Here is a 111156-nt window from a genome sequence, read left to right on the forward strand (position 1 = left end):
CATGCTGTAGAGGGGTTCCAGGAAACAGCCCCACCGTATAGACCGTACCCGAAACCGACACAGGTGGACTGGTAGAGCATACCCAGGCGCTTGAGAGAATGGTGTTGAAGGAACTCGGCAAATTGCCCTCGTAACTTCGGAAGAAGAGGGCCCCGTTCGTGCGCAAGCGCGGGCGGGGGGCACAGACCAGGGGGTAGCGACTGTTTACTAAAAACACAGGGCTCTGCGAAGCCACACAAGGCGACGTATAGGGTCTGACGCCTGCCCGGTGCCGGAAGGTTAAGAGGAGGGGTTCACGCTCCGAATTGAAGCCCCGGTAAACGGCGGCCGTAACTATAACGGTCCTAAGGTAGCGAAATTCCTTGTCGGGTAAGTTCCGACCTGCACGAATGGCGTAACGACTTCCCCGCTGTCTCCAACACCAACTCAGCGAAATTGAACTCTCCGTGAAGATGCGGAGTACCCGCGGTCAGACGGAAAGACCCCGTGCACCTTTACTACAGCTTTGCAGTGGTGCTAGGGATCTCATGTGTAGGATAGGTGGGAGGCTAGGAAGCCCGGGCGCCAGCTCGGGTGGAGCCATCCTTGAAATACCACCCTTGAGGTCTCTGGCATCTAACCGCAACCCGTGATCCGGGTTCGGGACCCTGCATGGCGGGTAGTTTGACTGGGGCGGTCGCCTCCCAAAGTGTAACGGAGGCGCGCGATGGTTGGCTCAGAGCGGTCGGAAATCGCTCGACGAGTGCAATGGCATAAGCCAGCCTGACTGCAAGACCGACAAGTCGAGCAGAGACGAAAGTCGGCCATAGTGATCCGGTGGTCCCACGTGGACGGGCCATCGCTCAACGGATAAAAGGTACGCCGGGGATAACAGGCTGATGACTCCCAAGAGTCCATATCGACGGAGTCGTTTGGCACCTCGATGTCGGCTCATCACATCCTGGGGCTGGAGCAGGTCCCAAGGGTTCGGCTGTTCGCCGATTAAAGTGGTACGTGAGCTGGGTTTAGAACGTCGTGAGACAGTTCGGTCCCTATCTGCCGTGGGTGTCGGAGTTTTGCGAGGATCTGTCCCTAGTACGAGAGGACCGGGATGGACATACCTCTGGTGGACCGGTTGTGACGCCAGTCGCATCGCCGGGTGGCTAAGTATGGACGGGATAACCGCTGAAAGCATCTAAGCGGGAAACCCACCTCTAAACCAGAACTCCCTTGAGAGCCGTGACAGACCATCACGTCGATAGGAGGCATGTGGACGGGCGGCAACGCCCGAAGCTGAGCCTTACTAATCGCTCGATCGGCTTGATCCCATCGCCGCCGCGCCACGCGCAGCGGCCAGCCCACACACAAAACACCCAACTCCGCCGCAAGAAGCAAACGTCCTCAACGATCAAACAAGCCCGTCCGGTTGGATGGCTCGCGTGTGCCTTGGTGACCTGGTGGTCATGGCGAGGCTCCCAACACCCGATCCCATTCCGAACTCGGCCGTGAAACGCCTCAGCGCCGATGGTACTGCGTCTCAAGACGTGGGAGAGTAGGTCGCCGCCAGGTCACCACGGCACACGCCAAGCCAACCCGCCCGGACAGGCCGACCAGTACACCGTCACTTGCACCCGTCCTCACAGCGTCCCGACCCACACCCGCGGGGTGGAGCAGCCCGGTAGCTCGTCAGGCTCATAACCTGAAGGTCGCAGGTTCAAATCCTGCCCCCGCAACCAAATCGTGACTGTCCGGCAAGGCCGGCCCTGGAAACAGGGCCGGCCTTTCGTGTTTCGGAGCACAGCCGCCAGGGCCTTCTATGATCGCCAGACCGGCGGTTCGGCGCCGATCGCCACTGGGCGACGATCGCGTCGCTGGTGGACACCTGCAAGTTCAACGGCGTTCGATCCGCGGGCGTGGTTCGCCGACGCGCTGACCAGGCTCGCCACTGGCCACCTGATCACCGACCTCGCTGAGTCTCTGCCCGGCAGGCGGAACCCGCCGTAGCCTGAGAACATCGCTTACACAGCAGTCAGGCTTGGGCGAACAGATCGTCGGTGCCCGGGGCTTCTGGCGTCTCGTCTGCGTTGGGATCGCCAAGCGCGGTTTCCCAGCCCAGCGCGGGCAGGGCGATGCTGCGGGTGTTGCCGAGGCCGCCGCGCGTCGCGATGAAGCCGCGCTGCTCCATGTAGGTCAGCAAGCGCCGCGCACGGCCACGCGAGCGGCTGCCGCAGGCGCGGGCGACGTCGGCGTCGGACGGGCAGGGCAGGTGGTCCAGCGCGGCGCGGGCCAGCAGCAGGAAGACGACCTGGATGTCCTCCGGCAGGGTGCCCGCCACCTGGGTCGCCTTCTCCCAGGCGGGGTTCTCCTCCGTGCCCTGGCCGGCCCCGGCGCGGGCGGCGGCGAGCTTGCGGCGGAAGGCCGGCAATTCCAACAATTCGCCCCGCACGTCGCGGCCGCGGCAGCGCACCAGGAAATCCTGGTAGAGCACGGCGATGGAGCGGTAGGGCGCCTCCGGATCAGCCAAGACCTCGCGCAGCACCTCCTCATAGGCGGCCTGTCGTTCGGCGGCCTGCTCCGGCGTTTCCGGCTCCTCGACGAGCGGTGCGATAGAGGGCTCGTCGGAGGCGGGGGGCTCCACGAAGGGGCGCGGGCGGGAGAGCTGGGCCAGCAGGTCGGCGCTCGCCGAGGTCGAGGGGCGGCGCATGGGCAGGCGCGGCGGCTCCGGCTCGCCGGGCTTGAAGATCAGCTCACGCGCGTCCTCCAGCGGGGTGTCGGGGAGCGGCATCAGCTTCGGGCTGCCGGCGCGGCCCTGCGTCTCCACCGCACCGATGCGCAGCGGCAGCGGGCGGCGCGACATGGCGGGGCCGAGCGCGATGAAGTGCCCGCGCTCCAGGTCGCGGAACATCTCCGCCGTCCGGCGCTCCATGCCCAGCAGGTCGGCCGCCCGCGCCATGTCGATGTCGAGGAAGGTGCGGCCCATCAGGAAGTTCGACGCCTCCGCCGCCACGTTCTTGGCGAGCTTGGCCAAGCGCTGGGTTGCGATCACGCCGGCCAGGCCGCGCTTGCGGCCGCGGCACATCAGGTTGGTCATGGCGCCGAGCGAGACCTTGCGCGCCTCGTCCGACACCTCGCCGGCGGCCGACGGGGCGAACAGCTGCGCCTCGTCCACCACCACAAGCATCGGGTACCAGTGGTCGCGGTCGGCGTCGAACAGCCCGCCGAGGAAGGCGGCCGCAAAGCGCATCTGCATCTCCGCGTCCAGCCCTTCCAGGTTCAGGACGACGGAGACGCGGTGCTGGCGCACGCGGGCGGCGACGCTCTGGAGTGCGGCCTCCGTGTGCTCGTCGGCGTCGACGACGATGTGGCCGAAGCGCTCGGCCAGAGTCACGAAGTCGCCCTCCGGGTCGATGATCGCCTGCTGGACCCAGCGGGCGCTCTGCTCGACCAAGCGGCGCAGCAAGTGCGACTTGCCGGAGCCGGAGTTGCCCTGGACCAGGAGGCGAGTCGCCAGCAACTCCTCAAGGTCGAGCATCGCGGGCGCTCCCGCCGCCCCCGCCGTCATGGTCGTCCCCATGTCGATGCCGACCTTCATGCCCCGCTGACCTCCGTTCCGGTGAAGCGCCCTCCTATACCGCAAACGGAGGGGGCGGAGCGAAGGGCATTTTGGATCCGTGAAAAAACCAAAGTAAAAAAGAGCGATGTCACGAAACCGAAAAGATCATTCGGTATAATTGAGCCGCATCGGCGTCCCAAGCCGCAGTCCGTGGTTGATGATCCCATGACCGTCATGTCTGTTCAGGAGAGAAGGGCGGCGCGCGCCATCCCGCCGGGATGCGCGCCGGGACCGGTGCTGCCGTCGGACTGGAGCCGGGTGCTGGACAGGCTGGACTACGCCTTCCAGCCCATCGTCCAGATGCGCTCCGGCCGATGCCACGGGATGGAGGCGCTGCTGCGCGGGGTGGACCGCACCCCCTTCGCCGACCCGCACGAGCTGCTGGACGCCGCCTGCGTCCAGGGCGTGCTGGCGGAGGTGGAGTGCGCGCTGCACGTCAAGGCGGTGGAGGCTTTTTGCGCGTTGGACGGCTGGCCGGCCGCGACGCTGTTCCTGAACATCGACTCGCGCGTCGTCGGTACTCCGGGCTCCCCCTGGCTCGGCCTGCCGGTCGACCGGCGGCTGAACGTCAGCCTGGAAATCTCCGAACGGCGGGAGCTGCGGCCGGACTCGACCATCGAGCAGGCCATTGAGCGCTACCGGCACGCCGGCGTCGGCGTGGCGCTGGACGACTTCGGGGTGGGCTATGCCGGGCTGCGGCTGCTGTACGAGTCGAAGCCCGACTATGTGAAGATCGACCGCTACTTCGTCGCCGGCATCGACCAGGACACGCGCAAGCGCGCCATCGCCACCGCGCTGGTCAGCTACGCCCACGCGCTCGGCATCCTGATCATCGCCGAGGGGGTGGAGACGGAGAAGGAATTCTACACCTGCCGCGACCTCGGCTGCGACTTCGCGCAGGGTTACCTGATCGCGCGGCCCGCCCTGGGCTTGCGCGCGATCCCGGAGCGCTACGACCTGATCGAGGACTTGAACCGCAAGGACCGCCGCAAGCCGAGCGACGCGCACCTGCGCCTGTCGGAGGTGATCGAGCGGCAGCCGCCGCTGCCCGTGACCTCGCCGAAGACGGAGCTTCTGGAGTATTTCCGCGGCAACAACAGCCCGACCATCGCCCCCATCGTGGACAACCAGAGCCGCCCGCTGGGCCTGATCCGGGAGCGGGATCTGAAGCGCTATGTCTATTCCCGCTTCGGCGGGGAGCTGCTGCGCAACAAGGGGCTGGGCGACACGTTGATGGAACTGGTGGTCAAGAGCCCGGTCTGCGACATCTCCACCCCGCTCGACCAGGTGATCGGGGCCTTCTCGGCGGAGGAGGCGACGGACGGGATCATCATCGTCGAGGGCGGGGAGTATGTGGGCTTCCTGTCCAGCGGCGCGCTGATCCGGTTGGTGCACGAGCGCAACCTCGCCATGGCGGCGGACCAGAACCCGCTGACCCGCCTGCCCGGCAATGCCGCGATCGTCCGCCACATCGAGCAGGCGCTGGAGGACCAGGGGCGGCGGCACATCCTGGCCTACCTGGACTTCGACAACTTCAAGCCCTTCAACGACACCTTCGGCTTTCGCCAGGGCGACCGGGCCATCCTGATGTTCGCCGAGCGGCTGAAGGCCTGGGCCTCCTGCAACGGCGGCTTCGCCGGCCACATCGGCGGCGACGACTTCTTCGTCGCGGTCAGCGGAACCGGGGAGGAGGAAGCGCTGGCGCATGTGGCGGAGCTGGTGGCCGTCTTCCGCTCCGACGCGGAGAGCCTGTACGACCCCGCGGCGCGGGAGGCCGGCAGCTTCCTGGCGAAGGACCGCTATGGGGCGATGCGGGAATTCCCGCTGCTGTCGGCCAGCGGCGTCGCGGTGGTGGTGGAACCGGGCGCCCAGCGGCTGACGCCGGACGCCATCAACGCGGCGATCGCTGAGAGCAAGGCGTTGGCGAAGGGGCGTGAGGACAAGGTGTTCGTGGTGCGGTTGGGGTAGGGGCTGTCGGGGTGGGGGTAAAACCCCGCTACCCCTTCACCTTGTGCAGCGGCTGCACGTCACCACTGTCCACCCTTGCCCGCCCAGCCTCCTCCTCCGTCAGCGGGTCGCATTCCACCATGGTGGCGAGCGAGCGGCGGGTCAGGCGCTGGTATTCCAGCGTGCCCTCGTGCTTCCAGGCGATCTCGTCGTCGCGCAATTCGCGGACGACCTTGGCGGGCAGCCCGGCGGCGAGCGTGCGCGGGGGGATGACCAGGCCGGCCTTCACGAAGGCCATGGCGGCGACGATGGCCTGCTCCCCGATCACCGCGCCGTCCATGATGACCACGTTCATGCCGACCAGCGCGCCGCGCTTCACCACGCCGCCGTGCAGGACGGCGCCGTGGCCGATGTGCCCGTCCACCTCCACCACCGCGTCGTGGCCGGGGAAGGCGTGGAGCGTGCAGTTGTCCTGCACGTTGCTGCCCTCCTCCAGCAGGATGCGGCCGAAGTCGCCGCGCAAGGACGCGCAGGGACCGACGTAGCAGCCGGGCCCGACCACCACGTCGCCGATCAGCACGGCCGAGGGGTGGACGAAGGCGGTCGGGTGGATGACGGGCACCACCCCGTCGATAGAATAGACTTTGGGGGCATAGACCTTGGGGCGGGGCAGCGTGGTCATCCTGTTCTCCGTCATGCCGCCACCGGGACGCGGGTCTGCACGACGCGGAAGCGGCCGGCCACGAAGGCGAGGTCGCAGAGTGCGGCGTTGCAGGCCGGGTTGGCGCCGGTACCGTGGAAGTCGCTGAAGGCCGCGGACTGGTTGACCAGGACGCCGCCGGTCAGGTTGACCGACAGGGCGACGCCGGCTTCCGTCAGCGTGTCCTGCACCTTGTCGATGACGGCCTCATTGGTGGAATAGAGCGCCGCGGTCAGCGCCCCCTTCTCGCGGACGAGGCGGGCTGCGCGGGCCAGGGCGTCGTCGGTGCCGTCCACCTTCACGATCATGGCGATGGGGCCGAACAGCTCCCGCCCGTAGGTGTCCTCGTCCTTGGCGTCCAGCACCAGGATCAGCGGCGTGTGGATGCGGGCGTCCGGGAACTTCGGGTGGGCGATGGAGCGGGAGTCCAGCGCCACGGTGCCGAGGCCCTGGGCGTCCTGAAGGCGCTTCAGCGTGGCGTCGGACTGGATGGCGCCCAGCACCTCCACCGCGCGCTCCGGGTCGGACAGGAACTTGTCGGTCGCGGTCGCGATGGTCTGGACGACCTGGTCGAAGTTCAGGTGCTCCCCGCCCGCCTGGATGCCGTCCTTCGGCACGAAGATCGCCTGCGGCGTCGTGCACATCTGGCCGGAATAGAGCGACAGGGCGAAGGCGAGGTTGCGCGCCATGCCCTTGGGGTCGTCGGTGGAATCGATGATGACCGTGTTGACACCGGCCTTCTCGGTGAAGACCTGGGCTTGGCGGGCGTTCTGCTCCAGCCAAGTGCCGAACTCGCTGGAACCGGTGAAGTCGATCAGCGCGACCTCCGGGCGGGTCGCCAACTCCTTGGTGATCGGCGCGTCGGGGCTGTCGGCGGCGAGTGTCACAAGATTGGGATCGAGCCCGGCCTCGGCCAGCACCTCCCGGCAGACCTCCACCGTGATGGCGAGCGGCAGGATGGCGGCGGGGTGCGGCTTCACCACGACGGCGTTGCCGGTGACGAGGCTGGCGAACAGGCCCGGGTAGCCGTTCCAGGTCGGGAAGGTGGCGCAGCCGATCATCACCGCGACGCCGCGCGGCACCACCTCGAACCGCTTGTCCATGACCAGCGGCGGGTTCTTGCCCTGCGGCTTCTCCCACCGGGCGCTGGGCACCTGGTCGGTCATGGCTTTCCAGCCGTAGGCGACGGCCTCCAGCCCGCGGTCCTGGGCGTGCGGGCCGCCGGCCTGGAAGGCCATCATGAAGGCTTGGCCCGTCGTGTGCTGAACGGCGTTGGCGATTTCGAAGCTGCGCTTGTTCAGGCGCGTCAGGATTTCCAGGCACACGCCGGCCCGCCCGTCCGGCCCGGCCTTGCGCCAGCCGGGCATGGCGGCTTTTGCCGCAGCGATCAGCGCGTCCAGGTCCGGCTTCGGGTAGGTGACGCCGAGATCAAAGCCGAAGGGCGAGCGCTCCGCCCCGACGAATCCCTTTCCCGAGGGCTGGTCGAGCGGGAACAGCTTGTTTAGCCGCGCCTTGAAGGCGGTCTCCCCGTCGGCCGCCGCCGTCTCGCCATAGGCGCGCGGGCTCGGCATCTCGGCGAAGGGCGACCAGTAGCCGCGCGCGCGCGACGCGGCGACGGCCTGGTCCAGGGTCGCGCGGTGGCGCCCGTACAGCTCATGCGGGGACAGGGGGTTCGCGGTCATGGCGGGCGTCTCCTTCCTCGTTTTGCGGCTGTTCGTTTTCGTTGCGATCGGGCCTGCGCCAGCCGACGATCGGGATCTCAGCCATCCCCGAACCTTACATCAGCGTTCCGACGTCGTGATACCGGATTTCGGAGTATGGCTCTTGATCTGTATCCCTTTCCCGCCACACGGTTTCGGTCCAGGCGGGGCGGCACCCAGCCTGGGCTTGCCTGTTTTACCGCTTGCCTCACCAACAATTCCGGTGAGATATTTCAGGAAATGGCGAACAGCCACAAAAACTGTATCACATTGATGCGACAAGAAGACCCGCAGGAAGGGACAGGCGACCGATATGGAAACGACCCGTTGCGCGGCGGACATCCGCTGATGAGTTACGCCAACATCCTGTTCGAGATGGCCGACGGCGTCGCCACGCTGACGCTCAACCGGCCCGACAAGCTCAACAGCTTCACCGGTGAGATGCACGCGGAGGTGCGCGACGCGCTGGCCCGCGTCAAGGGCGACCCGACGGTGCGCTGCCTGCTGCTGACCGGAGCCGGGCGCGGCTTCTGCGCCGGGCAGGATCTGTCCGACCGTGCCATGGAGCCGGGGGACGAGCCGCCGGACATCGGCGCCGCGCTGGAGACGAACTACAACCCGCTGGTCCGCACGCTGCGCGGGCTGGAGATGCCGGTGATCGCCGCGGTGAACGGCGTCGCCGCCGGGGCAGGGGCGAACATCGCGCTCGGCTGTGACCTCGTGCTGGCCGCGAAGTCGGCGAGCTTCATCCAGGCCTTCTGCCGGCTGGGGCTGATCCCCGACGCGGGCGGCACTTGGCTGCTGCCGCACCGGGTGGGCACGCAGCGCGCCATGGCGCTGGCCATGCTGGGCGAGAAGCTGTCCGCCGAGGAGGCGGAGCGCATCGGCCTGATCTACCGCGCGGTTGACGACGCGGAGCTGATGCCGACCGCGACGGCGCTCGCCCGGCAACTCGCCACCGCGCCGACCCGTGGGCTGGCGCTGACCAAGCGGGCCATCTACGCCGCGGCGACCAACACGATGGACGAGCAGCTGGACCTGGAGCGCGACCTCCAGCGCGAAGCGGGCCGCACGGCGGATTATCGCGAGGGCGTCACCGCCTTCCTGGAGAAGCGGGCGCCGACGTTCGAGGGCAAGTGATGCCTCCCCTCGACAGGGGGGACATCATAGCGGTCGTCGGCTGCGGCGCCATGGGGGCCGGCATCGCCCAGGTCGCGGCGGCCGCCGGGCACCGCGTCCTGATGGCCGACGCGCGCCCCGGCGCCGCCACCAAGGCGGCACAGGGCATTGGCGACGCGCTGACCAAGTTGGTCGAACGCGGCAAGATGGCGGAGGCGGAGCGCGCCGACCTCCTCGGCCGTCTCCAGCCGGTCGACGGACTGGCCGACCTCGCCACCGCCGGGCTGGTGGTGGAGGCCATCGTCGAGGAACTGGAGGCCAAGCGCGCCCTGTTCCGGGAGCTGGAGGGCATCGTGGCGCCGGACGCGATCCTCGCCACCAACACCTCCTCCCTATCCATCACCGCCATCGCCGCGCCGCTGACGCGGCCGGAGCGCGTCGCCGGGCTGCATTTCTTCAACCCCGCGCCGCTGATGGCGCTGGTGGAGGTGGTCCGCGGGCTGGCGACCGACCGCGCCGTAGCCGACACGCTGTCCGCCACCGCCGCGGCCTGGGGCAAGTGCCCGGTGCACGCCCGCTCCACCCCCGGCTTCATCGTCAACCGCGTCGCCCGGCCCTTCTACGCCGAGGGGCTGCGGGCGCTTCAGGAACAAGCGGCCGACCCGGCGACGCTCGACGCCGTGATGCGCGAGTGCGGCGGCTTCCGCATGGGGTCGTTCGAGTTGATGGACTTGATCGGCCACGACGTGAACTTCGCGGTGACCCGGTCGGTCCACGCCGCTTTCTTCGGCGACCCGCGCTACCAGCCGTCCCTGATCCAGCAGGAGTTGGTAGAGGCCGGGCGGCTGGGCCGCAAGACCGGCCGGGGCTTCTACGACCACGGCCCCGGCGCTTTGAAGCCGGCGGCGACCGACCTGCCGGACGCGCCGCGCCCGTCCCGCGTGTCGGTGGAAGGCTCCCTCGGCCCGGCGCAGGGGCTGACGCAGGCGATCCGCGATGCTGGCATCGCAGTGGAGGAACGGGACGGGGCAGGGGCGCTGCTCATCGACGGGGTGACCCTGGCCCTGACCGACGGGCGCAGCGCCACCCGGCGTGCGGCGGAGAGCGGGTGCCGGGACCTCGTTCTGTTCGACCTCGCCCACGACTACGCGACGGCGACGCGCATTGCCGTCACCGCGGCCGATGGGGCCTCGGATAGGGCCATCGCCGCCGCGACCGGGCTGTTCCAGGCGCTGGGTAAGCGCGTGTCGCGGCTGGACGACTTGCCGGGGCTGCTGGTCATGCGCACCGTCGCCATGCTGGCGAACGAGGCCGCGGACGCCGTGCTGCACGGGGTGGCGAGCGCCGCCGACATCGACACGGCGATGACCAAGGGGGTGAACTACCCCACTGGGCCGCTCGCCTGGGCGGAGGCGATCGGGCTCGACCGCGTGCTCGCGGTGCTCGACGCGCTGGCCGCCACCTACGGCGAGGACCGCTACAGGGCCTCGTCGCTGCTGCGCCGGAAAGTATGGGGAGGAACCACCTTCCATGACCGAACCAGATGACGCGCAGCGGATCGCCGAGGCAGTCGGCCGGGCGATGCTTGAACGCGATCACTGCGCCATCGCCCACGGCATCGCGCTGGTGGAGATCGCGCCGGGCTACGCCCGCATGACCATGACCGTGCGCCGGGACATGGTGAACGGCCACGACATCGGACACGGCGGCATGACCTTCACGCTGGCCGACACTGCCTTCGCCTACGCCTGCAACGCCCGCAACGAGGTCACGGTGGCGGCCGCCGGTTCCATCGTCTTCCCGGCCCCGGCAAGGCTGGGTGATGTGCTGACCGCGGAATGCCGCGAGGTGCACCGGCAAGGCCGCTCCGGCGTCTACGACACGATCGTCACCAACCAGGACGGCGTGGTGGTCGGGATCTTCCGCGGGCAGTCCTCGCGCATCCAGGGCGAGGTCGTGGCGCTGTAGCGTCGTCTATCCACGCTGGAGCCGCGCCGGTCCCACGCCTACATACTTGCAAGGGAAATCATCGGAAGGGCCAACAAAAGCAACGAGCCGGCCCCGCACCCCAAAAAGGGAGGAGACGCCATGTTGATGATGAAAAAGCCCCCCGCGCACGAACTCGACCATTACGAGACGGCGAGCCGGGACGAGATCACCGCGATGCAGGTCTCCCGGCTGCGCTGGACGCTGCGGCACGCGTACGACAACGTCGCCCATTTCCGCGACAAGTGCCAGGCGAAGGGCGTCGACCCGGACGACTTGAAGGAGCTGAAGGACCTCGCGCTGTTCCCCTTCTCGGTGAAGGACGACCTGCGCCAGACCTACCCCTTCGGCCTGTTCGCCGTGCCGATGACGGAGCTGGTGCGCCTGCACGCCTCCAGCGGCACGACCGGCAAGGCGACGGTCGTCGGCTACACCCAGGCCGACATCCAGAATTGGGCCGACCTCGTCGCGCGTTCCATCCGCGCGGCCGGCGGGCGGCGCGGCGACCGGGTGCACGTGTCCTACGGCTACGGCCTGTTCACCGGCGGCCTCGGCGCCCATTACGGGGCGGAGCGGCTGGGCTGCACCGTCATCCCCATGGGCGGCGGCCAGACGGAGCGGCAGGTGCAGCTGATCCGCGACTTCGAGCCGTCGATCATCATGGTCACCCCATCCTACATGCTGAACATCGCGGAGGAGATGGTGCGCCAGGGGCTGGACCCCCGGCAGACGGCGCTGCGCACCGGCATCTTCGGCGCCGAGCCCTGGACCAACGCCATGCGCGCGGAGATCGAGCAGACCTTCGGCATCGACGCCGTGGACATCTACGGCCTGTCGGAGATCATGGGCCCCGGCGTGGCATCGGAATGCGTGGAGACCAAGGACGGCCCGGTCATCTGGGAGGACCATTTCTACCCGGAGATCATCAACCCGGAGACGGGCGAGGTCCTGCCGGACGGCGAATACGGGGAACTGGTCTTCACCACCCTGACCAAGGAAGGCCTGCCGATGATCCGCTACCGCACGCGCGACCTGACGCGGCTGCTGCCGCCGACGGCGCGCTCCATGCGGCGCATCGACAAGATCACCGGCCGGTCCGACGACATGCTCATCATCCGCGGCGTGAACGTCTTCCCGACCCAGATCGAGGAGCTGATCTGCGGGGATACGATGTTCGCCCCGCATTACGAACTGGTCGTGTCCCGTGGTGGCCATTTGGGCGGCCACCTGGACGACCTGACCGTTCGCGTCGAGGCGGCCCAGGCCCACGCGGGCGAGGACCGCGCGCCCTTCGCCCGGCACCTCCAGCACCGCATCAAGTCGCTGATCGGCATCTCCACGGCGGTGGAGGTGGTGGACCCCGGCACCCTCGAACGCTCCCAGGGCAAGGCCAAGCGCGTGCGCGACCTGCGCCCGAAGGGGTGACCCGGCGCCCCGCCTGACCTACGATGTCCCCGGCAACGGTCGGCACGGTTGGCACGAGGGGCGTCATGACGGAGCGGGTGGTCCATCTGCGGGGCGGCGGGATCAGCGTGGCGCTTGGGGTCGGCGACGTCGTACGCCTGCTCTACTGGGGGCCGGCGCTGCCCGACGGCGTGGACGAGGCCGGGCTGCGCGGGGCGCTGCCGCCCTCCGGGCTCGACGCGCCGATGGTGCCGCCGCTGCTGCCGGTGTCCGGCTGGGGCTTCTGGGGCCAGCCGGCGCTGTCCGGCCGGCACGCGACGGGGGGCTGGGCGCCCCGGCTGCGGGTGGCCTCTGTTGACGCAAGCACCACCCGTGCCCGCATCGACCATGTGGCGGAGGACGGCTCCCTCGCCGTCGCGCTGACGCTGGACCTCGACACGGAAACCGGGGTACTGCGGGCCGACGCCGAGGTGGTCAATCGCGCCGCTGAGCCCTACCGGCTGGACTGGTGCGCCGCCCTCTGCCTGCCCCTGCCGGCGTGGCTGGAGGAAGCGCTGGTCTCCGAAGGCACCTACATCCGCGAGTTCCAGGAGCGGCGCGTCGCGCTGGGCATGGGCGTGCTGCTGCGGGAGAATCGGCGCGGCCGCACCAGCCACGACGCCTTCCCCGGCCTCGTCCTGGGGGAGCGCGGGTTCGGTGCGGCGCAGGGAACGATCTGCGGCTTCCACCTGGGCTGGAGCGGCAACCACCGCCTGTCCGTGGAGACGCGGCCGGACGGCACGCGCATCGTCCAGCTCGGCGAGCTGCTGCATCCGGGCGAGGTGGTCCTGGCGCCGGGCGAGGCCTACCGCACCCCGCCGGCCTACGCCGCGCTGGCGGAGGATGGCTTGAACGGGCTGATGGCCCGCACCCACGCCCATGTCCGCCGCCGTATCCTGCCGCGCCAGCCAATGCCGCCCCGGCCGGTGCACCTGAACATCTGGGAAGCCATCTATTTCGGGCACGAGCGCGGCGCTCTCCTCGACCTCATCGACCGGGCGGCGCGGGTGGGGGTGGAGCGCTTCGTCATCGACGACGGCTGGTTCCACGGCCGGGTAAACGAGCGCGCCGGGCTCGGCGATTGGTGGCCGGACGCCGGCAAGTACCCGGACGGCCTCGCCCCCATCGCCGATGCCGTGCGCACCCGCGGCATGGATTTCGGCCTGTGGGTGGAGCCGGAGAACGTCAACCCCGACAGCGACCTGTTCCGCGCCCATCCCGACTGGATCCTGGAACTGCCGCAGGCCGCCGACCCGGCGCGTCCGCCGGCGCCCTGGCGGCAGTATGTCCTCGACCTCGGGCGGGCGGAGGTGGCGGACTACCTGTTCGAGAAGATCGACGCGCTGCTGCGGCCGGGCGCCATCGCCTACCTGAAATGGGACATGAACCGCGACATCGCCCCGGCGGCGGTGGGCGGGGAACCCGCCTGGGGCCGGCACGTCCGGGCGCTCTACGCGCTGATCGACCGGCTGCGCACCGCGCATCCCGACGTGGAGATCGAGACCTGCGCGTCCGGCGGCGGCCGGGCCGACTGGGGCATCCTGGAGCGGACAGAGCGCGTCTGGGCCAGCGACAGCAACGACGCGCACGACCGGTTGGCGATCCAACGCGGCTTCGGCCTGTTCTTCCCGCCGGAGGTCATGGGCGCCCATGTCGGGCGGGAGCGCTGCACCGTCACCGGCCGCCGCAACGACCTGGGCTTCCGCGCCGCGGTGGCCCTGTTCGGGCACATGGGCGTGGAGTGGGACATCCGCGCCCTGGACGACTCGGAGTTGGCCGACCTCGCCGCCTGGATCGCGCTGCACAAGCGCCACCGCGCCCTGCTGCATGGTGGGCGGTCGGTGCGGCTGGACCTGGACGGGGTGGAGTCCACCGGGCACGGCGTGGTGTCAGAGGATCGCCGGAACGCGCTTTTCCTCGTCGCGCGGCTGGTCACCAAGCCGGTGCCGATCGTGACGCGTCTGCCGGGCCTCGACCCGGAAGGGACCTACGTGCTTCGCGTGCCGGAGCCCGTGCCGGAGGGCGCGCTGCCCTGGGGCCGGGAAAGCCCGCCGCTCGGCGGGCGGATGCTGGGGTTTGCCGGCGTGCGCGTCGCGCTCGGCCGCCCGGACACGGCGGTGGTTTTCGAGGTGGAGCGGGTGGGGTAGGGGTGGTGGACAGTGGTCGCACTGGGCCCCCACCCTAACCCTCCCCCACCTTCGGCGAGGGAGGGGACTGCCGCCGCTCAACCCTTAAAGCCCTCCCCCGCGAAGTGGGGGAGGGTTGGGTGGGGGCTCAACGCGACAACTTGCAAGGCCTCCTCACCCCGCCTGCACGCTGTTGTCCTTGCGCCGCGACAGCTGCAACTGCCCCTCCAGGCATTTCACGTAGGTGGTCTTGCCCATCTTCAGGTTGTCGCAGACGGTGACCAGCGCCCGCGGGATCGCCGCGAACTCCTTGGAGCCGCGCGACTGCGTGTTGTAGGCGGCGAGGTGCTGGCGCAAGGCCTCCTTCGACACCGGCTTTCCGTCGTTCCCGATCATGATGCTCCCCGCGCGTGGTGTTCGCGCCCGACGCTACGCGCAAGGGGCTGGGTACTCAACCGTCCTTCCGTTCCTCGGGGGCGTGCTTTGGCGTCCCGCCGTCGCCGGTCCAGTCGTCGGTGATGTATTTCTGCGCGTCGCTGATCTTCTCCACCTCGTCGCGGCTCGGCGGCTTGGGAACGTGCGCTTGGCCGTTTTCGTGGTCCTGGTCCATGACAATCCTCCGTTGCTCCACGAGTGATCTGGACGGACGGATGGCCCCGGCAAGCCCCGTATGACCCACCGCCGCTTGACAGACCGTCCCGTGCCGCCGGATCATCGCTGCGGTTAATGCCAAGGATTCCAAAGAGAATTCGATCCGTCTGGGCTCTCGCAGGGAGTATGGAGACCATGAATCCGTTTGCTCGCCGCCTCGTCGGCGCGGCCATCATTGCCCTTGGTGCTGCAGCCGTTGCCGGCGCCGGCCCGGTCCTGGCGGACACGCCGAAGGACACCTTCGTGATGGCTTGGCAGTTCGACGACATCGTGACGCTCGACCCCGGCGAAATCTTCGAGCTGTCGGGCGCCGAATACGGCTCGCAGGTGTACGACCGGCTGGTCACCTACGACGTCAACGACGTCAGCAAGATCAACGGCCATGTGGCCGAAAGCTGGACCGTCTCCGACGACGGCAAGACCTTCACCTTCAAGATCCGCGACGGCATCAAGTTCCATTCCGGCAACCCGCTGACGGCCGAGGACGTGGCCTACTCGTTCCAGCGCGCCGTCAAGATGAACAAGGGCCCGGCCTTCATCCTGACCCAGTTCGGCCTGACGCCGGAGAACGTCGACCAGAAGGTGCGCGCCACCGATCCGCGCACCCTGGTGTTCGAGACCGACAAGGCCTACGCGCCGACCTTCGTGCTCTATTGCATGACCGCCGACGTCACCTCCGTCGTCGACGCCAAGCTGGTCAAGAGCAAGGAGGTCAACGGCGACTTCGGCAACGCCTGGCTGAAGACCAACTCCGCCGGCTCCGGTCCCTTCGTCCTGAAGCAGTGGAAGGCGAGCGAGTTGCTGTCCTTCGACGCCAATCCTCATTACTGGGGCGGCGCGCCCACGGTGAAGCGCGTCCTGGTCCGCCACATCGCGGAGCCGGCGACCCAGCGCCTGCTGTTGGAGAAGGGCGACGTCGACGTGGCCCGCAACCTGAAGCCGGAGCAGTTCGAACCGCTGCGCGGCAACGACAAGATCCGCATCGTCCAGTCGCCCAAGGGCACGCTCTACTACTTCGGCCTGAACCAGAAGAACGAGATCCTGGCCAAGCCCGAGGTGCGCAAGGCCATGAAGTACCTCGTCGACTACGACGGCATGGCCAAGACCATCATGAACGGTTTGGGCACCGTCCATCAGGCCTTCCTGCCCAAGGGCTTCCTGGGGGCGGTCAACGACAACCCCTACAAGTACGACCCGGCCAAGGCGAAGGAGCTGCTGAAACAGGCGGGCTATCCCGACGGTTTCAGCATCACCATGGACGTGCGCAACACCTCGCCCAGCATGGACATGGCCCAGGCCATCCAGGGCAGCGCCGCGGCGGGCGGTGTGAAGATCAACCTGCTGCCGGCCGACGGCAAGCAGGTCGTCACCAAGTACCGCGCCCGCAACCACGACATGCTGCTGTACCAGTGGGGTGCCGACTACCAGGACCCGCACACCAACGCCGACACCTTCGCGGCCAACCCGGACAACGCCGACAACGCCAAGGCCAAGCCGCTGACCTGGCGCAACGCCTGGGACATCCCGGACCTGACCAAGAAGACCGAGGCCGCCGTGCAGGAGCGCGACACCGCCAAGCGCGCCGCCATGTACGAGGAGCTTCAGCGCACGGTGCTGGACGAATCGCCCTTCGTGATCATGTTCCAGCAGACCGAGGTGATCGCGGAGCGCAGCAACGTCAGCGGCCTCGTCTGGGGCCCGAGCTTCGACGCGAACTACTACTGGAAGGTCAGCAAAAAGTAGGCGGGCGTTCTTCTTCCCCTCTCCCGCACTTAAAGACCCTCTCCCCGGAGGGGAGAGGGTCTTTCGCTTTTGCATCAGGGTGAAGCTTGGCCGCGATTTTGAAACGTCCGGGGGTGCCGGGACGGCGCCATGTGGTGCGGGGGGCGAGTCTGCTCGCCTCCGTCGCGCTGACCTTTCTCGGGCTGCTGCTCGTCACCTTCCTGATCGGGCGGGTGGTGCCCATCGACCCGGTGATCGCCGTGGTCGGCGACCGCGTGTCCGCCGACACCTACGCCCGCGTCCGGCAGGAGCTGGGGCTGGACCTGCCGCTGTGGCAGCAGTTCCTGCGCTACGTCGGCGACGTGCTGCGCGGCGACTTCGGCACCTCGGTCCTGACCTCCCGCCCGGTGCTGGAGGATGTGCTGCGCGTCTTCCCGGCGACGCTGGAGCTGGCGACCGCCGCCGTGGTCATCGGCGTGGTGCTGGGCGTGCCGGCCGGCGTGATGGCCGCGGTGAAGCGCGGGCGCTGGCAGGACCAGCTGATCCGCGTGGTCGGGCTGATCGGCTATTCGGTGCCGGTCTTCTGGCTGGGGCTGATGGTCCTGCTGGTCTTCTACGCCCGGCTGGAGATCGCGCCGGGGCCGGGGCGGATCGACGTCTTCTACGAGGGCGTGGTCGACCCGGTCACCGGCATCATCACCGTGGATGCCCTGCTGGCCGGCGAGACCGACGTGTTCTGGAACGCGCTGTACCACCTGATGCTGCCGGCGTCGGTGCTCGGCCTGTTCAGCGTCGCCTACATCGCGCGCATGACGCGCAGCTTCATGCTGGACCAGCTGCGCCAGGAATACATCACCACCGCCCGCGTGAAGGGTCTGTCGGAGACGCGGGTGGTCTGGCGCCACGCGCTGGGCAACATCGCGATTCCGCTGACCACGGTGGTGGCGCTGTCCTACGCCGGCCTGCTGGAGGGATCGGTGCTGACCGAGACGGTCTTCGCTTGGCCGGGGCTGGGGCTCTACATCACCAACTCGCTGCTCAGCGCCGACATGAACGCGGTGCTGGGGGGCACGCTGGTGGTGGGCGCCGTCTTCATCGGCCTGAACCTGCTGTCCGACCTGCTGTACCGCCTTTTGGATCCGAGGGCCCGATGAGCGTCCAGACGCAAAACTCCGCGGCCCGCACGGGCGGGCTCCGCGCCTGGCTGACGACGGAGACGCCGCAGTCCCGCACCCAGGCGAAGCTGGGGCGGATCTACCTCGGCTGGCTGACCTTCACGCGCAACACGCTGGCGGTGGTCGGGCTGGGCATCATGCTGCTGCTGGTGGCAATGGCGGTGCTGGCGCCGCTGCTCACCCCCTACGACCCGCTCGCGCAGGATCTCGGGCAGCGGCTGCTGCCGCCGAGCGGCGCGCACTGGCTGGGCACCGACGCCTTCGGGCGGGACATCCTGTCGCGCATCCTCTACGGGTCGCGCCTGACGCTGATGATCGTGCTGCTGGTCGCGGTGACGGCGCCGGTGGCCGGGCTGCTGATCGGCACCGTCGCCGGCTATCTCGGCGGCTGGGTCGACACGGTGCTGATGCGCGTCACCGACATCTTCCTGGCCTTTCCGAAGCTGATCCTGGCGCTGGCCTTCGTCTCGGCGCTGGGGCCGGGGATCGAGAACGCGATCATCGCCATCGCCATCACCTCCTGGCCGCCCTACACCCGCATCGCGCGGGCCGAAACGATCACCATCCGCAAGAGCGACTTCATCAGCGCCGTGCGGCTGCAGGGGGCGTCGAAGGCGCGGATCATCCTGGGCCATGTGGTGCCGCTGTGCTCCTCCTCGCTGATCGTGCGGGTGACGCTGGACATGGCGGGCATCATCCTGACGGCGGCGGGGCTGGGCTTCCTCGGCCTCGGCGCGCAGCCGCCGGCGCCGGAATGGGGCGCCATGATCGCCACCGGCCGCCAGTATGTGCTGGAGCAGTGGTGGGTCGCCACCATGCCCGGCATCGCCATCTTCGTGGTCAGCCTGGGCTTCAACCTGCTGGGCGACGGCCTGCGCGACGTTCTGGATCCCAAGGGATGACAAGCGAGAACCCCCTCCTGGAGGTCGAGAACCTCCGCATTTCGTTCCCGACCCGCACGGGCGTGACGCAGGCGGTGCGCGGCGTTTCCTTCACCGTGGGGCGGGAAAAGCTGGGCATCGTCGGCGAGTCGGGCTCTGGCAAGTCGATGACCGGGCGGGCCATCCTGCGGCTGGTCCCGTCGCCCGGCATTGTCACCGCCGACAAGCTCGCCTTCCAGGGTGAGGACCTGCTGACCGCGCCGGAGAAGCGGCTGCGCGACATCCGCGGCCGGCGCATCTCCATGGTCATGCAGGACCCGAAATTCTCGCTCAACCCGGTGATGACCATCGGCGCCCAGATCGCCGAGGCCTACCGCGTGCATTCGAAGGCCGGCAAGGCGGAGGCGAAGCAGCGCACGCTGGAGATGCTGGAAGCCGTGCGCATCCGCAACCCGGAGCGCGTCTACGGCCTCTACCCGCACGAGGTGTCGGGCGGCATGGGCCAGCGCATCATGATCGCCATGATGCTGATCCCCAACCCCGACCTGCTGATCGCCGACGAGCCGACCTCCGCGCTCGACGTGACGGTGCAGATGCAGGTGCTGGCGATCATGGACGAGCTGTGTTCAAAGCGCGGCATGGGCATGATCTTCGTCAGCCACGACCTGAACCTCGTGGCGTCCTTCTGCGACCGCATCCTGATTATGTACGCCGGCCGCGTGGTGGAGACCTGCCGCGCGTCGGAACTCCACGCGGCCAAGCACCCCTACACCCGCGGCCTGCTCGACAGCCTGCCGCGCCTGGACGACACGCGGGCGGAGCTGCCGGTGCTCGCCCGCGATCCCGCCTGGTTGGAGGGCTGACCATGATCACCGTACATGATCTCCGCGTCACCTTCGGCCACGGCGCCGACGCCGTGGCGGCCGTGCAGGGCGTCACCTTCGACGTGAAGCCGGGCGAGAGCTTCGGCCTCGTCGGCGAGTCCGGGTCGGGCAAGTCCACCGTGCTGCGCGCCGTGGTCGGGCTGAACCACGACTGGACCGGCACCATCGCCGTGGACGGCAAGCCGCAGACGCCGCACCGCGACAAGGCCTTCTTCAAGTCCTGCCAAATGGTCTTCCAGGACCCCTACGGCTCGCTCCACCCGCGGCACACCATCGACCGCATCCTGGCGGAGCCGATCGCCATCCACCGGCTGGGCAACGCCGACGCGCGGATCGACCGGGTGCTGCGCGACGTGGGCCTGGGGCCGCAGTTCCGCTTCCGCTACCCGCACCAGCTCTCCGGCGGGCAGCGCCAGCGCGTGGCCATCGCCCGCGCCCTGGTGCTGGAGCCGCGCGTTCTGCTGCTGGACGAGCCGACCTCCGCGCTCGACGTGTCGGTGCAGGCGGAGATCCTGAACCTGCTGAAGCGCCTGCGGGCGGAGCACGCGCTCACCTACGTGCTGGTCAGCCACAACCTGGCGGTCGTCGCCGGCATGTGCGACCGGCTGGCCGTCATGAACCGCGGCCGCATCGTGGAGGAGATGGACGCGGCCAGCCTTCGCCGCGGCGAGGCGCGGGAAGGCTACACGCAGCAACTCCTGCGCGCCAGCCAGGGCTACGACCGGGCGGCCGCCGACAGCTTCAAGGATTTCGCGTGAGACGTTACGGGGTGTTCTTCGGATCCGGGGTGACGGCCAGCTGATCGGCCTGGGCCTGCAGCTTGATCAGCAGGCGGTCGAGCTGCACCGATTCCTCCTCCGTCAAGGCGCTGGTCAGCTGCGCCTCGTAGGCGAGCGCCAGGGGCACGATCTCCGCGTAGATCGCCAGCGCCTTGGGCGTCAGGGTCAGCAGGGCCTTGCGGCGGTCGGTGTCGCCCGATTCGCGCAGGATCAGCGCCGAGTCGAGCATGCGGCTGATGGCGCGGCTGACCTGCACCTTGTCCATGGCCGTACGCTGCGCGATCTCCCCCGCGCTCAGCGTTTCCCCGCCGCCCAGCACGGCGATGATGCGCCATTCCGGGATCGTGATGCCGAATCGCTTGTCGTAGAGCTTTGCCACCGTGTGGCTGACCACGTTGGACAGGACCGAGACGCGGTAGGGCAGGAAGCGGGTCAGGTGAAGCTTCGCGGCCCCGGTGGTGGAGGGTTCAGTGTCGCTGGGCTTGCGCCGGGGGGAAGCCATGGGTCGTCGGGCCTACGGTTGGAGAGGTTGCGGAAGGTTGCCGTCGGAGTTTGTTGGGCACCATCCTGCGCCGCGTTTTTCTGCTTGCAACAGTTTCAGATGAAACTAGCTTCAATGGGAACAGGAACAAGGGGAGGAGAGACCCGGCATGAAGCTGGCAACCCTGAAGGAAGGCGGCCGTGACGGCACGCTCGTCGTGGTGTCGACCGATCTCGCGCGCTGCCGCGCCGTGCCCGAAATCGCCATCACCCTGCAGGCGGCGCTCGACGATTGGGCGGCGGTGGCGCCGACGCTGGAGCAGGCTTACCGCGCCCTGAACGCCGATCCGGCGGCGGGCGAGCCCTTCGACCCGGCCCGGGCGGCCTCGCCGCTGCCGCGCGCCTACCAGTGGGCGGATGGGTCGGCCTACGTCAACCATGTGGAACTGGTGCGCAACGCGCGCGGGGCGGAGATGCCGCCCAGCTTCTGGACCGACCCGCTGATGTACCAGGGCGGCTCCGACAGCTTCCTCGGGCCCCGCGACCCGATCCCCGTGGCCGACGAGGCCTACGGCATCGACTTCGAGTCGGAGATCGCGGTGGTCACCGGCGACGTGCCCATGGGCGTGTCGGCGGAACAGGCCGGCGGGCACATCCGGCTGCTGATGCTGGTCAACGACGTGTCCTTGCGCAACCTGATCCCGGCGGAGCTGGCCAAGGGCTTCGGCTTCTTCCAAAGCAAGCCGGCCTCCAGCTTCTCCCCCGTGGCGGTGACGCCGGACGAGCTGGACACGGCCTGGGACGGGCGCAAGTTGCACCGGCCGCTGGTCACGCACCTGAACGGGGACCTGTTCGGCCGACCCGACGCCGGCGTGGACATGACCTTCGACTTCCCGACGCTGGTGGCGCACGCGGCGAAGACGCGGGCCCTCGTGGCCGGGTCCATCATCGGGTCGGGCACCGTGTCGAACAAGCTGGATGGCGGGCCGGGCAAGCCGGTGGGGCAGGGCGGCGCCGGCTATTCCTGCATCGCGGAGATCCGCACCATCGAGACGATCCAGCAGGGCAAGCCGCAGACGCCCTTCCTGCGCTTCGGCGACCGTGTGCGGATCGAGCTGTTCGACGCCGCAGGCGCGTCCGTCTTCGGCGCCATCGAGCAGGAGGTGGTGCGCTACAGCCGGACGTCCGCCTGACCCACGGCGTCGCGGAGGCTGTCCCCATCACCCGCGCCGTCCGTCAGCCCGCCGAAGCGCGCGTCGAAGGACGGCTGCGCTTCCGGCAGGGGGCCGTTGGCGGTGGTCAGCGCAGCCATCAGGAAGGACTCCGACGGCTGGCGAAGCCGCCGGTACAGGTTGCGCGCCAGGGTGCGCGCCTCCTGCCCCGACCAGTCCGGCGGCAGCAGGTCGGGCGGCAGCATCGGGTCGCGCAGCAGGATGCGGCGGAAGTCATGGATCATCAGCGTGCGCAGCACGAAGGAGACGCGCGGGTCGGGCGCCTCATCCGCCGCCAACGCCTGCCACACCGGGCGGAAGCGCCCGAGGAAGCCCGCGTAGTCGTGCTCCAGCCGGTCCACGTCCCAGAACCCACGCACCATCTCGCGCAGCGCGCCGGGGCCGGCGGCGCGGTCGTGGGTGGCCTTCATGTGCACCACCTTGTCGGCCACGCCCAGCTCTCCCAGCAGGCGGTGCATGGCCGCCTCGTCGTAGTCGGGATGGGCGAAGACGTTGGGCGCCGCCACGCCGAAGCCCAGCCACGCCAACTCCCGCCGCAGCCGGTCGCGCAGTTCCGCGTCCAAGGCGTTTGGTGGCAGCATCAGCAGGTGCCAGCCGCGGTCCCACACCCGGTTCAGCGGGGCGTAAACGCGCCGGCCCGCCGCCGTGAAACGCTCCTGCCCGCTTTCCGTCACGCGGTAGTAGCTGCGCCGGCCGATCTGCGTGTTGATCAGCCAGTCGTCCTTGCACAGCCGGAAGACAGAGGTGCGGACGATCCGCTCGCTCAACCCGAAATGCGCCAGCAGATCGATCAGGCTGCCCAGCCAGGCCGACCCGCCGTGCGGAAGCACCGCGTCGCCGTAGACCGTGACGATCAGCGACTTGGCGCGGGGCGCTACGGCGTCGAGCAGCGGTGCGACGAGGTCGTCCGGGCGGCGGGGGCGGGGCATGCGTCGGGGAACTCTTCCGGTGTGCGTGGAGCGCGCGGAGAAATGATACGTTACAGCCGAAACAATAGCATGAACTGTGTCACGACGCCCGCGCTTCCCGGGCGTTGGAGGCCAGGACCCCATGGGAGGGATCATGAAGCACCACACCTACTTCCGCTCCTCCGCCGCCTTCCGCGTGCGCATCGCCCTGAACCTGAAGGGCATCACGGCAGAACAGGCCTTCGTTCACCTGCGCAAGGGAGAGCAGGCGGCCGGCCCCTTTGCCGACCTCAACCCGCACAAGCTCGTGCCGGCGCTGGAGGTGGACGGGCGGGTGCTCACCCAATCGCTCGCCATAATCGAGTATCTGGACGAGATGCACCCGAACCCGCCGCTGTTGCCCGCCGGCCCGCTGGACCGCGCGCGGGTGCGCGGGCTGGCGCTGGCGGTCGCCTGCGACATCCACCCGCTGAACAACCTGCGCGTTCTTCAGCACCTGAAGCACGGCATGGGTCACTTCCAGGCGGAGGTGGACAGCTGGTACCGGCACTGGATCGTCGTCGGGCTGTCGGCGCTGGAGGCACAGTTGGCGCGGGAACCGCAGACCGGGCGCTTCTGCCACGGCGACGCGCCGACGCTCGCCGACGTGACGCTGGTGCCGCAGCTCTACAACGCCCGCCGCTTCGGCTGTGACCTGTCCGGCTACCCGACCCTGCTGCGGATCGAGGAGGCCTGTCTGGCCATTCCGGCCTTCGCCGAGGCGGCGCCGGAACGTCAGCCGGACGCCGAATAGCGTCTACCGATTGACGATCAGCGCCACGCCCAGCACCGCGACGGCGGCGCCCGCCCAGGCGCCGGCGCCCGGAAGCTGGCGGGTCCAGACCCACAGCATGGGCAGGATCAGCACCGGGCTCGTCGCCGACAGGGTGGCGACGATGCCGGCGTTGCCGTGCGCCAGCCCGATCAGCAGCAGCGTCATGCCGAGCCCCAGCCCGATGAAGCTGTTGACCGCCACCTGACCGACCAGCCGCGGCGTCAGCTCCGCCCCGAAGCCGAAGCGCTGGCCGGGCAGCAGCCCGCCTGCGAACAGCAGCAGGCCGGAGGTGCCGACCCGCACCGCCGCCGCCGCGATCGGGTCGGTTCCGGCGGTCATCACCGGCTTGGCGATGATCGAGCCCACCGCCTGACAGCAGGCCGCGACGAGGCAGGCTGCGACGCCGACCAGCAGCCGCCCGCGCACCGCTTCCCAATCATGGTTCTGGTTGCCGGAGCGGAAGAAGACCGCCAGCATGACGCCGGCCGTCACCAGCAGGATACCGACCGCCGTCCACGGCCCCATTGCCTCCCCCAGCAGGACCCAGGCGAGCAGCGCCGTCAGCGGCGCGTTGGTCGCGTAGATGACCGAGTTGCGGCGGGGACCGATGCGGCCCAGCGCCCAGAACAGGGCGGTGTCGCCGCCGACGATGCCCACCGCACCGGACAGGGCCAGGATGGCGGCGGCGCTCAGGTCCAGCGTGTGCCATGTGCCGAGCGCGGTGGTGGCGACGGACAGGCCGAGGAAAGCGCAGGTCATACGCAGCCGGTTGAAGGCGACCGGCCCGATCGCCCGGACCGGACCAATGGCGATCAGCCCGCCCGCGGCCCAGCAGAGCGCGGCGCCGAGCGCGGCAAGGTTGGCGATCGTCATGATGGGGCGAGGGGGGAGGGTAGTTGCGGCATGGTGGCCGCACCCTACGATGGCGATTCACGCAAAGGCCAGCGTGAAACTCGCATGGCCGTCCCCCTCTCCCCTCTGGGGAGAGGGTCGGGGTGAGGGGGATTTCGGGGGACCAGAAGCGCAGGCAGTGCGAGACCCCCTCACCCTAACCCTCTCCCCAGAGGGGAGAGGGGACTGGGTCACACCTCGATCAACGCATAAGGCCGGCCCGACTCCTTCTCGATCGTCTGGGCGACGTTGTAGACCGGCGTGCCGCGCATGGTCTTGCCGGCGTAGCTGCCGTGGTGGGCGTGGCCGTGCACCACGGCCTGGACGTGGAAGCGGTCGATCGTCTCGGCCAGCCGGGAGGAGCCTAGGAAGGGGAAGATCTCCGGCGGCTCGCCCCGCACCGTTTCGGCGATCGGGGCGTAGTGCAGGACGACCATCGTCCGTTCCGTCTCCAGCTGGCGCAGCGCGCTTTCCAGGCGCATGGCCTCGTTCACCGCCTCGTGCACGAACTGCTTGATGGCCGGCTCGCCGAAGGAGTCGAGCATGCGGTTCTCGAAGCCGCCGCCGAAGCCCTTCACCCCTGCGAAGCCGACGCCACGGATCTCCTGTGGGTTGCCATCGAGGAAGCGGACGCCGGCCTGCTCCAGCACGTGCTGAAGCTCCTCCACATGGCCGCATTCGTAATCGTGGTTGCCCAGCACGGCGACGATGGGGATGCCGATGCCGCGCAGATCCTCGGCCAGCACCTCCGCCTCGCGCGGCTTGCCGTGGTTGGTCAGGTCGCCGGCCAGCACCAGCACGTCCGCCCGGTCGGCGATCTCGCGGAACAGCTCCCGGTAGGGGTGGACGGAGGTTTCGCCCACGTGGATGTCCCCGATGGCGGCGATCTTGAGTTGTCCATCAGCCATGTTTCGATTCCTCGCCGACGACGTCGGCGAACCCCCATTCGGTGACGTCGATCAGGTAATCCTCGCGCGAGTACAGGCGGCCGCGGCAGATGCGGGTCTGCGGCACGGGCAGCTTGGCGCGCTCGTTCAGGCGGTCCAGCAGCTCCTGCAACAGCCAGGCCGGGATGTGGTCGCGCTCCGTCGGGTAGATGAAGCGGAAGTTCAGGACGTGCATCAGCAGCACCTCCCAATACTGCTCCATGTGGCCGAGCAGGCGTTTCCAGTCGATGCGCTCGTGCTGCTTCAGGATCATGTGCGCGACGTCAGGGCCGTCGTACTTGTGCCGCATCTGCACGAAGGACTTGGAGAAGACCATTTCCGTCGGCGCGGTCAGCTGCACGTCGGCGCCGCAGATGATGGCGCGGTGGTCCTCCTCGAACCAGCGGTCGGTGACCGGGTTGATGGCGGCGGCGGAGTTGAAGATCACGTCGAAGAACAGCTCGCCGTGCTTGACCTTGCCGATCCAGCGTTCGTCCTCGATCTCCGTCGTGAAGCCGCGGTCCTGGAAATAGGCCAGGATGCGCGGGAAGTCGCCGCCGCGGCAGAAGATGTCGATGTCCTTGGTCGGCCGGGTGATGCCCGTGTAGGCGCTGACCGCGTAGGTGCCGCCCAGCAGGAAGGGGATGCGTGAGTCCTTCAGCAGCTTCAGGCTTTCCGTGTAGAAGGCCTCCGCCTCGGGACTCACGTCTGCACTGCCCTCGCGGGGTTCGTCCATCAAGCAAGCACTCCTTCTCAATCGCTCCTCAGCAACAGCCGCGCGCGTTGCGCGGGTCGTAGCGGCGGTCCTGGCAGTAGCGGAAGAACTCCTCGTAGGTCATGATCGGCTCGTCCGGGTGGGTCGCGCGCCGGTGGGCGACGTAGCTGTCGTAGTCGGGAATGCCGACCATCAACCGCGCCGTCCGCCGCATGGCGAGCCACAGATCCATTGCGTCATGCATGGCTCATCCCTCCTCGCCGGGCGGTGGCGGCACCGGCCGGTCCGGTGACCTCCTGCGCGGTGGCGTAGGGCTCCGCCATGGCGCGGCGGATCCAGATCAGGCCGAAGATCACCATCGCGATCACCACGGCCATGAACAGGCCGGTCAGCGCGGCGTCGACGTAGTCGTTGACCAGGACGCGCCCCATCTCCTCCGCCGTCTTGGCGGGAGCCAGCAGCTTTCCCTCCGCTATGGCGGCCGAGAAGCGGTCGGCGTGCGACAGGAAACCGATCTTCGGGTCGGGGTGGAACAGCTTCTGCCAGCCGGCGGTCAGGGTGCAGACCAGCAGCCAGACGGTCGGCAGGATGGTCACCCAGGCGCCGGCTTGCCGCTTCATCTTGAACAGCACCACGGTGACGACAATCAGCGCGATGGCCGCCAGCATCTGGTTGGCGATGCCGAACAGCGGCCACAGCGTGTTGATGCCGCCCAGCGGGTCGACCACGCCCTGGTAGAGGAAATAGCCCCAGGCGGCCACGGCCAGCGACGTCGCGATCAGGTTGGCGCCCCAGCTGTGGGTCTGCCGCATGAACGGAACGGCCGTGCCCAGCAGGTCCTGGATCATGAAGCGCAGCACGCGCGTGCCGGCGTCCACCGTGGTCAGGATGAACAGCGCCTCGAACAGAATGGCGAAATGGTACCAGAAGGCCATCAGCGCCTTGCCGCCGACGGCACTCGACAGGATGTGCGCCATGCCGACGGCCAGCGTCGGGGCGCCGCCCGCGCGGGACAGGATGGTGTGCTCGCCCACGTCGCGGGCGATCTGGTCCAGCGCGTCCGGCGTGATGGCGAAGCCCCAGCCGGTGATGGTCTGGGCGGCCTGGGCCGTATCGGCGCCGATCAGGGCCGGTGGGCTGTTCATGGCGAAATAGACGCCCGGTTCCAGGATGCAGGCGGCGATCAGCGCCATGATGGCGACGAAGGATTCCGTCAGCATGCCGCCGTAGCCGATGAAGCGGGCCTGCGTCTCGTTCTCCAGCATCTTCGGCGTGGTGCCGGACGAGATCAGCGCGTGGAAGCCCGACACCGACCCGCAGGCGATGGTGATGAACAGGAAGGGGAACAAGGCGCCGGAGAAGACCGGGCCGGTGCCGTCGATGTAGGGCGTCACCGCCGGCATCTTCAGTTCCGGCCAGACGAACAGGATGCCGACGGCCAGTCCGGCGATGGCCCCGATCTTCAGGAAGGTGGACAGGTAGTCGCGCGGGGCCAGCAGGAACCACACCGGCAGCACCGACGCGCAGAAGCCGTAGGCGATGATGATCAGCGCCAGCGCCGTGCCGGAATAGGTGAACAGCGGGGCCAGAGTCGGGCTCTCGCTCACCGTCTGGCCGAAGACGATGCTGCCCATCAGCAGGACGAAGCCGATCAGCGACATCTCCCCGATTCGGCCCGGCCGGATGAAGCGGCTGTAGACGCCCATGAACATGGCGATGGGGATCGTCGCGAAGACGGTGAAGGTGCCCCACGGGCTGCCGACCAGCGCCTTGACCACGACCAGGGCCAGCACGGCGACCAGGATGACCATGATCAGCAGCACGCCGATCATGGCGATCACGCCGGCCACCGGCCCCATCTCCATCCGCGCGATGTCGCCCAGCGAGCGACCGTCGCGCCGGGTGGAGGCGAACAGAACCACGAAGTCCTGCACGGCTCCGGCCAGCACCACGCCCGCCAGGATCCAGATGGTGCCGGGCAGCCAGCCCATCTGCGCCGCCAGCACCGGCCCGACCAGAGGCCCGGCCCCGGCGATGGCCGCGAAATGGTGGCCGAACAGCACGTACTTGTCGGTGGGGACGTAGTCGAGCCCGTCGTTGTAGCGCACGGCGGGCGTCACCCGGTCGGCCTCCAGCCGCAGCACGGACTGCGCGATGTAGAGGCTATAGAAGCGGTAGGCGATCAGGAAGACGCAGACCGAGGCGATGACGAGCCAGACGGCGTTGATCGTCTCCCCCCGGTTCAGGGCCACGAAGCCGGTGGTGCCCACCAGCGCCAGCGTCACCAGCGCCCATTTGGTCGCGGTCCAGGCTTTGCTATTTGCGGCATGCATGGTGGTCCTCCCTCCCGAACGACCCCGTAACGGACCTTCAACAGGGCAGCGGGCCGGAATGGCACCGGTCGCAAGGCCGAATGCGCGAAAAACGTTGGGCCGGCCGGCTGAAGGCCCGATTCGCGGTTGTCGGGAACCCCAAAGGCTCCGCCACGGTTGAGTTGGATGAACCGCTGATGGAGAAATCGCGCCATGATCGGGAAACGCCTGACGAGGACAGCGCCGCAGCGCGCCCTGCTGGGGGTGCTCGCCGCCGCGGGGCTGACGCTGTGCGGCGCCGGGGCCGCCTCGGCCCAATCCTGCGCCGACCAGGTGGAACGCTTCGCCGCCGACCACAGCCTGTCCACCACGCCGCCGCCGACCGCCGCGCCGGCCGCACCGGGCATGTCCGGTTCGACCGCCGGGTCGCCGAGCACAAGCGATGGCGGGGGCTCCGGCGCCAACTCCGGCACCGCGAGTTCGGAGAAGCTGGCCCAATCCGGTGGTGTGGTGGCGCCTCCCGCCGTTGGGGATACCGCGGTGATCGAGCCGCCGCGCGCGGGCACCGGCAACATGCCGACCGCGCCCGCCCTGCGGCCCAACGCCGGGCCGGGCGGCGGCAGCGGATCGAGCGGCACCATGGGCCAGGCGGCGCAGAACGCCCAGCTGGACTCTCTGGTGACCGCCGCGCGCTCCGCCGCCAAGCGCGGCGACGAGGCTCAGTGCATGGAAAGCCTGACCCAGGCCAAGCGGCTGACGCAGACCACGCCGGGCGGCACGGGCGGGGGCGGCTGATGATAGGGCCACTGATGGAGAAGCTGCTGGTGGAGGGGGCGATGCGACTCGGTCCCCACCCGCCGGCTCCGCCCACGCCGGACATGCCGGTTCCGCCGCCCGTCCTGCCCCCGGACGTGCCGCCCGACATACCCGGGGACCCGTCCCGGCCGCCCATGGGCGATCCGCCGGACGCCATTCCCGTCCCGCCGGAAGAGCCGCCACCGGCCCCGGATCGGCTGGCCATCTGAAGCAAATTGGGAATACCGGCCGCGGGCGGGCGTTTCGGCCCGCCTGCGGTCTTGTGATTCCGCGCGGGACAGGCGATGTGTTCTGCTGAGCGCCGGATCGCGTGCCGGCGTCAGCGTCGCCTCTTGGAGTTCAGTGGGTCTCATGCACCGTCAACCGCCGCGCCAGCACGTGTACCGCCAGCCCGTCGTCCTCGGCACCCAGGTCCAGGCCACCGTGAAGTGGTACGATCCGACCCGGGGCTTCGGCTTCGTCAAGTTCGAGGACGGCTCCCCCGACGCCCTCATCCCCGCCGCCATCGTCGGCACCGCAGGCTTCGAAGCCCTGCCGGACGGCGCCACCGTCGTGGTGGACGTGGTGGAAGGCCGCAAGGGCAACCAGGTCAGCGTCCTGCACTCGGTGGACACCTCCACCGCCGCCCCCTCCCGTCCCGCGCGTCCGCAGGGCGACCGCCCGCAGGGTCCGCGCCCGTCCTTTGGTGATCGGAGCGGCGATCGGGGTGATCGCGGCTTTGGGGACCGGGGCGGCGACCGCGGGTTCCGCGATCGGGGCGGCGACCGGGGTGATCGGGGCTTCAATGATCGCGGCGGCGACCGGGGGTTCAACGACCGGGGTGGTAACCGGGGCGGCGACCGCGGTGGTTTCGGCGGCGGTGCGCGCCGTCCGGCGCCGGGCGGGCCGACCTCGCAGGTTGACGGCACCGTGAAGTGGTTCAACACCACCAAGGGTTTCGGCTTCATCGCCCAGGACAACGGCGGCCAGGACGTCTTCATCCACCTGAAGGCGCTGGAGCGCTCCGGCCTGCGCGGCCTGAACGACGGCCAGCGCGTCCGCATCACCGTCCGCCAGGGCGACAAGGGTCCGGAGGCGGTGTCGGTCGAGGAGGCGTAAGGGACGGTATCGGTTTCCCCCACCCTCCCGCTCTCGGCGGACCAAAGGTCCGCCTGCCGCGTCAGCGCAAGCTACGCTTGCGCGAGAGCTTCGCGGGTCCCTCCCTCCCCCCGCTGGGCGGGGGAGGGTTAGGGTGGGGGCAACTGCCGAACTTACGTCCGCGTCCCCGCCCAGCCCGTTGCCGTCTCCTACGCCGGGTCCTTGGCGGACGCGCGTCCCTGGGCGTGGCCATGAGGATGCGCATCGACGCCGCGCAGATGCTCCGCCGCTTCGCGCAGCGTGCGCTCGCTGGCGTTGTCGGGGACCTGGATGCCGGCGTCGGGGCCCAGTGCGGCGTCCTCCTCGGCGATTTCGCGGGTGGCCTGCTGCCAATGGTCGATGTGGCGCCCTTCGGGGCGGCCGTCCCGCTCCCACAGGGCGTAGGCCCGCTCGCGGATGCGCGGGTCGTCCTTGCCGATGATGTGCTCCATGGCCGTCTCCTCCTTCTCAGGTCCGGTCCGGTTCGGACGGGGTCGAGATGTTCTCCAACGCCGTTTCCGCCGCGCGCTCGTCCTTGGCGTCGGTGGCGAGGTCGCCCAGCGACACGATTCCCACCAGCCGCTTGTTGCTGTCGACGACGGGGACGCGGCGGATCTGCTGGCTGCCCATCAGGCGGGAGACCTCGTTGACCGGGTCGTCCTCGTAGCAGTAGCGCGGATCCGTGGTCATCACCTCGGACACCTTGCACTGGTCCGGCGCCATGCCGGCGGAGGTGGCGCGCACGGTGATGTCGCGGTCGGTGATCATGCCCACCAGCTTCTTCCCGTCGCACACCGGCAGGACGCCGACGTTCAGCTGGTCCATCAGCTGCGCGGCCTTGCGGATGGTCTCGTCAGGCCCGACGACCTGGACGTCGCGGGTCATGATGTCTCGAATGCTCATGGAATGACGCCCTCTCTTGCCCTTGGCGGTTTCCATGGCTCAACAGCCGGCCGCAAGCGGAGTCCCGGCCGCCAGCGGGGGTACTCTTGCCGACCGTCTACATGCTGATGGGGCCGCCGGGCAGCGGCAAGACGACCTGGCGCAGCGCCTTCCTGGCGGCGCGCGCCGGACAGGCCGTTGCCGTCAGCCGTGACGACGTGGTGGCGGAGGTCGCGGCGTCCGAGGGCGTCTCCTACCGCGCGGCGTGGCGCGCCTTCTCCCGCGCGATCGACAAGGAATACCGGCGCCGCCTGACCGACGCCTTCACCCACGGGTTGGACGTCGTGGTGGACGCGACGAACGTGACGGCCAAGGCGCGTCGCCGTGTCCTGTCCCGTGTGCCGGTGGGGTGGGAGCGCGTCGGCGTCCTGTTCGACGCGCCGGACGCAGTGCTGATGCAGCGCCTGACGGACCGGGCGGCGGCTGGTGGCCCGGCGGTGCCGCCTTGGCTGATCGCCAAGATGCGCGCCGACTGGGTGCCGCCGGCCCCGGACGAGTTCGACCGGGTCGAGACGGTTTACAGCCAGTAGAGCGGGTCGATGCCGAACAGCAGGGGATGGACGGCGATCATGCCGGCGTAGGCGGCGAGGCCGGCCAGCGGGCGTACCCAGCCGATCTCGCCAAGAGCGAGGCGCTGGCGCCCCGCCAGGATGGCGGCGAAGGGCAGGATGGAGGTCTCTGCCCGGTAGGCGCGACCGGCCTCGCTGCGGCGCAGAACCCAGTCGTTCTTGGCCATGGCGAACAGCGCGATGGCGGCCATGGTGCCGAACAGGGCCACGCGCCGGCCGTCGCCGGTGGCCTGGAAATGCAGCAGCGCCCACAGCAGCAGGCCCAGACTGCCGGGAAAGCGGGTGATGCGGTAAATGCCCGTGGGCGGGTTGGGGGCCTCCGGATGGCCGGCCTTGCTGGTGACGCGGGCGACGACCAGCAGGAAGGCGACGGGCATCAATGCGACGACCAGCGGCGCTGCCCAGCCCGCGGGGCTGAACAGCAGCGCGCTTCCCGCCGCCTCCCGGTAGGCCCAGACGAACAGAAGCAGCGCCAGGGTTGAGCCCACCGAATGGAGGGCGACGAAGCCGCCGCGCCCCATCCGGGCGATCAGCGCAGGCCGCACCCCCGGCCAGGAGGGCAGGGCGTGGCTGGCGAACAGGAACAACGCAGCGAGGGAGAGATCAGCGGTCATGGCCCCCAGCAAACACCCGAACGGCCGCCGCCGTCTTGACGGCGATCAAACAGCGTGGCGGCCAGCAAAACGGCCGGTCACTTCCGCAGCCGCTTCTCCTGCATGATCTCCAGCTGGAGCTGCTGGATCTCGGTCAGGCGCTGCCACTGCCGCTGGATCAGGTAGTCCATCTTCTCGTGCAGGTGCCGGATCTCCAGCTCCGCCTTCAGGTTGACGCGGTAGTCGTTCTCCGACCGCAGCCGGTCCTTCGCCTCCTGCCTCTTCTGGCTCATCATGATGATCGGCGCCTGGATGGCGGCGAGGCAGGACAGCAGCAGGTTCAGCAGGATGAACGGGTAGGGATCGAAGGCGTTGGCCTCGCCCCGGATCAGGTTGATGATCATCCAGACGCCGAGGAACAGCGCGAAGGACGTCAGGAAGGCCCAGCTGCCGCCGAAGCTCGCCAGATGGTCGGACAGGCGCTCGCCCAGCGTGCGGTGGTCCTCGTACTCCTCGTCGACGTTCTCGGCCAGCGTCTCGTGTGTGGCCATGCTCTCGGCGACGCGGCGGTCCAACTCGGTCAACTCGCCGTGCTCGGCCTGGAGCAGATCGGCCACGTAAGCCGCGCGGTAGCGCGCAACCTCGGCCCGGCTGATCAGCGCGTCGTGCGGCAACTCGGGAAAATCCTGGAGGATGCGGCCGGCGAGCGCCGGGCGCAGCGCGTCGAGGCCGACGAGATCGCGTTTGGGCCGCCGCTTGCCGCTGATGGCGCACAACGGGCGCTTGCCGGACGGCACGGCGGACGCGTCGGCCGCGCCGTCCCCGCCATCGCTTTCGCCGTCATGTTCGCCGCCGATCTCGGCATCGATCTCTTCACCGATTTCCGGGGCGGAATCCGGAAGCCCGGCTTCCCGGCCTCCGCGTTCGCCGAGCCGGTTTTCATTGCTGTCCATGGCTCCGCCCTCCCGCCGTCCCGCCGAGAAAAGTCCTGCTGACAAACGTCCTGCCGACAAGGGAGATAGACACCGGCCGGACGGTTGTAAAATGACATGTTTTTAACAGTCATGGCTCCGCCGGATCGGAACGGAACGGCTTTCCCGGCGGTTCAGGGAAGGCCATGACGCACTGGATCACCGACATCGTCCAGCACCTCGGCTACGCCGGCATCTTCCTGATGCTGGTGCTGGCGCGTGTGCTGCCGCCGGTGCCGGCGGAGACGGTGATCCCGCTGGCCGGGATGGGGGCGGTGGACGGCGACTTCAACCTGCTGCTGGTGGCGCTGGCCGGCGGGCTGGGATCGGCGGCGGGCGAGTTGATCTGGTACCTGCCCGCCCATCTGCTGGGCCGGGAGCGGTTCGAAGCCTTCCTGCGCCGCTACGGCCACTGGCTGACCGTGCGCCCGGAGCAAGTGCACCAGGCGACGGAGTGGTTCGCGCGGCGCGGCGGCCTCGCGGTGATGCTGTGCCAGCCGCTGCCGGGACTGCGCACGCTGATCTCCATCCCCGCGGGGGCCTGCGGGCTGCGCATCCCGGTCTTCCTGGCCTACGCCGCCACCGGATCGACCTTGTGGGTGCTGGTTCTGGCGACCACCGGCTACCTCGTGCGCTCCGGCTTTCCGTGGCTGGCCAATTACATGGTGCCGGGGGCGCTGCTGCTGTTCGCGACGCTGCTGCTGCTCTACGTCGTGCGGCTGGTGAAGCACCGCCGCGGGGTGCGCCTGTCGCGCAGCGGCGGGTGACGGGTGGGGCCGGTAACCGGCTACCCGGTTTCAACGCGGAACTTTCCGGGGTTGCGGTCCGTTGCACCGGCGAATGAACCCACGGCCGGGTTTTCCGGCCCACCAGGAAACCTTCGAACGATGAACCGGACCCGCATCACGACCCTGGGATGGCGCGCCGCCGCCGTCCTTGCGGCGGCCGCTGGGCTCGCCGCCTGCGCCGACGTTCCGCCACCGACCGCCCAACTCGGCGCCTCCGCCCAGGCGGTGCAGACCGCCGAACGGGCCGGCGCCCTGCAGTACGCTCCGGCGGAATACCAGTCCGCCCGCGAGAAGCTGGGCGCCGCGGACACCGCCATGCGCAACGACGACCGCACCAAGGCCCGCCGCCTCGCCGAGGAAGCGCAGGTCGAGGCCGACCTCGCCACCATCCGCAGCCAGCGCGCCACCGCGCAGCAAGCGGCCGGCGCCGTGCGCACCCTGGCCGCGCCGCGGACCACGAACACCGGCGCCATGCCCCCGGCCGCTGCGCCGGCCCTGCCGCCGGCCACCAGCGGAACCTCCGACTGGAGCGTGCCGCGCACGCCGGGAGGCATGCCATGAGGACGCCCGCGATGAAGAAGTCCCCGGTGAACAGATCTTTGGGTGCCGTGTCGCTCGGCGCGCTGGCCGTGGCGCTGGCCGCCTGCTCGACCCCCGCGGAAAGCCCGTCGCTGGTGCAGGCCCGCCAGACCTACGAGAGCGCCGCCGCCACCCCGCAGGTCGCCAGCAACGCGACGCTGGAACTGCGCCGCGCCGAGGAATCGCTGCGCCGGGCCGAGGCCGCGCGCAACGACGGCAACGCGGCGGAGATGGACCACCAAGCCTACCTCGCCAACCGGCAGGTCCAGATCGCGCAGGACGTGGCCGCGCTGAAGGGCGCGCAGAACGTCGTCGCCAACGCCGACACCTACCGCCTGCAATCCCGCAACGCGGAGCTGGAGCAGCAGCTGCGCGACCTCCAGGCCCAGCGCACGGAGCGCGGCATCGTCATGTCGCTGGGCGACGTGCTGTTCGCCACCGGCAGCGCCAACCTGACCGCCGGGGCGCAGACGCGGATCGACCGGCTGGCCCAGTTCCTCCAGCAGTATCCGGATCGCACCTTGCAGATCGAGGGCTACACGGACAGCACGGGCTCGTCCTCGACCAACCTGCGCCTGTCGGAGGCCCGCGCCATGGCCGTCCGCGACGCGCTGACCGCGCGCGGCGTGAACCCCGGCCGCATCGTCGCCCAGGGCATGGGCGAGGCGCAGCCGGTCGCCTCCAACAGCACCGACGCCGGCCGGCAGCAGAACCGCCGCGTCGAGGTGGTGATTTCCGACCCGGGGTCGGTCGCGCAGTCGCGGCCGTAAGGTTGTCGGGGTGATGCCCCCTCCCTAACCCTCCCCCGCTTCGCGGCGGAGGGAATCAAGCCCCCTTTCCCGCGAAGCGGGGGAGGGTTAGGGAGGGGGAAAAGGAAATCTCACGGCAACGCCGCCCCCTCCATGAAATCCGGGACGGGGCGGTTGGTGTAGCGGGCGAACCGGGCCTTCTCCGCGCGGTAGAAGTTGCGGTAGGAGGCGACCGGGTCGCCCGCGACCTTGTAGGGCTCCGGCATGCACAGCGGCACCGGCGTGGACCGGCCCTTGCCCAGCCGCGCCGTCCAGTCGCCGCCGTGGCGCAACTCCTCCAGCACGCCCGCCGTCTTGTGCTCGCGGCCGAAGCGGTGCGTGTACTCCGCCGCCAGCCCGTCGGCGAGGTCCAGCGCCCAGCCGTAGTTCGCAGCACCAGAGCGCACCCAGACGGTCATCGGGTGGTTGACGTAGGCCGGCTTGTAGCCGAGGTCGAACCCGTTCAGCCGCAGCGCGGTGCTGAGCATCTGCGCGGTTTCCACCAGCATCTTGCCGACATGCTTGTCGCAATGCAGGCGCGCGGCTTCGGCCGGGTCGGGGTGGAGGAAGAAGATGTTCATGGCGGACGGAAGATGGGCGGCCCGTTGCCGTCCGGACAGTGGCCGCCCCGAGATAGTATCCGCCTTTATGCCGCCGCCTGGGTCGCGCCCTGCTGGGTGGCGCCATGGTAGTTGCGCCACATCGTCTGGAAGCGCGGCTCGCGGGCCAGCAACTCGTCCATCGTCCCGACGTCGACCACCGCGCCGGCCTCCATCAGCACCACCGCGTCGAAGCGCGGCAGCAGGTGCAGGCGGTGAATGGCGGAAACGACGCAGCCGTCCCGGAACTCTTCCAGCAGGCCGTCGTAGACGCGCAGCTCGGTGGCCGGATCGACGCTGCTCGTCGGCTCGTCCAGCATGACGAGGCTGGAGCTTTGCGCGGCCAGGATGCCGCGGGCGAGCGCCAGGCGCTGGCGCTGGCCGCCTGACAGGTTCACGCCGCCCTCGCTGATCGGCGTGTCGAGCCCAGCCGGCAGCGTCTCCAGCACCGGGCCCAGCTGCGCCAGCCGGCAGGCCCGCACCACCTCGGCCGCCGGGTAGTCGACGCCCATGGTGATGTTCCGGCGGATGGTGTTGTCGAAAATCTGCGGCTCCTGCGGGATCAGCGTGGTGACGGAGGACAGGTCGCGCAGGTCCGGCCGTGCGGCACCGTCCACCGACAGGGCCACGGCGTCGGCGGCGTAGAGGCCGGCCAGCACGCGCAGCAGCGTGCTCTTCCCCGACCCGCTCTCGCCGATCAGGGCGATGCGCCGCCCGCGCATCAGGTCCAGCGACACGCCGTTCAGCGCCGGGCGCGGGCGCGACTCGCCGGGGCGGGCAGCGTGGCGGAAGCTCAGGCCCTCCACGCGGATGGTCCGCCAGCCGTCCGGCAGGCTGGCGGCGGCGCCGGCGCGTGGCTCGGCGGTCAGGATCGCCTCGGCCCCGGCGACGTCGGCCTGGTGGCGGACGAGGTCCTGCCAGTGCGTGGCCATGGAGCCGACGACCGTGCCGATCTGCTGCGCGTACTGGTGCACCATCACCGCGGTGCCCAGCGGCACCATCCCGCCCTGGCGCCACGCCAGCCAAGCGTAGAGCACGACCAGCCCGCAGCGCAGCGCGTTGTTCAGCAGGTCCACCGCGCACCACTTCGCCTCGTTGACGACGATGTGGTGGCGGATCGGCTCGAACAGATGGTCCAGCCGCTCGCCCAGCACGCGGCGGGTTGCCGCCTGCAGGCGCAGCGTCAGAACGGTGGAGACGTTGCCCACGCAGTCCGACAGGCCGGCGAAATAGTGGCGCTCCCGCCGGTTCTCTTCGCTCAGCAGGCGGACCATGGTGCCGTCGAACCAGACCAGCAGCAGGGCCAGCGCGCCGTAGCCGGCCAGCGCCGCAGCGCCGGTCAGGGCGGAGATGAAGACCAGCGCCGCGATGGGCCCCAACAGGTTGACGAGGTTCTGCAGGTAGATGAACTGGTGCTGCGAAAAGCCGAACAGCGCGTCGGTCGCCTTGGCCATGCGCTGGATCGTCTCGCCGGAATGGTTGCGGTCGTGCCAGGCCAGCGGCAGCGTGACCAGCTTCGCGTAGAGCGCGTCGGCGAAGCGCCCGCGCACCCGCAGCGCCACGAAGCGCTCCATCACCCGGCCGGGCCCGTGCATCGCCCAGCCCAGCACGGCCGCGCCCATCATCAGCGCCATGTATTCCCCGGCCATGCCCAGGTCCTGCGTGCCCGAGGACTGGAGCGCGTTCACCGCCGCGCCGAACAGGTAGGGTATGGCCAGCCGTGTGACCTGCGCCAGCAGGAGCAGCGTCAGAAAGGCGCCCAGCAGCCCGCGCGAACCGGCGGTGTTGCGCCAGAAGGTGCCGTACAGCCGCTTCAGCCCCAAGGCGAGGCTCCGCGTCGCCGAATCACCGGCCGATGTTCCGGAGGAACCGGCGGTTGCGGCGGTGTTGACCGGGGTGATGGCGGAATTGCTCATGGGGGATGGCCCCTTTGCCCGTCTGGTCTGTCCGTGGATGGGCGGCCAAGGCTAGGGGCGTAATGGTTAATCGAAATTTACCGTAAATCCGACCGACTGTGTCAATTCCGGGCCTCGGTGGGGGCACCAAGATCGTGTGGGACTTCAACAAAATGCAATGTTCTCTTTACCTTTTTCCTGGTGTGGGTTTACAGTGCGCGAACAGTGGCGGGCCGGCGCGTCCGGTGGGTTGCGCAGGGATTCGGCATGACGACGGAACAGGGCGGTGACGGTGCCATGCTCGGCAGAGGTTTCCTGAAGGCGCAGGCTTTGCTTCTCCTCATCATCGGCCTGCCGGTGTTCGTCGTGGTGGTGTCGCTGAATCCCTTGTGGAACGCCATGCTGCACCGCTTCGGCGTGCCGGAGGGGCCAGCCGCGGCGCTCGGCATGATCGTCACGATCATCGCGGTGATGGTCGTCCAGTATTGGGTTCTGGAGACGCGGCGGACCATGGTCTCGTCGCTGTTCAACTTCATCCCGCACGAGCACCTGACCTTCGATGGCGAGACCCTGACCAACGAGGAGGCGAACCGCCTGTTCGCCACGCTGCACCGCGATTCGGAAACCTGGCGCGGTCTGCTGCGCGACTCCGGGGTGAGCGGGCCGCTGGATGGCTTCGCCGACCTCTGCGCGGCGCGGCTTGCCTTTGCCCGGCGCCCGCAAGGGCTTCCGGCGGAGGCCGAGCGGGCCATCGCCGAGGTGCCGGCGATGGCGGAGCAGGCCAACGCCCGCGCCCGCGCCGCCTTGGAACAGGCCGAGCGGGAGGCGGAGTCCCTGCGCGACCACATCGCCGCGGTCGAAGCGTCGGCGGCGGAGCTGACGGGCCTCATCCGCGACAGCGGGCACGCGGTCGCCGGCCGCGACGACGGTGCGCGTCGCGTCGCCATGGAAAACCAGGCGCTGCTGGCTGGCCTTCAGGACCATCTGGACCGTCGCCGGGCCGAATCCGGTGCCGACCTGACCCGGTTCGAGCAGATCATTGCGGAGTCCCGCGCGCTTGAGGAGTCGGTCAGCGCCATCACCCGCATCATGTCGGCGACCAACATGCTGGCGCTGAACGCCGCCATCGAGGCGACCCGCGCCGGCGAGTACGGCCACGGCTTCCGCGTCGTCGCCAACGAGGTGCGCGACCTCGCCCGCCAATCCAACGAGGCGATCCAGGTGATCCAGAAGGGCATCGACCGCATGCAGCAGGCGATCGCCCAGCAGCTCGCCGGGCAGGATGCCCAGGAGAAGGTGGAGGCGGAACACCAGCTGCTCACCGCCCTGGCCGACCGGCTCCGCGATCTCGGCGCCGGGCAGGGCGACCTCGCCGGCCAGGAACGCGCCCTGCTGGTGGAGCTTGACCGGCTGGGGAATGCGCTGGCCCATACGCTGGCCGACACGCTGTCCAGGGCGGCGCAAGGCCCGGGCGGTCCCGACGGTCTGCGGCGGGAGTTGGACGCGCTCAGCCGGGGTCTGGACCGGTTGGCGGAGGTGGGCCGCGATCTGCGCAAGCTGGCGACCCGCGCCTGACCACCGCGGAGAATGCGTAGGTTGGGTGCAGCGCCCCAGCAAAACCAGCGCAACCAATTCCTTCACTGCCTGTTGTGGTTGGCGAAAGGGGGCTCGGCTCCCGCGTCGGGACGGTTGGGCCGTCCCGTTCGCCGCCGGGAAACGGCCGCGCCGCGCGCCGCCGTTCCGTCCATGGCCGATGGCAATTGCTAAGGTCCATGGCCCCCCGTGGAAAAGGCGCCTCCAGAAAACGGCGCCACCACCAGATGGAGCGATGAGGATGCGTACCCTGTTGATCGGTGCCGCTTCGGCGGTTGCCCTGATGACCGGCACGGCCCTGGCCCAGACCAGCACCGGCACGATGACGAGCCCGACCGTTCCCAGCACCACGACCTCGCCGTCCGCCGGCTCGACCACCTCCGGCCCCGGCACCGTGGCGCCCGGCACCATGGCTCCCGGCACCTCGGGATCGTCGGGCACTTATTCCGGCACTTCCTCGGGGTCGGCGGGCATGTCCGGCTCCTCGGGCTGGGCCGGCCAGACCACCGCGCCGGGCGGTCTCGGCAGCGCGACCAGCAGCACCGTTCCGCGCGACAACCAGACCGCGACCGGCACCCACTGCCCGCCGGGCACGCCGAACTGCGGCCCCGACCAGGGCGGCAGCAGCGGCGGCGGCCAGTAAGCGGCACGCGAAGATGGCTTTTGAAAAGAGCGCGCCGGTCGTCCGGCGCGCTCTTTTCACGTTCAGGAAAGGGTGGCCGGTTCCGGCGTCCGCTCCGCCGCCGCCTCGGCGGCGACCGTCACGGGGAAGCGCAGGACGAAGCTGGTGCCGCGGCCGACCTCGCTCTCCACCCGGATGGAGCCCTTCAGGCGCGTGTTCACGATGTTGTAGACGATGTGCAGGCCGAGGCCGCTGCCGCCCTTGCCGCGCTGGGTGGTGAAGAAGGGGTCGAAGATGCGCCCCAGATGGGCCGGCGGGATGCCGCAGCCGTCGTCGGAGAAGCGCAGTTCCACCTCCGCGGCGTTGGGCCGGCTGACGACGATCGCCAGCGTGCCGGCCTTGGGCGTCCCGGTTGCGTCCTCGGGATAGGCGTGGGTCACCGCATTCATGATCAGGTTCGTCAGGGCCTGGAACAGCGCGCCGGGGTAGCTGTCCACCGACAGCCCCTCCGGGCAGTCCACGACGACGCGGTGGCGCGTCTGCTTCAGGCGCGGGTGCAGGCTGGCCAGCACGTCGTCCAGGTAACGCCGCAGGTCGACGGTGCGCCGTTCCTCGCTGGTCTGGTCGACGGCGGTCTGCTTGAAGCTCTGGATCAGCTCCACGGCGCGGTTCAGGTTGCCCTCGATCAGGCGGCAGGCCTCCGTCGCCATGGTGAGGTAGCCGGTGAAGTCGGCGCGGCGCAGCGTGTTCTCCTCCGCACCGCGGGCGATGCGGCGGGTCTGGTCGGCCAGATGCGTGATGCCGGTCAGCGCGATGCCCACGGGGGTGTTCACCTCGTGCGCGACGCCGGCGACCAGCGCGCCCAGCGAGGCCATCTTCTCCGCCTGGATCAGGTTCCGCTGGGTCTCCCGCAGCTCAAGCAGCGCGCGCTCGGCGCGCTGCTTGGCGGCCTCCGTCTCCTCTTCCGACCGCTTGCGGAAGGTGATGTCGTTGACGGCGACCAGGATGGCCGCCTCGTCCTCGTCGCGGATCTCCACGGCGGAAATCATCGCCCAGAAGGGCCGGCCGTCGGCGGTGCGCATGCGCACCTCCAGGTCGCCCACGGCACCACGCTCCGCCACCATGTGGGCGAGCCGGTCGGCGTCCGGCGGGTGGACGAAGAAGCGCGCGTCGCGGGTCAGCGTCAGCCGCGCGCCGTGGGTGCCGAACAGCGTCTCCGCCTGCGGGTTGAAATACAGGACGGATCCGTCGGTCACCCGCGCGATGACGATGGGGAAGGGCGAGGCGGCCAGGATGGCGCGCATCCGCTCCTCCCCCGCCTTCAGAGCCGCCGCGTATTCGTGCGTCTCCACCAGCGCCTCGCCGAAGCGCTCCACGCTGGTGGCGATGGCCTGAAGCTCCGCGAACAGGGCGGGCTTCAGCCGCACCGCCCGGCGTTCCCGCTGCACGTGGGCGAGCGCCGCGGACGCCTGCCGGATCGGGCGGACCACATGGACGCGCAGCAGCAAGTAGAGAAGCAGCTGCACCGCCGACGCCGCGCCAAGCCCGATGACGACGATCAGCAGCCCGCTTTCCGCCTGGGAGGTCAGCGTCTCCGCCATGCGCTGGGTGCCGGTGGCGGCGTCGGCGGTCAGCCCTTCCGACAGGTCGTTCAGGACGCCGTGCGCAATCTCCGTGTCCAGGCCCATCATCGCCTGGTCGGACAGCATCTCCCGCCGCAGCGCGAACACGCCGCTCAGCGCCTCCAGCTCCGGCCCGATGGAAAGCAGGGGCTCCCGGTCGTCCGGGCGCAGCCGCGGCAGCGCCTCCAGCACCGCGACGGCGTGGGAGCGGAAACGCTGGTTCAACTCGTCCACCCGCGCGGCGTCGGGCGTGACCGCCGCGTCGCCCATCACCTCCAGCATGTGGAAGACCGGTTCCTGCACCGACAGCGGCGCGCCGGCGTGCAGCAGTCGCCGGTAGGCCTCGCTTCCCCGCGCGCGCAGCCGGGCCACGGCGGCGGCCTTGGCGTCGATGCCGTTGGCCCGGTCGGCGGTCCGCCGCACGGCCTGGAGCGCTTGGTCCAGCCGGCTTTGCAGGACCGGGTCGGTCGCCGTCGCGAAGCGGTTGGCCAGCGCCTGCGCCTCGTCGAACGCGCGGGCGCGGTCCTGCGCGGCGTGGGACCGCAGCACGGCCTCCGCCAACTGGCCCATGCGGGCGGCGAAGACGGCGTATTCCTGCTGGCGGGTGATGCGCGGCACGATGGCGTCCTCCGCCTCGCCCGCGAGGTCGAGCACGCGCTGGAAGGCTCCGCCGACCGCCAGGACGAGCCCGATCATCAGCGCGCCGGTCGCCAGCGCGGTCAGCATGGAGATGGTGTGAAGGCGCAAGCGCCCGCCCCGGCGTCCAACGGACCCGGCCGGCGGTTCGAACCGTCCCTCCGTCACGCGGAACCTGTCACGCAAACGCCCCCGGCCTCGCTACGAACCGTCACCGAGAATAATCGGTTATGCGCGTCCTGGAAATGGCGGTCGCGGCGGGAATGGACCGGATTCGGATCGGACCGCGGCTCAGATGGTGGCTCAGGCGGTGGCGGCCGCGATCACCGTGGACTCGCCGGCCGCGGCGGCGACCAGCGTGCGGAACAGGGCCTGCTGGCGGTCGTCGGCGACCAAGTATTCGGGATGCCACTGCACGCCGATCAGGAAGGGGTGCGCCGCCGCCTCGATGCCCTGCACGACTCCCGCCGTCTCCCGCGCCACGACGCGCAGGCCCTCGCCCAGCCGGTCCACCGCTTGGTGGTGCAGGGCGTTCACCCGGCATTCGGCGATGCCCAGGATGCGGTAGAGGCCGCTGTCCGGTTCGATTCGGATGCGCTTGCGCGGCAGCACGGTGCGCAGCCGCGGCGCCTCCAGGTAGATCTCGTGGATGTCCGTGTGCAGCGAGCCGCCGCGGTGCACGTTGATCATCTGCGAGCCGCGGCAGATGCCCAGCACCGGCAGGTCCCGCCGGGCGGCGCAGTCCAGCGCGTTCAGCTCCAGCCGGTCGCGTTCCGGATCGATGCGGATGTGCGGGCGGGCGGTTTCCCCATAGAGGGTCGCGTCGATGTCGTCGCCGCCGCCGACCACCAGCCCGTCGAGCCGGTCGATGGGGAAGGGGCTGCGCGCCGTGATGCGCACCGCCCGCGCGCCGGCGCGGCGCAGGGCCAGGTGGTTCGCCCACCAGGCGATGCGGCTGCCGTGCACCGAGGCGGTGACCCCGATCAGCGGGCGCCCGGATCGGCCGGACGCGGTGGGGAGGAAGGCGGCCATGGGCATGCGAAAGCCCCCCTATCCGGCGATCCGCCGGCCGGCCTCGGCCGCCCAATCGTCGAGCGCCCGGCGCGCGGCGAAGGACCGGTAGTCGGTACCCAGCCGGTCGAGCCGGTCGCGGTCGGCCGCCAGTTCCTCCACCGCCACCCAGCGGTTCCAGTCCTGCGCCAGCCGCCAGTCGGGGTCGCCAAGCCGCGCGTTCGGCAGGCGGTAATGGAAGGTCGGGCGCGGGCGGACGTGCGGATCCTGCACCTTGGCGAACAGAAGGTCGGGCCGCAGGTGCGCGAACAGCGGGAACAGGTCCAGCTCGCGGTTGCGGGTCGGGTTGGATTCCAGGTAGTCGGCGATCAGCCCGTCCAGATCCGGCCGGTAGGCGGGATCGACGACCTTCACGGCGTAGTCGGTCGGAAAGGCGGCGATGAAGCCGGTCAGCCGGCGCGTCGGATCGACGCGGATCTCGCTGCGCAGCCAGGGGGACAGCACCAGGAAGGCCTTCAGATGGTCGAGCACGTAGTCGCCATCGTCGCGCGCCACCTGCGGGTTGAAGTGCAGGCCGAAGGCGAACAGCGGGCTCGCCTCCGTCCCCGACGCGCCGCGGTCGCGCAGCGTGGTGAACAGCGCCTCCAGCTCGCCCAGCCGGTCGAAGGGGATTGGCGGGGCGGCGATCTCGAACGGCATGACGAGGCTGCCGATGTTGCCCCACAGCGGGCGGAGCGTCTCGACCACGGTGTCGGCCACCTTGCCCACCACCGATCCAACGGATGCCCCTGCCGCGCCGTCGCCCGTCCCGGCGTCGTCCGCCTTCTTCTCCGGATGGGCGGAGCGCATGTCCAACTCCACCGTGAAGTCGCCCAGCCGGGTGCCGGTCACGCGGCAGCGGTGCGGGTCCTCCATCGCCATCGTGCCCCCGTACAGGTCGCGCACCACGGCGGCGGCGGAAGGGGCGTCGAGGTCGGCGAACTCCACCTCCACGCCCACTTGGCGCGGGGAGCCGTCGGACGCGGTGCGGAGCGGGGGCATCTGGAAAGCTGTGTTCATGGCGCCCGTTCAACACACCGGCCCCGGCCCCGGTTCCAGGCACCCTTCGGCGAGCCCCCAAGAAACGGGTGCCCGGGAACAATGCCCGGAAACGATGCCCGGAAACGATGCCCGGAAACGATGCCCGGAAACGATGCCCGGAAAAAAATGCCGGGTGCCGCGCAGGAGCGTGGGGGCATGCCGTGTATAAGGGTACGTGGACGGCTGGAGACGCCCTCACCCCGCGAAACGGCGGGGCGGACCGGGCGCGCCGCGCGGGGAGGCGCATCCGTCATCTGGAGGTTTGGGGGCGTTTGGGACTGATCGGAAAGCGAGACGGGGGTGGAGACGTCGTGGCCGGCGATCCCGCGGAGCCGAGCGACGAAGAGCTGATGGCGGAGGTTGCGGCGGGAAACCGCGCCGCCTTCAACGTCCTCTCCCGCCGTCACCTGAAACGGAGCCTGGGCTTGGCGATGCGCATCGCCGGCAACGCGCAGGACGCCGAGGAGGTCGTGCAGGACGCCTTCCTGCAGGTCTGGCGCCACGCCGACCGCTGGCGGGGCGACCAGGCGCGCTTCACCACCTGGCTGTACCGGATCGTCGTCAACCGGGCGCTGACCTACCGGCGCCGGCGCGGCTTCGACCCGCTGGAGGCGGCGGCCGAGATCCCCTCGGCCCTGCCCGACGCGCAGGCCACGGTGGAGGAACGGCAGCTCGCCAAATGGGTGGACGGCGCCATCGCCGCCTTGCCCGAGCGGCAGCGTGCGGCGCTCAGCCTGTGCGTGTATGAGGAATTGACCTGCGCCGAGGCGGCGAAGGTTCTGGATGTTTCGGTCTCCGCGATGGAGAGTTTGCTGGTCAGGGCCCGGCGCGTGCTGCGCGAGACGCTGCGCCCCCTGATCGGCCCAGCCGACACTGGACCCGATAGGGGACCCAATAAGGGATTCGACGAGGGCAAGCCATGAACCCGTCCGGAAAGACGCCAGAGATGACCATCGCGCGCTTTCGCCATCTGGCGGACGTGTGCGGCGCCGACCTCGCGCGCTGGCCGGCCGCGGAGCGCGCTGCCGCCGAAGCCCTGCTCGACGGGTCGGATGAGGCGCGCCGTGTCCTGGCGCAGGCCCGCGTCCTGGATGCGTGGATCGCGCTGGGCGCGCCGCAGGTGGACGATGCCCAAGTGGAACGCCTGCTCGGCGCCATCGGCGACCGGATCGACCGCGAGGCGGGGAACGCCGCAACCGGGCTTCCCCAACCGCCGGCCGCGGCGCTCCACAGGGCTCGGCCGCGGGGCTTCTGGCCCGCGGCGGCCTTTCTCGCCGGCATGGCGGTGATGGGCACGCTGGCCGGGGCCGACAACTACATGCAACCGACGTCGACGACTTCGGCCGGCATCGCCAGCCTCGTCGCGCCCGAGCCTTATCTCCTTGCGTGGAATCCATGATTGCTGTGCTGCGCCGCCGCTGGATGCCGATCGCCCTGGTCGGATCCCTGGGATTGAACCTGTTCCTGGGCGGGTTCGTCCTTGCGCGCCACCACCATCCCGGCGGCCCGCCCCCGCCGCCCGACCGCTTCATCGAGCACATGGCCTCGACCCTGCCGGACGCCGACGCGGCCATCCTGCGCCGGGCGCTCGCCGACCACCGCGAGGCCCTGGCCGCCGACCACCGGCGGCGCGACGCCTTTCCCCACCAGCTCCAGGCGGCTATCGCCGCGGAGCCCTTCGACCCGAAGGCGCTGGCATCCCTGTTCGCCGACCACGACCGGGCGGAGATGCAGTCGCGCGAGACGTTGCAGCAGGCGGTGATCGCCGCGGTGTCGGCCATGTCGGCGGAAGGGCGGCATCGCCTCGCCAACTTCCGGCCGGAAGGGCGTGGTCCGCGCTGAACGCGGCCAGCCCGAAGCATGATCGAACAAATTTTGGGAAAATCGCGCAGGAGTCGCCGGAGCGCCGCGTCTAACCCTTCGGAAGCAACCCGTTCAGGCCGCATACCACCAACGTCGTGGAGGAGCGGCGGCGCGGACGAAGGAGAACGACATGTCCATTTCCAGCGTGACCTCATCCTCGGTCGGCGGCGTGGCCCAGCAGCGGCCGCAGGGGCCGGGCAAGGAAATCCGCGAAGGCGTCAACCAGCTGAAGAAGGCGATCGAGTCCGGCGACCTGGAGTCCGTCCAGGGCGCTTACGACTCGCTGTCCAAGCTGGCGAGCAGCAAGCAGTCCTCGTCCACCAGCGCCACCAGCGGCACGTTGGAGTCCAAGGACCCGTTGTCCAAGATGCTGTCCGCCGTCGGCGAGGCGCTGAAGACCGGCGACGTGTCGCAGGTCCAGCAAGCCTTCGAGGCGAACGGCCCGAAGGGGCGCGGCGGTCCGGGTGGGCCCGGCGGTGGTGGCCGTCCCATGGGCCCGCCGCCCGACGGCGGCCAGGGCGGTCCGCCCGACGAGGTGAAGAGCGCGATGGGCAGCTTGGCGCAGTCGCTGCAATCCGGCGACCTGTCGGCCGCACAGGACAGCTTCTCCTCGCTGGCGCAGCTGCTCGGCACCGACAGCGATTCCAGCAACTCCAGCACCTCGTCCACGTCGACCGCCAGCTCGCCCCAGGATCTGTTCAAGACGATGCTGAGCAGCCTGAGCACCGCGTTGCAGTCCGGCGACCTGTCGGGCGCGCAGAAGGCTTTTTCCTCCATGGCCCCGCGCGGGTCGCAGGGCGTGGACCTGTACGCGTGACGCAACTGTACGCCTGAACGGGCCGTACGCGCGACGGTATGGCCGGGTCTCGTGGCCTTTCGCCGGCCCATCCGCGGCGGAAGGCCCGGCCGGCTTGAGAACTAGGTCTCTCACGTATCCCAATTGGGCGACCAGCTCGGCGCCACGGTGCGGGTGTGGCCGGCCAGCCGGTCCAGCGCGGCGCGGTCGGCCGGGTCCAGATCCAGGTCCAGCGCCGCCTGGTTGTCGCGCAGGTGTTCCGTGCTGCCGGCCTTCGGGATGGCCGCCACGCCATCCTGGCCGAGCAGCCAGGCGAGGGCCACCTGGGCCGGGGTCGCGCCGTGCTTGGCGGCGATGCGCCGCACTTCGGCGTTGGCCAGGACCTGGCCGTGGGCCAGCGGGCTGTACGCGACCAGAAGCATCCCGCGCGGGCGCAGGTAATCCAGGACCGGGGCCTGCGACAGCAGCGGGTGGTATTCCACCTGGTTGCAGAAAATCTCCGCCCCGACCTCCTCCACCGCGTGGCGGAGCAGGGCAACGGGGAAGTTGCTGACGCCGATGCGGCGCACCTTGCCGGACTTCCGCAGCGCCGCCATGGCGCCCAGCGTTTCGGCCAGCGGCACGCGCGGGTTCGGCCAATGGATGAGCAGCAGGTCCACACAGTCGCTGCGCAGGCGCCGCAGACTTTCTTCCGTCGACCGTTCGACCTCGCCGCCGGTCAGCCGGTCCATCCACAGCTTGGTGGTCAGGAACAACTGGTCGCGGGGAATGCCGGATTCGGCGATGGCCGTTCCAACCTCCGCCTCGTTGCCATAGGCCTGGGCGGTGTCGATGTGCCGATAGCCGAGGTCGAGCGCGCTCCGCACCACCCGGGCGCAGACGGACCCGGACAGCTGCCATGTGCCGAGTCCCAGGGCGGGTATGCGGGTGCCAAGGTGTGTGAGAGTTTTCATCATCCTCTACCTCTTTCGGACAGCTAGAAATTCGGCATTTTAGGTAAAACGGAAAACAACTGTCCTGAAAATACCAAGGAGATACCCCGTATTCGCGGGGTGCTTCGACGGCAATGTCAGTCTTTTCCGGAAATTTTCCAGAGCGATTAACTGGGATTTAACCATGATGGCGGTATCCCAATGGTCGGCGGAGGTATGACGGCCGAGGATCGAAGGCCGGTTGCTCTGCCCCAAGGGGAGCCCGAGACACCATGACCCTGCTGGCCCGCCTTTTCGTGCTGGTGCTGCTCGCCGTGTTGCCGGCCGTCGGCATCCAGGCCTATGGGGTGTTCCAGTTCCGCGCCGAACGCGAGGAGGAGGTCGCCGCCCAGGCGGAGCGCCTTCTGCATCTCGTCGAGGGTGAACAGGCGCGGATCGTGGATGGTGCGCGGCTGATGGTGACCTCCATCGCGGAATCGGCGGCCTTGCGCGCCGGCGACTTTGGCCGCTGCCGGGAGCATCTGGCCCGCCTCACGCGGCTTGCCCCCGAATACCGCAGCCTGGCGGTGGTCGGACGCGACGGCACCGTGCTGTGCAGCGGCGCCGCCGACGCGCCGGCCCGCCTGCCGACGTCCCTGCCGCACATCCGCCGCGCCATGGAGGAGGGTCACTTCGTCGTCGGCGAATGGACGCCCGGTGCTTCGGACCCAGGCGCAAAGGACAAGACTCAGGGCCCGGAATCAACCCCCGCCACCGGGACGCTGCCTTTCGCCATTCCCTTCCGCAACGAGGCGGGGGAGATCGCGGGCGTCGTGACACTCGGCCTCGACCTGCCGTGGCTGTCCGCCAACTTCGCGGCGCGCCCGCTGCCGGAGAACGCCAGCCTCTTGGTCACCGACCGCAACGGCAACATCCTGGTCAAGCTGCCCAACGGCATCGCCCAGCGCGGCGAGCGCGTGCCGCCCGCCTATCTGGAGTTGGTCGGCGACGAGCGGGGCGGGGTCGCCACCATGCCGGGGCTGGACGGGGTGACGCGCGTGCTCGCCTACTCCTCGGCGCGGCGCGGCGTGCGCGACCTGTTCATCAGCGTCGGGCTGGACCACACCACCGCCATCGGCAACATCGACCGCTCGACCCGCCACGGCCTGCTGCTGACGCTGGCCGGGTTGCTGGTGGCGATCGCCGCCGCCTGGATCGGCGGCACGCTGTTCATCCGCCGCCCGGTGGCCGTGCTGATCCGCGCCGCCCAGACCTGGGGCGAGGGCGACTCGACCGCCCGCGCCGGGCTGGCCGACCGCACGTCGGAGATCGGGCAGCTCGGCTCCGCCTTCGACGCCATGGCCGGAACGCTGGAAGCGCGGGAGCGCGCGCTGCGCAGCTCGGAAGAGCATCTGCGCGCGGTGCTGGACGCGCTGCCGGCCTTCATCGGCGTGCTGGCCCCAACAGGCGAGGTGCTTCAGGTCAACCGCGCCGCCATTGAGGCGGCGGGCCTGCCGGCCGACCAGATCCTGGGCCGGCCCTTCCACGAGACGTCCTGGTGGTCGTTCGATTCGGCGGGGCGCGAGCAGCTGCGCGCGGCCGTGGCCCGTGCGGCGCACGGAGAGCGTTCCCGCTTCGACGCCGCGATCCGGCTGGCCGGCGACCGGCAGATCATCGTGGACGTGGCGCTGACCCCGATGCTGGACGCGGCGGGCCGCGTCACGCACCTGATCGTTTCCGCCACCGACATCACCGAGCGCAAGTCCACCGAGGAGGCGCTGCGCGTCACCAACGAGCGCTTCCGCACGGCGCTGCGCAACTCCGGCGTGGCGGTGTTCAACCAGGACCGCGACCTGCGCTACACCTGGATGCACAACCCGGCGCTGGGCTACACGGCCGAGCGGGTGGTGGGCAAGACCGACCACGAGGTGTTCGAGGACCACGGCGACGCCGACTCCGTCACCGCCATCAAGCGCCGCGTCCTGCTGACCGGCGAGGGCGTGCGCGACGAGGTGCGCATCCGCCAGGACGGCTGCGACCATTTCTACGACCTGACCGTGGATCCCCTGCGCGGCCCGGACGGCAGCATCGTCGGCGTGACCTGCGCCGCCGTGGACGTGACCGGCCGCAAGCAGGCGGAAGCCGACCTGCGCCGCGCGCGGGAGGCGGCGGAGACCGCCGCGGCCGGCAAGTCCAAGTTCCTGGCCGTGGCGAGCCACGACCTGCGCCAGCCCGTGCAGTCGCTCTACCTGTTCGCCGCCGCGCTGGGCGACCGGCTGCAGGGTCACCCCGGCCTGCCGCTGCTGGACAACATGCGCCAGTCGCTGGACACGCTGAAGGGGCTGCTGGACGGGCTCTTGGACATGTCGCGGCTGGAGTCGGGCAAGATCGCCGTCACCAAGACCGACGTGCGGATGGGCCAGGTGCTCGGCCGGCTGGTCGCGGAATACGCACCGCGCGCCGCCCAGAAGGGCCTGATGCTGCGCGCCGTACCGACCCGTGCCTGGGTGCGCACCGACCCGGCGCATCTGGAGCGGATCCTGCGCAATCTGATCGAGAACGCCCTGCGCTACACCCGCAAGGGACGCATCCTGATCGGCTGCCGCCGCACCAAGGGCGGCCTGCGCGTGGAGGTCTGGGACAGCGGCATCGGCATCCCCGCCGACCGGCTGGACGAGATCTTCGAGGAGTTCACCCAGCTGAACACCAACGGCGACCGAGGCCTCGGGCTGGGTCTGGCGATCGTCAAGCGCCTCAGCAAGCTGCTCGGCCACCGGGTCGGCGTGCGGTCGACGGAGGGGCGGGGGTCCGTCTTCTCGGTCGAACTGCCGCGCGTCGCCGCGGAGAAGACCCGGGCCGCCGCGGTGGAATTGCGGCAGGTCGCCAACGACTGCGTGAACAAGGGCATGGTGCTGGTGATCGACGACGAGGCGATCATCCTGCTCGGCCTCAAGGCCATGCTGGAAGGCTGGGGCTACAGCGTGCTGACCGCGCGGTCGGGCGACCAGGCGCTGGAACGGCTGCGCGCCGACGGCCGCCGCCCGCAGGTCGTGCTGGCCGACTACCAGCTCCAGCAGGGCCGCACCGGTCCGGAGGCGCTGGCCGCCGTGCAGGGGCTGGTCGGGACGGACGTGCCGGGCATCATCCTGACCGGCGACACCGCCCCGGAACGGCTGGACGAGGCCCAGCGCAAGGGCTTCCGCATCCTGCATAAGCCCGTCTTCCCCAACGACCTGCGCAAGCTGATGGCCAGCGCCGGCGCGGCTTAGGCGCCGGCTCCGTTGGGGACAACCGGTATTTCACGGATTGTAGCGCGGATTACGCGGATCGATTTTTACTTGCTAGGCGCGCGCTTTTCGATGGAGCCACGCGGAGCAAGATTAAAGAAAAATCCGTGCAATCCGTGCTCAAATCCGCGAAATCCGTGTAGAATTTGTTGTCAGCAAGGATCGCGACAACCCCGTCTTCCCAGCCGCCTGTCGCCCGTGCACAATGTTGCCGACAGAAAACCGGGCCACGGGACGGTTGCGATCCGTCCCGGGCACAATAACGGGAGAGGTTGGCACGATGAAGACGACGTCCTGGATGGTCGGCACCCTGGCGGCGGCGCTCGCCGGGTTGTGGGCGGCGGCGGCCCCGGCGCAGACGAAGGTGACCGTGGCGATGAGCGGCTGGACCGGCTTCGCGCCGATCACGCTCGCCAAGGAAACCGGCATCTTCAAGAAGAACGGCATCGAGGTGGAGATCAAGAAGATGCCGACCTCCAACCGCCACCAAGCCATGGCGGCGGGCGAGGTGCAGGCGATCACCACCACGGTCGACACGCACATCCTCTACGCTTCCTCCGGCGTGGACGTGACGCAGGTGCTGGTGCTCGACAGCTCGCACGGCGGCGACGGCATCGTCGTGCGCGACGCCATCAACAGCGTCGCCGACCTGAAGGGCAAGCAGGTGGCCGTGCAGTACGGCGGCGTGCCGCAGTTCTGGCTGGCCTATGTCCTGAAGAAGAACGGCCAATCGATCAACGACGTGACCTCGGTCAACCTGCAGCCGTCCGACGCCGCCAACGCCTTCGTCGCCGGCCAGTTCGATGCCGCCGTGACCTACGAGCCGTACCTGTCCAAGGTGCGCGAGGCGAAGGGCAAGATCCTCGTCACGTCGGACCAGACGCCCGGCGTCATCATCGACACGCTGGCCTTCCAGCCCGACTACATCAAGAAGAACCCAAAGGTGGTCCAGGCCTTCGTCGACAGCTGGTTCGAAGCACTGGATGCCATCAAGAAGGACGAGAAGAAGTCCTTCGAGATCATGGGCCGCGACGTGAACCAGACGCCGGAGCAGTTCGCCGAGTCGGCGAAGTTCGTGCGCTGGTACGACAAGTCTGGCAACCAGGAATACCTGACCAAGACCATGCCGACCTTCCTCAAGGAGGTGCAGGACGTCATGCTGGAGGCGAAGCTGATCCGCAAGGCGCCGCCCAGCCTGGACGGCATGGTCGACGCCTCCTTCGTCAAGTGAGGGCAGCCGCGTGGCCCAATCCGTTTCCGACCCTCTCCCGCCGCAAGGCGGGGGAGGAAGGCGCGCCGCCTTGTTCACCCCGCTGAAGCCGGTCGCCCCGGCGCTGCGCACGACGCTGGGGATCTCCTGCTTCGTGCTGTTCTTCCTCGGCTGGGGCATCGCGACCTACGGCGGCTTCGTGAAGCCGCTGTTCCTGGCCTCGCCCGGCGATTCGCTGAAGGCCGGCTGGGCGCTGTTCACCGAATTCGGCTTCGCCACGGACATCGCCGTCACGGTGTGGCGCGTCCTGGCGGGATTCGCGCTGGCGGCGCTGGTCGCCGTGCCGCTCGGCATCCTGATGGGGGCCTTCAAGCCGGTGGAGGCCTTCTTCGAGGCCTTCGTGTCCTTCGCCCGCTACCTGCCGGCCTCCGCCTTCATCCCGCTGCTGATCCTGTGGGCCGGGGTGGGGGAGATGCAGAAGATCCTGGTCATCTTCATCGGCTCGGTCTTCCAGTTGATCATCATGGTGGCGGTGATCGTGTCCGGCATCCGCACGGACTTGGTGGAGGCTGCCTACACGCTGGGTGCCAAGCGCGACGGCGTGGTGCGGCGGGTGCTGCTGCCGGCATCATCCCCGCAGATCTTCGAGGCGTTGCGCCTCGTGCTCGGCTGGGCCTGGACCTACGTGATCGTGGCGGAGCTGGTCGGCGCCTCGCGCGGGATCGGGCACATGATCATCGACGCGCAGCGGTTCCTGGACACCGGGCAGATGATCTTCGGCATCTTCGTGATCGGCGTCATCGGGCTGGTCACCGACCTGGCCTTCCGGACGCTCAACGCCCGCCTCTTCCCGTGGGCCAAATCACGATGATGGGTTGGACGATAAGGGGCGGATCATGAGCAAGCTGTCCATCCGCCGGGTCGAGAAGACCTTCCCCGGCCGCCCCGGCTCGTCCGGCACCACCGCCGCCACGCGCGCGCTGGAGCCGACCAGCCTGGAGGTCGCCGACAACGACTTCATCACCATCCTCGGCCCCTCGGGCTGCGGCAAGTCCACCCTGCTGCGCATCGTCGCCGGGCTGGAGACGCCCAGCGCCGGCGAGGTGCTGTTGGACGGGCAGCCGGTCCACGGCCCCGGCCCGGACCGCGGCATGGTGTTCCAGTCCTACACGCTGTTCCCCTGGCTATCCGTGCGCGACAACGTCTGCTTCGGCCTGCGGGAACGCGGGGTGGCGCGGGCGGAGCAACTGGCTGTCGCCGACCGCTTCCTCGCCCAGGTCGGGCTGAAGGGGTTCGAGAACCACTACCCGGCGCAGCTGTCAGGCGGCATGCAGCAGCGCACGGCGCTGGCCCGCGCGCTGGCCAACGACCCGAAGATGCTGCTGCTGGACGAGCCCTTCGGCGCACTGGACCACCAGACGCGCGAGGTGATGCAGGAGCTGCTGCTGGGCATCTGGGAGCAGCACCGCAAGACGGTGATGTTCGTCACCCATGACATCGACGAGGCCATCTTCATGGCCAGCCGCGTCGTGGTGATGTCGGCCCGCCCGGGGCGCATCAAGTGCGACGTGCCCATCGAGCTGCCGCACCCGCGTTCCTACAAGGTCAAGACCACGCCGGAGTTCGCCGCCTACAAGGAGCGGTTGACCGAGGAAATCCGCGTCGAGACCATCAAGACGCTGAGCATGGAGGCGTAAGGGCCGGGGGCGGCTACCCACGCCGCCCCGTCCCGCGTTATTCGATGGCGCCCGTGCGGATCACGATGTCCGACAGGGCGATGCCCGCGCGTTCCGCGTCGGCGGCCAGCGTGGCTTGGCTGTCCCAATGGACGTTGCCGTTGATCTCCGCGACGCGGCCGTTCCGCTTCACCACCCACACGCCCGTGGCGGCCATATGGACGGCTTGCGCCAAAGGCTGGCCGGCCGCGGGCTGCGGCCGCGCCTGGGTGACGGGGTGCGGCGCCGTGTCGGCGCGCGCCGAGAATTGGCCGAACAGCACACCGTCGGCGTGGCCGCCCACCATCGGCAGGGGATGACGTTCGCGGCGGTCGCTCGGACGGCAGGGCGAGGTGGCGGCGATGGCTTGCGGCCGGGCGGTCAGTGACATGGTCGATTCCTGGAACCTGTTCGGGTGCCGGTCCCTCCATACGGGAACCGGTCGTTACGTGTCTCAACTTTCCGCCGAACCAGCGGCGAAGTAAAGCGGCAAATTATCGTTTACTTGTGTAAACCATTCCGGGACTTGGTCGGTCTCCCTGAATTCTACAAAATATTTTCTAAAATTTTATCTGTTGCGGGCAATCACTGCGCCGGGTGGCCCTCCTTCCGGAGGCCCCGGGAAGGCCACGTCCGGCAACTGGTGAAACTTCGAGCGGGCGGCGGGGTTGAACAAGCGCAACCACATGGTTGCCCCGCAGCGCTCCCACAGGAGGAGGAAAACGATATGGCCGCCGAACCCCGCAACGAAGGAGAAGGCAACCGCACGGCCGACGCCCAATACCGCAAGGGCGTCCAGGACCATGTCCAGCACCACGACGTCGAAGGCGACGCCAAGCGGGCTCGCGACGCCGTGGACGGCCCGGAAGGCGACGAGCTGCGACGCGCGGAGGAAGAGGGCAAGCGCCACGCCAAGGGTGAGGACCCGCAGCTGAAGCCCGGCGCACAGTCGCAGGGCAAGCCCTGACGCGGGGCACGTTCCCCACCCGAATCCCCGTTCCGCACACACGGAGACTCCTACCCCTTTCGATACCCTGGAATAGTCACACGCAAGCGAACGTTCAATCCGTAAGCATGAGCGCGGCCGCGACACGGGACGCGGCCGCGCTTGAATGCGAGCCTGAATAACGGGCCAAGAGAAACGGGCCAAAAGAAACGGATTGAACCATGTTGAAGAAGTTTGCTGTGATTCTGGTCGGTGGCCTGCTGCTGGCGGGATGCGAGAATCTCAACCATCGGGAGCAGCGGACGCTGTCCGGCGGCGCCATTGGTGCTGCGGGCGGTGCGGCCATCGGCGCGATGACCGGCGGCAGCGCCGTCATGGGCGGCGTGATCGGCGGTGCGGCCGGCGCTGCGGTCGGCGCCCTCACCGCGGACAACGGCCGCCACCGCCGGTAAGGCACGACGGTAAGGGCGGGCGGCCTTTGCCCCGGCAGCGGGCGCGCACCCTTGTATGCCATGCGCGGTCGGGGGCTCGGAGCGGGCGACGGGCCCCCCGCCGTCTCACCAAAGAGTAGCACGCGCATCTCCAACGCTTGCAAACGGCTGCGGATGGCCTAGAACACTCCGCTCATGACCCAACCGCTCCGCATCGGCACGCGCGGCAGCCCGCTGGCGCTGGCGCAGGCCCACGAGACCCGCGACCGTCTGATCGCGGCGCACCCGCATTTGGCCGCCCCCGGCGCGATCGAGATCGTCGTCTTCAAGACAACGGGCGACCGCATCCTCGACCGCACGCTGGCCGAGGCCGGCGGCAAGGGGCTGTTCACGAAGGAACTGGAGGACGCGCTGCTGGACGGCCGCGCGGACCTGGCGGTCCACTCCATGAAGGACGTGCCGACCTGGCTGCCGGACGGGCTGGAGATTTCCACCCTGCTGCCGCGGGAGGACACGCGCGACGCTTTCTTCTCGCGCGCCGGCCAGGGCGTGGACGACCTGCCCGCCGGGTCTGTGGTCGGCACCGCCGGCCTGCGCCGACAGGCGCAGATCCTGGAGCGGCGCCCCGACCTGACGGTCGTGCCCTTCCGCGGCAACGTGCAGACGCGTCTCGCCAAGCTTGACGCCGGGGAGGTGGACGCCACGCTTCTGGCGCTGGCCGGCCTGCGCCGGCTCGGCCTGACCGACCGCATCACCGCCGTGCTGGAGCCCGAGGTGATGCTGCCCGCCGTCGCCCAGGGCGCCATCGGCATCGAAATCCGCAGCGCCGACGACGCGACCCGCGCGCTGCTCGCCCCGCTCCACTGCCACCAGACCGCAGCCCGCGTGGGGGCGGAGCGCGCGCTGCTCGCGGCGCTCGACGGCTCCTGCCGCACGCCCATCGCGGCGTTGTCCACCCTGGACGGCGACCGGCTGACCCTGAAGGCCAAGGTGCTGTCGCCCGACGGCCGCCAGGTCTTCCGGGCCGAGCGCGCGGGAGCCGCGGTCGACGCCGTGGCGCTCGGCGCCGACGCCGGGGCGGAGATCAAGGCGGTCCTGCCGCCCGATTTCTTCCTGCCGTAACGGGCTGTCCGGCCCATGCCAGAGGCGATGCGGCCGCCGCACCTGCTGGTTACCCGCCCGGCGGAGGACGCCGAACCGCTGGCCGCACGCCTGCGCGCCGAAGGCTTCGATGCTTCGGTCGAGCCGATGCTGGACATCGTCCAGCGCGACGGGCCCGACCTTGACCTGGACGGCGTACAGGCACTCCTTTTCACGAGTGCGAATGGCGTACGCAGCTATGCCAGACGTACAGGGCGGCGTGACCTGCCGGCCTATGCCGTGGGCGACGCGACCGCGGCGGCGGCGCGCGCCGTCGGCTTCCACCATGTGGAAAGCGCGTCCGGCGACGTGTACGCGCTGGCGGCACTGGTCCGGGCGCGCTGCGTGCCCGGGGCCGGGGCGCTACTTCATGTCGCAGGCAGCAAGGTTGCCGGCGATCTGTCAGGAATGCTGACGGAAGCAGGGTTTCTCGTGCGGCGCGAGGCGCTGTACGACGCCGTTCCAAGCGTGCGACTCTCCGACCATACGGCTGGGTTGCTGCGTACGGGCACACTCGACGGCGTGTTGTTTTTCTCTCCCCGTACCGCCCGTTCGTTTGTTAGGCTGGTCGCCGAGGCGGGGCTGCTCGACTGCTGTCGTACAGTGGACGCGCTCTGCCTCAGCCCCGCGGTTGCGGAGGCGGCCCGCGCGTACAGTCCTCTGGACGGCGCCTTGAACGGTGACTTGGGAGTGACACCGTGGCAAGGCGTACGGGTGGCCCCGCGACCGGAGCAGGACTCGCTGCTCGGCCTGCTGCCGGATTTGTCCGGCCGCAAGGGCCGGGCTTGAGCGCATCCGGCGACGGGGCTGTGGCGTTCGTCGAGACCAACAGCGACCAAGAAGGCACCCCATGACCCCTCGCCCAGGCTCCAATCACGAGGCCGATCCGAACGGTCCCACGCCGTCCGATTCTTCGCCGGCTGCCGGCGGCCCCGCCGTTGAGCGCATCATCGAACGCTTCGGCGGCATCCGCCCGATGGCGCACAAGCTGGACATCCCCGTGACGACCGTCCAGGGCTGGAAGAAGCGCGGCGCGATCCCGCTGAACCGCCACGCCGACCTGCGCGCCGCCGCGGCCAAGCATCGGATCACGCTGGACGAGGCCGACCTCGAAGCCGCCACCCCGAGCGAGGACCGCGCCACCACGGACACCACTCCGGACGCCGCCGACTCGGTGACCCCGCTGCCGCCGGACGCCGTGGCCGCGCCTGAAGGCGTGGAACCGGTGGTTCCGCCCGCCGATACCCTTCCGGGGACCGAGCCGGTCATCATCGCCGGCCCGCACGCCGAGTCGCCTGCGTCCGAGGCCGCGAAGGCAGACGAGACCGCGCGCGTCGAACCGCCGGCCTTCGAACCGCCCCCCATCGTCGAACCGGTGCCGCCGACCACCAGCTATGAGCCGGTGCGCGAGGTTCATCGCGAAGAGCGCCGCTCCGGCGCCGGTTTCGCCACCGCCGTGTCGCTGCTGGCCCTGATCGTCGGCGCCGCCGCCCTGTCGGAGCCCTGGTGGGGCCCGCGCGTGCCGGGCTGGCCCAGCCGTGACGGCGCCGCCCAGCAGGCCGCCGCCCCGGCCCCGGCTCCAGTGGCACAGCCCGACCCGGCGTTGCGCGGCCAGCTCCAGCAGATCGCCGACCGCGTGGGCAAGCTTGAACAGCGCCCGGCCGCGAGCGGCAACGGCGCTGCGGCGGGCGGTGTCGACCCGCAGGTTTTGGAGAACGCGCTCCGCCAGCTGTCGGGCCGCATCGACCAGCTCGACCAGCGCGTCCAGCAGGCCGGCAGCGCCGAGGCGCAGCCGGATCCGCGCGTGAACCAGCTGGCCGAACGTCTGGGCGGCATCGAGCAGCGCGTCGCCGCCGTGGGCAGCAACACCCAGGCCGCCGAGCAGCTCCGCCAGGAGGTGGACGGGCTGAAGCAGCAGCTCGCCTCCGTCAACCAGTCCGTGGCCTCCGTCAACCAGGCGGTGGAAACCCGCCGCGACGCCGCCACCGCCGCCCAGGCGCTGGTGCTGGCCGCCGGACAGCTGCGCTCCGCGCTCGCCACCGGCCAGCCGTTCCAGCAGGAACTCCAGGCCGTCCGCGCGCTGGGCGTCAGCGACCCGCAGGTCACGCAGCCGCTCGACGCCGTGTCGGCCTACGCCGGCAAGGGCGTGCCGACGCAGCCGCAGCTGGCCGACCGCTTCCAGGCCCTGTCGTCGGACATCGTGCGCGCCGCCAACCAGGGCGAGGGCGGCGACTGGATCAACCAGGTCACCGGCAAGCTCGCCACGCTGGTCACCGTGCGCCGCCAGGGCGGCGGGGTGGTCGGCGACAGCGCCGACGCCGTGGTCGCCCGCGCCGAGGCGTCGCTGCAGGAGAACAACCTGGGCAAGGCGATCGAGGAGCTGTCGGCGCTGAAGGGCCCGGCCGCCACCACCGCGGCACCCTGGATCGCCGACGCCAAGGCGCGCCTGGCCGCCAACCAGGCCGGCCAGCAGCTGACCGCCCGCGCCATCGGGCTCCTGTCGCAGTCGGCCGGTGCCACGGGCGAGAAGGGGGCCGCGCAATGACCCGTGCGATCTGGTTCCTCATCAAGGTCGCGATCGTCGTCGGGATCGCGGTCTGGCTGGCCGACCGGCCGGGCACCGTCAACATCAACTGGCAGGGCTACGCCGTCGAGACCAGCTTCGGCATCGCCGTGCTGATCACCGCCGCGGTGCTGGCCTTCGCCGTCTTCCTGTACCGGGTGGTGCGCGGCATCATCCGCGCGCCGCGCACGTTGGGCCGCTACAGCCGCTCCCGCCGGCGCGAGCGCGGCTACAAGGCGCTGACCCGCGGCATGGTGGCGGTCGCCGCCGGCGACGCGGCCACCGCCCGCAAGATGGCGCGCAAGGCCGACGGCCTGCTGAACGAGCCGCCGCTGACCATGCTGCTGTCGGCCCAGGCCGCCCAGCTCCAGGGCGACGACCGCGCGGCGAAGGAATACTTCACCGCCATGCTCGACCGCCCGGAGACGGCCTTCCTCGGCCTGCGCGGTCTGCTGACCCAGTCGCTGAAGGCCGGCGACCGGATGGAGGCGCTGCAACTCGCCCGCCGGGCGCAGTCGCTTCAGCCCAACACGCCCTGGCTGCTCGGCACGCTCTACGACCTGGAGGCCCGCTCCGGTGACTGGGCCGCGGCCGAGGGCACCCTGCAGCAGGCGGTCCAGGCCGGCGCCATCAGTTCCGAGCAGGGGCGGCGTCACCGCGCGACCCTGCTGATCGAGCGCAGCTTCGAGGCGGAGCGCCGCGGCCGCGCCGACGCCGCCCTGTCGCACGCCCAGGCGGCGCACGACCTCGTGCCGGGCTTCGTCCCGGCTGCGGCCCGCGTCGCCCGGCTGCTCGCCGCCGCGGGCAAGCTCCGTCCGGCCGCCAAGGCCGTCGAGCGCGCCTGGCGCATCAACCCGCACCCGGATCTGGCCGACGCCTACCGGGACGTGCTCGCCAACTACGACCCGCTGACCCGGGTGAAGCTGACCGACAAGCTGCGCGTCGCGGCCCCGAACGCCGCCGAATCGCACATCGCTCTGGCCCAGGTCTCGCTGGCCGTCCAGCTCTGGGGCGAGGCGCGCACGCACCTGAACAAGGCGCTGGAACTCCAGCCGTCCCGCCGGCTCTACCGTCTTCTGGCGGAACTGGAGCGGGAGGAGCGGCAGGACGAGGAAGCCGCCCGCGCCTGGCTGGCCCAAGCCGCCGCGGCGCCGGCCGATCCGTCCTGGACCTGCACCGCCTGCAACGCGGTCAGCCCGACCTGGGGCGGCCTGTGCGGCCATTGCGGCGCCTTCGACAGCCTGGAATGGAAGGCCCCGACCATGACGGTCTCCCTGATGGCGCCGGAGTCCACCACGACCGCCATCACGCACCAGCCGTCCGAACGCCCGATCGGCCCCGCCGTGCCGCAGTCGGCGACATAGCCGCATCTGCACGGTCGCATTTGCACGCTGTTGGTTCCTGGCCCCTTCCCGCCCCGGCGGGGAGGGGCTTTTTCATGGGGGTGCCGGCCCCTCAGCGCACCGCCCGCAGGGCGTCGCGCACCTCCGTCAGGATGTCGCCCAGCAGGTTCAGGCCGCGCCATTGCGTGGGGTCGGTGGCGCGCGGGTCGTCGGCGGCCAGGCCGATGCCCCAAACGCGGTCGATGGGGCTCGCCTGCACCAGCCGCGTGCCGCCGGTGGCGAGCAGGATCGCGAGCAGGTCGGGGTTCTGGCTGTATTTGGCGAGGCTGCCGGTGACCACGATGGCGTGCCGGGCGCCTTCCCACACCGGCTCCGCGAAGCCGCGGACGCGGCGGCCCAGGCTCTTCTGCCGCACCGGCTCGGGCTCGTCCAGGATCAGGGCGGCGGTCTCGGCGTCGCCGAACAGCAGCGCCTTGGCGTGCATCATGTAGTGCTCGGCGCAGAGGTAGCGCCGGCCGGCGACGGTCATGGGGCTGGAATGCCACTGCGACAGCGGTCCATCCCAGAAGAAGGTGAAGCCCGCGGGCGCCGGCCCCGACACCGGCAGCGCCCCCTCAGCCGGTCTTGCCGAGGCGCGTGCCTTCGAGGATCGCCTCGTCGAAGATGGCGCCGACGCGGCTGCAGCCGGTCAGGTCGGCCATGGTCAGGTCGCAGCCCTTCAGGTTGGTCTCGGTCAGCGAGGCGCCGGCCAGCCGCGCCCGCACCAGCGAGGAGCGCATGATCTTGGCGCCCGCGCTGATCGCCAGGGTGCCGAGGTTGGCCTTGTCCAGGCAGCCGTCGATCAGGATGGCGCGGTCGAGCTTGGCGCCGCGCATGTCCGCCCCGCGCATGTCGGCAGAGCGCAGGTCGGCCCCGTCCAGCTGCGCCGCCTGGAGCTGCGTGCCCTTCAGCCGTGCGTTGCGCAGCCGGGCGCCGGAGCCCTTGGCGAGCGTCAGCACCTTGCCCGACAGGTCGGCCCCATCCAGGTTCATGCCCGACAGGTCGAGTTGCTGCCCCTGCGCCCCGCTGGTGCCGAGCCAGAGCAGATGCTGGCGCAGCAGCTTTTCGATCTCCGCCGCGCTCGGGACCGGGCGGGTTTCCGCCTCTTCCTCCGCATCCTCGTGGATCGGCGTCTGGGGGGCGAGGGCGGCGGCGGCGGCCTCCGCGTCGGTGCGGATGGACAGGGCGAGGTCGCCGTCCGACACCTTGGCGCCATCCAGCTTCGCCCCGCGCAGGTCGGCGCCGTTCAGGTCCGCCCCCTGGAGGTCGGCGCCGGAAAAGTTGCAATCGCGCAGATCGGTGCGCTGCAGCCGCGCGCCGTTCAGGCGGGAGTTGGTGAAGTCGGCCGCCCGGGCGAAGCTGCCCGACAGCTTGGCGCGCGCCATGTCGGCGTTGGTCAGCTTGGCCGACGCCATGTCGGCCGGCCCCGGTTCGAACCCGACCACCTTCAGCTCGCCCGACGCGCTGCGGTTCGCCATGCTGCCGTCGCGCAGGTCAACCTCGACCATCACGGCACCGTCCAGCATGGCGCCGCGCACATTCGCCCCCCGCATGTCGGTGCGGAACAGCCGCGCCTCGGTCATGTCGGCGTTGCGCAGGTCGGCGCCGTAGAGGTCGGCGTGGTCCAGGATGGTGCCGCGCAGCTTGGCGTCGCGCAGGATGGCGCCCGACAGGTGCGCGCCGGTCAGGTTGCGCCCGGACAGGTCCAGGCCCGACAGGTCGAAGAAGGGCAGGTTGGCGCGGGCTCCGTTCGGCCGCCCCTCGGTGAAGCGCACATGGCGCTCGCAGACGCGGTCCAGCTGGTCCTGCGTCAGCCGTATTCGAGACTTGAGGGTGCCGTCGTTTGCCATGGGCCCCTCAGGCGAACAGCGCGTCGATGTCGGCCTGCGAGATCTCGGCGCCGCCGCCCGACGGATCGGGAGGCGGAGCGGGAGGGCTGGCCGGCTTTGCAACGGACGGAGGGGCGGACGGGGCGGGCGGGGCGGGAGGCGGCGGGGGCGGCGCGGGGTGGGCCGCCGGCTCCGCCCGTTCCATCACCTGCGGGATCTGGCTGGCCAGCCCGTCGAACAGGGCGTCGATGTCGTCCTGGCTGACCTCCGGCCCGCCCAGCTGGGGGCCGTTCAGCAGGTGCGCGTCGGGGCGCGTGTCGCCCAGCTTGCGGTGGGAGCTTGCCGTCTCGGGCGCCGGGGCCTCGGCCATGCGCTCCACGCCCCAGATCTCGATCATCGTGTTCACGCGCTGCTCGATGTAGCGCAACGTGTTGACGACCTTGGTGGTGCGCTGGCCGGTGATGTCCTGGAAGGAGCAGGCGGTCATGATCTCGATGCACCAGGCCTCAATGGCGTCGACCATCTCCGCGATGTCCGGGTCGCTGCGCGGGATGCCCTGGGTGATCTCCTGGATCTTTTCCGTGGCGTTCAGGATGTCGGTGGTCGCGCGCTCCGTCGCGGCGACGATCTCGTCCAGTTCCCCGGTCGCCGCCTCGATGCGGTTGGATCCGGTGTCGGCGGGGCGGAGTGCGGCGATGTCGCTGCGCGTCTCGCGCACCACCTGGGTGATCGCCGTCAGCTCCTGCTGGAGCGCCAGCCCATCGGTAAGCCCACTGGCCGGCCCGGCCGCCGAGGGCATACGGGCGATGGCGCCCGGCTCCACGCCGCGCAGGCGGTTGACCTGCTGCTCCAGCGCGTTGGTGACGCGGTTGAGGTCGTCCGTCACGATCGCGCGCGACCGGCGGTCCCGCATGCGCAGGAAGGCGCGGCCGCGCGCCGTCTGCGACAGCGCCTCCTCCATCTGGAGATAGTCCTGCTCGGTCAGTTCCAGCAGAGGAACGTCGCTCATATCCGTCACCGTCGGCGGAGCCCCGGGTCCTGAAGTGGTGCCGACCGGCCATGCGCCGATCGAACGGTGACGCTGACGATACTCCCGCCCGCGCCCCGCGGCAAAGCCGGCGCACAGCACCCGCCCATGCCTGCGTCGCATTGCCGTATTAAAGAAAGCCTTAATGCATCTTCCACAGCTACGCGATGTCGCACCTTTCGCGACGCCGGGGACGGGTGGCCAGAGGGATCAGGGATGGATCAGGGCTGAATCAGGGGGGAGACGAGGTGCCTTCCCCTCCTCCGCACTTTGGCCGGTGGGGTGACATCAGGGCGAAAATCCACAGGGGTGGCGCCCAGAAGAAGGGTGCGCCGGACACGAGCCAGGCCGCGGTCGCCATGCGCATGGCTTCGAAGGGCATCGCGGCCAGCGGCACCGCCGGCTGGCCGTTCGGGGAGCGGTGTTTCGGGGGCATCGGCATTTCGGTCCTCAACCAGCTTCACCTATACTCCGCAACCGGAACCCGGCACAATCATAGTGCTCCCGCAACGGGCATATGGCTCCCACAACGGCGCGAGGGCTTGCACGGCCCGCCGTTTTCTCCCAAATCTGCCGCTCCGGCACAGATTTCCAATAAAGATCCCGGAGGGTCATCGTGATGAAGAGGACGGTTCGGTTCGCGGCGGCGGCGTGCGTGGCCGGGCTCCTGGGTTTTGCCGGTATCGGCGGGGGAGTACCGGCCCCGGCGTCGGCGGCGCTGCCCGCGGGCATCGGCGGCGCCACGACCATCGCCCCGATGCTGGAGCAGGTGACCCCGGCGGTGGTGAACATCGCCGTGCTGTCGCGGGCCCCGCAGGCGGAGAACCCCTTGCTGCGCGACCCCTTCTTCCGCCGCTTCTTCAACGTGCCGGAGCAGGAGGCGCGGCCGCAGGTCAGCGCCGGCTCCGGCGTGATCGTGGACGCGCGGCGCGGCTACGTCGTCACCAACGCACATGTGGTGGAGAACGCGCAGGAGATCGCGGTCACGCTGAAGGACCGTCGGCGCCTGCGCGCCAAGCTGGTCGGGCGCGACGCCGCGACGGACATCGCGCTGCTTCAGATCGGTGCCGACAACCTGACCGCCTTGCCCTGGGGCGATTCCGACCGGCTGAAGGTCGGCGACTTCGTGGTGGCCATCGGCAACCCCTTCGGCCTCGGCCAGACGGTGACGTCGGGCATCATCTCGGCGCTCGGCCGCAGCGGGCTGAAGGTGGAGGGGTACGAGGACTTCATCCAGACCGACGCGTCGATCAACCCCGGCAACTCCGGCGGCGCGCTGGTGAACTTCAACGGGGAGTTGATCGGCATCAACACCGCCATCATCGGCCCGGCCGGCGGGTCGGTCGGCATCGGCTTCGCGGTCCCCGTCAGCATCGTGCGGTCGGTGATGGAGCAGCTGGTCGAATACGGCGAGGTGCGGCGCGGCCGGCTGGGCGTCGCGATCCAGGACCTGACCCCCGACATCGCCGAGAGCATGAGCCTGACCGGCGACGCCGGCGCAGTGATCGCCAAGGTGGAGCCCAACTCGCCCGCAGACCGGGCCGGCATCCGCAGCGGCGACGTGGTGGTTGCGGTGGAAGGCCGCCCGGTGCGCAGCGCCACCGACTTCCGCAACCGGCTCGGCCTGCTGCGCGTCGGCACGCCGGCTCAGGTGACGATCCTGCGCGGCGGCAACGAGCGCACCCTGACCGTCCGCACGGCGAAATAGCCCCGGATGGGAAACAACCAAAAATGATCGGGCGCCCCCCACTCCCCCGCCGGCCGCAGGCGCCGGCCGCGCCCGTGGTCGGCGCGGCCCAGCGCCAGCGCGAGGTCGCCAAGCTCCTCATGCAGCTCGACGCCATGCTGAAGAAGGCGGGCGTGCTGGCGGCCACGGCGCGCGAGCGCGTTTCCGTGGGCGGCATGGGGCGCTACCGGAAGTTCACCAAGAAGGTGCGCGACTTCTTCGCACTGGCCGCCGTCACCCAGGAGCGGCTGGACGCCGCCCCGCAGGAGATGGAGGAGCTGATCGGGCCGATGACCACCGCGCTGGAACGCCTGCACGCCCGCATGGTGATCCTGTTCGTGGAGGAAAGCGTCGGCTTCTTCGGCACCTTCGCGCGGGTGAAGGCCCTGCCCATCGGCACGCACGAGATCGTCGGGGTGGAGCTGCGCGCGCTGATGGAGGTGCGCAAGTTCCTCGACGACCCGTTGTACGACGGGGAGCGCGGGCAGTCCCTGCGCGTGCAGGCGGACCGCATCGCCGGGCTGATGCGCGCGGTCATGGAGCGCTGCCCGCCGCTGCCCGACTTCGGCGACGAGCCGAGCATCGGCCCGACCGGGGCGGTGAACAAGCCGATCCGACCGCCGCGCCGCGCCGCCGGCCCCCGGCCGGCTGCGCCGCTGCCTCAGCCGGAACCCCGCGTGACGGACCCGCGCCTGGAGGTCCGCCCACTCAGCCTCGACACGCTGGACGACGAAGACTAGGGACGACGAGGACTAAGCGCTATGGTGCGGGCAGCGGCCGCGGCTCCGGGTCGCCGTCCAGGCCTTCGCCGGGCGCCCGGTCGTTGACGGCGCAGATCCGCTGCATCACCGCCGCCTTCGGCGAGGCGACCTCGCCATGCTCGTAGGCGACGACTTGAAGCCGATCCCGCGCCACCGCCAGAAGTTCCCCGCTGCGCAGCAGGAAGGAGGGGGAGGAGGGGCGGCCGAAGCGGGCGTTGCCGATGGCGAAGGTCTCGTAGATCAGCACGCCGCCTGGTTCCAGCGCGTCGAGCAGGGCGGGGAACAGGGGGCGGTGCAGGTAGTTGGTCACCACGATGGCGGCGAAGCGCCGTGCCGTCAGCAGCGGCACGGGTTCCCCGGCCTCCAGGTCGGTCTCCACCAACTCCACGCCCGGCGTGCCGGTCAGGTCGGCGACGCCGCGCAGGTCCCGGTCGGCCCCGACCACCGGGTGGTTGCGGGCGAGGAAATGGCGCAGGTGGCGGCCCGACCCGCAGGCGAGATCGAGCACCGTGCCCCCCGCCGGAACCAGCGGCGCGAAGCGCGCGACCCAGGGGGACGGGGGGTTGAGGGCGGCGTGCGATGACGATGTGGAGGGCGGCGCGGACACGGGCGGGGCTCCCTTGGGACGGACGGGCGGGACAACGGACGGGGCGCGGACGGGCGACGTTTGACGGTGACGGCGCGCCGTGCTGAATTAGCGGCCGAGCACTTCCGGTTCAACACCTTGGAGCATCCGACGGGGACATGATCCTCTTCGTTCTGAAATGCACGGCCGACCACCGATTCGAGGCCTGGTTCCGCAACGGCGACGCCTACGAGGCGCAGGCCGCTTCGCGATCCATCGCCTGCCCGGTCTGCGGCGACACCCACATCGCCAAGGCCCCGATGGCGCCCAACATCGCCAAGGGGCGGGGCAAGGAGACGGCTCCCCCGCCGGACGCCGCGCCGCCCGCCGCTCCACCCTCACCCGCGGCCCAGGCGGTGATGCCGGCCCCGGCGGAGGGGGCGGCACAGACCTCGGCTCCGGCCCCGGTTCCGGCCGACGAGGCGCGCCAGCGTTTCGCCGCGGAGATGATGCGGCAGCTCACCGAGATGCGCCGCACGGTGGAGGAGAACTGCGACTACGTCGGCGACCGCTTCGCCGAGGAGGCGCGCCGCATCCATTATGGTGAAAGCGACCCGCGCGGCATTTACGGCGAAGCTTCCGCCAAGGATGTGGAAGAGTTGCGCGAGGAGGGTGTGGCATTTCATCGCATCCCTTGGCTTCCCCGCACGAACTCCTGAGGTTCTGGTCACACGTTATCCAACGTTCTCCTCGCGTGCCGATCGCGCAGACTGCGCGACGGCCGCTCCGGAACAACCGTGCCGAGCTTAGTCAAGCCGCTTTTTAGCGGTTGTTCCACATCAAAAATGTTGACGGGACAGAGCATTACAAAGACCATAGGCTCAGAGTGTCTAATATGACCCGTCAAAAATCGCTCGGCACTCGCGAGGGGACGCACTATGAAAGAAAACGCTCAGAGGATTCTCGCGAATCCCAAATTCCAGGAGCTGGTGCAGAAGCGCAGCGCGTTCGCGTGGACGCTGTCGATCGCCATGCTCGTCATCTACTACGGCTTCGTCCTGCTGGTCGCGTTCGGCAAGGGGTTCCTCGGCACCCCGATCGGTTCCGGTGTGACCACCTGGGGTATCCCCGTCGGCCTGTTCACCATCGTTTCGGCCTTCATCCTGACCGGCATCTACGTCAACCGGGCGAATGGCGAATTCGACGAGCTGAACCGGCAGATCATGGAGGAGTCGAAGTGATGCGTTCGCTGGTCAATCGTTTGGGCGCCGCGGCCGCCGCGGCCGGTGCGCTCGTGCCCGCGTCGGTGTACGCGGCGGCGGTCGAGGGTCAGGTTCAGAAGCAGGCGACGAACTACGAAGCGATCGTCATGTTCCTGATCTTCGTGCTGCTGACGCTCGGCATCACCTTCTGGGCCGCGCGCCGCACGAAGTCGGCCAAGGACTTCTACGCCGCCGGCGGCGGCATCACCGGCTTCCAGAACGGCCTCGCCATCGCCGGCGACTACATGTCGGCGGCCTCCTTCCTGGGCATCGCCGGCCTCGTCTACACGTCGGGCTTCGACGGGCTGATCTTCTCGGTGGGCTGGCTGGTCGGCTGGCCGATCATCCTGTTCCTGGTGGCGGAGCGCCTGCGCAACCTCGGCAAGTACACCTTTGCCGATGTGGCCTCCTACCGCTTCCAGCAGACCCCGATCCGCACGCTGGCCGCCTGCGGCTCGCTGGCCACGGTGACCTTCTACCTGATCGCCCAGATGGTCGGCGCGGGCAAGCTGATCCAGCTGCTGTTCGGCCTGGACTACATGGTCGCGGTCGTGCTCGTCGGCGTCCTGATGATCGCCTACGTGACCTTCGGCGGCATGCTCGCCACCACCTGGGTGCAGATCATCAAGGCCGTGCTGCTGCTGTCGGGCGCGTCCTTCATGGCCTTCGCGGTGCTCGCCAAGTTCGGCTTCAGCCCCGAGGCCCTGTTCGCCAAGGCCACCCAGGTCCACACCAAGGGCCTCGCCATCATGGCGCCGGGCGCCCTCATCAGCGATCCGGTCTCGGCCATCTCGCTGGGCATGGCGTTGATGTTCGGCACCGCCGGCCTGCCGCACATCCTGATGCGCTTCTTCACGGTGTCGGACGCCAAGGAAGCCCGCAAGTCGGTGTTCTACGCGACCGGCTTCATCGGCTACTTCTACATCCTGACCTTCATCATCGGGTTCGGCGCCATCGTGCTGCTGCTGGCCCCGGACGCGAACGGCGCCTATCCGTTCCTGAAGGCCGCCCCGGCGGCGGGCAAGCTGGCCAACCCGGCCGACCTGATCGGCGGCTCCAACATGGCGGCCATCCACACCGCGAACGCGGTGGGCGGCAGCCTGTTCTACGGCTTCATCTCGGCCGTGGCCTTCGCCACCATCCTCGCGGTGGTCGCGGGCCTGACGCTGGCCGGCGCCTCGGCCGTGTCGCACGACCTGTACGCCTCGGTCATCGCCAAGGGCCGCGCGTCGGAGCATGACGAGATCCGCGTGTCGAAGATCACCACCGTGATCATCGGCATCGTCTCAATCTTCCTCGGCATCGCGTTCGAGAACCAGAACGTGGCCTTCATGGTCGGCCTCGCCTTCGTCATCGCGGCCTCGGCGAACTTCCCGATCCTGCTGATGTCGATGTTCTGGGGCAAGATGACCACCCGCGGCGCCGTCATCGGCGGCTGGATGGGCCTGATCTCGTCGGTCACGCTGCTGGTGCTGGGCCCAACGGTGTGGAAGTCGGTGCTGGGCAACCCGGCCGCGATCTTCCCGTACGACAACCCGGGCGTGTTCACCATCCCGCTGTCCTTCATCGCGATCTGGTTCTTCTCGATCACCGACAACAGCCAGACCGCCCAGGACGAGCGCAAGGCCTACGAGGCCCAGTACATCCGGTCGCAGACCGGCCTGGGTGCCGAAGGCGCGTCCGCCCACTAAAGCATATGGTCGCACCCACCTTCCGCGCGCAGCGGAGCTGGTGTAATCTTCCAGGCGCCCCAAGACACGCTCTTGGGGCGCCTTTTTATATGTCCTTTGCTCAGCGGAGCGGGTCTTGTCCGACTCTCTTGATTCCGGCGCTTTCGATTTCGCCGTTCCTCCTTTCGATCGCCTGACCCCGGCCGAACAGGCGCGTCTCGCGGCCAGTCTCGACCTCGGCCTCTACGCCAAGGACAGCGTGATCCTGAAGCCGGGCGAGCGGGCGGACTGCCTCTACGTCGTCATGCGGGGGCTGGTCCAGGAACGCCGGGGCGGCGAGGTGGCGGCGGTGCACGGTCCCCACGACAGCTTCGGCCTGCAGGCGCTGTTCGGGGACGACACGGCGGGCGGGCCGGACGGCAGACCAGGGGAGGGCGGCGGAGCCGTCGCCTGCGTCGCGGCGGAGGACACCATCTGCCATCTGGTCCCGCGGCAGGCGCTGGTGGAACTGGCGCGCGACAACCCCGCCTTCGGCGACTGCATCTACCAGGATTTTGGGGACAAGCTCCGCGCGCTGTCCAGCGAGCGGGCCAACCGCGAGATGGCGGCGCTGACCATGGCGCGCATCCGGCAGGCTTACCTGCACCCGCCGGTCTTCGTCAACGCCGCGGACAGCCTGCGCGACGCCGCGCTGGCCATGAAGCGGAACCAGGCGAGCAGCGTGCTCGTCCGGGAGGGGAACGCTGCGGAAACCGGCGCTCCGGGCGGCCGGATCGGCATCCTGACGGGGACGGATCTGCGCGACCTCGTGCTGCTGGACGGTTGCCCGGTGGACAGCCCGGTCGGCCCGGTCGCGCGCTACGAGCTGCTGACGCTCGACCGCGACGACCTGCTGTTCAACGCGCTGATCCTGATGGCCAAGCATTCGGTCCGCCGGCTGGTCATCATGGAGCATGGCGCGGTGGCGGGCGTGCTGGAGCAAGCCGACCTGCTGGCCCTGCTGTCCAACCATTCCCAGGTGATCGCGCTGCGGGTGGACCGCGCGGTGTCGCCGGACGATCTCGCCCAGGCCAGCCAGGACATCGTCGGGCTGATCCGCACCCTGCACGGGACGGGGGTGAAGGTGTCCTTCATCGCCGACCTCGTGACGGAGCTGAACCGCAAGATCTTCCGCCGCCTGTTCGAACTGCTGGCCCCGCCGGACCTGCTGGCGAATTCCTGCCTGATCGTGATGGGCAGCGAAGGGCGTGGCGAACAGCTGCTGAAGACCGACCAGGACAACGGGCTGATCCTGCGCGACGGCTATGAATGCCCGACCCTGAAGGAGGTGACCGCAGCCTTCACCGCGCGGCTGGTGGAGTTCGGCTACCCACCGTGCCCTGGCAACATCATGGTGTCCAACCCGGACTGGACGCGCCCGTTGGCCGCCTACAAGGACGCGGTCTTCCATTGGATCCACCGGCCGGACGAGACGGCGTCGATGAACCTCGCCATCTTCTACGACGCCGCGGCGGTGGCCGGCGACGCGTCCCTGCTGGCGGAGGTCAAGGGCTACCTGCTCTCGCGCCTGCAGGACAACCAGATGTTCTTCACCGCCTTCGCCCGCCCGGCGCTGGCCTTCGACACGCCGTCGGGCCTGTTCGGCGGCCTGTTCGAGCGCCGGCGCAACGAGGCGCTGGACATCAAGAAGGCCGGCATCTTCCCCATCGTGCACGGCATCCGGGCCCTGGCGCTGGAGAAGCACATGGCCGAGACCAACACGGTGGACCGCCTCTGGGCGCTGGCCGACCGGAGCGTGCTCGACCGCGGCTTCGCGGGGGAACTGGCGGAGGCCTTCACCTTCCTGTCGACGCTGCGGCTGAAGGCACGGGTGGACAGCTCCGCGGCCGGCACGCAGACCGACAACCTCGTCCGCATGGAAGACCTCGGCAAGCTCGACCGCGACCAGTTCAAGGATTGCCTGGGGCTGGTGAAGAAGTTCAAGGAATTCATCGCCTACCATTTCCACCTGAATCACTGATGTCCAACCGTTAGATCCATTGGGGAGTGCCGGGCATGCCGATCGACTTCACGGCCCGCGCGAAGGGCCAAGGATTGACCGACCCCGACTACGCCTTCCTTCTGGCCGAGGAGGACACGGGCGAGCGGGTGGCGATCCATTGCGAGGCCACCTCCTACGACAAGGCCACGGCCGACCTGCGCAGCGTCGTCGCGGTGCGCATCCGCGGGACGCGCATCCTGGCCAGCCAGCACCTCGCGCTGTCCTTCTGGCCGACCGAACCGGCGGAGCCGGCGCTGGCGCGCCTGCTGCGCTTCATCGGCAACCGGCCGCTGGTCGGCTATTACCTGGACTTCACCGTGGCGATGCTCGACCGGCTGGTGCAGCCGATGATCGGCATGCCCCTGCCGAACGAGACGGTCGAGGTTTCCAGCCTCTACTACGCGCGCAAGACCAAGATTCCCGGCAAGAATGCGGTGGACCTGCGGTTGGACAGCATCCTGCGCGACCTCGACCTGCCGCCGCGGACCGGCGACGACGCCTACGCCCACGCGCTCGCCGCGGCGATGGTGTGTTTGCGGCTGGAAGCGTAACGATGGGCGTCACGCCGCCTTGGGGCGGCGCAGGCCGTCGGCGGGGATGGTCAGGGTGAAGGTCGTCCCGCGCCGGTCGGCGGAGCCGCGGTCGATGTGCAGCGACGCGCTGGCCTGCTGGCTCAGCGCCTGGACCAGGACGAGCCCCAGCCCGCCGTTCTTCCGCTGCGGGCTCGGCACACCCGGCGGCAGGCCGGCGCCATTGTCGCGCACGGTCAGGCGCATGCCCTCCGGATAGGGCAGCAGCTCCACGGCCACCGTGCCGGGATGGCCGGTGGCAAAGGCGTGCAGCAGCGCGTTTGACACCAGCTCGCTGGCGATCAGAGCGAGCGGCGTCGCCTGGTCCACGTCCACTGTCCAGGGCTCCGCCTGCACGGTCAGCCGCGCGCCGGTGGGGTTGGTGGAGCGCACCAACCCATCGCAGAGCTGGCGCAGGTAGTCGGCGAAGTCGATGCGCGCCGGCTGGTCGGAGCGGTAGAGCAGTTCCTGCATCAGGCTCATGCACTGGATGCGGCGCAGGCTTTCGTCGAAGGCGCGGCGCGCGGTGTCGTCGATGCGCGCCGCCTGCAGGCGCAGCAGGCTGCAGATGACCTGCAGGTTGTTCTTCACGCGGTGCTGCACCTCCTTCAGCAGCACCTCCTTGTCGGTCACCGCGGATTCCAGCTGGGCGTTGGTGTGCTCCAGCTCGGCGGTGCGCTGGTGCACGCGCTCCTCCAGCGTGTCGTAGGCGTGCTGGAGCGCATCCTCCGCCTCGCGTTCGCGGCGGGTCCGCTTGATGGCCAGCGTGCCGATCGCACTCACCGCCAGCAGCGCCGCCAGCCCGTAGGTCGCGTAGGCCCACAGCCGCTCGTGCCAATGCTGCATCACGCTGGCCCGCGGGATGGCCACCTCGGCCATCAGGGTCGTGCCGTCCACGCGCCGCTCCACCGCGATCTGCGGTTCCTGTCTGGACGGGGCGGCCCCGGATGAATCTGTGGACTCATCCTCTCCGGCGGTCTCGCGCAGAAGGATGGTCCCGTCGGCCTTGCGCAGGGTGATGGAGCGCGCATAGTCCAGGTCGAAGGACTTGTAGATGTCACGGATGTAGCGCGGTGAGACCGACACCACGGCGACGCCGCGGAACTGGCCCGGAGCGGCCTCCAGCGGGCGGGCCAGCAGGATCAGCGGCTCCTGGGTGAAGCGGGTGTTGTCCAGCGGGCCGATGAACAGCGCGTCATCGGTCTTCAGCGTCTGGAAGAAGTCCCGGTCGGCCGAACTCATGTCCGGCGTCGGAAACTGGCGCGTGGTCAGCACCGCCTTGCCGTCGCCGTCGACCAGCCAGATCGACACGACGTAGGGCGTGCTGCGCGCGAGCGCGGTCAGGCGGTCGAAGGCCGCGCGGTCGTTCGCCAGGGGCATGCCCGGCGGCCCGGCCAGCGTGACCGCCTGCTTCAGGATGAGGTCGCTGGTCTCCACCAGCCGGGCGGCGTGCTCGGCCACCAGCAGGCTGACGTTCCCCGCGGTGTCGCGGGCGTGGCGGATCGACGCCTCGCGGTCGCGCCAGGCGAACAGGCCGGACAGGCCGAGCGTCAGCACGATGGCGACCGCGCAGACGATCAGCACCAGCGCCGTGCCCGGCAGCCGGTAGAGGAAGGACGGGTGGGAGCGAAGGGCGCGAAGGGGCATGGAGCCGCCATGTGGTGGTCCGGTCCGGCGAAGCCAACACCCACCGTCGAGGCAAGGTTCCGTGGGTACGCCCGTTGAACCGCCCCGTTGAACCGGCAACCGCCGCCGCCTATTGTCGACGCCGAAACGGTGTGACGCGGCGCGCACCGTGCGTCAGGAGGACGGGCCCATGAAGATCGACGGCGTTGCCTACCGGACCATCTGGCTGGCCAAGGACGGCTGGTCGGTCGACATCATCGACCAGACGAAGGCGCCGCACGACTTCGCCGTGGCGCGCCTGACCAGCCTGGAGGCGGCGGCACACGCCATCCGCGCCATGCTGGTGCGCGGCGCGCCCCTGATCGGCGCCACCGCCGCCTACGGCGTTGCGCTGGCCTTGCGGGCCGACCCGTCCGATGCGGCGCTGGAGCAGGCCTGCACGCTGCTGCTGGCGACCCGCCCGACCGCGGTGAACCTGCGCTGGGCGCTGGAGCGCATGCGCCGCCATCTGTCGGCCCTGCCCCCGGCGGAGCGCGCCGCCGCCGCCTACGCCGAGGCGGCGGCCGTCGCCGACGAGGACGTCGCCATCAACCGCTCCATCGGGGAGCACGGCGCCGCGCTGATCCGGCAGGTGGCGCGGGGCAAGAAGCCCGGCGAGCCGGTCAACGTGCTGACCCACTGCAACGCCGGCTGGCTCGCCACCGTGGACTGGGGCACCGCACTGGCCCCGATCTACGTCGCTTTCGAAGAGGGCATCAATCTCCACGTCTGGGTGGACGAGACGCGCCCGCGCAACCAGGGCGCCAGCCTGACCGCATGGGAGCTGAACCACCACGGCGTGCCGCACACGGTGATCGTGGACAACGTCGGCGGCCACCTGATGCAGCATGGCATGGTCGACCTGTGCATCGTCGGCACCGACCGCACGACGGCGACCGGCGACGTCTGCAACAAGATCGGCACCTACCTGAAGGCGCTGGCCGCCCACGACAACGGCGTGCCCTTCTACGTGGCGCTGCCATCGCCGACCATCGACTGGGGCATGGCCGACGGCGTGAAGGAAATCCCCATCGAGGAGCGCGACCCGCGCGAGGTGACCGAGCTGACGGGCATCACCGCTGACGGCCGGATCGAAACGATCCGCGTTACCCCCGCCGGCAGCCCGGCCGCCAACTACGGCTTCGACGTGACCCCGGCCCGTCTGGTGACGGGGCTGGTGACGGAGCGCGGCGTGTGTCCGGCAACGGAAGCTGGGCTGCTGGGGCTGTTTCCGGAGCAGCGCGCGGTGGCTTAACTTATTGCCCCCTCCCTAACCCTCCCCCGCTTTCAGCGGGAGAGGGGACTGCCGCCGCGTTGCGAATCTTCCCTCTCCCGCGAAGCGGGGGAGGGAGGGGGCAAGGTGGTCTCACCCCACCGGCTCCAGCCTCCGCCGCCGTGGCGGGTTGCCGCCCTTGCAGGGGGTGTAGCCATCGGGGGCCAGCTGGCCGAGCGTGATGCCGGTCGCCCCGGCGATTTCCCCCAGATGCTCCAGCCCCAGCGCCCGGACGGCGGCGAGCGCGATGCGGCCGCAGGCCTCGGCGTCGCTGCCGGCGCGGTGATGGTCGAGCGCGATGCCCAGGAATTCCGCCAGGTAGTTCAGCTTGTGCGCGGCCAGATGGGGCCAGGCCTTCCGCGACAGCGTCACCGTGCACAGGTAGGAGCAAACCGGCCAGTCCAACCCATAGTCGGTCAGGGTATGGCGCAGGACGCTGAGGTCGAAGGAGGCGTTGTGGGCCAGCACCAGCCGCCCCTCCAGCCGCTGGCCGAAGCGCGCCCACACCTCCGGGAATTCCGGCGCGTCGGCGACATCCTCGGCGCGCAGCCCGTGGACGGCGGTGTTGAAGGGGTTGAAGCGCATCTCCCGCGGGCGGATCAGATGCTCTTCCGTCTCCACGACCCGGCCGTCCTCGATCCAGGCCACGCCGATGGAGCAGGCGCTGGTGCGTTGCTCGTTGGCGGTTTCGAAGTCGATCGCGACCGCATGGAGTCCGGCGGGGGGCATGGGATACCGCATCGATCCCCCGTCAGCCCAGGATCAGCCGGGTGACGTCGTCCGGCAGGTCCCCGTCCAAGGCGAGCAGGCGGACGCGCAGCAGGCTGGCCACGGCGATCGCGTCGGTGATCCCGCCGCTCTTGGCCATGTCGTAGGCTTCGGCGAAGGGCACGCGGCGCAGCTGCAGGACCTCCGTCTCGTCCGGGCAGGAGGCGCCCTGCTCCAGGCCCCAGGCCAGGAAGCAATAGGCGGTCTCGTCGGTGATGCTGTTCGACAGGTGCAGCGTCAGGATCGGCAGCCAATGGCGCGCCGTCTGCCCCGTCTCCTCGACCAGCTCGCGCTGGGCCGACAACAGCGGGTCGACGCCCTTCTTGCCGCCGCCCTCCGGGATTTCCCAGCTGTACTGCTTCAGCGGGAAGCGGTATTGGCCGACCAGGGTCACGCAGCCGTGGTCGTCGATCGGGACGATCCCGGTCGCGAGGTGCTGCGCGTGCATGACGCCGTAGATGCCGGGGCTGCCCTTCGGGGTCAGGACATCGTGCTCGACGACCTTCATCCAAGGATTCTCGTAGATCGGTTTGGTGTTCAGGACGGTCCAGGGATTGCCGGTCATGTGCGGCACGCCGAAACTCCATCGGGGTGGGGCGGGGCGGGGTGGGGCGGGGTTGAGGCCAGACGAACTATAGGGTGCGACCGGCGATGCTGCAACGCGGGGCCGACGTCCGCCCCCGCGATCACCGCGATGTCCCGCCGCCCGACCGGTTTTTCTACGCCAACAAAAAGCCGCGCGAACGGTCGGGACGGCCGGGTCCGTTCAGGATACATTTCGTAAAATTTGCGGTTTATCGAAGACATTCGTGATGTGATATTTTGTTACAACTTATGCAAAGATCAGTTTCTTGACAGGCGGAATGTTGGGGAATACCTCTATATTGAGAGGTAATCGCGATTTGCAGGGATTGATAACCGCATTTCGCTAAAATGCCATGCGGGTGGTGTGGAGGGCCGGCTTGGACCTTCGGGAGCGGGAGCGCTGGCGCAACACGGATTGGCGCCATCCGGACTGGCGGACGAAGGTCGCCGCCTGGTGGGAAGGCTATGACCTGTCCGCCCTGGCCCGCGCGTCCCAGGCCGCCGCCATCGCCCGGCGCTCGCTTCCCGGTCCGGTCGAGAGCATCGGCGCCGCTCCCGCCGGTGCCGCGGCCGGCGGACCTCCGCCCGACAGCCCGGACACGGCCGCGAACCCGGAGTTGGAGCGGCTGGAGACGTTGCAACTCGACCGACAAGGCGAGCCGGTCTGGTCCGTGGCCCGCAGCGAGGGGGCGCAGATGCTCTGGGGCGACGACGCCGTCGGCCCGGGCGACGCCCAGTGGATGGTCGACGCCGTCCGCCCCTTCGGGTTGAACCCGGCCAAGAGCGTGCTGGACCTGAGCGCCGGGCTCGGCGGGGCCGCGCGCGGAATCGTCGGCAGCTACGACACCTGGGTCACCGGGCTGGAAAGCTCGCCGCTGCTGGCGAAGCTGGGCATGGACCGGTCGAAGGCGCTGGGATTGTCGAAGAAGGCGCCTATCGGCCACTACGACCCGGAGCATTTCAACCAGGCGGGCTCTTTCGACCTCGTGATGGCCGACCGGCTGCTGCACCGGGTGCGCGACAAGGAGGTGTTCCTCGACCGCGTCTGCGAGTGCGTGAAGCCCAAGGGGGGCGTTCTGCTGTTCGATTACGTGATCGAGGGCACGCCCAACAGCTGGGACCACTGGAACGGCTGGCGCGACGCGGAGCCCATGGAGGTCTACCCCTGGTCCACGGCGCGGATGGCGGACGAGCTGATCCAGCGCAACCTGGACGTCCGCATCACCGAGGATCTGACGCAGCTGCACCGCCGGCAGGTGGTGGACCGCGTCCGCCGACTGGGCGAGGCGCTGACGGTCGCGATCCCCGACGCCCGCCTGCTGAAGGCGCTCGGCCGCGAACTGGCCTTGTGGTGGGCCCGGCTGCGTGTGCTCGGCAACGGCCTGCGCTTCTGCCGCTACGTCGCCATGCGCCCGGCGTGATTGGGCCGTCCGGGTCGTCACGAACAAGCCCGCACCACCACCTTCCGCTCGGCGGCGAACTTGCGGGCGGAGTCTTCGACCAGCCCCCGGATCAGGGCGCGGCGCGGTTCGATGCGGTCGGAGACGACGCGCCAGCGCCGGCCATCCCACTGCTGCACCCACAGGGGCGTCATGCCCTCATGGTCGGCGCAGGTCGTGCGCAGCGGCAGCATGAAGCCGTCCAGGCCGAGCGCGGCCAGACGTTCCGCGGTCAGGTCCAGGTGGTCGAAGCCCCAGGCGACCTGCGCGCCGGTCAGTGGCTTGCGCCCGTGCTGGCCTTGCGCGGTGCGGATGGCCTCGACCAGCACCGCGGCGTTGAAGACGCCCCGGTTGTACAGAACCGTGCCGACCTGCGCGGGGTCGCCGGCGCCCAGCCCGCGGGCGAGGACCTGGGCCTTGATGGCGCGGATCACCGGGTGGTCGGCACCGGCCGCATGGAAGGCGATGGCCTTGTAGCCGACGGCGGCGGGGCCGACCGGGACCACGTCCTGCTCCGACCCGGCCCACCAGACCCCGATCATGCGGTCGGCCGGGAAGCCGGCCGCCGCCGCCTCGCGCAGGGCGGTGGAGTTCTGCACACCCCAGCCCCACAGGACGACGTAGTCCGGGCGGTATTGCCGGGCGATCTGCATCCAGACCGCCTTCTGGTCCAGCCCCGGCGGGGCGACGGGGTAGCTGCGCATCTCGAACCCGAAGCGGGCGCGCAGGGCCTCCAGCATCGGCAGCGGCTCCTTGCCGAAGGCGCTGTCGTGGTAGAGGTAGGCGATCCGGCGCCCACGCAGCTGCTCGGTCCCGCCGAGCTGCGTGGCGATGTAGCTGACGGCGGCGTCGACGCCCGTCCAATAGCTGGCCGGGGCGTTGACGGCAAAGGCGAAGACCCGCCCGTCCGACAGGTCGGCCCGCCCATAGCCGGAGGCGAAGACCGGGATGCGGTCGGTCGCGCTGCGTTCGACCAGGGCGTTGGTGATGCCGGTGGACAGGGACAGCACGGCCGCCGCGCCGGTCGGCCCCTTGGCCTTCAGCCGCTCGTAGCAGTCCACGCCCCGGTCTGTGATGTAGCCGGTGTCGCACTCCTCCAGCGCGATCGGCACGCCGCCGATGCCGCCGTCGCGCTGGTTGACCAGGGCGATGTAGTCGGCCACCCCGTCTGCGAAGGGAATGCCGTAGGGCGCGTAGGGGCCGGTGCGGTAGACGAGGTGCGGGAAGAACTGCGCATCCGGGGGAATGTCCGCAGCGGTGGTGGTGCCAAGCGGCGCCAGGAGGAACAGGGCCGCCAGCAGGCCGGTCAGGCAGTGCGCGCGCGTCCCCATGCTGTTCCCCCGCCCCGTCCGGTTTTAGTTAGGCCCATTTTAGTATGGGCCCATTTTAGTATGAATTGGGGGCTTTTAGTACGAATAGAGCGGTCCTCCTACCTCTTCGGTTTCCGGCCCTTTGAAGGGCTACGGCACAGGCACTAAATCAGGCGCTTGAGACTTGCGGCGGCCAATGCGCCCGCCGGGCGCTGCACAAACCAATGCGCCCGCCGGCCGCCGCACAAAAATGAACCAAAGGCCCAACGAGCCATAGGAGGGGTACCGTGACCACGTTCACCGGTCAGGACACGTTGAAAACCCGTCGCTCCCTGTCCGTCGGCGGCAAGAGCTACGACTACTTCAGCATCAAGGCCGCGGAGGATTCCGGGCTCGGCGACCTGTCCCGCCTTCCTTATTCGATGAAGGTGCTGCTGGAGAATCTGCTGCGCTTCGAGGACGGGCGCACCGTGTCGGTGGACGACGTGAAAGCGGTGGCCAAGTGGCTGCAGGACAAGAGGTCGGACCGCGAGATCGCCTACCGCCCGGCGCGCGTGCTGATGCAGGACTTCACCGGCGTGCCCGCCGTCTGCGACCTCGCCGCGATGCGCGAGGCGATGGCGACGCTGGGCGGTGACCCGAAGAAGATCAACCCGCTGGTGCCGGTGGACCTGGTCATCGACCACTCGGTGATGGTCGATTATTTCGGCGACGCCGCCGCCTTCGAGAAGAACGTCGAGCTTGAGTTCGAGCGCAACCTGGAGCGCTACGCCTTCCTGCGCTGGGGCCAGAAGGCCTTCAACAACTTCCGCGTCGTGCCGCCGGGCACCGGCATCTGCCACCAGGTGAACGTCGAGTATCTGGCGCAGGGCGTGTGGACCGACACGGATCCGGCCGGCAAGTTGGTGGCCTACCCCGACACGCTGGTCGGCACCGACAGCCACACCACCATGGTGAACGGCCTGGGTGTGCTGGGCTGGGGCGTCGGCGGCATCGAGGCGGAGGCGGCCATGCTCGGCCAGCCCATCTCCATGCTGATCCCGGAGGTCGTCGGCTTCAAGCTGACCGGCCGCCTGAAAGAGGGGACCACCGCGACCGACCTCGTGCTGACCGTCACGCAGATGCTGCGCAAGAAGGGCGTGGTCGGCAAGTTCGTGGAGTTCTACGGGCCGGGCCTCGACCACCTGACGCTGGCAGACCGCGCGACCATCGGCAACATGGCCCCGGAATACGGCGCCACCTGCGGCATCTTCCCGATCGATTCGGAAACCATCAAGTACCTGACCTTCACCGGCCGCGATTCCGACCGCGTGGCCCTGGTCGAGGCCTACGCCAAGGCCCAGGGCATGTGGCGCGACACCAGCACGCCGGACCCGGTCTTCACCGACACGCTGGAACTGGACATGACGACGGTGGAGCCGTCGCTGGCCGGCCCGAAGCGCCCGCAGGACCGCGTGCCGCTGTCCCAGGCCTCCCAAAGCTTCGGCGGTGACCTGGTGGGCGCCTTCAAGGCGGACGATGCCAACCGGTCCGTCGCGGTGAAGGGCGCCGACTACGCCCTCGACCAGGGCGCGGTGGTGATCGCCGCCATCACGTCCTGCACCAACACCTCCAACCCCGCGGTGCTGGTCGCCGCCGGCCTGCTGGCCCGCAAGGCGGTGGAGAAGGGGCTGACCACCAAGCCTTGGGTGAAGACCTCGCTGGCGCCGGGATCGCAGGTGGTGACCGACTATCTGGCCAAGGCCGGCTTGCAGCCGTACCTGGACCAGCTGGGCTTCAACATCGTCGGCTACGGCTGCACGACCTGCATCGGCAACAGCGGCCCGCTGCCCGACCCGATCGCCGCGGCGGTGGAGGAGGGCAACCTCGTGGTCGCCGCCGTGCTGTCGGGCAACCGCAACTTCGAAGGCCGCGTGAACCCGCACACGCGGGCGAACTATCTGGCCTCCCCGCCTCTGTGCGTCGCCTACGCGCTGGCCGGCAACATGAAGATCGACCTGACCAAGGACCCGCTGGGCACCGGCAGCGACGGCCAGCCCGTCTACCTGAAGGACATCTGGCCGTCGAACCAGGAGGTGCAGGACGCCATCAACGCCTCCCTCTCGGCGGAGATGTTCCGCAGCCGCTACGGCAACGTGTTCGAAGGGCCGGCCCAGTGGCGCGGCATCCAGACGGCGGAGGGCCAGACCTACCAGTGGCTGGCGGGCTCCACCTACGTGAAGCTGCCGCCCTTCTTCGCGGACATGCCGAAGACCCCGGCCCCGGTGTCGGACGTGCGGGGCGCGCGGGCGCTGGCCGTGCTGGGCGACAGCATCACCACCGACCACATCTCCCCCGCCGGCTCCATCAAGAAGACGGCCCCGGCCGGCGAGTATCTGTTGAGCCATCAGGTGCGCCCGCAGGATTTCAACTCCTACGGCGCGCGGCGCGGCAACCACGAAGTGATGATGCGCGGCACCTTCGCCAACATCCGCATCCGCAACGAGATGCTGCCGGGCGTGGAAGGCGGCGAGACCAAGCATTTCCCCTCCGGCGAGCGGCTGCCGATCTACACGGCGGCCATGCGCTACGCCCAGGAAGGCGTGCCGCTGGTGGTGATCGCCGGCAAGGAGTACGGCACCGGCTCCAGCCGTGACTGGGCGGCCAAGGGCACCAAGCTGCTGGGCATCCGCGCCGTCATCGCCGAGAGCTTCGAGCGCATCCACCGCTCCAACCTGGTCGGGATGGGCATCCTGCCGCTCCAGTTCAAGGACGGCCTGACCCGCAACGACCTGAAGCTCGACGGCACGGAGACCTTCGACATCGACGGCATCGAGCAGGACCTGCGCCCGCGCAAGGACGTGACCATGACCATCACGCGTTCCAATGGCGAGACGCAGAAAGTGACGCTGCTGCTGCGCATCGACACGGTCGATGAGGTCGAATATTACAAGAACGGTGGCGTGCTGAACTACGTGTTGCGGAACTTGGCGGCGTAGACTCTTCGCACACACTTGAAGCGCTGCGGCAAAATGAAAGGATCGCTTTCCAAGTCTTGACGGAAGCGGCCCAGTGGCCTTAGGATTGAAGACGCGGCCGGGGAGACCATCCCCGGCCGCGTTGACTCTCCGATCCTCTGCGCGTGTTGAGCATCCGATGCCGAACCTGCAAGACATCATCGACAACCCCGAAGCGCTGCAAGCTTCCGTTCAGAGGATGATGAACTATCGCGGCAGCCGTTGCGAAGTCAGCCTCAACCATGGCATCCGCACGACGGAGGAGCTGGACCAACTGGTCCGCAGCGCGCCCGCCGACGTCGTGGACATCAAGGCCTATCAACGCATCCTGGGCATCGACGCCGAATGACCGGTTCATCGGCCGCGCCGGAGCGTTCCGGGTTCGCGTTTTCCGACGAAGCACGGCACCGCATCTTTTCGGAATACGTGTCCTATCTGCTCAAAGCCTGCGACGTGTTCCGTGTGCCTCACAAGCATCTGGAATACAGCGAGCGCGAACTGGCGATGGCTGTGGAAGAGTCGGAAATCGATCTGCGCGCAATGCTCGCGCGCCGGTCACCGACGCGGGGAATCTCCCAGGGCAAGATCGCCGGCGTGCTGGCCTTCCGCCTCAGCCGGTTCAAGATCGTGCATTTCCGCGAAGACGGTTGGGCCAACAGCAACTTTCATCTGGTTCAGGAGCTGGCGGCGACGCTGCTTGTGCGGAAGCTGTTCGTGCAGCGCGGCGTTCCGGAAAAGAACATCCTGGAACTGAGCTACCAGTTGAGCCGGCGCCACGCCAATCAGGAAACCGCTGGCCTGTTCTTCGACGCATTCGTGGTCGAGCCGGCTGGATAGCCAAGCGCGTTTCACATCGTCCCTACGTCACCCGCGCCAGCGCCCCCGTCGACCGTTTGACCGCGTACATCGCCTGGTCGGCGTGGATCAGCAGGTCGCGGGCGGTCAGGCCGTCTTCGGGGTAGAGGGCGATGCCGACCGACAGGCCGACCGTCACGCATGTCCCTTCCACCTCCATGGGGGCGGAGACGGCGTCGCCGCATTTGCGGGCGACCAGTTCGCTGGCGGCCCGGGCGTCCTCCTGTTCCATCAATAGGATGGCGAACTCGTCGCCGCCGATGCGGGCGACGGTGTCGGCGCTGCGCAGCACGCCGATCAGGCGGCGCGCCACCTGCCGCAGCACCTCGTCGCCGGCGCCGTGGCCGAGCGTGTCGTTGATCGGCTTGAAGCCGTTCAGGTCGATGTAGAGCAGGGCGAACGGACGGCCGTTGCGATCCGCCCGCGCGATCGCCTGGCGCAGCAGCTCCTGGAACATTGCGCGGTTGGGCAGGCCGGTCAGGGCGTCGTGGTGGGCGATGTGCGCCATGCGCGCTTCGCTCTCCCGCAGCGCGGCCTCCTGCTCACGCAGCTTGCCCAGCAGGTAATTGAAGCCCAGCGCCAGATCGCCGACCTCGTCCCGCCGTCGGATGGGCAGCGGGGCCAGCGGGATGGCGCCGTCGGCCATCATGTGCATGCGCCGCGCCGCCTCGCTGAGGGGGCGGAGGATGAAGCGGATGATCAGGGTCACCAGCACCGTCATGACCACCAGCGTGATCGCGCTGACCGCCGCGACCAGGTGCCGGACGTCCTCGACCGACTGGAAGGCCTCCGCCGTCGGCAGGCGGGCGACGATGAACCAGCCCGGCGTGGGGACCGAGGCGATGGCCGACAGCTCCTCCTCCCCGGCGGCGTTGACCGTGATGCCGGTGCCCCGGTACCCCGCCATCGCCCGGTCGTGCAGCAGGTTCACGCCGGTCGGCGGCGTGCTGGACAGGACCATGTCGGGCTTGTTGGCGGCGACGAACAGCTTGTCGCGCGGCGACACCAGCAGGAACCCGCCGGTGCGGCCGATCCGGTTCTCCTGGACGAGGTTGAGGAAGCCCGGCGCCATCAGCGCGGTGCCTCCGGCCAGGATCGCCACCGGCGCCCCGTCGGGTCCTGGCACCGGGGCGGCCATGATGATGACCGGTTCCCCGCTCAGCACGCTGCGCGCCGGCCGGCCGATGGCGGGCGCCCGGCCGTCGCGGGCGGCCAGGAACCAATCCTTGGCGGAATTGTCGACGCCGCTGCGGCCGGGCACCGGCGGGTATTCCGCGATCACCCCCTTGCCGTCCAGCGGCAGCACCGCCATGCCCTTGGAAAACAGCGCCGACGCGTCCTGCCGTTCGGCCAGCCACGCCGTCAGGCCGGCCGGGTCCGACAGCAGGCGGCGAGGCATGGCGGCGACGGAGCGTTGCAGCAGGTCTAACCGCGCCTTGAACTTCTCGTCGATGTCGTGCGCGACGTAGGTGGCGATGGACATCTGGTGGCCGGCCGACAGGTCCTCGACCTTGTCCTTGAAGAAGGAGGACAGGAAGACGATCCGCACGACGGCGCCGAAGATCACCAACGCCATGCCGACCGCAACGACTCGAAACGCGATGCTGGAGCCATGGCGACTCAGTTTCTGGGCGATGCCAGTCACCATCCACACGTCCCGACGGTCAGAAAAACGTCAAAGTTGTCTCAATCCCAAGCATCAATGCGACAACAAACAATGTCAATTCTGGCTTGGTTCATAGGCTTGCCGAACCATCATACCGGAGATTGTCGACCGGCGGTGTTCACGGCGACCGGAAAACACCCGATTTCTCAACATTCGGTTGCTGTATTGCGTCAGCCGCCGGATTTTTCCGCCCAGCCGGCCGCCCGCACCTCCGCGGCGAAGCTGCGGCTGACCGGAACGCGCAACCCATTGCGCAGCACCAGCGTCAGCTTGCCGTCGGACTTGCGCTCCACGCCGCCGACGGCCGCCGCCGAAACCCAGTAGGAGCGGTGCACCTGCCGGCCATCCAGCCCGGACAACTCGGCGATCGCGTCGCGCAGGCGCATCAGGATCAGGTCGCTCCCTTCCGCCGTGTGGACGCGGACGTAATGGTCCTCCATCTCCAGCGCCAGCAGGTCGCGGCCGAGCCTCACCGGAAGCCGGGCGAAGAAGGGGGGCTCCGCCGGTGGAAGCCAAGCCTGTGGGGCCGCGGCCGGCGGGGTGGGAACCGCGCCGGAGGCCGTTGCGTGTGGGGCCGGGAACCCACGCCCATGCAACTCCATCCAAAGCGGGACGGCGGACGCAAGCGCGGTGACGACGGTGACGTAGACCAGCAGCTCGGCCAATCCCAGCGGGTGCAGGAAGTCGTGGCCGCGCACCGACCATTCCAGCAGGGCGACGGCCAGGGTGACCAAGAGCACGGTCACCGCCGCCACGCCGGCCAATATGGGCAGCCATGCCCTGGCCCGGTCCTTCAGCAGGCGGAGGGCGGCGTAGGTCAGCAGTTCGAAGGCGATGCTGCCGAATCCGATCAGCCCGCCCCAATAGGCCAGCCTCTGTGCCAGCGTCAGCTCGCGGAAGGTCCCGAAGGGACCGAGCACGACCAGGACGGCCACCGTCGCCAGGAACACCAGCAGGCGCTGGCGCAGCAGCCGGTGCCCGAAGTGGAGACGGGGCCGGCCAAGCTCGGGGGAGCCCGTTCCGTCCGGTCCCGGCGTTTCACGCATCGTGAACAGCATGGCCCTGCATTCCGCGAAGGCGGCCCCCGCCGATCCCGCATCGGTCGTGGCGCGCGACCGCCGCCGTCCGGCAAAGGAAGGCGATCGATCGACCGAACCATGACTCTGGGGGCAAGGATGAAGACCGCAAGTTGGACGTTCCAAGGTTGGAGGACGCTGTTTTGGATAGCACCGGCCCTCGCGATGCTCGCGTCGGTGTGTACGGCGGCGGGCGCCGACGCGGGGGAGCTTCGCGCAACCGTTCGGAACGTCAAGCCCCAACAGGGCAAGCTGTGGGTGGCCTTGTACGAAAGCGCGGAGTCCTACAAGGCGGACCGCCGTTTCGCCGGGCAAATCGTCGATCCGGCAGGGCCGGAGGTCACGGTCTTGTTCAGCGGGTTGGCGCCGGGGCGCTATGGTCTGGCGGTTTTCCAGGATCTGGACGGCGACTCGACGCTTGGCAAATCCATGCTGGGCATCCCGACGGAGCCCTACGGCTTCAGCCGCGACGCCAAGTCCGGCGCCTTCGGCCCGCCCGGCTTCGACGCGCTGGCCGTGACGGTGGAGGGGGCGGCCCCCACGACCACGACCGCCACACTCACGGACTGAGCCGCTGGGCCAATTCCAGCAGGATGCCGTCCGGGTCGCGCAGGTAGCACATGCGCTTGCCCTTGGGCAGGATGGAGCGGGGAACCTCCACCACGGCGCCCACCGGCGTGGCGCCGGCGCGGATGGCGCGTTCCCGCACCGCGTCGATGTCGTCCACGGTGATGGCGAAATGCCCAATGCCGACATCGTCTATCCCGCCCGGGCCGGGTTGCTGCGTCGGGAACGACAGCATCTCGATGCGCAGGCTGTGGTCCGCGTTGACCAGGATCGCGCAGTCGGCCACGGCGCCATGGGTGCCGCGGATGGCGTCGAACCAGTCGCCGGACAGCGTCTGGCGCAGCATCAGCGTCAGGCCGAAGGTTTCGCCGTAGAAACGGATGGCGCGGTCCAGGTCGCGCACGCTGATGTTCACATGGTCGAAGCTCGTCACGGGGCCTGTCCTCATACGGCGCTGGTGCGGGCGGACTGTTCCAGGGTCTTGATGTGGGACAGGCCGGGCAGGATTTCCGATTTCACGAACTCCATGCGGCGGTTGGGGCCGCCGCCGCCGCGGGCGAAGCGCGCCTTCCACAGGTCCATCTTCACCGCCAGCCCGCACAGCACGCCGCCGATGGTGACGTGGTGCGACGCGATCAGCTCCCGGATGGAATGGAAGGTCTCGGCGTTGATGTCGCGCCAGAAGTCCTTGGACCGGTTGTCGAAGCTTTCAAACCGCCCAGTGATGGAGGTGGAGATGTCGGTCAGGTCGCGGGAGATCTCGTCCAGCATGCGCATCTGCCGGGCGTCGCGCTTGACCTCGATGGAGTTGCGGATCTCGGCCATCCAGGACAGGAATTTCTGGATCTCCGGGACGATGTCGTCCAGGCATTTCTTGAAATAGGCCAGCGACAGGAAGACGTCGCCGTATTCCTCCAGGAACTTCGGGATCTCGTGAAGCTCGATGTCCAGCCGGTCGGCCATCATGCGCAGGTTGCGCAGCGCCTCTTCCCGGTTGGGGTTGGCGAACATGGCGATGATGTCGGTGACATCCTGCACCTGCATGTCCACCGACCCGTAGACGTGCTCGACCAGCGGGCGCGTGAAGACGCGCATGTAGTTGGTCAGTTCCTTCTTCTTCTTGTCGGACAAGGTCAGCGACTGGACGTTGTTGACGTCGATGTTCAGCCGGCGCAGCTCGATGCGGGAGGTGTAGACGTCGAAGCTGGAGGCGGCGGCGATCTTCTCGATCTTCACGAGGTCGCGTTCCACCTCGTCCTTGTAGGATTCGAAATAGACGGCGACGTTGCGCGGTGCAATCTGGCCGCTGCCGGTCTGCACGTCGTGGAACATCTCGACGACGGTCTGCAGGCGGACGTTCTTGATCAGGCGGGCGTGCTGAAGACCGGGCGTTTCCAGCGGGATCGTGGACAGCGGCATGATGTGCAGGCTGTCGCGCGCCTCGTCCTCCCACGCCTTGCGCCGGGACGCGTCGCCGCGGGACTTGGGGGTGGCCTCCGCCACGTCCTCGTCCGTCCCCTGTCCGGCCGCACCGTGACCGTCGTCCACCTGTCGTCTCCCAGAAACAGCCAGCCCGAAAAAATACCTCTTTTTCGCTCCCAAGATAAATTGTTTCACCGACGAGGCAAGGCCGCCGGTCGGGTCCGGTGCCGATGTCACGCGCCGATGTCACGCCGGGTGGCTCCGAATGAAAAAGGGCCGGCCCGCGTCGGCGGACCGGCCCTTTCGGTTAAGCGCGGCGGCGTCAGTGGACGCGAACGCTGGTCAATGAACGCTGAGGGGCTCCATGTCGTTCTGGCGGATGGTGGCGAAGGCCACGTCGCGCTCCGGCAGGACGGTCAGGGGCGTGCCGTCGGCAGCGTGGACGGAGAAGGCGGGCGCGCCCTCCACCTCCACGGGGCGGACGTAGGCGACGTGGTCGACGCCGAAGGCCGCGAAGTCCTGCGGCGACAGGTGACGGAGGATGGCGGCCGCCTCGTGCAGGGTGGCGGTCTTGGTGGTGCTCGGCGAATTCATGATGCTGTCCCTTCGGACGAGTCGGACGGAAATGGATGAGGATGAGCCTTAGGAGCGGCTATCCCTCGGACCGGTCTGGCGCGACGTCGATGGTCTGCGGTCCCGCCGTGCCGCTGGCCGACTGGCTCGGCTGCTCGATCTTGATGGTGCGGACCTTCGGTTCCGGCATCGGGCGCTTCAGGTCGATGTTGAGCAACCCGTTGTCGAGCGAAGCCCCGACCACCTCGATCCCCTCCGCCAGGACGAAGCTGCGCTGGAACTGGCGCGCGGCGATGCCCCGGTGCAGGTAGATGCGCGACCGGTCGTCGGTCTGGCGGCCGCGGATGACGAGCTGGTTGTCCTCGATCTGGACGGACAGGTCTTCGGAGGTGAAGCCGGCCACGGCGAGCGTGATGCGCAGCCCTTCGTCCCCGATCTGCTCGATGTTGTAGGGCGGGTATCCCTCGGCGGAATTCTTGGCGATGCGGTCAAGCGTGCGCTCGAACTGGTCGAATCCCAGGAGCAGCGGACTGTTGAAGAGCGAAAGGCGTGTGGTCACGGCGCATCCTCCTCGAGAGGCGAGCGAGTTGCACATAAGGGCCCGTCTCCGGCGCCCGGCTGGCGTGGCGGCCCGAGGGGGATCGGCGCCGCCTGATCATAGATTGGGGTATGCGGCGCGGCGGTCAAGACGCTGTGTCGCCGCAATGCACGACGAAGCGCGCCCGGAGGCGATGCCCCCGGGCGTTTCCATCGGATGTTCCAGGCCCGTCCAGTTCAGGCGGGCGTGGTCGGGGCCGGCGCAGATGAAGCTGGCGCGGTGAAGACGAAGCGCCGGCTCGACCAGTAGTTCCAGGCGAAGGTCGCCACCGTGGCGGCGACCTTGGCGACCAGCGGGTGGACGGCCGGGACGAGCAGCCCGACCACGAGACTCGACAGCGCCAGGCCGACCAGGTTGAAGGCCAGGAAAACCGGCAGGCGCCGCGTCAGCGGGGCGGCGTCGCGCCGGACGCGGAAGGTCCAGCTCCGGTTCAGCAGGAAGCTCGACAGCACGCCGACGCCATAGCCGCAGGCGTTGGCCAGCAGCACCGGCGTGCCGGGCACCGCCATCAGCGCCAGGAACACCGCGAAGTCGACGCCGGTGTTCAGCAGGCCGACCAGCGCGAAGCGGACGGCTGTCCAGGGTATGGCCGTCCGGAGGCTGCGCCGCACCGGCCCGCTCATCCGCGCGCTTCGATGCGCGAGAAGGCACCGGCCGCCGCGGCGATACCGGTCCCGATGTCGTTTCCGACCGGCACCGGCGGCACGACCGCACCGGCGACGGGCGCGCCGGCGAGGTCGGGATGGCGGGCGACGCTCTCCACGATGTAGAGCGGCCGGTGCTTGGTCTCCATGTAGAGCCGGCCGAGATATTCGCCCAGCACGCCCAGGATCAGCAGCTGCGTGCTGCCCAGCACGAGCGTCACGACCATGACGCTGGTCCAGCCGGGCACCGTCTCGTGCTGCGCCCAGCTGAACAGGGCGTAGCCCAGCGCCAACACCGCGCAGACCGCGAAGAAGAAGCCGATGTAGGAGGCGGCGCGCAGCGGCTTGATGGAGAAGCTGGTGATCGCGTCGACCGCGAAGCGGATCATCTTGCTGAGCGGGTACTTGGTCGTCCCGGTCAGGCGCGCCTGGCGGTCGTAGGGCAGGGGCTCCTGCTTCAGTCCGATCCAGCTGACCATGCCGCGGATGAAGCGGTGCTGCTCCGGCATGGCGTTCAGCACTTCCAGGGCGCGGCGGCTCATCAGGCGGAAGTCGCCGGTGTCCTTCGGGATCTCGATGTCCACCAGCCGGTCGAGCACCCGGTAGAACAGCGCCGCGGTGCCCTTCTTGAACCAGGTCTCGCCGTCGCGCGCCGTGCGGGTGCCGTAGACCACGTCGGCCCCGGCGTCCATGCGCGCCATCATCGTGCCCAGAAGCTCCGGCGGGTCCTGAAGGTCGGCGTCGATGATCAGGATGCGTTCGCCCCGGCACACGTGCAGGCCGGCGGTCAGCGCCAGCTGGTGCCCGTGGTTGCGTGACAGGCGCACCCCGGTGACCGCCGGATCGTCGCGCACCAGCGCGGCGATGCGGCCCCAGGTGTCGTCCCGCGACCCGTCGTCCACCAGCACCAGCTCGTAATCCGAGCCCACTTCGGCACGGCAGGCCGCGCTGACGCGGCGGTGCAGTTCACCGACTCCTTCGGCTTCGTTGTAGCAGGGGACCACCACGGACAGTCGTGGACCCCCGGCAACGGCGTGCTGCATGTCCTTCTCCCGTCGAGCCCCCCGTGGAGGAGGGCGCATCGTTGGACGACGCCGGCGCGGTACCGCCGGCATTCCATCTTCGCAACGGGATTTCCGGCCCTTTTGCCACGCCAGAATTCCGGAGTACCCCGGTCATGGGGCGCCGCTTCCCCGCTCCGGCGGGGACGCCCTGCCCGCTGTGCGGTGTATCCCCGGCCTTTCCGACGATGGTGCGCGCGATGGGGGCACCCCGGCCGGGCAAACCCCGCCGACGCTCCATCCTTTCTTCCAGGCCGGCTTTCTTCCAGGCCAGGACCGCGGCGCGACCCTTGCAGGAAAGGCGGGTCGGGGGCGGCGTCGCCCCGGTCGTCCGGGACGGTGGCTCCGGGCCTCCGGGAAAGCGCTGTCCGCAAATGCGAAATTGCGTCGCACGATGCAAACGGCGCCCTGTCGGCAACCGGAGCGCCGGCAACCGGAGCGCCGGACATCAGAGTGCCGGAAACCAAGGAGCGGCGGCCCCGCCGTAACCGGGATGGACATGCTGACGACGGAATTCATGCTCGGCCTGGCGCAGAACATCGGCCTGTTCGCCGTGGTCGTCATGGCGTTCCTGCAGATCCGCGCGCGCGCGCCGTCGCCGACGTCGCTGCTGGCGCAGGCCCTGCTCGGCCTGCTATTCGGCGGGGCGGCGATCCTCGGCATGGTCGACCCGATCCGCGTCGCCCCCGGCCTGTTCGTCGACGGGCGCAACGTCATCGTGGCGCTGGCCGGTCCCTTCGCCGGCCCCGCCGGGTGCGTCGTGGCGGCGCTGGCCGCCGGCGGCTTCCGCTGGTGGATGGGCGGAGCCGGCGCCGTCGCCGGTGTGGCGTCGCTGGCCGGGGCGTCGCTGGTCGGCATCGCCTTCCACGCCATCGCGCGGCGCCGCGGCGAATTCACCACCGGCCACCTGTTGGCGCTCGCCGTCGCGGTGGCGGTGGCGTCTCCCGCCAGCTTCGCGCTGCTGCCGGACGACCTCGGCCGGCAGGCCTTGCGGGCGGTGCTGGTGCCCTTGCTTCTGGGCAACCTGCTCGGCACGCTGATCCTCGGCACCATGCTGCGCAAGGAGCGGCAGCGGCAGGACCTCACCCAGGCGCTGGCGGAGAGCCAGCGACGCTTCGCCGCGACCGCCGCGAACGTGCCGGGCGGCGTGTACCAGCGGGTGCTGACCAGCGACGGGCGGCTCGTCTACCCTTATGCCAGCCCCGGCGTCTTCCAGGTCTTCGGCGTTCCGGAAGCCCACCCGATCACGGTCGCCCTGCTGAAGGCCAGCGTCCACCCGGACGATTATCCGGGCCTGATGGCGTCGGTGATGCAGTCCGCCACGACGCTGGAGCCCTGGACCCACGAGTTCCGCGTGATCCGCGCCGACGACGGAAGCGAGCGCTGGCTGCGCGCGACCAGCCGCGTCTACCGCCGCGAGTCGGGGGAGGTGGTGTGGGACGGCATCATCCTCGACGTCACGGACAGCAAGCGCAACGAACAGGCGCTGATCCAGGCGCGGGTCGAGGCCGAGCAGGCCAGCCGCGCCAAGGCGGAGTTCCTGGCCGCCATGAGCCACGAGATGCGCACCCCGCTGAACGGCATCCTGGGCTTCACCCAACTCCTGCTCGACGGCGAGCTGTCGCCCTTGCAGCGCCGGCAGGCGACCCACGTGCGCGACGCCGGCCGCTTCCTGCTGACGGTGATCGACGACGTGCTGGACTTCTCCCGCATCGAGGCCGGGCGGCTCGACCTGCACGCCGTCGATTTCTCGCTGCGCGACCTGGTCGCCAGCTGCGAGGCGGTGCTGCGCCCGGACGCCGGGCGCAAGGGGCTGGCTCTGCACGTCTCCGTGGCGCCGGACGTGCCGGGCTGGCTGCGCGGCGATCCGGACCGGCTGCGCCAGGTGATCCTCAACCTGCTGGGCAACGCGGTGAAGTTCACCGAGCACGGCAGCGTGGCGCTGAGCGTGGTGAAGACGGCGGACACCCCCGACGGGACGAGCCTGACGGTCAGCGTCGTGGACACCGGGATCGGCATCGCCGAGGACCGGCAGGGCGAGCTGTTCCAGCGCTTCAGCCAGATCGACCGCTCGCGCGGGGGGACCGGCCTCGGCCTCGCCATCAGCCGCCGGCTGGTCGAGGTGATGGGCGGGGAGGTCGGGGTGCGGAGCCGTCCCGGCATCGGCTCCACCTTCTGGTTCACCCTGACGCTTCCGGCTTCGGCGCCGCCCGCCGACCGCGCCAACCCCTGCGCGCCGGAACTGCGGGCGCCGCGCAGGCCGGCGCGGATCCTGCTGGTCGAGGATCTGCCGATGAACCGCGAGCTGGCGGTTTCCATGCTGGCCGCGGTCGGCCACCGGGTGGACACGGCGGCCGACGGGCGGGAAGCGGTGGAGGCCGTGGCGCGCGGCGGCTACGACCTCATCCTGATGGACGTGCAGATGCCGGTGATGGACGGGCTGGCCGCGACGGAAGCCATCCGGGCGCTGCCCCCGCCGCAGGGGAACGTCCCCATCCTGGCCATGAGCGCCAGCGCCCTGCCGGCGGAGGTCGCGCGCTGCGTCGCCGCCGGCATGGACGGGCACGTCGCCAAGCCCATCGACCGCGCGGCCCTGCTGGACGCCATCGACCGCCGCCTGACGGCGCGTCCAGCCGCGATTCCGTCCACTCCGAATCCGCCCCAGCCAGGTCCGCTGATGGCGGTCCTCGACCTGGACCACCTCCACAGCATGCGCCGCGATATCGGGGAGGACGCCCTGGCCCGCCTCGTCGACTGCTTCCTCGCCGAGCTGCCGGGGCGTCTCGCCCGGCTGGAGCGCCCGGCCGACGATCCGGACGGCGCCGCCTTCGAGGCGCACGCGCTCATCTCGCTGGCCGCCAACGTCGGGCTGGCGGAGCTGTCGGCGCTGTCCCGGCAGCTGCACACCGCGATCCGCGCCGGCCGCCGGGACGAGGCCGAGGCGCTGGCGGTTCGAGTCGCCGCCTCCGCGGCCGCGGGCGTCTCGGCGCTCCGCCGTGCGCTTGCCCCGCCGTCTCCGCAAGCGGTCGGAGGCTGACGCGGACCGAGGGAAACCGAAGAAGAGCGCTGCAAAGCGACGAAGTCACTTGCGGTTGCGGGGGTGGGGCCTCCATACTCTCCGCCGGCGGCGTCTTCATCGCCTTTGGCGTGCGGGAGCTGACGAACACCGGTGCGGATCTGACGGACTTCGGCAATGGATGATGCAATCCCGGCAGCGGCGGAGCCTTGCGTGCCCCCGCCTTCGCGGCTGCGCCCGTTGCTGCTGGCCACCGTCGGGCTGATCGCCCTGTTCGCCATCGGGTTCTGGGCGGCGGTCACCCTGGCCGACCGCGACGAGGCGATCCGCCACGCCCGCGAAAAGACCGAGAGCGCCGCCCGCCTGATGCAGGAGCATGTGCGGCGGACGGTCGCCACCAGCGACCTCGTCCTCCAGCGCGTGCTCGACCGCGTGCGCCAGCGGGGTTTGGACGGCATCGGCCGCGACCGCGCCATGTGGCAGGAAATGCGGACGATGGCCGACGACATGCCGGAAATCGCCTCCATCTGGATCCACGACGCGGACGGGGCGGCGCTGCTCAGCACCCGCCAGTTCCCCGCCCCGCCGCAGAGCAGCGCCAACCGGTCCTACTTCCGGGCGCACCGCGACGGTGCCGACTTCAACGTCGGGGAGCTGATCCAGGGCCGGCTGACCGGCAAGGCCACCTTCACGGTCAGCCGGCGCATCGGGACGCCCGACCAGTTCCAGGGCGTCAGCCACGTCGCCGTGGACATGGACTATTTCCGCTCCTTCTTCGAAAGCCTGGACCTCGGCCGCCTGGGGGCGGTCGCGCTGTTCCGCGAGGACGGCACGCTGCTCGTGCGCTTTCCGGAGGTGGAGCCGGGCCGGCGCGTCGACAGCCCGGACCTTGTCGGCCGCGTCCGGCAGGCCCCGTCCGGCACCTTCGACGCGGCCTCGGGCCTGGATGGGGTGGAGCGCATCATCTCCTACCAGCGCGTGCCGTCCCTGCCGCTGCTGATCCTGGTCGGCGCGTCCAAGGACGAGGTGCTGGCGGATTGGCGGGAACGCGCGGTGCGCAGTGGGATGCTGGTGCTGCTGGCTCTCGTCTCCAGCGCCGGGCTCGCCCTGGCGGCCGCGCGCAGCCTGGCGCGGGAGGAGGTCGGGCGCCGCCGCCTGGCCGAGGCCAACGCCGACCTCGACGTCACCGCGCGCAGCCTGGAGCAGGCCAACCGGGCCTTCGCCGGGGCGAACCGGCGGCTGAACCTGATCCTGCAATCGGCGTCGGAGGGCATCTGCGGCGTCGACCGCGACGAGCGGATCACCTTCGCCAACCCCGCCGCCTGCGCGATGACCGGCTACACGAACGAGGAGATGCTGGGCCGCAGCCTGCACCTGCTGATCCACCACACGCGCGCCGACGGCACCCCGGCCCCGACCATCGATTGCCCCGTGTTCGAGGTGCTGCGCACCGGCGAAGCGCGCGGCGGGCTGGAGGACATCTACTGGCGCAAGGATGGCAGCAACTTCCCGGTGGAGTTCGCCACCTCCCCCATGCTGGAGGGCAGCCGGGTGGAGGGCGCGGTCGTCGTCTTCCACGAGATCGCCGAGCGCAAGCGCGCGGAGGAGGCCCTGCTCCAGGCCAAGACGGTGGCGGAGGCGGCCAGCCGCGCCAAGAGCGAGTTCCTGGCCAACATGAGCCACGAGATCCGCACGCCGATGAACGCGATCCTCGGGCTCGTCCACCTCCTGCAACAGACCGAGCTGTCGACCCGCCAGCGCGACTACGCGCAGAAGATCCGCATCTCGGCGCAGTCGCTGCTGGGCATCCTGAACGACATCTTGGACTTCTCCAAGGTGGAGGCCGGCAAGCTGGAACTGGAACGGGTGGACTTCCGCCTGGACGACCTGCTGCAGAACCTGGCCGTGATCCTCGGCGCCGCCGCCCAGGACAAGGACATCGAGGTGCTGTTCTCGGTGGCGCCGGAGGTGCCGCTTGACCTCGTCGGCGACCCGCTGCGGCTTCAGCAGGTGCTCATCAACCTGGCCGGGAACGCCATCAAGTTCACCGAGGCGGGGGAGGTCGTGGTGTCCGTCCGCGCCGTGGAGGTGACGGACGGGCGGGCGGTGCTGGCCTTCTCCATCCGCGACACCGGCATCGGCATCGACACCGCCCAGCGGGAACGGCTGTTCCAGGCCTTCAGCCAAGCCGACAGCTCGACCACCCGGCGCTACGGCGGCACCGGCCTGGGGCTGGCCATCTGCACGCGGCTGGTCGCACTGATGGGCGGCGCCATGGACGTGGAAAGCCAGCCGGGCCAGGGAAGCGACTTCCACTTCACCGCCGTGTTCGGCCGGGAAACCGTGCCGGCGGAACGTCCGGTCCGCGCTCGCCCGGTGCCGCGCGGCCTGTCGGTGCTGGTGGTGGACGACAACCCGACCGCCCGCGCCGTGCTGGGTGAACTGGTGTCGAGCTTCGGCTGGCGGGCGGAGGTCTGCCAATCGGGCGCCGAGGCCATCGCCGAGCTGGAACGGGCGACGGCCGCCGGCCGTCCCTACGACATCGTGCTGATGGACTGGAAGATGCCGGGCCTGGACGGCATCGAGACCACCCGCCGCATCCGCGAGGACGGGCTGGTCAAGGCGCCTGTCATCATCGTCGTGTCCGCCTTCGGGCGCGAGCGGATCGGAACCCTGTCGGACACGCTGGGGCTCGGCGGCGCGCTGGTGAAGCCGGTGACCGCCTCCGCCCTGCTGGACGCGGTCACCGACGCCTACGGTGCCGCCGGCGGAGTGGTTGCGGAGACGGTCGGCGTGCCGCCCGCCGGGCCCGCCCCGCGGCTGCAGACGGGACGCCCTTTGGCCGGTCGCCGCCTTCTGCTGGTCGAGGACAACAGCATCAGCCAGGAGGTCGCGCGCGAGATCCTGGAGCGCGCCGGCGCTCGCGTGTCGGTGGCCGGAAACGGCCGCGAGGCCGTCACCCGCGTGGAGGAGGCCGACCCACCCTTCGACGTCGTGCTGATGGACGTGCAGATGCCGGAGATGGACGGTTTCGAGGCGACGCGCCGGCTGCGCGCCGGGCCGGCCGGGCACGGCCTTCCCATCATCGCCATGACCGCCAGCGCCCTGCCGTCGGACAAGCAGCGTTGCCTGGACGGCGGCATGGACGACCACATCGCCAAGCCGATCGACGTGGACGAGCTTTTCGCCGTGCTCGATCGTTGGATCGGGGGCCCCCAGATCGGAGGCCGTCCGACTGGTGATCGCCGGAAGGGGCGGCCGGTGCCGGCTCCGCGGTCGGCCGCCTCCCTGCCCGACCTGCCCGGCATCGACACGGGCGACGCGCTGCAGCGGCTGGACAACGACGTGGTCCTGTTCCGCCGCTTCGTCGGCGACTTCGCCCGGACCTACGGCAAGACGCCCGACGCCATCGCCGACGCGCTGGCGGTCGGCGACCTCCCGCGCGCCAAGTCCCTGGGGCACGAGCTGAAAAGCGTGGCCGGCAACATCGGCGCCCGCCGCCTGTCCGGAGCCGCCGACGCGGTGCAGATCGCCGCCTACCACGGGGACGCGCCGGCGGCGGAATGCCAGGTGCCGATCCTGCGCGCGGAGATGGCCGCGGTGCTGGAGTCCGCCGCCCGGCTGGCCCGGCCGGATGACGGCGCGCCCGCCGGCGCCCGGGCCGGTGCGGTCTCCGGCGCATCGCCGGCCATGGCGGCGACGCTCGACCGCGCGGCGCTGGAACCGATGCTCGACCGCTTCGGCCACCTGCTGCGCGACAGCAACTTCGCGGCGGCGGAGGAGTTTGCGGCGCTGGCCCCGGCCCTGGCCGGCAGCGTCGACCCGACCACCCTGAAGGCCCTGTCGAGCGCGGTGGACAGCCTGGATTTCGCCAAGGCGCAAGGCATATTGCGGCGCATCGCGGGCGATCTCGGCCTGCAACTGACGACGTCCTGAGGCGCCATGATCGAAACGCGCCCCAAAATCCTCGTCGTCGACGACATCCCGTCCAACGTTCACGTGCTGAGCCGCATCCTGAAGGGCGAATACGACATCTATTTCGCCACCGATGGGGCAAAGGCCCTGGACCTCGTGCAGACCCGCCTGCCGGATCTGGTGCTGTTGGACATCATGATGCCGGGGATGGACGGCTACGAGGTGTGTGCGCGCATCAAGGCGGACCCGACCACCCGCGACATTCCGGTCATCTTCATCTCCGCCAAGAGCGAGGTGGAGGATGAGACCCAGGGTCTGGAAGCCGGCGCCATCGACTTCATCACCAAGCCGATCAGCCCGCCCATTGTGAAGGCCCGCGTGCGCAACCACCTGCTGCTGAAGCGGCAGGCCGACCTGCTGCGTGCCCTGTCCTTCATCGACGGGCTGACCGGCATCGCCAACCGCCGCCGCTTCGACGAAGCGCTGCTGCGCGAATGGCGGCGCTGCGCCCGCTCGCACCTGCCGCTGTCCCTGATCATGCTCGATGTCGATCACTTCAAGGCCTACAACGACCATTACGGCCACCAAGCTGGCGACGAATGCCTGCGCGCGGTGGCCGGCCTGCTGGACGAGCAGGTGAAGCGGCCGGGCGACCTCGTCGCCCGCTACGGCGGGGAGGAGTTCGTCTGCCTGCTGCCGGAAACCGACGCGGACGGCGCGGCCTCCGTCGCGGAACGGCTGCGCGAGACGGTGGCCGGCCAGCGCCTGCCGCACGCCCTCTCGCCCGTGGCCGACCACGTCACCATCAGCCTGGGAGTCGCCAGCGCGCTGCCCCAGACGGACTCGTCGCCGGACAGCCTGGCCCAGCTCGCCGACCGGCTGCTCTACGAGGCCAAGCGGTCGGGCCGCAACCGTGTGCGCAGCGGCGGCGTCGACGTGCCGGCGTAAGGGCAAGGGGTGCCGATCATGACGAGTGAACGCGGTTCCTTCCCGCCGCCGGTCGACGTCCGCGGGCGTGGCTTCCCGTCGCGGGCCGCCCTGGGCGACGTGCAGCGCTGGATCGACGCGCGGGCGGCTCTCCCGGTCCCCGAGTCGGTCCCCGTCGCCCAGGCGGCCGGGCGCGTCCTGACCGCCGCCCTGGCAGCGCCCGGCGACTGGCCCCCCGCCGACCGGGCCGTGCGCGACGGCGTGGCCGTGGCCTCGGCCGACACGCTGGGCGCCGGCTCCTACAACCCCGTTCCGCTTCTGAACGCGGTGCCCGTTTCGGCCGGCGCCCCCTTGCCGCCCGGCACCGACGCCGTGCTGCCGGTCGAGGCCGTGCAGATGGACGCCGGCTTCACGGAGGCGCTGGGCTCCGTCGCCCCCGGCGAGGGGGTGGAGCGGCGAGGCGACAGCCTGCGCGCCAGCGCCGTCCTGTGGGAGGCCGGGCGGGTCCTGCGCCCGCAGGACCTCGGCCTGCTCGCCGCCTTGGGGGTGGACACGGTCGCCGTGGCGGCGCAGCCGCGGGTTCGCATCCTGCTCGTCGGCGGGCCGCGCTCGGGTCCGGAGGTGCTGGGTGCGATGCTCGCTGCGCTGGTCGCGCGCGACGGCGGCGTTGCTGAACTGGTGGGGCCGCTGCCGGCCGAATCTCTTCTGACAGACCGGGGCGCGCTGGCCGCCGCCTGCGCCGCCCCCGGTGCCGACCTTCTCCTTCTGGCTGGGCGCAGCGGCGTGGGGGACGATGACCTGGCGCCCCTGGCGCTGGCCGACGCAGGAACGTTGGTCGCCCATGGCGTGGCCATGCGGCCCGGCGATTCGGCGGGCGTCGGGCTCGCCATGGGTGTGCCGGCGCTGCTGCTGCCGGGCGAGCCGATGGCCTGCCTGGCCGCCTACGAACTGCTGGCCGGCCGCGCCGTGCGCCGTTCGGCTGGTCGCGATCCGGGGCTTCCCCACCGCAGGGTCGAGGCCCGGACCGCCCGCAAGCTGGTGTCGGAGATCGGCTGCGCCGACCTCTACCGCGTCCGCTTCACCGCCGACGGCGCGGTGGAGCCGGTGGCCTCCCCGGCGCTGCCCGGCCTTGCCGGGGCGGTGCGCGCCGACGGCTTCGTGCTGATCCCCGCGGAGAGCGAGGGCTTTCCCGCCGGGTCGTCCGTGACCGTGCAGTGTTTTGACGGTACAACGACGTCATCGACGAGGAATTCTTAGGGAGCAGGCGCGTGTCCAACGACGACATTCGGCGGGGGGACATCCGGCGATTCGTCGCCCAGGCGGCCCGGCAGGAGCAGTTTCTGGAGGTCGTCGGCCGCGACGAGGCGGAGGCGCGCTTCCGCCGCCACCTCGACCTGACGCCGATGGCGGCAGAGGTGGTGCCGCTCCACGCCGCGCTCGGCCGCGTGCTGGCGGAGGATGTCGTGGCCGCGGTGGACGTGCCGGGCTTCGACCGCTCCTCCGTCGACGGCTTCGCCGTGCGCGCCGCCGACACACAGGGGGCGGGAGAGGACACGCCGGTCGTGCTGCGCCTGAACGAGGAGGTGCTGTCCGCCGGCCGCGTGCCGGTGCTGACCGTGGAGCCCGGCACCGCCACGGTGATCGCGACCGGCGGCATGCTCCCCCGCGGCGCCGACGCCGTGGTGATGGTGGAACACACCGATCCCCGCGACGAGGGCGCCCAGGAAAATATCGGGGCCCTGCTGGTGGAGGTGCGCAAGGCGGTGGTGCCCGGCGGCTTCGTCGCCGCTGCCGGCTCCGACATCGGGCGCGGCGAGACGGTGTACCACCGCGGCCAACCGCTGACCTCCCGCGAGATCGGCGTGCTGGCGGCCATCGGCCGGGCGGAGGTGCCGGTGGTGCGCCGTCCGCGCGTGGCGATCCTGTCCACCGGCGACGAAATCGTCGCCCCGGGCGAGCCGATCCGGCCCGGCGCCGTCTATGATTCCAACGGCGCCATCCTGGCCGCCGCGGTGGAGGAACTGGGCTGCGAACCGGTCCGGCTGGGCATCGCGCGGGACGAGGAGGAGACGCTGTCCCGCCTGTTCGAACAGGGCTTGGACTGCGACGCGCTCCTTCTGTCCGGCGGCACGTCCAAAGGGGCGGGCGACCTGTCCTACCGCATCGTCAGCCGGCTGACCGACCCCGGCGTCGTCGCGCACGGCGTGGCGCTGAAGCCCGGCAAGCCTCTGTGTCTGGCCGTAACGAAGGGAAAGCCGGTGGTCATCCTGCCGGGTTTCCCGACCTCGGCCATGTTCACCTTCCACGAGTTCGTGGCGCCGGTGCTCCGCGCCCTGGCCGGCCTGCCGCCCGCCGCGAAGGAGGCCGTGGCCGCAACGGTGCCCATGCGGCTGGGATCGGAACGGGGCCGAACCGAATATGTGATGGTGTCTCTGGTGCGCGGCGCGCAGGGGCTGGCCGCCTACCCGCTGTCCAAGGGGTCCGGCGCCGTGACCGCCTTCAGCGCCGCCGACGGCTTCATCGCCATCGACCCGCAGGCCGAAGCGCTGGAGGCCGGCACGCCCGTGTCGGTGCAGCGCATCGGCCGTGACACCAGCCCCGCCGACCTGATCGTGATCGGCAGCCACTGCGTCGGGCTGGACGTCCTCCTCGGCCGGCTGATCGGGGAAGGGCTGGCGGTCAAGGCGCTGAACGTCGGCTCCATGGGCGGCCTCGCCGCCGCCCGGCGCGGGGAGTGCGACGTCGCCGCCATCCACCTGATGGATCCGAAGACCGGCGACTACAACCGGCCGTTCCTGACCCCGGCGCTCGACCTCGTGTCCGGATACCGCCGCCTCCAGGGCATCGTCTTCCGCAAGGGCGACGGTCGTTTCGAAGGCAAAACGGCGGAAGCGGCAGGCCTCGCCGCGGCGCGCGACCCGGACTGCATCCTGGTCAACCGCAACGCCGGCAGCGGCACGCGCATCCTGACCGACCGCCTGCTGGGCGACGTCCGGCCGACCGGCTACTGGTCGCAGGCGAAGTCGCACAACGCCGTCGCCGTGGCCGTCGCCCAGGGCCGCGCCGATTGGGGCGTGGCGATCGAGAGTGTGGCGACGCTCTACGGCCTGGGCTTCCTGCCGCTGCAGGAGGAACACTACGACTTCGTCATCCCCAAGGACCGCCACGACCGCCCGGCGGTGCAGCGCTTCCTCGCCGCGCTGGAGGACGAGGGGGTGCGGGAAAGGCTGCGCGGGTTGGGGTTCATGGTGGGGTGATTGTGTGTGTGGCGTGGTTGCGCTGGGCCCCCCTCCCAACCTCCCCCCGTCGAAGATGGGGGGAGGGTTAAGGTGGGGGCCCAACGCGACCACCCCCACCCCCACCCCCATCATCATTTTTCCGGCAACGGAATGAACTCCGTCTCTCCCGGCACCGTGTCAAATTTGCCGGCCTTCCAGTCGGCCTTAGCCTGTTCGATGCGGTCTTGGGAGCTGGAGACGAAGTTCCACCAGATATGGCGCGGGCCATCCATCACAGCACCACCCAGCAGAATCAGCCGGGCGTCGGTCTCCGCCTCCACGGTCGCGGGCTCGCCGGGGCGCAGCACCAGCAGGCGGCCGGCCTCGAACCGGTCGCCGAAGATCGTTACGGTCCCGTCCGCGATGTACAGCGCACGTTCCTCCGTCACGCAATCGACGGGCAGGCGGGCGCCAGCGTCCATCACGACGTCGACGTACAGCGTGTCCCAGAGCAGCGGCGTCGGCGCGCGTACGCCGTACGCCTCGCCGGCGACGACGCGCAGGCGCTTGCCTTCGCCCTCGACCACCGGCAGCTCGTCGGCGCCGAGATGGACGAAGCCGGGGTCCGTCTCCTCGTGGGTGTGTGGCAAGGCGACCCAGGACTGGATGCCGGACAGCAGGCGGTCGCGCCCGCGCTCGCCGGCGGCGGAACGCTCGGAATGGGCGATGCCGCGCCCGGCGGTCATCCAGTTCACCTCGCCCGGCCGGATCGGCAGGACGGTGCCCAGGCTGTCGCGGTGCAGGATCTCGCCGTCGAACAGGTAGGTGACGGTGGCCAGCCCGATGTGCGGGTGCGGGCGTACGTCGATCCCGTGGCCGGCCTTCAGCACGGCCGGCCCCATCTGGTCGAGGAAGACGAAGGGTCCGACCATCCGCTTGCGGACAGAGGGCAGGGCGCGCCGCACCTCAAAGCCGCCGATGTCGCTGGTCCGCGGAACGACCACAGTCTCCAGCCAGCCCTCCGGCGTTGCCGGTCCACTCATGTCAGCCTCCCCTTTGCCTTGTCTGTTCGATCCCCGCGTTCAGGAAAGTGGGGGCGAAGGACGGCGAAGGGGAGGGGTGGGGAAAGGCTCAGTGCTGAGTCGTGGAACTGCCGCACCCACCGCCGCCCCCGCAGCCGCAGCCGCCGGCCGGGGCGGTGACGTGGATGGCGCCGCGCGCCGTGGCGAGCAGCAGGTCGACGGGCAGCCCGGTGGCCTTGGCGAGGTCGCCCAGGCTGGCGCTGTCCGGCACGCCGACGCCGGGGTTGAAGACGGGGTGGATCTGCGCCAACCGGCCCATCGCCAGCGGGTCCCAGGCGTTCAGCGTGGCGAGCGTGGTGTCGGCGGAAAGGTCGTCCATCGGGGCGTCCGTCCTGCAAAAAGTTGGGGTTCGGTCATCTGAAACGACGAAGGGCCCGCGCTGTGCAGCGCAGGCCCTTCGAACTTGGTGGAGCCAAGGAGGATCGAACTCCTGACCTCTACAATGCCATTGTAGCGCTCTCCCAGCTGAGCTATGGCCCCGAAACTCTGGGACGCTTGCCCTCATCTGACCGATGCGGCCGGCGTTTTTTCCGTCAGCCGGCCTTGCGGCCGGCGTTGGTGGAGCGGGATATTGGTCAGGACAGGGGTGCGATGCAAGCGAAAAATTCGACCCCGTCCCAACTTTTTCCGCTCCTCCGGAAGCGCGCCCAAAGGCGTTGGTCTTAGCGCTCTTCCTCGTCCTCTCCCTCGACGTCGACGACCTCGTCCATGTCGTCTTCGCCCAGTTCCGAGGTGTCCTCGATCAGGACGTCGTCCTCGTCCTCGGCGGCCTCGTCGCCTTCCTCGATGTCCTCGACGGAGACGTCGTCCTCGACTTCATCGAGATCGGCGGCCTCCTCGTCCTCGGTCTCCGTCTCGACCTCGTCGTCCCCGGTGACCACCGGGGCCTTCTTGACGTCGTCGACCGGCGCCGGGCGCGCCTTGCGGGACTTCAGCAACGCCTCGGGATCGAACTGCGCCCCGCAGCTCGGGCACACCGGCGGGTCCTTGCGCAGATCGTAATAGCGCGCGCCACAGCTCGGGCAGATGCGCTTGACGCCCCATTCGGGTTTGGCCACGCCTCGTCCTCCGTCACGTTCCTAGAGAATGTCCACTACGGGAATATCAAGCCGCGCCCTTTGCCACGCCCGCGGGCGCTTGTCAAAAAAAAGTTCGAGGTGCCCGCCCAGGTCTGTTGGCTCGTCTGTTGGCGCGCCCGCCGCCGAACCGTGTTTTCGGGGTGCGCCCCCTCGCATCGCCGTCACCTCTGTGATAGGTACTCCGGCCGAATCCATTCCGGCCGAATCCAATTGGTTCGTCCATTCCGTTTCGGGGAGCCCTCCCATGATGCAGGCGAAGCCGCTGCGCTCGTCCTCCACCGGCGCGCTGGCCGGCACCGTCCGGGTGCCGGGCGACAAGTCGATCTCGCACCGGTCGCTGATGCTGGGGGCCGTCGCGGTGGGCGAAACCGTCATCCACGGCCTGCTGGAGGGCGAGGACGTGCTGCACACCGCAGCATCCATGCGCCTGCTGGGCGCGCAGGCGGAGCGCGGGGCGGACGGCGTTTGGCGCGTGCGCGGCGTTGGCCTGGGCGGGCTGGCGGAGCCGGCGCAGGTGCTGGACATGGGCAACAGCGGCACGGCCGCGCGCCTGCTGATCGGCCTGGTTGCCTCGCACCCCATCACCTGCGTCTTCACCGGCGACGCCTCGCTGAACAAACGCCCCATGGCCCGCGTCACCAACCCGCTGGAGCAGATGGGCGCGCGCTTCGTCGGCCGGTCCGGCGGGCGGCTGCCGCTGACCGTCGTGGGCTCCGACCAGACCGTTCCGATCACGTATCGACTGCCGGTGGCGTCTGCCCAGGTGAAGTCGGCGATCATCCTCTGCGGCCTGAACACCGCCGGCACCACCACGGTGATCGAGGCGGAGCCGACCCGCGACCATACGGAGCTGATGCTGCGTCATTTCGGCGCGACCGTGACGACCGAGGTGATGGAGGACGGCGCGCTCGCCGTGTCCGTCGTCGGCCAGCCGGAGCTGACGGGGCGCGAGATCTTCGTTCCCGCCGACCCCAGCTCCGCCGCCTTCCCCGTTGTGGCTGCGCTGCTGCGCCCGGGCTCGGAGGTCTTCCTGCCGGGTGTGGGCATGAACCCGCGCCGCACCGGCCTTTATGACACGCTGGTCGAGATGGGCGCCGACATTGGCTTCGAAAACCGCCGCGACCAGGCGGGCGAGCCGGTTGCCGATCTGCGCGTCCGCCACAGTTCGTTGAAGGGCATCGTGGTCCCGGCCGATCGCGCGCCCAGCATGATCGACGAATACCCGGTCCTGGCCGCCGCCGCCGCCTGCGCCGAGGGCACCACGGTCATGCTCGGCCTGAAGGAGCTGCGCGTGAAGGAGAGTGACCGCCTGGCCATGGTCGCCGATGGCCTGACCAAGTGCGGCGTGAAGGTGGAGGTCGGGGCCGACGACAGCCTGACCGTCCACGGCACCGGCAAGCCGCCGCAGGGCGGCGCCACCGTCGCCACCGCCATGGACCACCGCATCGCGATGAGCTTCCTGGTGTTGGGAATGGCGTCGGCCGACCCAATTCAAGTGGACGACGGCGCCTTCATCGACACGAGCTTCCCGGATTTCGTCGGTTTGATGAACGGGTTGGGCGCGAACATTAAGGGGATCTGATCGTGATGGGTCTGGTGATCGCCATCGACGGCCCGGCCGCCTCCGGCAAGGGCACGCTGGCCAAACGCGTGGCCAAGGCCTTCGGTTTCGCGCATCTGGACACCGGCGCGCTCTACCGTGCGGTCGGGGTCAGCGTGCTGCGGGCCGGCGGCGACCCGGCGGATGCCGCCGCCGCCGCGCGCGCCGCGCGCGACCTGCATCCGGAGGACGGCATCCTGGCCGATCCGGCGCTCCGCACCGACGAGGCCGCGCAGGCCGCGTCCAAGGTCGCGGCGGTGCCGGAGGTGCGCGCGGCCCTGCTGGACTTCCAGCGCCGCTTCGCCGAACGGCCGCCGGGCGGCGCGCCGGGATCCGTGCTCGACGGGCGGGATATTGGGACCGTCGTATGCCCCAGCGCCGACGCCAAGCTGTTCGTTACCGCTTCGGTGGAGGTCCGGGCCGAGCGGCGACTCAAAGAGTTGCGGGCACGTGGGATTCCGGCTATACCCTCCGACGTCCTGGAGGACATGAAGGCTCGTGACGCGCGCGACAGCCAGAGGACGGTAGCACCGCTCCGGCCGGCTGCCGACGCTTTTGTGCTTGATACCTCCGCGCTCAGCGCCGATCAGGCGTTCGCTGCGGCGATCGACCACATCGGATCCAAGACCGGTCTCTGCCCCAGGGCGTGAGCGGCACGGTCCGGGCTCTCGGTCCTCCACGGAAAACATGTCAACCAAGTCGCCGGGCGTGGTGCCCGGCGCGGCGGTCCCATCAGGGTCCACCCCGTTTTGCCGCGGGGCCGGGCCGGGGCGGGAACGCTTTCGGCCAACCTTAGGAGTTTCAATGGCACAAGCTATGGCCCGGACCGGCGAGAAGGAAAGCTTCGCGGCGCTTCTCGAGGAGTCGCTCGGCACGGCGGAGTCCCTCGAGGGCTCGGTCGTCAAGGGGCGCGTCGTCTCCGTCGAGAACGACATGGTCACCATCGACGTCGGCCTGAAGTCGGAAGGCCGCGTCGCGCTGAAGGAATTCGCCGTTGCCGGCCAGCCGCCCGAGCTGAAGGCGGGCGACACCGTCGAGGTGTACCTGGAGCGTATGGAAGACAAGAACGGCGAAGCCGTTCTGTCGCGTGAGAAGGCCAAACGCGAAGAGGCCTGGGCGCTGCTGGAGAAGTCCTTCCAGGACCAGACCCGCGTCACCGGCGTCATCTTCGGCCGCGTCAAGGGCGGCTTCACCGTCGACCTGTCGGGCGCCGTGGCGTTCCTGCCGGGTTCGCAGGTGGACATCCGTCCGGTCCGCGACATCTCCCCGCTGCTGGGCACCCCGCAGCCGTTCCAGATCCTGAAGATGGACCGCTCGCGCGGCAACATCGTCGTGTCGCGCCGCGCTGTGCTCGAAGAGAGCCGTGCGGAGGCCCGTTCGGAGCTGGTGGCCAACCTCAAGGAAGGCCAGGTTCTGCAGGGTGTGGTCAAGAACATCACCGACTACGGCGCGTTCGTGGATCTGGGTGGCGTCGACGGCCTGCTGCACGTCACCGACATCGCGTGGCGCCGCATCAACCACCCGTCCGAGGCCCTGCAGATCGGCCAGACCGTCACGGTCCAGGTCATCCGCTTCAACCCGGAGACCCAGCGCATCAGCCTCGGCATGAAGCAGCTTGAGGCCGATCCGTGGGAGGGCGTGGAAGCCAAGTACCCGGTGGGCGCCAAGTTCAAGGGTCGCGTCACCAACATCACCGACTACGGCGCCTTCGTGGAGCTGGAGCCGGGGATCGAGGGCCTGGTGCACGTCTCGGAGATGTCCTGGACGAAGAAGAACGTCCACCCGGGCAAGATCGTGTCGACTTCGCAGGAAGTCGAGGTCATGGTCCTGGATGTCGATCCGCAGAAGCGCCGCATCAGCCTGGGCCTGAAGCAGTGCCTGGACAACCCGTGGGAGACCTTCCTCGACAAGTTCGGCCCGGGCACGGAGCTGGAAGGCGAGGTCAAGAACATCACCGAGTTCGGTCTGTTCGTCGGTCTGCCGGGCGACATCGACGGCATGGTCCACATGTCCGACCTCGACTGGAACAAGTCGGGTGAGGAGGCCATCGCCGAGTACAAGAAGGGCGACCGCGTCAAGGTCAAGGTCCTGGACGTCGACGTCGAGAAGGAGCGCATCTCCCTCGGCATCAAGCAGCTCGCGAACGATCCGTTCGAGGCTGCCACGGCCGGCCTGAAGAAGAACGACGTCGTCACCTGCACCGTCACCCAGGTCACCGATGGTGGCATCGAGGTTGCGGTGGGCGAGGGCTACACCGGCTTCATCCGCAAGTCGGACCTGTCCCGCGACCGTTCGGAGCAGCGCCCCGACCGCTTCGCCGTTGGCGAGAAGGTCGACGCGAAGGTCACCCAGATCGACCGCGGCTCCCGCCGCATCTCGCTGTCCATCAAGGCCCGCGAGATGGAAGAGGAGAAGCAGGCGATGGCCGAGTACGGCTCGTCCGACTCGGGCGCCTCGCTGGGCGACATCCTGGGTGCCGCTCTGAAGCGCAAGCAGCAGACCGGCGAGGAGTAAGGCGAAAGCCTCTCCAACCCCAGTGGGTTACGAAAAGGCCGCCGCGGGCAACCGCGGCGGCTTTTTTGCGCTTGGTGCGGATCAGGCGTCGTCTTTGACCAAATCCCGGTACGCGTGCCAGCTCGCGTGGCCGATCAGGGGCAGGGCGACGATCAACCCCAGGAAGGCGGTCAGCAGGCCGATTCCGGTCACCGCCACGATCAGGCCGGCCCACAGCGCCATGACACGCGGGTTGCGCAGCACCGCCATGGCCGACGCGAAGGCGGCGGCGAAAACGTCCACCGGCCGGTCGAGCATCATGGGCAGCGCAGTCACATTGGTGATGAAGGCAAAGGCGGCGAAGGCGAAGCCCAGCGCGGTGACGAAGGCGGTGAAGACCAGCCCGTCCACGCTGAACATCTGCGCCACGAAATGGTCCAGCGCGATGGCCTCGTGCGGGAAGAACAGCGCGAAGGCCACCACGTTGGCCCGCGCCCAGATCATCACATACAGCATCAGGATCAAACCGGCCGTCAGGATGTGGTAGGGGTTCGCCCGCCACGCCGTCAGGGCGCGCCACAGGCCGGGCCGGCGGCCGTCCTCCACGTCCTTGGAAATCTGGTAGAGGCCGAGCGCCAGCAGCGGCGCAATCAGCAGAAAACCGCCGATCATCGGCGCGATCAGATAGGGCATCCCGGCCATCACCAATCCGCCGGTCAGCGCGAAGCCGGTCGCCACGAACAAGGCGCCGTAGGCGAGGCTGACCCAGCCGGCGATCCGCAGGTCGGCCCAGCCGGCCTTCAGCCAGCCCAGCGCCTGGGCCGGCGTGACGGTCCGAACCCGGTCCGCGTAAGGCAATCCGGCGAGTGGGTCCGCAATGGTAGTGGTGGGGGTGGTGGCAAGGGGAGAAGGCTGAACGGGCGAGGGGCGATGCGCGTGATCCATATCCGAACCTCCAGGCCTCGAAACCCGGACACGGGCCACGGCGGGCCACGTTTCCCTGATCCATGGACATAGGGATCGAAGAAGAGATCCGTAAGGCGGATTATCATCAAGTCGGCCCTAAATTGCACACGTGTGCACCAGCCCGAGCCTTGCCGGGAAAACGGTTCCGGCAGAAAGGCTTAGCTTGACGGTCCAGGGACCCGATGGCACGCTTGGCGCTGGCTCAAGGGGGCGCGGTTCAACGCGTCCGAACCGGGGGAAACGGACCGCCATGACCAAATCAGAGCTGATCCAACGGCTCGCGGAACGCAATCCGCACCTCTACCAGCGCGACATCGAAAAAATCGTCGGCACCATCTTCGACGAGATCTCCGAGGCTCTGGCCCGCGGCGACCGTGTGGAACTGCGTGGCTTCGGGGCCTTTTCCGTCAAGCGCCGCGACGCGCGCACGGGCCGGAACCCACGCACCGGCGAGGCGGTGGAGGTCGGCGAGAAGGCGATTCCCTTCTTCAAGACTGGCAAGCAGCTGCGCGAACGCCTAAACACCGACGAGTGACACCCGGGACGCGCGACTCCGCTCAATCCCGGCACCGTCCCCCGACTTCCGACACGAGGATCGAACCCGTGCGCTTCATCGCCCTGATCATCACCGTTCCCATCGCGATCGCCGCGGTGCTGTTCGCCATCTCCAACCGTGGCGTCGTGACGCTGTCCCTGTGGCCGCTGCCCTTCACGCTGGACGCGCCGGTCTACCTCGCCACGCTGGTGGCCCTGGCCGTCGGCTTCCTGGCCGGCGGCATCGTCGCCTGGAACGCCCAGCGCCGGCACCGCCGCCGCGCCCGCCGCTCCACCGACCGCGTCTTTTACCTGGAGCGCGAGCTGAAGGAAACCCAGGCCCGCGCCGCCGCGGCGGAGAAGCGCTTGGCCGAACAGACCCGCCCGGTCTCCGGCGCCAGCCTGCCCGCCATCGCCGGCCAGCCGGCGGCGACCGCGCCCACGGTGCACTGACCGTTCCGAAGTCCCCCTCTCCCCGGCGGGGGAGGGGACGGCTCTAACCCTTGCGGGGGCAGATCCGATGCGCAGCGTCACCGGTGCCGAACTGAAGTCCGTGCTTCACTTCCGCATGCTGATCGAGCGCATGCGGCAGACCTTCCGGGCTGGTGTCGAGGCCCCGCCGCGGCATCAGCACAAGGTCGAGACCTACGGCCAGAGTGACGCGACGCTCCTGCTGACTCCCGCTTGGCAGGTCAACCACGCGATCGGCGTCAAGATCGTCACCGTCTTCCCCGACAACCGCGCCAAGGACCTGCCGGCGGTGCAGGGCGCCTATCTGCTGATGGACGGCAAGACCGGCATCCCGCAGGCGATCCTGGACGCAAACGCGCTGACCCGGCGCCGCACCGCAGCGGCCTCGGCGCTCGCCGCCTCTTACCTTGCGCAGCCCGATTCGTCGCGGCTACTGGTGGTCGGCACCGGCGCCCTGGCG

Annotated in this window: 105 protein-coding genes, 2 tRNA genes and 2 rRNA genes (2 of these 109 cut by a window edge); 64 read left to right on the top strand and 45 right to left on the bottom strand. The window is 69.7% G+C overall.

What is annotated here, in order from left to right; all coding sequences use genetic code 11:
- The 3 genes from M2351_RS01325 to M2351_RS01335 form a co-directional block, all read left to right on the top strand.
- A 23S ribosomal RNA gene (locus tag M2351_RS01325) occupies positions 1–1307 on the top strand; it begins 1439 nt to the left of the window's first position.
- A 125-nt stretch (positions 1308–1432) separates the two neighbouring features.
- Positions 1433–1548, top strand: a 5S ribosomal RNA gene (gene rrf, locus M2351_RS01330).
- 90 nt (positions 1549–1638) lie between these two features.
- Positions 1639–1715, top strand: a tRNA-Met gene (locus M2351_RS01335).
- A 293-nt stretch (positions 1716–2008) separates the two neighbouring features.
- Here the strand turns inward: M2351_RS01335 and M2351_RS01340 are convergent.
- A complete protein-coding gene (locus M2351_RS01340; RefSeq protein ID WP_264654371.1) occupies positions 2009–3571 on the bottom strand; it encodes an ATP-binding protein in 1563 nt (520 codons plus the stop codon).
- A 186-nt stretch (positions 3572–3757) separates the two neighbouring features.
- On the opposite strand from M2351_RS01340, the gene M2351_RS01345 reads away from it, so the two are divergent.
- A complete protein-coding gene (locus M2351_RS01345) occupies positions 3758–5560 on the top strand; it encodes a GGDEF domain-containing protein (RefSeq protein ID WP_264654372.1) in 1803 nt (600 codons plus the stop codon).
- 28 nt (positions 5561–5588) lie between these two features.
- Here the strand turns inward: M2351_RS01345 and M2351_RS01350 are convergent, their stop codons facing one another.
- Together M2351_RS01350 and paaN are read right to left on the bottom strand one after the other, a co-directional pair.
- Positions 5589–6221 (bottom strand): transferase hexapeptide repeat family protein, encoded by a 633-nt coding sequence (locus M2351_RS01350; protein WP_264654373.1) that lies wholly within the window; start codon positions 6219–6221, stop codon positions 5589–5591.
- Positions 6222–6232: 11 nt separating this feature from the next.
- The gene (gene paaN, locus M2351_RS01355; protein ID WP_264654374.1) at positions 6233–7921 is read right to left on the bottom strand and encodes a phenylacetic acid degradation protein PaaN; all 1689 of its coding nucleotides are present in this window, start codon (positions 7919–7921) and stop codon (positions 6233–6235) included.
- A 366-nt stretch (positions 7922–8287) separates the two neighbouring features.
- Here paaN and paaG point away from each other — a divergent pair, with 366 nt between their 5' ends.
- The 5 genes from paaG (at position 8288) to M2351_RS01380 (ending at position 14634) form a co-directional block, all read left to right on the top strand.
- Positions 8288–9079, top strand: a complete 792-nt coding sequence (gene paaG, locus M2351_RS01360) for a 2-(1,2-epoxy-1,2-dihydrophenyl)acetyl-CoA isomerase PaaG (protein WP_264654375.1) — start codon at positions 8288–8290, stop codon at positions 9077–9079.
- Positions 9079–10605, top strand: coding sequence for a 3-hydroxyacyl-CoA dehydrogenase PaaH (gene paaH, locus M2351_RS01365; RefSeq protein WP_264654376.1), 1527 nt, complete (start codon positions 9079–9081; stop codon positions 10603–10605). Before paaG ends, paaH begins: the two co-directional genes overlap by 1 nt.
- Positions 10589–11026, top strand: a complete 438-nt coding sequence (gene paaI, locus M2351_RS01370; RefSeq protein ID WP_264654377.1) for a hydroxyphenylacetyl-CoA thioesterase PaaI — start codon at positions 10589–10591, stop codon at positions 11024–11026. Before paaH ends, paaI begins: the two co-directional genes overlap by 17 nt.
- 126 nt (positions 11027–11152) lie before the next feature.
- On the top strand, positions 11153–12469 hold the full coding sequence (gene paaK / locus M2351_RS01375) for a phenylacetate--CoA ligase PaaK (protein ID WP_264654378.1): 1317 nt from the start codon (positions 11153–11155) through the stop codon (positions 12467–12469).
- A gap of 65 nt (positions 12470–12534) precedes the next feature.
- Positions 12535–14634, top strand: coding sequence for an alpha-galactosidase (locus tag M2351_RS01380; RefSeq protein WP_264654379.1), 2100 nt, complete (start codon positions 12535–12537; stop codon positions 14632–14634).
- Positions 14635–14787: 153 nt separating this feature from the next.
- On the opposite strand, the gene M2351_RS01385 is transcribed toward M2351_RS01380, so the two are convergent.
- Together M2351_RS01385 and M2351_RS01390 are read right to left on the bottom strand one after the other, a co-directional pair.
- Entirely contained in the window at positions 14788–15009 is a 222-nt protein-coding gene (locus tag M2351_RS01385) for a hypothetical protein (protein ID WP_209770264.1), read from the bottom strand.
- 55 nt (positions 15010–15064) lie between these two features.
- Positions 15065–15223: a hypothetical protein gene (locus tag M2351_RS01390; protein ID WP_264654380.1), complete on the bottom strand. Its 159-nt coding sequence runs from the start codon at positions 15221–15223 to the stop codon at positions 15065–15067.
- A 176-nt stretch (positions 15224–15399) separates the two neighbouring features.
- Here M2351_RS01390 and M2351_RS01395 point away from each other — a divergent pair, with 176 nt between their 5' ends.
- The 5 genes from M2351_RS01395 (at position 15400) to M2351_RS01415 (ending at position 20684) form a co-directional block, all read left to right on the top strand.
- A complete protein-coding gene (locus M2351_RS01395) occupies positions 15400–17007 on the top strand; it encodes an ABC transporter substrate-binding protein (protein WP_264654381.1) in 1608 nt (535 codons plus the stop codon).
- A 134-nt stretch (positions 17008–17141) separates the two neighbouring features.
- A complete protein-coding gene (locus tag M2351_RS01400; protein WP_406567352.1) occupies positions 17142–18140 on the top strand; it encodes an ABC transporter permease in 999 nt (332 codons plus the stop codon).
- Positions 18137–19063, top strand: coding sequence for a nickel transporter permease (nikC, locus tag M2351_RS01405; RefSeq protein ID WP_264654382.1), 927 nt, complete (start codon positions 18137–18139; stop codon positions 19061–19063). Before M2351_RS01400 ends, nikC begins: the two co-directional genes overlap by 4 nt.
- Positions 19060–19905 (top strand): ABC transporter ATP-binding protein, encoded by an 846-nt coding sequence (locus M2351_RS01410; protein WP_264654383.1) that lies wholly within the window; start codon positions 19060–19062, stop codon positions 19903–19905. The genes nikC and M2351_RS01410 overlap by 4 nt, the downstream gene beginning before the upstream one ends.
- A gap of 2 nt (positions 19906–19907) precedes the next feature.
- On the top strand, positions 19908–20684 hold the full coding sequence (locus M2351_RS01415) for an ABC transporter ATP-binding protein (protein WP_264654384.1): 777 nt from the start codon (positions 19908–19910) through the stop codon (positions 20682–20684).
- A gap of 4 nt (positions 20685–20688) precedes the next feature.
- Here M2351_RS01415 and M2351_RS01420 read toward each other — a convergent pair whose 3' ends face one another.
- Complete coding sequence (locus M2351_RS01420) at positions 20689–21207, bottom strand: MarR family winged helix-turn-helix transcriptional regulator (RefSeq protein ID WP_264654385.1); 519 nt, start codon at positions 21205–21207, stop codon at positions 20689–20691.
- 148 nt (positions 21208–21355) lie between these two features.
- Here M2351_RS01420 and M2351_RS01425 point away from each other — a divergent pair, with 148 nt between their 5' ends.
- Positions 21356–22378, top strand: coding sequence for a fumarylacetoacetate hydrolase family protein (locus M2351_RS01425; RefSeq protein WP_264654386.1), 1023 nt, complete (start codon positions 21356–21358; stop codon positions 22376–22378).
- On the opposite strand, the gene paaX is transcribed toward M2351_RS01425, so the two are convergent.
- Positions 22357–23346, bottom strand: coding sequence for a phenylacetic acid degradation operon negative regulatory protein PaaX (gene paaX, locus M2351_RS01430; RefSeq protein WP_264654387.1), 990 nt, complete (start codon positions 23344–23346; stop codon positions 22357–22359). The genes M2351_RS01425 and paaX overlap by 22 nt on opposite strands.
- 133 nt (positions 23347–23479) lie before the next feature.
- On the opposite strand from paaX, the gene maiA reads away from it, so the two are divergent.
- Positions 23480–24118 carry a maleylacetoacetate isomerase gene (gene maiA / locus M2351_RS01435; protein WP_264654388.1) on the top strand — a complete coding sequence of 213 codons (639 nt, stop codon included), beginning with the start codon at positions 23480–23482 and terminating at the stop codon, positions 24116–24118.
- 3 nt (positions 24119–24121) lie between these two features.
- On the opposite strand, the gene M2351_RS01440 is transcribed toward maiA, so the two are convergent.
- The 5 genes from M2351_RS01440 to M2351_RS01460 form a co-directional block, all read right to left on the bottom strand.
- Positions 24122–25012 carry a DMT family transporter gene (locus M2351_RS01440; protein WP_264654389.1) on the bottom strand — a complete coding sequence of 297 codons (891 nt, stop codon included), beginning with the start codon at positions 25010–25012 and terminating at the stop codon, positions 24122–24124.
- A gap of 209 nt (positions 25013–25221) precedes the next feature.
- The gene (locus tag M2351_RS01445; protein ID WP_264654390.1) at positions 25222–25938 is read right to left on the bottom strand and encodes a metallophosphoesterase family protein; all 717 of its coding nucleotides are present in this window, start codon (positions 25936–25938) and stop codon (positions 25222–25224) included.
- Positions 25931–26692, bottom strand: coding sequence for a nucleotidyltransferase family protein (locus M2351_RS01450; protein ID WP_264654391.1), 762 nt, complete (start codon positions 26690–26692; stop codon positions 25931–25933). The genes M2351_RS01445 and M2351_RS01450 overlap by 8 nt, the downstream gene beginning before the upstream one ends.
- A gap of 28 nt (positions 26693–26720) precedes the next feature.
- Positions 26721–26915 (bottom strand): YbdD/YjiX family protein, encoded by a 195-nt coding sequence (locus M2351_RS01455; RefSeq protein ID WP_264654392.1) that lies wholly within the window; start codon positions 26913–26915, stop codon positions 26721–26723.
- Positions 26908–29004, bottom strand: coding sequence for a carbon starvation CstA family protein (locus M2351_RS01460; RefSeq protein WP_264654393.1), 2097 nt, complete (start codon positions 29002–29004; stop codon positions 26908–26910). The genes M2351_RS01455 and M2351_RS01460 overlap by 8 nt, the downstream gene beginning before the upstream one ends.
- A 192-nt stretch (positions 29005–29196) precedes the next feature.
- Here M2351_RS01460 and M2351_RS01465 point away from each other — a divergent pair, with 192 nt between their 5' ends.
- From M2351_RS01465 to M2351_RS44900, 3 genes are all read left to right on the top strand, one after another.
- Complete coding sequence (locus M2351_RS01465) at positions 29197–29778, top strand: hypothetical protein (RefSeq protein ID WP_264654394.1); 582 nt, start codon at positions 29197–29199, stop codon at positions 29776–29778.
- The gene (locus M2351_RS01470; RefSeq protein ID WP_264654395.1) at positions 29778–30008 is read left to right on the top strand and encodes a hypothetical protein; all 231 of its coding nucleotides are present in this window, start codon (positions 29778–29780) and stop codon (positions 30006–30008) included. The genes M2351_RS01465 and M2351_RS01470 overlap by 1 nt, the downstream gene beginning before the upstream one ends.
- Positions 30009–30150: 142 nt before the next feature.
- Positions 30151–30897 (top strand): cold-shock protein, encoded by a 747-nt coding sequence (locus M2351_RS44900; protein WP_319801861.1) that lies wholly within the window; start codon positions 30151–30153, stop codon positions 30895–30897.
- Positions 30898–31085: 188 nt separating this feature from the next.
- Here M2351_RS44900 and M2351_RS01485 read toward each other — a convergent pair whose 3' ends face one another.
- Both M2351_RS01485 and M2351_RS01490 read right to left on the bottom strand, forming a co-directional pair.
- Positions 31086–31367 (bottom strand): DUF2934 domain-containing protein, encoded by a 282-nt coding sequence (locus M2351_RS01485; protein ID WP_264654396.1) that lies wholly within the window; start codon positions 31365–31367, stop codon positions 31086–31088.
- A 16-nt stretch (positions 31368–31383) separates the two neighbouring features.
- Positions 31384–31818: a CBS domain-containing protein gene (locus tag M2351_RS01490; protein ID WP_264654397.1), complete on the bottom strand. Its 435-nt coding sequence runs from the start codon at positions 31816–31818 to the stop codon at positions 31384–31386.
- Positions 31819–31904: 86 nt separating this feature from the next.
- Between M2351_RS01490 and M2351_RS01495 the strand changes: the two genes are divergently transcribed.
- Positions 31905–32387, top strand: coding sequence for an ATP-binding protein (locus M2351_RS01495; RefSeq protein ID WP_264654398.1), 483 nt, complete (start codon positions 31905–31907; stop codon positions 32385–32387).
- Here M2351_RS01495 and M2351_RS01500 read toward each other — a convergent pair.
- Positions 32375–33040: an NnrU family protein gene (locus M2351_RS01500; RefSeq protein ID WP_264654399.1), complete on the bottom strand. Its 666-nt coding sequence runs from the start codon at positions 33038–33040 to the stop codon at positions 32375–32377. The two genes, M2351_RS01495 and M2351_RS01500, sit on opposite strands and share 13 nt — an antisense overlap.
- Before the next feature lie 77 nt (positions 33041–33117).
- Positions 33118–33972 carry a DUF1003 domain-containing protein gene (locus M2351_RS01505; RefSeq protein ID WP_264654400.1) on the bottom strand — a complete coding sequence of 285 codons (855 nt, stop codon included), beginning with the start codon at positions 33970–33972 and terminating at the stop codon, positions 33118–33120.
- Positions 33973–34136: 164 nt separating this feature from the next.
- On the opposite strand from M2351_RS01505, the gene M2351_RS01510 reads away from it, so the two are divergent.
- From M2351_RS01510 to M2351_RS01520, 3 genes are all read left to right on the top strand, one after another.
- On the top strand, positions 34137–34757 hold the full coding sequence (locus tag M2351_RS01510; protein WP_264654401.1) for a DedA family protein: 621 nt from the start codon (positions 34137–34139) through the stop codon (positions 34755–34757).
- Positions 34758–34877: 120 nt separating this feature from the next.
- Positions 34878–35339, top strand: a complete 462-nt coding sequence (locus M2351_RS01515; protein ID WP_264654402.1) for a DUF4398 domain-containing protein — start codon at positions 34878–34880, stop codon at positions 35337–35339.
- Positions 35336–36127, top strand: a complete 792-nt coding sequence (locus tag M2351_RS01520; RefSeq protein WP_264654403.1) for an OmpA family protein — start codon at positions 35336–35338, stop codon at positions 36125–36127. Before M2351_RS01515 ends, M2351_RS01520 begins: the two co-directional genes overlap by 4 nt.
- Positions 36128–36237: 110 nt before the next feature.
- On the opposite strand, the gene M2351_RS01525 is transcribed toward M2351_RS01520, so the two are convergent.
- Together M2351_RS01525 and M2351_RS01530 are read right to left on the bottom strand one after the other, a co-directional pair.
- Positions 36238–36726: a pyrimidine dimer DNA glycosylase/endonuclease V gene (locus M2351_RS01525; RefSeq protein ID WP_264654404.1), complete on the bottom strand. Its 489-nt coding sequence runs from the start codon at positions 36724–36726 to the stop codon at positions 36238–36240.
- 65 nt (positions 36727–36791) lie between these two features.
- A complete protein-coding gene (locus M2351_RS01530; protein WP_264654405.1) occupies positions 36792–38660 on the bottom strand; it encodes an ABC transporter ATP-binding protein in 1869 nt (622 codons plus the stop codon).
- Positions 38661–38906: 246 nt separating this feature from the next.
- Here M2351_RS01530 and M2351_RS01535 point away from each other — a divergent pair, with 246 nt between their 5' ends.
- Both M2351_RS01535 and M2351_RS01540 read left to right on the top strand, forming a co-directional pair.
- Entirely contained in the window at positions 38907–40214 is a 1308-nt protein-coding gene (locus tag M2351_RS01535; protein WP_264654406.1) for a methyl-accepting chemotaxis protein, read from the top strand.
- 259 nt (positions 40215–40473) lie between these two features.
- Positions 40474–40875: a hypothetical protein gene (locus M2351_RS01540; RefSeq protein WP_264654407.1), complete on the top strand. Its 402-nt coding sequence runs from the start codon at positions 40474–40476 to the stop codon at positions 40873–40875.
- A gap of 62 nt (positions 40876–40937) precedes the next feature.
- Here the strand turns inward: M2351_RS01540 and M2351_RS01545 are convergent, their stop codons facing one another.
- The 3 genes from M2351_RS01545 to M2351_RS01555 form a co-directional block, all read right to left on the bottom strand.
- Entirely contained in the window at positions 40938–43223 is a 2286-nt protein-coding gene (locus M2351_RS01545) for an ATP-binding protein (protein WP_264654408.1), read from the bottom strand.
- 192 nt (positions 43224–43415) lie between these two features.
- Positions 43416–44150: a gamma-glutamyl-gamma-aminobutyrate hydrolase family protein gene (locus M2351_RS01550; RefSeq protein WP_264654409.1), complete on the bottom strand. Its 735-nt coding sequence runs from the start codon at positions 44148–44150 to the stop codon at positions 43416–43418.
- 12 nt (positions 44151–44162) lie between these two features.
- Positions 44163–45182 carry an amidoligase family protein gene (locus M2351_RS01555; RefSeq protein ID WP_264654410.1) on the bottom strand — a complete coding sequence of 340 codons (1020 nt, stop codon included), beginning with the start codon at positions 45180–45182 and terminating at the stop codon, positions 44163–44165.
- Between the two features lie 332 nt (positions 45183–45514).
- Here M2351_RS01555 and M2351_RS01560 point away from each other — a divergent pair, with 332 nt between their 5' ends.
- The 4 genes from M2351_RS01560 to M2351_RS01575 all read left to right on the top strand — a co-directional run bounded on the left by M2351_RS01560 (position 45515) and on the right by M2351_RS01575 (position 47883).
- Positions 45515–46126, top strand: coding sequence for an RNA polymerase sigma factor (locus M2351_RS01560; protein WP_264654411.1), 612 nt, complete (start codon positions 45515–45517; stop codon positions 46124–46126).
- Entirely contained in the window at positions 46123–46602 is a 480-nt protein-coding gene (locus tag M2351_RS01565) for a hypothetical protein (protein WP_264654412.1), read from the top strand. The genes M2351_RS01560 and M2351_RS01565 overlap by 4 nt, the downstream gene beginning before the upstream one ends.
- Positions 46599–47045, top strand: coding sequence for a periplasmic heavy metal sensor (locus M2351_RS01570; protein WP_264654413.1), 447 nt, complete (start codon positions 46599–46601; stop codon positions 47043–47045). Before M2351_RS01565 ends, M2351_RS01570 begins: the two co-directional genes overlap by 4 nt.
- 151 nt (positions 47046–47196) lie before the next feature.
- Positions 47197–47883 (top strand): hypothetical protein, encoded by a 687-nt coding sequence (locus M2351_RS01575; protein ID WP_264654414.1) that lies wholly within the window; start codon positions 47197–47199, stop codon positions 47881–47883.
- Positions 47884–47993: 110 nt separating this feature from the next.
- Here M2351_RS01575 and M2351_RS01580 read toward each other — a convergent pair whose 3' ends face one another.
- Entirely contained in the window at positions 47994–48818 is an 825-nt protein-coding gene (locus M2351_RS01580; protein ID WP_319801862.1) for an aldo/keto reductase, read from the bottom strand.
- Positions 48819–49066: 248 nt separating this feature from the next.
- Between M2351_RS01580 and M2351_RS01585 the strand changes: the two genes are divergently transcribed.
- From M2351_RS01585 to M2351_RS01600, 4 genes are all read left to right on the top strand, one after another.
- Positions 49067–52042: a PAS domain-containing protein gene (locus M2351_RS01585; RefSeq protein WP_264654415.1), complete on the top strand. Its 2976-nt coding sequence runs from the start codon at positions 49067–49069 to the stop codon at positions 52040–52042.
- A gap of 298 nt (positions 52043–52340) precedes the next feature.
- A complete protein-coding gene (locus M2351_RS01590; RefSeq protein ID WP_264654416.1) occupies positions 52341–53291 on the top strand; it encodes an ABC transporter substrate-binding protein in 951 nt (316 codons plus the stop codon).
- A gap of 70 nt (positions 53292–53361) precedes the next feature.
- On the top strand, positions 53362–54141 hold the full coding sequence (locus tag M2351_RS01595) for an ABC transporter permease (protein ID WP_264654417.1): 780 nt from the start codon (positions 53362–53364) through the stop codon (positions 54139–54141).
- A gap of 25 nt (positions 54142–54166) precedes the next feature.
- Positions 54167–54967, top strand: coding sequence for an ABC transporter ATP-binding protein (locus M2351_RS01600; RefSeq protein ID WP_264654418.1), 801 nt, complete (start codon positions 54167–54169; stop codon positions 54965–54967).
- 37 nt (positions 54968–55004) lie between these two features.
- Here the strand turns inward: M2351_RS01600 and M2351_RS01605 are convergent, their stop codons facing one another.
- On the bottom strand, positions 55005–55376 hold the full coding sequence (locus M2351_RS01605; protein WP_264654419.1) for a hypothetical protein: 372 nt from the start codon (positions 55374–55376) through the stop codon (positions 55005–55007).
- 336 nt (positions 55377–55712) lie between these two features.
- Between M2351_RS01605 and M2351_RS01610 the strand changes: the two genes are divergently transcribed.
- The 6 genes from M2351_RS01610 to M2351_RS01635 all read left to right on the top strand — a co-directional run bounded on the left by M2351_RS01610 (position 55713) and on the right by M2351_RS01635 (position 61429).
- Entirely contained in the window at positions 55713–55952 is a 240-nt protein-coding gene (locus M2351_RS01610) for a hypothetical protein (protein WP_264654420.1), read from the top strand.
- Positions 55953–56152: 200 nt separating this feature from the next.
- Positions 56153–56383: a YMGG-like glycine zipper-containing protein gene (locus M2351_RS01615; RefSeq protein WP_264654421.1), complete on the top strand. Its 231-nt coding sequence runs from the start codon at positions 56153–56155 to the stop codon at positions 56381–56383.
- A 174-nt stretch (positions 56384–56557) separates the two neighbouring features.
- A complete protein-coding gene (gene hemC / locus M2351_RS01620) occupies positions 56558–57484 on the top strand; it encodes a hydroxymethylbilane synthase (RefSeq protein ID WP_264654422.1) in 927 nt (308 codons plus the stop codon).
- Between the two features lie 15 nt (positions 57485–57499).
- On the top strand, positions 57500–58291 hold the full coding sequence (locus M2351_RS01625) for a uroporphyrinogen-III synthase (protein WP_264654423.1): 792 nt from the start codon (positions 57500–57502) through the stop codon (positions 58289–58291).
- A 61-nt stretch (positions 58292–58352) separates the two neighbouring features.
- Positions 58353–60047, top strand: coding sequence for a COG4223 family protein (locus M2351_RS01630; protein ID WP_264654424.1), 1695 nt, complete (start codon positions 58353–58355; stop codon positions 60045–60047).
- Complete coding sequence (locus M2351_RS01635; RefSeq protein ID WP_264654425.1) at positions 60044–61429, top strand: heme biosynthesis protein HemY; 1386 nt, start codon at positions 60044–60046, stop codon at positions 61427–61429. The genes M2351_RS01630 and M2351_RS01635 overlap by 4 nt, the downstream gene beginning before the upstream one ends.
- A gap of 91 nt (positions 61430–61520) precedes the next feature.
- Here M2351_RS01635 and M2351_RS01640 read toward each other — a convergent pair whose 3' ends face one another.
- Genes M2351_RS01640 through M2351_RS01650 form a run of 3 tightly spaced genes read right to left on the bottom strand, consistent with a single transcriptional unit; the run spans position 61521 to position 64285 of the window.
- Entirely contained in the window at positions 61521–62009 is a 489-nt protein-coding gene (locus tag M2351_RS01640; RefSeq protein WP_264654426.1) for an NADAR family protein, read from the bottom strand.
- 13 nt (positions 62010–62022) lie between these two features.
- Entirely contained in the window at positions 62023–63297 is a 1275-nt protein-coding gene (locus M2351_RS01645; protein WP_264654427.1) for a pentapeptide repeat-containing protein, read from the bottom strand.
- A gap of 7 nt (positions 63298–63304) precedes the next feature.
- On the bottom strand, positions 63305–64285 hold the full coding sequence (locus M2351_RS01650) for a protein phosphatase CheZ (protein ID WP_264654428.1): 981 nt from the start codon (positions 64283–64285) through the stop codon (positions 63305–63307).
- Between the two features lie 163 nt (positions 64286–64448).
- Here M2351_RS01650 and M2351_RS45040 point away from each other — a divergent pair, with 163 nt between their 5' ends.
- Positions 64449–64589, top strand: a complete 141-nt coding sequence (locus M2351_RS45040; protein ID WP_406567353.1) for an SH3 domain-containing protein — start codon at positions 64449–64451, stop codon at positions 64587–64589.
- Here M2351_RS45040 and M2351_RS01655 read toward each other — a convergent pair.
- The gene (locus M2351_RS01655; RefSeq protein ID WP_264654429.1) at positions 64536–64739 is read right to left on the bottom strand and encodes a hypothetical protein; all 204 of its coding nucleotides are present in this window, start codon (positions 64737–64739) and stop codon (positions 64536–64538) included. The two genes, M2351_RS45040 and M2351_RS01655, sit on opposite strands and share 54 nt — an antisense overlap.
- Before the next feature lie 183 nt (positions 64740–64922).
- Between M2351_RS01655 and M2351_RS01660 the strand changes: the two genes are divergently transcribed.
- Positions 64923–66011, top strand: a complete 1089-nt coding sequence (locus M2351_RS01660; protein ID WP_264654430.1) for a Do family serine endopeptidase — start codon at positions 64923–64925, stop codon at positions 66009–66011.
- A gap of 23 nt (positions 66012–66034) precedes the next feature.
- Complete coding sequence (locus M2351_RS01665; protein WP_264654431.1) at positions 66035–66769, top strand: hypothetical protein; 735 nt, start codon at positions 66035–66037, stop codon at positions 66767–66769.
- A 19-nt stretch (positions 66770–66788) separates the two neighbouring features.
- Here M2351_RS01665 and M2351_RS01670 read toward each other — a convergent pair whose 3' ends face one another.
- Positions 66789–67397: a class I SAM-dependent methyltransferase gene (locus M2351_RS01670; RefSeq protein ID WP_264654432.1), complete on the bottom strand. Its 609-nt coding sequence runs from the start codon at positions 67395–67397 to the stop codon at positions 66789–66791.
- Positions 67398–67534: 137 nt separating this feature from the next.
- Between M2351_RS01670 and M2351_RS01675 the strand changes: the two genes are divergently transcribed.
- The 5 genes from M2351_RS01675 to M2351_RS01695 all read left to right on the top strand — a co-directional run bounded on the left by M2351_RS01675 (position 67535) and on the right by M2351_RS01695 (position 72879).
- Positions 67535–68074 (top strand): DUF1178 family protein, encoded by a 540-nt coding sequence (locus M2351_RS01675; RefSeq protein ID WP_264654433.1) that lies wholly within the window; start codon positions 67535–67537, stop codon positions 68072–68074.
- Positions 68075–68293: 219 nt separating this feature from the next.
- A complete protein-coding gene (locus tag M2351_RS01680) occupies positions 68294–68596 on the top strand; it encodes a DUF485 domain-containing protein (RefSeq protein WP_264654434.1) in 303 nt (100 codons plus the stop codon).
- Positions 68596–70308 carry a cation acetate symporter gene (locus M2351_RS01685; protein ID WP_264654435.1) on the top strand — a complete coding sequence of 571 codons (1713 nt, stop codon included), beginning with the start codon at positions 68596–68598 and terminating at the stop codon, positions 70306–70308. The genes M2351_RS01680 and M2351_RS01685 overlap by 1 nt, the downstream gene beginning before the upstream one ends.
- Positions 70309–70423: 115 nt before the next feature.
- Positions 70424–72307, top strand: a complete 1884-nt coding sequence (locus M2351_RS01690) for a putative nucleotidyltransferase substrate binding domain-containing protein (protein ID WP_264654436.1) — start codon at positions 70424–70426, stop codon at positions 72305–72307.
- 35 nt (positions 72308–72342) lie between these two features.
- Positions 72343–72879 (top strand): 3'-5' exonuclease family protein, encoded by a 537-nt coding sequence (locus M2351_RS01695; RefSeq protein ID WP_264654437.1) that lies wholly within the window; start codon positions 72343–72345, stop codon positions 72877–72879.
- A gap of 9 nt (positions 72880–72888) precedes the next feature.
- On the opposite strand, the gene M2351_RS01700 is transcribed toward M2351_RS01695, so the two are convergent.
- On the bottom strand, positions 72889–74544 hold the full coding sequence (locus M2351_RS01700) for a sensor histidine kinase (protein WP_264654438.1): 1656 nt from the start codon (positions 74542–74544) through the stop codon (positions 72889–72891).
- 169 nt (positions 74545–74713) lie between these two features.
- Between M2351_RS01700 and mtnA the strand changes: the two genes are divergently transcribed.
- On the top strand, positions 74714–75817 hold the full coding sequence (gene mtnA / locus M2351_RS01705; RefSeq protein ID WP_264654439.1) for an S-methyl-5-thioribose-1-phosphate isomerase: 1104 nt from the start codon (positions 74714–74716) through the stop codon (positions 75815–75817).
- Between the two features lie 111 nt (positions 75818–75928).
- On the opposite strand, the gene M2351_RS01710 is transcribed toward mtnA, so the two are convergent.
- Complete coding sequence (locus M2351_RS01710) at positions 75929–76564, bottom strand: 3'-5' exonuclease (RefSeq protein WP_264654440.1); 636 nt, start codon at positions 76562–76564, stop codon at positions 75929–75931.
- A 22-nt stretch (positions 76565–76586) separates the two neighbouring features.
- Positions 76587–77168 (bottom strand): NUDIX domain-containing protein, encoded by a 582-nt coding sequence (locus M2351_RS01715; RefSeq protein ID WP_264656819.1) that lies wholly within the window; start codon positions 77166–77168, stop codon positions 76587–76589.
- A gap of 397 nt (positions 77169–77565) precedes the next feature.
- Here M2351_RS01715 and M2351_RS01720 point away from each other — a divergent pair, with 397 nt between their 5' ends.
- Positions 77566–78609 (top strand): SAM-dependent methyltransferase, encoded by a 1044-nt coding sequence (locus tag M2351_RS01720; protein WP_264654441.1) that lies wholly within the window; start codon positions 77566–77568, stop codon positions 78607–78609.
- 17 nt (positions 78610–78626) lie between these two features.
- Here the strand turns inward: M2351_RS01720 and M2351_RS01725 are convergent, their stop codons facing one another.
- Positions 78627–79958 (bottom strand): ABC transporter substrate-binding protein, encoded by a 1332-nt coding sequence (locus tag M2351_RS01725; RefSeq protein ID WP_264654442.1) that lies wholly within the window; start codon positions 79956–79958, stop codon positions 78627–78629.
- Positions 79959–80224: 266 nt separating this feature from the next.
- Here M2351_RS01725 and acnA point away from each other — a divergent pair, with 266 nt between their 5' ends.
- The 3 genes from acnA to M2351_RS01740 all read left to right on the top strand — a co-directional run bounded on the left by acnA (position 80225) and on the right by M2351_RS01740 (position 83770).
- Positions 80225–82915 (top strand): aconitate hydratase AcnA, encoded by a 2691-nt coding sequence (acnA, locus tag M2351_RS01730; protein ID WP_264654443.1) that lies wholly within the window; start codon positions 80225–80227, stop codon positions 82913–82915.
- A gap of 157 nt (positions 82916–83072) precedes the next feature.
- The gene (locus M2351_RS01735) at positions 83073–83282 is read left to right on the top strand and encodes a hypothetical protein (RefSeq protein WP_264654444.1); all 210 of its coding nucleotides are present in this window, start codon (positions 83073–83075) and stop codon (positions 83280–83282) included.
- A complete protein-coding gene (locus M2351_RS01740; protein WP_264654445.1) occupies positions 83279–83770 on the top strand; it encodes a hypothetical protein in 492 nt (163 codons plus the stop codon). The genes M2351_RS01735 and M2351_RS01740 overlap by 4 nt, the downstream gene beginning before the upstream one ends.
- A gap of 22 nt (positions 83771–83792) precedes the next feature.
- Here M2351_RS01740 and M2351_RS01745 read toward each other — a convergent pair whose 3' ends face one another.
- Together M2351_RS01745 and M2351_RS01750 are read right to left on the bottom strand one after the other, a co-directional pair.
- Positions 83793–85436: a GGDEF domain-containing protein gene (locus M2351_RS01745; RefSeq protein WP_264654446.1), complete on the bottom strand. Its 1644-nt coding sequence runs from the start codon at positions 85434–85436 to the stop codon at positions 83793–83795.
- Between the two features lie 188 nt (positions 85437–85624).
- Positions 85625–86512, bottom strand: a complete 888-nt coding sequence (locus M2351_RS01750) for a LytTR family DNA-binding domain-containing protein (RefSeq protein WP_264654447.1) — start codon at positions 86510–86512, stop codon at positions 85625–85627.
- A gap of 183 nt (positions 86513–86695) precedes the next feature.
- Between M2351_RS01750 and M2351_RS01755 the strand changes: the two genes are divergently transcribed.
- Positions 86696–87100 (top strand): DUF2141 domain-containing protein, encoded by a 405-nt coding sequence (locus M2351_RS01755; RefSeq protein WP_264654448.1) that lies wholly within the window; start codon positions 86696–86698, stop codon positions 87098–87100.
- Here the strand turns inward: M2351_RS01755 and M2351_RS01760 are convergent.
- From M2351_RS01760 to M2351_RS01785, 6 genes are all read right to left on the bottom strand, one after another.
- On the bottom strand, positions 87090–87530 hold the full coding sequence (locus tag M2351_RS01760; protein WP_264654449.1) for a VOC family protein: 441 nt from the start codon (positions 87528–87530) through the stop codon (positions 87090–87092). The two genes, M2351_RS01755 and M2351_RS01760, sit on opposite strands and share 11 nt — an antisense overlap.
- Positions 87531–87541: 11 nt before the next feature.
- Positions 87542–88600: a hypothetical protein gene (locus M2351_RS01765; RefSeq protein WP_264656820.1), complete on the bottom strand. Its 1059-nt coding sequence runs from the start codon at positions 88598–88600 to the stop codon at positions 87542–87544.
- A 261-nt stretch (positions 88601–88861) separates the two neighbouring features.
- Positions 88862–89113, bottom strand: coding sequence for a DUF1150 domain-containing protein (locus M2351_RS01770; protein WP_264654450.1), 252 nt, complete (start codon positions 89111–89113; stop codon positions 88862–88864).
- A gap of 58 nt (positions 89114–89171) precedes the next feature.
- Positions 89172–89651, bottom strand: a complete 480-nt coding sequence (locus M2351_RS01775; protein ID WP_209770171.1) for an Hsp20 family protein — start codon at positions 89649–89651, stop codon at positions 89172–89174.
- Between the two features lie 215 nt (positions 89652–89866).
- Positions 89867–90313, bottom strand: coding sequence for a GtrA family protein (locus M2351_RS01780; protein ID WP_264654451.1), 447 nt, complete (start codon positions 90311–90313; stop codon positions 89867–89869).
- Positions 90310–91377, bottom strand: coding sequence for a glycosyltransferase family 2 protein (locus tag M2351_RS01785; protein ID WP_264654452.1), 1068 nt, complete (start codon positions 91375–91377; stop codon positions 90310–90312). The genes M2351_RS01780 and M2351_RS01785 overlap by 4 nt, the downstream gene beginning before the upstream one ends.
- Positions 91378–91894: 517 nt before the next feature.
- Between M2351_RS01785 and M2351_RS01790 the strand changes: the two genes are divergently transcribed.
- The 5 genes from M2351_RS01790 to M2351_RS01810 all read left to right on the top strand — a co-directional run bounded on the left by M2351_RS01790 (position 91895) and on the right by M2351_RS01810 (position 102510).
- Entirely contained in the window at positions 91895–94432 is a 2538-nt protein-coding gene (locus tag M2351_RS01790; protein ID WP_264654453.1) for a hybrid sensor histidine kinase/response regulator, read from the top strand.
- Between the two features lie 192 nt (positions 94433–94624).
- Positions 94625–98347: a response regulator gene (locus M2351_RS01795; RefSeq protein WP_264654454.1), complete on the top strand. Its 3723-nt coding sequence runs from the start codon at positions 94625–94627 to the stop codon at positions 98345–98347.
- A gap of 6 nt (positions 98348–98353) precedes the next feature.
- A complete protein-coding gene (locus tag M2351_RS01800) occupies positions 98354–99274 on the top strand; it encodes a PleD family two-component system response regulator (RefSeq protein WP_264654455.1) in 921 nt (306 codons plus the stop codon).
- An 18-nt stretch (positions 99275–99292) separates the two neighbouring features.
- Positions 99293–100510 (top strand): molybdopterin molybdotransferase MoeA, encoded by a 1218-nt coding sequence (locus M2351_RS01805; RefSeq protein ID WP_264654456.1) that lies wholly within the window; start codon positions 99293–99295, stop codon positions 100508–100510.
- 11 nt (positions 100511–100521) lie between these two features.
- Entirely contained in the window at positions 100522–102510 is a 1989-nt protein-coding gene (locus M2351_RS01810) for a molybdopterin biosynthesis protein (RefSeq protein ID WP_264654457.1), read from the top strand.
- A 113-nt stretch (positions 102511–102623) separates the two neighbouring features.
- Here M2351_RS01810 and M2351_RS01815 read toward each other — a convergent pair whose 3' ends face one another.
- The 4 genes from M2351_RS01815 to M2351_RS01830 all read right to left on the bottom strand — a co-directional run bounded on the left by M2351_RS01815 (position 102624) and on the right by M2351_RS01830 (position 104611).
- Complete coding sequence (locus M2351_RS01815) at positions 102624–103514, bottom strand: pirin family protein (RefSeq protein ID WP_264654458.1); 891 nt, start codon at positions 103512–103514, stop codon at positions 102624–102626.
- An 88-nt stretch (positions 103515–103602) separates the two neighbouring features.
- Positions 103603–103872, bottom strand: a complete 270-nt coding sequence (locus M2351_RS01820) for a hypothetical protein (protein ID WP_264654459.1) — start codon at positions 103870–103872, stop codon at positions 103603–103605.
- Positions 103873–103957: 85 nt separating this feature from the next.
- A tRNA-Ala gene (locus M2351_RS01825) sits at positions 103958–104033 on the bottom strand.
- A gap of 182 nt (positions 104034–104215) precedes the next feature.
- Positions 104216–104611 carry a TIGR02300 family protein gene (locus M2351_RS01830; protein WP_264654460.1) on the bottom strand — a complete coding sequence of 132 codons (396 nt, stop codon included), beginning with the start codon at positions 104609–104611 and terminating at the stop codon, positions 104216–104218.
- Between the two features lie 265 nt (positions 104612–104876).
- On the opposite strand from M2351_RS01830, the gene aroA reads away from it, so the two are divergent.
- The 3 genes from aroA to rpsA all read left to right on the top strand — a co-directional run bounded on the left by aroA (position 104877) and on the right by rpsA (position 108746).
- A complete protein-coding gene (aroA, locus tag M2351_RS01835) occupies positions 104877–106214 on the top strand; it encodes a 3-phosphoshikimate 1-carboxyvinyltransferase (RefSeq protein ID WP_264654461.1) in 1338 nt (445 codons plus the stop codon).
- Between the two features lie 11 nt (positions 106215–106225).
- Positions 106226–106882 (top strand): (d)CMP kinase, encoded by a 657-nt coding sequence (gene cmk / locus M2351_RS01840; protein ID WP_264656821.1) that lies wholly within the window; start codon positions 106226–106228, stop codon positions 106880–106882.
- 154 nt (positions 106883–107036) lie between these two features.
- A complete protein-coding gene (rpsA, locus tag M2351_RS01845) occupies positions 107037–108746 on the top strand; it encodes a 30S ribosomal protein S1 (RefSeq protein ID WP_264654462.1) in 1710 nt (569 codons plus the stop codon).
- Between the two features lie 81 nt (positions 108747–108827).
- Here the strand turns inward: rpsA and M2351_RS01850 are convergent, their stop codons facing one another.
- A complete protein-coding gene (locus M2351_RS01850) occupies positions 108828–109583 on the bottom strand; it encodes a DUF2189 domain-containing protein (protein ID WP_264654463.1) in 756 nt (251 codons plus the stop codon).
- Positions 109584–109941: 358 nt separating this feature from the next.
- Here M2351_RS01850 and ihfB point away from each other — a divergent pair, with 358 nt between their 5' ends.
- The 3 genes from ihfB to M2351_RS01865 all read left to right on the top strand — a co-directional run.
- On the top strand, positions 109942–110226 hold the full coding sequence (gene ihfB / locus M2351_RS01855; protein ID WP_014239239.1) for an integration host factor subunit beta: 285 nt from the start codon (positions 109942–109944) through the stop codon (positions 110224–110226).
- 68 nt (positions 110227–110294) lie between these two features.
- Entirely contained in the window at positions 110295–110678 is a 384-nt protein-coding gene (locus M2351_RS01860; RefSeq protein ID WP_264654464.1) for a LapA family protein, read from the top strand.
- Between the two features lie 67 nt (positions 110679–110745).
- Positions 110746–111156 carry the start of an ornithine cyclodeaminase family protein gene (locus tag M2351_RS01865; protein WP_264654465.1) on the top strand. 546 nt of this gene lie beyond the right edge of the window, so only the first 411 of its 957 coding nucleotides appear in the window; its start codon is at positions 110746–110748; its stop codon lies beyond the right edge, outside the window.

It is taken from the genome of Azospirillum canadense (genome assembly GCF_025961225.1).
GTDB lineage: Bacteria > Pseudomonadota > Alphaproteobacteria > Azospirillales > Azospirillaceae > Azospirillum > Azospirillum canadense.

Coding starts and splice junctions, on each gene's coding strand:
- M2351_RS01340 (WP_264654371.1), bottom strand. CDS start 3,571: ATGAAGGTCGGCATCGACATGGGGACGACCATGACGGCGGGGGCGGCG.
- M2351_RS01345 (WP_264654372.1), top strand. CDS start 3,758: ATGACCGTCATGTCTGTTCAGGAGAGAAGGGCGGCGCGCGCCATCCCG.
- M2351_RS01350 (WP_264654373.1), bottom strand. CDS start 6,221: ATGACCACGCTGCCCCGCCCCAAGGTCTATGCCCCCAAAGTCTATTCT.
- paaN (WP_264654374.1), bottom strand. CDS start 7,921: ATGACCGCGAACCCCCTGTCCCCGCATGAGCTGTACGGGCGCCACCGC.
- paaG (WP_264654375.1), top strand. CDS start 8,288: ATGAGTTACGCCAACATCCTGTTCGAGATGGCCGACGGCGTCGCCACG.
- paaH (WP_264654376.1), top strand. CDS start 9,079: ATGCCTCCCCTCGACAGGGGGGACATCATAGCGGTCGTCGGCTGCGGC.
- paaI (WP_264654377.1), top strand. CDS start 10,589: ATGACCGAACCAGATGACGCGCAGCGGATCGCCGAGGCAGTCGGCCGG.
- paaK (WP_264654378.1), top strand. CDS start 11,153: ATGATGAAAAAGCCCCCCGCGCACGAACTCGACCATTACGAGACGGCG.
- M2351_RS01380 (WP_264654379.1), top strand. CDS start 12,535: ATGACGGAGCGGGTGGTCCATCTGCGGGGCGGCGGGATCAGCGTGGCG.
- M2351_RS01385 (WP_209770264.1), bottom strand. CDS start 15,009: ATGATCGGGAACGACGGAAAGCCGGTGTCGAAGGAGGCCTTGCGCCAG.
- M2351_RS01390 (WP_264654380.1), bottom strand. CDS start 15,223: ATGGACCAGGACCACGAAAACGGCCAAGCGCACGTTCCCAAGCCGCCG.
- M2351_RS01395 (WP_264654381.1), top strand. CDS start 15,400: ATGAATCCGTTTGCTCGCCGCCTCGTCGGCGCGGCCATCATTGCCCTT.
- nikC (WP_264654382.1), top strand. CDS start 18,137: ATGAGCGTCCAGACGCAAAACTCCGCGGCCCGCACGGGCGGGCTCCGC.
- M2351_RS01410 (WP_264654383.1), top strand. CDS start 19,060: ATGACAAGCGAGAACCCCCTCCTGGAGGTCGAGAACCTCCGCATTTCG.
- M2351_RS01415 (WP_264654384.1), top strand. CDS start 19,908: ATGATCACCGTACATGATCTCCGCGTCACCTTCGGCCACGGCGCCGAC.
- M2351_RS01420 (WP_264654385.1), bottom strand. CDS start 21,207: ATGGCTTCCCCCCGGCGCAAGCCCAGCGACACTGAACCCTCCACCACC.
- M2351_RS01425 (WP_264654386.1), top strand. CDS start 21,356: ATGAAGCTGGCAACCCTGAAGGAAGGCGGCCGTGACGGCACGCTCGTC.
- paaX (WP_264654387.1), bottom strand. CDS start 23,346: ATGCCCCGCCCCCGCCGCCCGGACGACCTCGTCGCACCGCTGCTCGAC.
- maiA (WP_264654388.1), top strand. CDS start 23,480: ATGAAGCACCACACCTACTTCCGCTCCTCCGCCGCCTTCCGCGTGCGC.
- M2351_RS01440 (WP_264654389.1), bottom strand. CDS start 25,012: ATGACGATCGCCAACCTTGCCGCGCTCGGCGCCGCGCTCTGCTGGGCC.
- M2351_RS01445 (WP_264654390.1), bottom strand. CDS start 25,938: ATGGCTGATGGACAACTCAAGATCGCCGCCATCGGGGACATCCACGTG.
- M2351_RS01450 (WP_264654391.1), bottom strand. CDS start 26,692: ATGGACGAACCCCGCGAGGGCAGTGCAGACGTGAGTCCCGAGGCGGAG.
- M2351_RS01455 (WP_264654392.1), bottom strand. CDS start 26,915: ATGCATGACGCAATGGATCTGTGGCTCGCCATGCGGCGGACGGCGCGG.
- M2351_RS01460 (WP_264654393.1), bottom strand. CDS start 29,004: ATGCATGCCGCAAATAGCAAAGCCTGGACCGCGACCAAATGGGCGCTG.
- M2351_RS01465 (WP_264654394.1), top strand. CDS start 29,197: ATGATCGGGAAACGCCTGACGAGGACAGCGCCGCAGCGCGCCCTGCTG.
- M2351_RS01470 (WP_264654395.1), top strand. CDS start 29,778: ATGATAGGGCCACTGATGGAGAAGCTGCTGGTGGAGGGGGCGATGCGA.
- M2351_RS44900 (WP_319801861.1), top strand. CDS start 30,151: ATGCACCGTCAACCGCCGCGCCAGCACGTGTACCGCCAGCCCGTCGTC.
- M2351_RS01485 (WP_264654396.1), bottom strand. CDS start 31,367: ATGGAGCACATCATCGGCAAGGACGACCCGCGCATCCGCGAGCGGGCC.
- M2351_RS01490 (WP_264654397.1), bottom strand. CDS start 31,818: ATGAGCATTCGAGACATCATGACCCGCGACGTCCAGGTCGTCGGGCCT.
- M2351_RS01500 (WP_264654399.1), bottom strand. CDS start 33,040: ATGACCGCTGATCTCTCCCTCGCTGCGTTGTTCCTGTTCGCCAGCCAC.
- M2351_RS01505 (WP_264654400.1), bottom strand. CDS start 33,972: ATGGACAGCAATGAAAACCGGCTCGGCGAACGCGGAGGCCGGGAAGCC.
- M2351_RS01510 (WP_264654401.1), top strand. CDS start 34,137: ATGACGCACTGGATCACCGACATCGTCCAGCACCTCGGCTACGCCGGC.
- M2351_RS01515 (WP_264654402.1), top strand. CDS start 34,878: ATGAACCGGACCCGCATCACGACCCTGGGATGGCGCGCCGCCGCCGTC.
- M2351_RS01520 (WP_264654403.1), top strand. CDS start 35,336: ATGAGGACGCCCGCGATGAAGAAGTCCCCGGTGAACAGATCTTTGGGT.
- M2351_RS01525 (WP_264654404.1), bottom strand. CDS start 36,726: ATGAACATCTTCTTCCTCCACCCCGACCCGGCCGAAGCCGCGCGCCTG.
- M2351_RS01530 (WP_264654405.1), bottom strand. CDS start 38,660: ATGAGCAATTCCGCCATCACCCCGGTCAACACCGCCGCAACCGCCGGT.
- M2351_RS01535 (WP_264654406.1), top strand. CDS start 38,907: ATGACGACGGAACAGGGCGGTGACGGTGCCATGCTCGGCAGAGGTTTC.
- M2351_RS01540 (WP_264654407.1), top strand. CDS start 40,474: ATGCGTACCCTGTTGATCGGTGCCGCTTCGGCGGTTGCCCTGATGACC.
- M2351_RS01550 (WP_264654409.1), bottom strand. CDS start 44,150: ATGCCCATGGCCGCCTTCCTCCCCACCGCGTCCGGCCGATCCGGGCGC.
- M2351_RS01555 (WP_264654410.1), bottom strand. CDS start 45,182: ATGAACACAGCTTTCCAGATGCCCCCGCTCCGCACCGCGTCCGACGGC.
- M2351_RS01565 (WP_264654412.1), top strand. CDS start 46,123: ATGAACCCGTCCGGAAAGACGCCAGAGATGACCATCGCGCGCTTTCGC.
- M2351_RS01570 (WP_264654413.1), top strand. CDS start 46,599: ATGATTGCTGTGCTGCGCCGCCGCTGGATGCCGATCGCCCTGGTCGGA.
- M2351_RS01575 (WP_264654414.1), top strand. CDS start 47,197: ATGTCCATTTCCAGCGTGACCTCATCCTCGGTCGGCGGCGTGGCCCAG.
- M2351_RS01580 (WP_319801862.1), bottom strand. CDS start 48,818: ATGATGAAAACTCTCACACACCTTGGCACCCGCATACCCGCCCTGGGA.
- M2351_RS01585 (WP_264654415.1), top strand. CDS start 49,067: ATGACCCTGCTGGCCCGCCTTTTCGTGCTGGTGCTGCTCGCCGTGTTG.
- M2351_RS01590 (WP_264654416.1), top strand. CDS start 52,341: ATGAAGACGACGTCCTGGATGGTCGGCACCCTGGCGGCGGCGCTCGCC.
- M2351_RS01600 (WP_264654418.1), top strand. CDS start 54,167: ATGAGCAAGCTGTCCATCCGCCGGGTCGAGAAGACCTTCCCCGGCCGC.
- M2351_RS01605 (WP_264654419.1), bottom strand. CDS start 55,376: ATGTCACTGACCGCCCGGCCGCAAGCCATCGCCGCCACCTCGCCCTGC.
- M2351_RS01610 (WP_264654420.1), top strand. CDS start 55,713: ATGGCCGCCGAACCCCGCAACGAAGGAGAAGGCAACCGCACGGCCGAC.
- M2351_RS01615 (WP_264654421.1), top strand. CDS start 56,153: ATGTTGAAGAAGTTTGCTGTGATTCTGGTCGGTGGCCTGCTGCTGGCG.
- hemC (WP_264654422.1), top strand. CDS start 56,558: ATGACCCAACCGCTCCGCATCGGCACGCGCGGCAGCCCGCTGGCGCTG.
- M2351_RS01625 (WP_264654423.1), top strand. CDS start 57,500: ATGCCAGAGGCGATGCGGCCGCCGCACCTGCTGGTTACCCGCCCGGCG.
- M2351_RS01630 (WP_264654424.1), top strand. CDS start 58,353: ATGACCCCTCGCCCAGGCTCCAATCACGAGGCCGATCCGAACGGTCCC.
- M2351_RS01635 (WP_264654425.1), top strand. CDS start 60,044: ATGACCCGTGCGATCTGGTTCCTCATCAAGGTCGCGATCGTCGTCGGG.
- M2351_RS01645 (WP_264654427.1), bottom strand. CDS start 63,297: ATGGCAAACGACGGCACCCTCAAGTCTCGAATACGGCTGACGCAGGAC.
- M2351_RS01650 (WP_264654428.1), bottom strand. CDS start 64,285: ATGAGCGACGTTCCTCTGCTGGAACTGACCGAGCAGGACTATCTCCAG.
- M2351_RS45040 (WP_406567353.1), top strand. CDS start 64,449: ATGCATCTTCCACAGCTACGCGATGTCGCACCTTTCGCGACGCCGGGG.
- M2351_RS01655 (WP_264654429.1), bottom strand. CDS start 64,739: ATGCCCCCGAAACACCGCTCCCCGAACGGCCAGCCGGCGGTGCCGCTG.
- M2351_RS01660 (WP_264654430.1), top strand. CDS start 64,923: ATGAAGAGGACGGTTCGGTTCGCGGCGGCGGCGTGCGTGGCCGGGCTC.
- M2351_RS01665 (WP_264654431.1), top strand. CDS start 66,035: ATGATCGGGCGCCCCCCACTCCCCCGCCGGCCGCAGGCGCCGGCCGCG.
- M2351_RS01675 (WP_264654433.1), top strand. CDS start 67,535: ATGATCCTCTTCGTTCTGAAATGCACGGCCGACCACCGATTCGAGGCC.
- M2351_RS01680 (WP_264654434.1), top strand. CDS start 68,294: ATGAAAGAAAACGCTCAGAGGATTCTCGCGAATCCCAAATTCCAGGAG.
- M2351_RS01685 (WP_264654435.1), top strand. CDS start 68,596: ATGCGTTCGCTGGTCAATCGTTTGGGCGCCGCGGCCGCCGCGGCCGGT.
- M2351_RS01695 (WP_264654437.1), top strand. CDS start 72,343: ATGCCGATCGACTTCACGGCCCGCGCGAAGGGCCAAGGATTGACCGAC.
- M2351_RS01700 (WP_264654438.1), bottom strand. CDS start 74,544: ATGCCCCTTCGCGCCCTTCGCTCCCACCCGTCCTTCCTCTACCGGCTG.
- mtnA (WP_264654439.1), top strand. CDS start 74,714: ATGAAGATCGACGGCGTTGCCTACCGGACCATCTGGCTGGCCAAGGAC.
- M2351_RS01710 (WP_264654440.1), bottom strand. CDS start 76,564: ATGCCCCCCGCCGGACTCCATGCGGTCGCGATCGACTTCGAAACCGCC.
- M2351_RS01715 (WP_264656819.1), bottom strand. CDS start 77,168: ATGACCGGCAATCCCTGGACCGTCCTGAACACCAAACCGATCTACGAG.
- M2351_RS01725 (WP_264654442.1), bottom strand. CDS start 79,958: ATGGGGACGCGCGCGCACTGCCTGACCGGCCTGCTGGCGGCCCTGTTC.
- M2351_RS01735 (WP_264654444.1), top strand. CDS start 83,073: ATGCCGAACCTGCAAGACATCATCGACAACCCCGAAGCGCTGCAAGCT.
- M2351_RS01740 (WP_264654445.1), top strand. CDS start 83,279: ATGACCGGTTCATCGGCCGCGCCGGAGCGTTCCGGGTTCGCGTTTTCC.
- M2351_RS01745 (WP_264654446.1), bottom strand. CDS start 85,436: ATGGTGACTGGCATCGCCCAGAAACTGAGTCGCCATGGCTCCAGCATC.
- M2351_RS01750 (WP_264654447.1), bottom strand. CDS start 86,512: ATGCTGTTCACGATGCGTGAAACGCCGGGACCGGACGGAACGGGCTCC.
- M2351_RS01755 (WP_264654448.1), top strand. CDS start 86,696: ATGCTCGCGTCGGTGTGTACGGCGGCGGGCGCCGACGCGGGGGAGCTT.
- M2351_RS01770 (WP_264654450.1), bottom strand. CDS start 89,113: ATGAATTCGCCGAGCACCACCAAGACCGCCACCCTGCACGAGGCGGCC.
- M2351_RS01780 (WP_264654451.1), bottom strand. CDS start 90,313: ATGAGCGGGCCGGTGCGGCGCAGCCTCCGGACGGCCATACCCTGGACA.
- M2351_RS01785 (WP_264654452.1), bottom strand. CDS start 91,377: ATGCAGCACGCCGTTGCCGGGGGTCCACGACTGTCCGTGGTGGTCCCC.
- M2351_RS01790 (WP_264654453.1), top strand. CDS start 91,895: ATGCTGACGACGGAATTCATGCTCGGCCTGGCGCAGAACATCGGCCTG.
- M2351_RS01800 (WP_264654455.1), top strand. CDS start 98,354: ATGATCGAAACGCGCCCCAAAATCCTCGTCGTCGACGACATCCCGTCC.
- M2351_RS01805 (WP_264654456.1), top strand. CDS start 99,293: ATGACGAGTGAACGCGGTTCCTTCCCGCCGCCGGTCGACGTCCGCGGG.
- M2351_RS01815 (WP_264654458.1), bottom strand. CDS start 103,514: ATGAGTGGACCGGCAACGCCGGAGGGCTGGCTGGAGACTGTGGTCGTT.
- M2351_RS01820 (WP_264654459.1), bottom strand. CDS start 103,872: ATGGACGACCTTTCCGCCGACACCACGCTCGCCACGCTGAACGCCTGG.
- aroA (WP_264654461.1), top strand. CDS start 104,877: ATGATGCAGGCGAAGCCGCTGCGCTCGTCCTCCACCGGCGCGCTGGCC.
- rpsA (WP_264654462.1), top strand. CDS start 107,037: ATGGCACAAGCTATGGCCCGGACCGGCGAGAAGGAAAGCTTCGCGGCG.
- ihfB (WP_014239239.1), top strand. CDS start 109,942: ATGACCAAATCAGAGCTGATCCAACGGCTCGCGGAACGCAATCCGCAC.